Origin of the sequence: Pseudomonas sp. CFBP 13727 (assembly GCF_014841915.1) — a bacterium.
In the GTDB taxonomy this organism is placed as follows: Bacteria; Pseudomonadota; Gammaproteobacteria; order Pseudomonadales; family Pseudomonadaceae; genus Aquipseudomonas; species Aquipseudomonas baltica.
The window spans coordinates 919,387-1,033,906 of sequence record NZ_JACYUT010000001.1; the positions used below are offsets into that span (position 1 = coordinate 919,387).

Annotated in this window: 101 protein-coding genes and 3 pseudogenes (2 of these 104 running past the window's edge); 37 read left to right on the top strand and 67 right to left on the bottom strand. The window is 63.9% G+C overall.

The window, feature by feature from the left end:
• The 6 genes from IFT76_RS04040 to IFT76_RS04065 all read right to left on the bottom strand — a co-directional run.
• On the bottom strand, positions 1-605 hold the 5' portion of the coding sequence (locus IFT76_RS04040) for an alpha/beta hydrolase (protein ID WP_244647860.1). It extends 493 nt beyond the left edge of the window; only the first 605 of its 1,098 coding nucleotides appear in the window; it begins with the start codon at positions 603-605; its stop codon lies off the left edge, out of view.
• Between the two features lie 264 nt (positions 606-869).
• The gene (locus IFT76_RS04045; protein ID WP_122713085.1) at positions 870-2,114 is read right to left on the bottom strand and encodes a saccharopine dehydrogenase family protein; all 1,245 of its coding nucleotides are present in this window, start codon (positions 2,112-2,114) and stop codon (positions 870-872) included.
• A gap of 27 nt (positions 2,115-2,141) precedes the next feature.
• Positions 2,142-3,239: a carboxynorspermidine decarboxylase gene (locus tag IFT76_RS04050; protein ID WP_122479703.1), complete on the bottom strand. Its 1,098-nt coding sequence runs from the start codon at positions 3,237-3,239 to the stop codon at positions 2,142-2,144.
• 118 nt (positions 3,240-3,357) lie between these two features.
• On the bottom strand, positions 3,358-4,230 hold the full coding sequence (locus IFT76_RS04055) for a rhomboid family intramembrane serine protease (protein ID WP_122479034.1): 873 nt from the start codon (positions 4,228-4,230) through the stop codon (positions 3,358-3,360).
• Positions 4,230-5,198, bottom strand: coding sequence for a metallophosphoesterase (locus IFT76_RS04060; protein ID WP_122479036.1), 969 nt, complete (start codon positions 5,196-5,198; stop codon positions 4,230-4,232). The genes IFT76_RS04055 and IFT76_RS04060 overlap by 1 nt, the downstream gene beginning before the upstream one ends.
• Positions 5,198-6,091: an NAD(+) kinase gene (locus IFT76_RS04065; RefSeq protein WP_122479037.1), complete on the bottom strand. Its 894-nt coding sequence runs from the start codon at positions 6,089-6,091 to the stop codon at positions 5,198-5,200. Before IFT76_RS04065 ends, IFT76_RS04060 begins: the two co-directional genes overlap by 1 nt.
• Before the next feature lie 167 nt (positions 6,092-6,258).
• Here IFT76_RS04065 and IFT76_RS04070 point away from each other — a divergent pair, with 167 nt between their 5' ends.
• Both IFT76_RS04070 and IFT76_RS04075 read left to right on the top strand, forming a co-directional pair.
• Complete coding sequence (locus tag IFT76_RS04070; RefSeq protein ID WP_122479038.1) at positions 6,259-7,206, top strand: DUF1853 family protein; 948 nt, start codon at positions 6,259-6,261, stop codon at positions 7,204-7,206.
• A gap of 71 nt (positions 7,207-7,277) precedes the next feature.
• Positions 7,278-7,826, top strand: coding sequence for a cytochrome b (locus IFT76_RS04075; RefSeq protein ID WP_122479040.1), 549 nt, complete (start codon positions 7,278-7,280; stop codon positions 7,824-7,826).
• A gap of 4 nt (positions 7,827-7,830) precedes the next feature.
• Here IFT76_RS04075 and IFT76_RS04080 read toward each other — a convergent pair whose 3' ends face one another.
• Together IFT76_RS04080 and IFT76_RS04085 are read right to left on the bottom strand one after the other, a co-directional pair.
• On the bottom strand, positions 7,831-8,721 hold the full coding sequence (locus tag IFT76_RS04080; protein ID WP_192057479.1) for a 1-aminocyclopropane-1-carboxylate deaminase/D-cysteine desulfhydrase: 891 nt from the start codon (positions 8,719-8,721) through the stop codon (positions 7,831-7,833).
• Positions 8,722-8,783: 62 nt separating this feature from the next.
• A complete protein-coding gene (locus IFT76_RS04085) occupies positions 8,784-10,820 on the bottom strand; it encodes an NADPH-dependent 2,4-dienoyl-CoA reductase (protein WP_192057480.1) in 2,037 nt (678 codons plus the stop codon).
• A 187-nt stretch (positions 10,821-11,007) separates the two neighbouring features.
• Between IFT76_RS04085 and IFT76_RS04090 the strand changes: the two genes are divergently transcribed.
• Positions 11,008-12,123, top strand: a complete 1,116-nt coding sequence (locus tag IFT76_RS04090) for a nitrilase-related carbon-nitrogen hydrolase (RefSeq protein ID WP_192057779.1) — start codon at positions 11,008-11,010, stop codon at positions 12,121-12,123.
• Positions 12,124-12,127: 4 nt separating this feature from the next.
• The gene (locus IFT76_RS04095; RefSeq protein ID WP_192057481.1) at positions 12,128-13,150 is read left to right on the top strand and encodes an AraC family transcriptional regulator ligand-binding domain-containing protein; all 1,023 of its coding nucleotides are present in this window, start codon (positions 12,128-12,130) and stop codon (positions 13,148-13,150) included.
• 13 nt (positions 13,151-13,163) lie between these two features.
• Here the strand turns inward: IFT76_RS04095 and IFT76_RS04100 are convergent, their stop codons facing one another.
• From IFT76_RS04100 to mtnA, 13 genes are all read right to left on the bottom strand, one after another.
• Positions 13,164-14,021 carry a DUF2242 domain-containing protein gene (locus tag IFT76_RS04100; RefSeq protein ID WP_192057482.1) on the bottom strand — a complete coding sequence of 286 codons (858 nt, stop codon included), beginning with the start codon at positions 14,019-14,021 and terminating at the stop codon, positions 13,164-13,166.
• 132 nt (positions 14,022-14,153) lie between these two features.
• Positions 14,154-14,489: a lipopolysaccharide assembly protein LapA domain-containing protein gene (locus IFT76_RS04105; RefSeq protein ID WP_122479050.1), complete on the bottom strand. Its 336-nt coding sequence runs from the start codon at positions 14,487-14,489 to the stop codon at positions 14,154-14,156.
• 21 nt (positions 14,490-14,510) lie between these two features.
• Positions 14,511-14,804, bottom strand: coding sequence for an integration host factor subunit beta (ihfB, locus tag IFT76_RS04110; protein ID WP_043187734.1), 294 nt, complete (start codon positions 14,802-14,804; stop codon positions 14,511-14,513).
• A 111-nt stretch (positions 14,805-14,915) separates the two neighbouring features.
• Positions 14,916-15,215 carry a hypothetical protein gene (locus IFT76_RS04115; protein WP_122479051.1) on the bottom strand — a complete coding sequence of 100 codons (300 nt, stop codon included), beginning with the start codon at positions 15,213-15,215 and terminating at the stop codon, positions 14,916-14,918.
• 215 nt (positions 15,216-15,430) lie between these two features.
• Complete coding sequence (locus IFT76_RS04120) at positions 15,431-15,730, bottom strand: hypothetical protein (protein ID WP_122479053.1); 300 nt, start codon at positions 15,728-15,730, stop codon at positions 15,431-15,433.
• Positions 15,731-15,882: 152 nt separating this feature from the next.
• Positions 15,883-17,571 carry a 30S ribosomal protein S1 gene (gene rpsA / locus IFT76_RS04125; RefSeq protein ID WP_122479054.1) on the bottom strand — a complete coding sequence of 563 codons (1,689 nt, stop codon included), beginning with the start codon at positions 17,569-17,571 and terminating at the stop codon, positions 15,883-15,885.
• 121 nt (positions 17,572-17,692) lie between these two features.
• Positions 17,693-18,379, bottom strand: coding sequence for a (d)CMP kinase (gene cmk / locus IFT76_RS04130; protein WP_192057483.1), 687 nt, complete (start codon positions 18,377-18,379; stop codon positions 17,693-17,695).
• Positions 18,376-20,637, bottom strand: coding sequence for a bifunctional prephenate dehydrogenase/3-phosphoshikimate 1-carboxyvinyltransferase (locus tag IFT76_RS04135; protein ID WP_446731091.1), 2,262 nt, complete (start codon positions 20,635-20,637; stop codon positions 18,376-18,378). Before IFT76_RS04135 ends, cmk begins: the two co-directional genes overlap by 4 nt.
• Entirely contained in the window at positions 20,630-21,739 is a 1,110-nt protein-coding gene (hisC, locus tag IFT76_RS04140; protein WP_192057484.1) for a histidinol-phosphate transaminase, read from the bottom strand. Before hisC ends, IFT76_RS04135 begins: the two co-directional genes overlap by 8 nt.
• A gap of 17 nt (positions 21,740-21,756) precedes the next feature.
• Entirely contained in the window at positions 21,757-22,851 is a 1,095-nt protein-coding gene (gene pheA / locus IFT76_RS04145; protein WP_122479059.1) for a prephenate dehydratase, read from the bottom strand.
• Complete coding sequence (serC, locus tag IFT76_RS04150) at positions 22,851-23,936, bottom strand: 3-phosphoserine/phosphohydroxythreonine transaminase (protein WP_192057485.1); 1,086 nt, start codon at positions 23,934-23,936, stop codon at positions 22,851-22,853. The genes pheA and serC overlap by 1 nt, the downstream gene beginning before the upstream one ends.
• A gap of 174 nt (positions 23,937-24,110) precedes the next feature.
• Positions 24,111-26,915, bottom strand: a complete 2,805-nt coding sequence (gyrA, locus tag IFT76_RS04155; RefSeq protein ID WP_185793811.1) for a DNA gyrase subunit A — start codon at positions 26,913-26,915, stop codon at positions 24,111-24,113.
• A gap of 313 nt (positions 26,916-27,228) precedes the next feature.
• Entirely contained in the window at positions 27,229-28,305 is a 1,077-nt protein-coding gene (mtnA, locus tag IFT76_RS04160) for an S-methyl-5-thioribose-1-phosphate isomerase (protein ID WP_192057486.1), read from the bottom strand.
• Positions 28,306-28,410: 105 nt separating this feature from the next.
• Here mtnA and IFT76_RS04165 point away from each other — a divergent pair, with 105 nt between their 5' ends.
• Genes IFT76_RS04165 through IFT76_RS04180 form a run of 4 tightly spaced genes read left to right on the top strand, consistent with a single transcriptional unit; the run spans position 28,411 to position 31,935 of the window.
• Positions 28,411-29,739 (top strand): TRZ/ATZ family hydrolase, encoded by a 1,329-nt coding sequence (locus IFT76_RS04165; protein ID WP_192057487.1) that lies wholly within the window; start codon positions 28,411-28,413, stop codon positions 29,737-29,739.
• Positions 29,740-29,796: 57 nt separating this feature from the next.
• On the top strand, positions 29,797-30,495 hold the full coding sequence (gene ubiG / locus IFT76_RS04170) for a bifunctional 2-polyprenyl-6-hydroxyphenol methylase/3-demethylubiquinol 3-O-methyltransferase UbiG (RefSeq protein WP_122479065.1): 699 nt from the start codon (positions 29,797-29,799) through the stop codon (positions 30,493-30,495).
• A 2-nt stretch (positions 30,496-30,497) separates the two neighbouring features.
• Positions 30,498-31,169, top strand: a complete 672-nt coding sequence (gene mupP / locus IFT76_RS04175; protein WP_122479067.1) for an N-acetylmuramic acid 6-phosphate phosphatase MupP — start codon at positions 30,498-30,500, stop codon at positions 31,167-31,169.
• A gap of 25 nt (positions 31,170-31,194) precedes the next feature.
• Positions 31,195-31,935 (top strand): YciK family oxidoreductase, encoded by a 741-nt coding sequence (locus tag IFT76_RS04180; protein WP_192057488.1) that lies wholly within the window; start codon positions 31,195-31,197, stop codon positions 31,933-31,935.
• Positions 31,936-32,051: 116 nt separating this feature from the next.
• Here the strand turns inward: IFT76_RS04180 and IFT76_RS04185 are convergent, their stop codons facing one another.
• The 7 genes from IFT76_RS04185 to IFT76_RS04215 all read right to left on the bottom strand — a co-directional run bounded on the left by IFT76_RS04185 (position 32,052) and on the right by IFT76_RS04215 (position 39,909).
• A complete protein-coding gene (locus tag IFT76_RS04185; RefSeq protein ID WP_122479071.1) occupies positions 32,052-32,834 on the bottom strand; it encodes a TenA family transcriptional regulator in 783 nt (260 codons plus the stop codon).
• Between the two features lie 46 nt (positions 32,835-32,880).
• Positions 32,881-35,343, bottom strand: coding sequence for an EAL domain-containing protein (locus IFT76_RS04190; RefSeq protein ID WP_122479073.1), 2,463 nt, complete (start codon positions 35,341-35,343; stop codon positions 32,881-32,883).
• Positions 35,344-35,494: 151 nt separating this feature from the next.
• Positions 35,495-37,327, bottom strand: a complete 1,833-nt coding sequence (locus tag IFT76_RS04195) for an ABC transporter ATP-binding protein (protein WP_192057489.1) — start codon at positions 37,325-37,327, stop codon at positions 35,495-35,497.
• Entirely contained in the window at positions 37,320-37,955 is a 636-nt protein-coding gene (locus IFT76_RS04200) for a DsbA family protein (RefSeq protein ID WP_192057490.1), read from the bottom strand. Before IFT76_RS04200 ends, IFT76_RS04195 begins: the two co-directional genes overlap by 8 nt.
• A 4-nt stretch (positions 37,956-37,959) precedes the next feature.
• Positions 37,960-38,898: an oxygen-dependent tRNA uridine(34) hydroxylase TrhO gene (gene trhO, locus IFT76_RS04205; RefSeq protein ID WP_192057491.1), complete on the bottom strand. Its 939-nt coding sequence runs from the start codon at positions 38,896-38,898 to the stop codon at positions 37,960-37,962.
• A 160-nt stretch (positions 38,899-39,058) separates the two neighbouring features.
• Positions 39,059-39,355, bottom strand: a complete 297-nt coding sequence (locus tag IFT76_RS04210; RefSeq protein ID WP_192057492.1) for a BolA family protein — start codon at positions 39,353-39,355, stop codon at positions 39,059-39,061.
• A gap of 14 nt (positions 39,356-39,369) precedes the next feature.
• Complete coding sequence (locus IFT76_RS04215) at positions 39,370-39,909, bottom strand: DUF2059 domain-containing protein (protein WP_122479082.1); 540 nt, start codon at positions 39,907-39,909, stop codon at positions 39,370-39,372.
• A 222-nt stretch (positions 39,910-40,131) separates the two neighbouring features.
• Here IFT76_RS04215 and IFT76_RS04220 point away from each other — a divergent pair, with 222 nt between their 5' ends.
• Positions 40,132-41,508, top strand: a complete 1,377-nt coding sequence (locus IFT76_RS04220) for a class II fumarate hydratase (protein ID WP_192057493.1) — start codon at positions 40,132-40,134, stop codon at positions 41,506-41,508.
• Positions 41,509-41,604: 96 nt separating this feature from the next.
• Positions 41,605-41,799, top strand: coding sequence for a DUF6316 family protein (locus tag IFT76_RS04225; protein WP_122479086.1), 195 nt, complete (start codon positions 41,605-41,607; stop codon positions 41,797-41,799).
• A 5-nt stretch (positions 41,800-41,804) separates the two neighbouring features.
• Here the strand turns inward: IFT76_RS04225 and IFT76_RS04230 are convergent, their stop codons facing one another.
• The gene (locus IFT76_RS04230) at positions 41,805-42,647 is read right to left on the bottom strand and encodes a substrate-binding periplasmic protein (RefSeq protein ID WP_192057494.1); all 843 of its coding nucleotides are present in this window, start codon (positions 42,645-42,647) and stop codon (positions 41,805-41,807) included.
• A 215-nt stretch (positions 42,648-42,862) separates the two neighbouring features.
• Here IFT76_RS04230 and IFT76_RS04235 point away from each other — a divergent pair, with 215 nt between their 5' ends.
• Positions 42,863-43,405, top strand: a complete 543-nt coding sequence (locus tag IFT76_RS04235) for an exonuclease domain-containing protein (protein ID WP_192057495.1) — start codon at positions 42,863-42,865, stop codon at positions 43,403-43,405.
• 71 nt (positions 43,406-43,476) lie between these two features.
• The gene (ppnP, locus tag IFT76_RS04240; protein WP_185793816.1) at positions 43,477-43,758 is read left to right on the top strand and encodes a pyrimidine/purine nucleoside phosphorylase; all 282 of its coding nucleotides are present in this window, start codon (positions 43,477-43,479) and stop codon (positions 43,756-43,758) included.
• 34 nt (positions 43,759-43,792) lie between these two features.
• Here ppnP and IFT76_RS04245 read toward each other — a convergent pair whose 3' ends face one another.
• Entirely contained in the window at positions 43,793-45,550 is a 1,758-nt protein-coding gene (locus IFT76_RS04245) for an ABC transporter transmembrane domain-containing protein (protein WP_274603792.1), read from the bottom strand.
• A gap of 141 nt (positions 45,551-45,691) precedes the next feature.
• On the opposite strand from IFT76_RS04245, the gene IFT76_RS04250 reads away from it, so the two are divergent.
• Complete coding sequence (locus IFT76_RS04250; RefSeq protein WP_192054001.1) at positions 45,692-45,871, top strand: PA1571 family protein; 180 nt, start codon at positions 45,692-45,694, stop codon at positions 45,869-45,871.
• Between the two features lie 70 nt (positions 45,872-45,941).
• Here IFT76_RS04250 and pdxB read toward each other — a convergent pair whose 3' ends face one another.
• Positions 45,942-47,126 (bottom strand): 4-phosphoerythronate dehydrogenase PdxB, encoded by a 1,185-nt coding sequence (gene pdxB, locus IFT76_RS04255; protein ID WP_192057496.1) that lies wholly within the window; start codon positions 47,124-47,126, stop codon positions 45,942-45,944.
• 129 nt (positions 47,127-47,255) lie between these two features.
• Positions 47,256-47,735, bottom strand: coding sequence for a DUF1289 domain-containing protein (locus tag IFT76_RS04260; RefSeq protein ID WP_122479098.1), 480 nt, complete (start codon positions 47,733-47,735; stop codon positions 47,256-47,258).
• A 381-nt stretch (positions 47,736-48,116) separates the two neighbouring features.
• Between IFT76_RS04260 and acnB the strand changes: the two genes are divergently transcribed.
• Positions 48,117-50,726 (top strand): bifunctional aconitate hydratase 2/2-methylisocitrate dehydratase, encoded by a 2,610-nt coding sequence (gene acnB / locus IFT76_RS04265; protein ID WP_192054471.1) that lies wholly within the window; start codon positions 48,117-48,119, stop codon positions 50,724-50,726.
• Positions 50,727-50,888: 162 nt separating this feature from the next.
• On the opposite strand, the gene IFT76_RS04270 is transcribed toward acnB, so the two are convergent.
• Positions 50,889-55,748: an NAD-glutamate dehydrogenase gene (locus IFT76_RS04270; protein ID WP_122479101.1), complete on the bottom strand. Its 4,860-nt coding sequence runs from the start codon at positions 55,746-55,748 to the stop codon at positions 50,889-50,891.
• A 268-nt stretch (positions 55,749-56,016) separates the two neighbouring features.
• Here IFT76_RS04270 and IFT76_RS04275 point away from each other — a divergent pair, with 268 nt between their 5' ends.
• The 7 genes from IFT76_RS04275 to IFT76_RS04305 all read left to right on the top strand — a co-directional run bounded on the left by IFT76_RS04275 (position 56,017) and on the right by IFT76_RS04305 (position 63,460).
• A complete protein-coding gene (locus IFT76_RS04275; protein WP_192057497.1) occupies positions 56,017-56,367 on the top strand; it encodes a hypothetical protein in 351 nt (116 codons plus the stop codon).
• 251 nt (positions 56,368-56,618) lie between these two features.
• Positions 56,619-57,578: an AAA family ATPase gene (locus IFT76_RS04280; protein WP_122479105.1), complete on the top strand. Its 960-nt coding sequence runs from the start codon at positions 56,619-56,621 to the stop codon at positions 57,576-57,578.
• A 4-nt stretch (positions 57,579-57,582) separates the two neighbouring features.
• The gene (locus tag IFT76_RS04285; RefSeq protein ID WP_122479107.1) at positions 57,583-58,527 is read left to right on the top strand and encodes a DUF58 domain-containing protein; all 945 of its coding nucleotides are present in this window, start codon (positions 57,583-57,585) and stop codon (positions 58,525-58,527) included.
• A complete protein-coding gene (locus IFT76_RS04290) occupies positions 58,524-59,021 on the top strand; it encodes a DUF4381 domain-containing protein (protein ID WP_122479108.1) in 498 nt (165 codons plus the stop codon). Before IFT76_RS04285 ends, IFT76_RS04290 begins: the two co-directional genes overlap by 4 nt.
• Positions 59,014-60,090 carry a vWA domain-containing protein gene (locus IFT76_RS04295; RefSeq protein ID WP_122713125.1) on the top strand — a complete coding sequence of 359 codons (1,077 nt, stop codon included), beginning with the start codon at positions 59,014-59,016 and terminating at the stop codon, positions 60,088-60,090. The genes IFT76_RS04290 and IFT76_RS04295 overlap by 8 nt, the downstream gene beginning before the upstream one ends.
• Positions 60,087-61,829 carry a VWA domain-containing protein gene (locus IFT76_RS04300; protein ID WP_185793821.1) on the top strand — a complete coding sequence of 581 codons (1,743 nt, stop codon included), beginning with the start codon at positions 60,087-60,089 and terminating at the stop codon, positions 61,827-61,829. Before IFT76_RS04295 ends, IFT76_RS04300 begins: the two co-directional genes overlap by 4 nt.
• Complete coding sequence (locus tag IFT76_RS04305; RefSeq protein WP_192057498.1) at positions 61,826-63,460, top strand: BatD family protein; 1,635 nt, start codon at positions 61,826-61,828, stop codon at positions 63,458-63,460. The genes IFT76_RS04300 and IFT76_RS04305 overlap by 4 nt, the downstream gene beginning before the upstream one ends.
• Before the next feature lie 252 nt (positions 63,461-63,712).
• Here IFT76_RS04305 and IFT76_RS04310 read toward each other — a convergent pair whose 3' ends face one another.
• From IFT76_RS04310 to IFT76_RS04340, 7 genes are all read right to left on the bottom strand, one after another.
• Complete coding sequence (locus IFT76_RS04310; RefSeq protein ID WP_192057499.1) at positions 63,713-64,756, bottom strand: AI-2E family transporter; 1,044 nt, start codon at positions 64,754-64,756, stop codon at positions 63,713-63,715.
• 24 nt (positions 64,757-64,780) lie between these two features.
• Positions 64,781-65,593 carry a DUF4892 domain-containing protein gene (locus IFT76_RS04315; RefSeq protein WP_192057500.1) on the bottom strand — a complete coding sequence of 271 codons (813 nt, stop codon included), beginning with the start codon at positions 65,591-65,593 and terminating at the stop codon, positions 64,781-64,783.
• Positions 65,594-65,705: 112 nt separating this feature from the next.
• Entirely contained in the window at positions 65,706-66,560 is an 855-nt protein-coding gene (locus IFT76_RS04320; protein WP_192057501.1) for an alpha/beta hydrolase, read from the bottom strand.
• A gap of 3 nt (positions 66,561-66,563) precedes the next feature.
• On the bottom strand, positions 66,564-67,007 hold the full coding sequence (locus IFT76_RS04325; protein WP_122479121.1) for a hotdog fold thioesterase: 444 nt from the start codon (positions 67,005-67,007) through the stop codon (positions 66,564-66,566).
• An 18-nt stretch (positions 67,008-67,025) separates the two neighbouring features.
• Entirely contained in the window at positions 67,026-67,481 is a 456-nt protein-coding gene (gene sixA, locus IFT76_RS04330; protein ID WP_192057502.1) for a phosphohistidine phosphatase SixA, read from the bottom strand.
• On the bottom strand, positions 67,478-67,819 hold the full coding sequence (locus IFT76_RS04335; RefSeq protein ID WP_122479125.1) for a DUF4389 domain-containing protein: 342 nt from the start codon (positions 67,817-67,819) through the stop codon (positions 67,478-67,480). Before IFT76_RS04335 ends, sixA begins: the two co-directional genes overlap by 4 nt.
• 10 nt (positions 67,820-67,829) lie before the next feature.
• Positions 67,830-68,855, bottom strand: a complete 1,026-nt coding sequence (locus tag IFT76_RS04340) for an NAD(P)H-dependent glycerol-3-phosphate dehydrogenase (protein WP_122479127.1) — start codon at positions 68,853-68,855, stop codon at positions 67,830-67,832.
• Between the two features lie 192 nt (positions 68,856-69,047).
• Between IFT76_RS04340 and IFT76_RS04345 the strand changes: the two genes are divergently transcribed.
• The 4 genes from IFT76_RS04345 (at position 69,048) to IFT76_RS04360 (ending at position 73,519) form a co-directional block, all read left to right on the top strand.
• Positions 69,048-70,952 carry an ATP-binding protein gene (locus tag IFT76_RS04345; protein ID WP_192057503.1) on the top strand — a complete coding sequence of 635 codons (1,905 nt, stop codon included), beginning with the start codon at positions 69,048-69,050 and terminating at the stop codon, positions 70,950-70,952.
• Positions 70,953-71,223: 271 nt separating this feature from the next.
• A complete protein-coding gene (gene fabA, locus IFT76_RS04350; protein WP_122479130.1) occupies positions 71,224-71,739 on the top strand; it encodes a 3-hydroxyacyl-[acyl-carrier-protein] dehydratase FabA in 516 nt (171 codons plus the stop codon).
• An 11-nt stretch (positions 71,740-71,750) separates the two neighbouring features.
• A complete protein-coding gene (fabB, locus tag IFT76_RS04355) occupies positions 71,751-72,971 on the top strand; it encodes a beta-ketoacyl-ACP synthase I (protein ID WP_122479131.1) in 1,221 nt (406 codons plus the stop codon).
• 140 nt (positions 72,972-73,111) lie between these two features.
• Entirely contained in the window at positions 73,112-73,519 is a 408-nt protein-coding gene (locus tag IFT76_RS04360; RefSeq protein ID WP_122479132.1) for an OsmC family protein, read from the top strand.
• A gap of 67 nt (positions 73,520-73,586) precedes the next feature.
• Here IFT76_RS04360 and IFT76_RS04365 read toward each other — a convergent pair whose 3' ends face one another.
• The 3 genes from IFT76_RS04365 to IFT76_RS04375 form a co-directional block, all read right to left on the bottom strand.
• Positions 73,587-74,315 carry a dienelactone hydrolase family protein gene (locus tag IFT76_RS04365; protein WP_122479133.1) on the bottom strand — a complete coding sequence of 243 codons (729 nt, stop codon included), beginning with the start codon at positions 74,313-74,315 and terminating at the stop codon, positions 73,587-73,589.
• A 70-nt stretch (positions 74,316-74,385) separates the two neighbouring features.
• Positions 74,386-76,290 carry a molecular chaperone HtpG gene (gene htpG / locus IFT76_RS04370; RefSeq protein ID WP_192053985.1) on the bottom strand — a complete coding sequence of 635 codons (1,905 nt, stop codon included), beginning with the start codon at positions 76,288-76,290 and terminating at the stop codon, positions 74,386-74,388.
• Between the two features lie 16 nt (positions 76,291-76,306).
• Positions 76,307-76,477 carry a hypothetical protein gene (locus IFT76_RS04375; protein WP_192057504.1) on the bottom strand — a complete coding sequence of 57 codons (171 nt, stop codon included), beginning with the start codon at positions 76,475-76,477 and terminating at the stop codon, positions 76,307-76,309.
• A 106-nt stretch (positions 76,478-76,583) separates the two neighbouring features.
• Between IFT76_RS04375 and IFT76_RS04380 the strand changes: the two genes are divergently transcribed.
• Positions 76,584-76,880, top strand: coding sequence for a hypothetical protein (locus tag IFT76_RS04380; protein WP_122479134.1), 297 nt, complete (start codon positions 76,584-76,586; stop codon positions 76,878-76,880).
• A gap of 138 nt (positions 76,881-77,018) precedes the next feature.
• On the opposite strand, the pseudogene IFT76_RS04385 reads toward IFT76_RS04380, so the two are convergent.
• Positions 77,019-78,720: pseudogene (locus IFT76_RS04385) on the bottom strand (DEAD/DEAH box helicase).
• Positions 78,721-79,073: 353 nt separating this feature from the next.
• Between IFT76_RS04385 and IFT76_RS04390 the strand changes: the two are divergent.
• A complete protein-coding gene (locus tag IFT76_RS04390; RefSeq protein ID WP_192053981.1) occupies positions 79,074-79,865 on the top strand; it encodes a crotonase/enoyl-CoA hydratase family protein in 792 nt (263 codons plus the stop codon).
• A 26-nt stretch (positions 79,866-79,891) separates the two neighbouring features.
• Here the strand turns inward: IFT76_RS04390 and IFT76_RS04395 are convergent, their stop codons facing one another.
• Together IFT76_RS04395 and IFT76_RS04400 are read right to left on the bottom strand one after the other, a co-directional pair.
• A complete protein-coding gene (locus IFT76_RS04395) occupies positions 79,892-80,593 on the bottom strand; it encodes a spermidine synthase (protein ID WP_192057782.1) in 702 nt (233 codons plus the stop codon).
• A gap of 157 nt (positions 80,594-80,750) precedes the next feature.
• Entirely contained in the window at positions 80,751-81,500 is a 750-nt protein-coding gene (locus tag IFT76_RS04400) for a sulfite exporter TauE/SafE family protein (RefSeq protein ID WP_192057505.1), read from the bottom strand.
• Between the two features lie 216 nt (positions 81,501-81,716).
• On the opposite strand from IFT76_RS04400, the gene IFT76_RS04405 reads away from it, so the two are divergent.
• Positions 81,717-82,187 carry a MarR family winged helix-turn-helix transcriptional regulator gene (locus IFT76_RS04405; RefSeq protein WP_192057506.1) on the top strand — a complete coding sequence of 157 codons (471 nt, stop codon included), beginning with the start codon at positions 81,717-81,719 and terminating at the stop codon, positions 82,185-82,187.
• A gap of 72 nt (positions 82,188-82,259) precedes the next feature.
• Positions 82,260-82,982 carry a FadR/GntR family transcriptional regulator gene (locus IFT76_RS04410; RefSeq protein WP_122479140.1) on the top strand — a complete coding sequence of 241 codons (723 nt, stop codon included), beginning with the start codon at positions 82,260-82,262 and terminating at the stop codon, positions 82,980-82,982.
• A gap of 44 nt (positions 82,983-83,026) precedes the next feature.
• On the opposite strand, the pseudogene IFT76_RS04415 reads toward IFT76_RS04410, so the two are convergent.
• Positions 83,027-84,331 (bottom strand): annotated as a pseudogene (locus tag IFT76_RS04415) (MFS transporter); the annotation flags it as partial.
• A 226-nt stretch (positions 84,332-84,557) separates the two neighbouring features.
• On the opposite strand from IFT76_RS04415, the gene IFT76_RS04420 reads away from it, so the two are divergent.
• Positions 84,558-88,028: a hybrid sensor histidine kinase/response regulator gene (locus IFT76_RS04420; protein WP_192053975.1), complete on the top strand. Its 3,471-nt coding sequence runs from the start codon at positions 84,558-84,560 to the stop codon at positions 88,026-88,028.
• Here the strand turns inward: IFT76_RS04420 and rmuC are convergent.
• The 11 genes from rmuC to IFT76_RS04475 all read right to left on the bottom strand — a co-directional run bounded on the left by rmuC (position 87,999) and on the right by IFT76_RS04475 (position 99,513).
• Entirely contained in the window at positions 87,999-89,405 is a 1,407-nt protein-coding gene (gene rmuC, locus IFT76_RS04425) for a DNA recombination protein RmuC (protein WP_185794194.1), read from the bottom strand. The two genes, IFT76_RS04420 and rmuC, sit on opposite strands and share 30 nt — an antisense overlap.
• A gap of 182 nt (positions 89,406-89,587) precedes the next feature.
• Positions 89,588-89,881, bottom strand: coding sequence for a sel1 repeat family protein (locus tag IFT76_RS04430; protein ID WP_122479144.1), 294 nt, complete (start codon positions 89,879-89,881; stop codon positions 89,588-89,590).
• 891 nt (positions 89,882-90,772) lie between these two features.
• The gene (locus IFT76_RS04435; RefSeq protein WP_192057507.1) at positions 90,773-91,519 is read right to left on the bottom strand and encodes a fumarylacetoacetate hydrolase family protein; all 747 of its coding nucleotides are present in this window, start codon (positions 91,517-91,519) and stop codon (positions 90,773-90,775) included.
• The gene (hydA, locus tag IFT76_RS04440; RefSeq protein ID WP_192057508.1) at positions 91,516-92,952 is read right to left on the bottom strand and encodes a dihydropyrimidinase; all 1,437 of its coding nucleotides are present in this window, start codon (positions 92,950-92,952) and stop codon (positions 91,516-91,518) included. The genes IFT76_RS04435 and hydA overlap by 4 nt, the downstream gene beginning before the upstream one ends.
• A 1-nt stretch (position 92,953) precedes the next feature.
• Entirely contained in the window at positions 92,954-93,682 is a 729-nt protein-coding gene (locus tag IFT76_RS04445) for a maleate cis-trans isomerase family protein (RefSeq protein ID WP_192057509.1), read from the bottom strand.
• Positions 93,679-95,061: an amidohydrolase family protein gene (locus tag IFT76_RS04450; protein WP_192057510.1), complete on the bottom strand. Its 1,383-nt coding sequence runs from the start codon at positions 95,059-95,061 to the stop codon at positions 93,679-93,681. The genes IFT76_RS04445 and IFT76_RS04450 overlap by 4 nt, the downstream gene beginning before the upstream one ends.
• Positions 95,058-95,855 carry an SDR family NAD(P)-dependent oxidoreductase gene (locus tag IFT76_RS04455; RefSeq protein WP_197976842.1) on the bottom strand — a complete coding sequence of 266 codons (798 nt, stop codon included), beginning with the start codon at positions 95,853-95,855 and terminating at the stop codon, positions 95,058-95,060. Before IFT76_RS04455 ends, IFT76_RS04450 begins: the two co-directional genes overlap by 4 nt.
• Positions 95,852-96,850: an NAD-dependent epimerase/dehydratase family protein gene (locus IFT76_RS04460; RefSeq protein WP_185793841.1), complete on the bottom strand. Its 999-nt coding sequence runs from the start codon at positions 96,848-96,850 to the stop codon at positions 95,852-95,854. The genes IFT76_RS04455 and IFT76_RS04460 overlap by 4 nt, the downstream gene beginning before the upstream one ends.
• A gap of 1 nt (position 96,851) precedes the next feature.
• The gene (locus IFT76_RS04465) at positions 96,852-97,622 is read right to left on the bottom strand and encodes an ABC transporter ATP-binding protein (protein ID WP_192057511.1); all 771 of its coding nucleotides are present in this window, start codon (positions 97,620-97,622) and stop codon (positions 96,852-96,854) included.
• A gap of 3 nt (positions 97,623-97,625) precedes the next feature.
• Complete coding sequence (locus IFT76_RS04470; RefSeq protein WP_122479152.1) at positions 97,626-98,486, bottom strand: ABC transporter permease; 861 nt, start codon at positions 98,484-98,486, stop codon at positions 97,626-97,628.
• Position 98,487: 1 nt separating this feature from the next.
• Complete coding sequence (locus IFT76_RS04475; RefSeq protein ID WP_192057512.1) at positions 98,488-99,513, bottom strand: ABC transporter substrate-binding protein; 1,026 nt, start codon at positions 99,511-99,513, stop codon at positions 98,488-98,490.
• A gap of 320 nt (positions 99,514-99,833) precedes the next feature.
• Here IFT76_RS04475 and IFT76_RS04480 point away from each other — a divergent pair, with 320 nt between their 5' ends.
• Both IFT76_RS04480 and IFT76_RS04485 read left to right on the top strand, forming a co-directional pair.
• Positions 99,834-100,565: a GntR family transcriptional regulator gene (locus IFT76_RS04480; RefSeq protein WP_192103825.1), complete on the top strand. Its 732-nt coding sequence runs from the start codon at positions 99,834-99,836 to the stop codon at positions 100,563-100,565.
• A gap of 25 nt (positions 100,566-100,590) precedes the next feature.
• Positions 100,591-101,325 carry an aspartate/glutamate racemase family protein gene (locus tag IFT76_RS04485; RefSeq protein ID WP_192057513.1) on the top strand — a complete coding sequence of 245 codons (735 nt, stop codon included), beginning with the start codon at positions 100,591-100,593 and terminating at the stop codon, positions 101,323-101,325.
• A 79-nt stretch (positions 101,326-101,404) separates the two neighbouring features.
• Here IFT76_RS04485 and IFT76_RS04490 read toward each other — a convergent pair whose 3' ends face one another.
• Complete coding sequence (locus IFT76_RS04490) at positions 101,405-102,841, bottom strand: amidase (protein ID WP_197976843.1); 1,437 nt, start codon at positions 102,839-102,841, stop codon at positions 101,405-101,407.
• A gap of 322 nt (positions 102,842-103,163) precedes the next feature.
• On the opposite strand from IFT76_RS04490, the gene IFT76_RS04495 reads away from it, so the two are divergent.
• Genes IFT76_RS04495 through IFT76_RS04515 form a run of 5 tightly spaced genes read left to right on the top strand, consistent with a single transcriptional unit; the run spans position 103,164 to position 107,760 of the window.
• On the top strand, positions 103,164-104,258 hold the full coding sequence (locus IFT76_RS04495) for an ABC transporter ATP-binding protein (RefSeq protein WP_185793846.1): 1,095 nt from the start codon (positions 103,164-103,166) through the stop codon (positions 104,256-104,258).
• 30 nt (positions 104,259-104,288) lie between these two features.
• A complete protein-coding gene (locus tag IFT76_RS04500) occupies positions 104,289-105,335 on the top strand; it encodes an ABC transporter substrate-binding protein (protein ID WP_185793847.1) in 1,047 nt (348 codons plus the stop codon).
• A gap of 44 nt (positions 105,336-105,379) precedes the next feature.
• Positions 105,380-106,237 (top strand): ABC transporter permease subunit, encoded by an 858-nt coding sequence (locus IFT76_RS04505; RefSeq protein WP_192057514.1) that lies wholly within the window; start codon positions 105,380-105,382, stop codon positions 106,235-106,237.
• Entirely contained in the window at positions 106,234-107,052 is an 819-nt protein-coding gene (locus tag IFT76_RS04510) for an ABC transporter permease (protein WP_122479159.1), read from the top strand. The genes IFT76_RS04505 and IFT76_RS04510 overlap by 4 nt, the downstream gene beginning before the upstream one ends.
• A 30-nt stretch (positions 107,053-107,082) precedes the next feature.
• Positions 107,083-107,760 (top strand): GntR family transcriptional regulator, encoded by a 678-nt coding sequence (locus tag IFT76_RS04515; RefSeq protein WP_192057515.1) that lies wholly within the window; start codon positions 107,083-107,085, stop codon positions 107,758-107,760.
• Positions 107,761-107,772: 12 nt separating this feature from the next.
• Here IFT76_RS04515 and IFT76_RS04520 read toward each other — a convergent pair whose 3' ends face one another.
• The 8 genes and pseudogenes from IFT76_RS04520 to IFT76_RS04555 all read right to left on the bottom strand — a co-directional run.
• A complete protein-coding gene (locus IFT76_RS04520; RefSeq protein ID WP_192057516.1) occupies positions 107,773-108,684 on the bottom strand; it encodes a polysaccharide deacetylase family protein in 912 nt (303 codons plus the stop codon).
• A gap of 45 nt (positions 108,685-108,729) precedes the next feature.
• The gene (locus IFT76_RS04525; protein WP_122479161.1) at positions 108,730-109,602 is read right to left on the bottom strand and encodes a MurR/RpiR family transcriptional regulator; all 873 of its coding nucleotides are present in this window, start codon (positions 109,600-109,602) and stop codon (positions 108,730-108,732) included.
• Positions 109,603-109,623: 21 nt separating this feature from the next.
• Positions 109,624-110,871, bottom strand: a complete 1,248-nt coding sequence (locus IFT76_RS04530) for a cysteine desulfurase-like protein (protein WP_192057517.1) — start codon at positions 110,869-110,871, stop codon at positions 109,624-109,626.
• A gap of 37 nt (positions 110,872-110,908) precedes the next feature.
• Complete coding sequence (locus IFT76_RS04535) at positions 110,909-111,643, bottom strand: amino acid ABC transporter ATP-binding protein (RefSeq protein WP_122479163.1); 735 nt, start codon at positions 111,641-111,643, stop codon at positions 110,909-110,911.
• On the bottom strand, positions 111,640-112,317 hold the full coding sequence (locus IFT76_RS04540; RefSeq protein ID WP_122479164.1) for an amino acid ABC transporter permease: 678 nt from the start codon (positions 112,315-112,317) through the stop codon (positions 111,640-111,642). Before IFT76_RS04540 ends, IFT76_RS04535 begins: the two co-directional genes overlap by 4 nt.
• Before the next feature lie 51 nt (positions 112,318-112,368).
• Positions 112,369-113,145 carry a transporter substrate-binding domain-containing protein gene (locus IFT76_RS04545; protein ID WP_185793854.1) on the bottom strand — a complete coding sequence of 259 codons (777 nt, stop codon included), beginning with the start codon at positions 113,143-113,145 and terminating at the stop codon, positions 112,369-112,371.
• A 464-nt stretch (positions 113,146-113,609) separates the two neighbouring features.
• Positions 113,610-114,353 (bottom strand): annotated as a pseudogene (scpB, locus tag IFT76_RS04550) (SMC-Scp complex subunit ScpB); the annotation flags it as partial.
• Positions 114,350-114,520 carry the final stretch of a segregation and condensation protein A gene (locus tag IFT76_RS04555; protein ID WP_192057785.1) on the bottom strand. The gene runs 531 nt beyond the window's last position, so 171 of the gene's 702 nt are visible here — the last part of the coding sequence; its start codon lies beyond the right edge, outside the window; the stop codon is at positions 114,350-114,352. The gene IFT76_RS04555 and the pseudogene scpB, both read right to left, overlap by 4 nt.

Consider the following 114,520-nt stretch of genomic DNA (forward strand, 5'->3'; position numbering starts at 1 on the left):
TCACCGTTGACGGAGGCGGCGTTCTTGCTCAACCAGCGATAGGCAGCCAGTGCATCTTCATGAGCTGCAGGAAACTTGTTTTCGGGCGCGCGGCGGTAGTCCACGGAGACGACCACAGCATTGGCTTGCTTGGAGATACCGCGAGCGCCGCCGTCATACACCTTGCGATCGGCAAACACCCAGCCACCGCCGTGGAAATACAGGACCACCGGGAACGGGCCGGTGCCTTCAGGCGTGTAGACGGTTGCTGGCAAAGAGCCTGCGGCGCCAGGTACGGTGATGTCACGGGTGGTGACGCCGGGGACCAGTGCAGTCGGGGTGCTGTCGCGTTTCTCATCGGCTAGAACGCCTTTCACGGCGTCGGCGATGGTAGGTTGCTGCCGTGCCTCGACTGCCGTGATCTTCTCCACGGCCTTGGCATCGAAGCTGGCGAATTTGTTCAGGACGGTCTGCATGTCCGAATCGGTACGGAACATGCTCTTGGTGCCGCTCACGGCGAGTTCGGAAACCGAGCGTTTTTCCGGATCGCGAGCGCAACCGCTCAACGCCATTGCCACGCCGGCGGCGCACAGCGCCACCATCCATTTACGGTCAGTCTTGATCATTGTCATTGCCTCGCACGAGAGTGGGAACGTTACGAAATATCAGGCCGCTGACAGCAACGTGATGTTCCAAAATTCCCGACTCGCGCCAGACGAACGGTTAATCCACTAAATACCGCGACCCCAGTTGCTACTCTCGGGAATCACTCTGCACACCGTCCCGTAGGAGCGGCCCGTGGCCGCGAACCAGGCACCGCGGTCCACCAGACAATCCGCGAGGCCCTTTTCGCGGCCACAGACCGCTCCTACAACAGCATTTACAACAGATTACACACTGGCATCCCAAGCGCGGTCGCCGGAGGCGTCCTTGATACGCGTCGGCAGGCCCATGGCGTCGAGCGCCCTGAGGAACGGCTCGGCCGGCAGCTCTTCGACGTTGGCCATGCGCTGCACGTCCCATTCGCCGCGGGCAACCAGCAGGGCCGCAGCCACGGGCGGCACACCCGCGGTGTAGGAAATACCCTGGCTGTCGGTTTCGGCGTAGGCGTCTTCGTGATCCGCAACGTTGTAGATGAACATTTCGTGCGGCTGGCCGTTGCGAGTGCCCTTGACCAGATCGCCGATGCAGGTCTTGCCCGTATAGCCCGGCGCCAGCGACGACGGATCCGGCAAGACTGCCTTGACCACCTTGAGCGGCACTACCTGCAGGCCTTCGGCAGTCGTCACCGGCTGCTCGGACAGCAAACCGAGATTCTTCAGCACCGTGAACACGTTGATGTAGTGCTCGCCGAAACTCATCCAGAAGCGCACGTTGGGCACATCGAGATTCTTCGACAACGAATGCACTTCGTCATGTCCGGTCAGGTACAGGTTCTGCGAACCCACCACCGGCAGGTCATCGGTGCGCTTGACTTCGAACATGGTGTTGCTGGTCCACTGGCTGTTCTGCCAGCTCCAGACCTGCCCGGTGAACTCGCGGAAATTGATCTCCGGATCGAAATTGGTGGCGAAATACTTGCCGTGGGAACCGGCGTTGACGTCGAGGATATCGATCGAGTCGATACGATCGAAATGCTGTTGCTGCGCCAGCGCGGCATAGGCATTGACCACGCCCGGATCGAAACCCACACCCAGAATGGCCGTCACGTTTTTCTGCTGGCACTCTTCCAGGTGTTTCCACTCGTAGTTGCCATACCAGGGCGGCGTTTCACAGACCTTGCCCGGTTCTTCGTGGATGGCGGTGTCCAGGTAGGCCACGCCGGTGTCGATGCAGGCACGCAGTACCGACATGTTCAGAAAGGCGGAACCGACGTTGATGACGATCTGCGATTCGGTTTCCACGATCAGCGCCTTGGTCGCCTCGACATCCAGCGCATCGAGCGCGAAAGCCTTGATGTCGGCGGGCTGCTTGAGGCTGCCCTTGGCCTTAACGCTGTCGATGATGGCCTGGCATTTGGAGATGTTGCGCGACGCGATGGCAATACGACCAAGTTCATCGTTGTGCTGCGCGCACTTGTGGGCCACCACCTTGGCAACACCTCCTGCACCAATGATAAGAACGTTCTTCTTCAATTTATTCACTTCTCCTCGGCTGTCCGCTCACGAAAGGCTGGACAGGTAGTCTTCGAAACCAAACTCACGAACCACCTCGACTGTACCGTCGAGTTGTTTCACTACGATGGACGGCATCTTCAAGCCGTTGAACCAGTTCTTCTTGACCATGGTGTAGCCCGCCGCGTCGACGAACGACAGGCGATCACCGATGGCCAGAGGGCGCTCGAACGGGTATTCGCCGAAAATATCCCCGGCCAGGCAGGATTTTCCGCACACCATGTAGGTGTGTTCGCCGCTGCTGGGCGCAAGCTTCGCATTGAGCCGATAGATCAGCAGGTCGAGCATGTGCGCTTCGATCGAGCTGTCGACCACGGCCAGGTGCTTGCCGTTGTAGAGGGTGTCGAGCACGGTGACCTCCAGCGAGGCGCTGTTGGTGATCGCCGCCTCGCCAGGCTCCAGGTACACCTGCACGCCGTACTTCTGCGAAAAGGCCTTGAGCCGGGCGCAGAACTCGTCCAGAGCATAGCCTTCGCCGGTGAAATGAATGCCGCCACCGAGGCTGACCCATTCGACCTTGTGCAGCAGGTGACCGAAGCGTTCTTCGATGGTCCCCAGCATCTGGTCGAACAAGGCGAAATCACCGTTCTCGCAGTTGTTGTGGAACATGAAGCCGGAGATCTGCTCGATCACCGTCTCGACCTTGGCTGGGTCCCATTCGCCCAGGCGGCTGAACGGACGCGCCGGATCGGCCAGCAGATAGTCGGAACTGCTCACCTGCGGGTTGACCCGCAGACCGCGGGTCTTGCCTTGGGACGCCTGGGCGAAACGCTGCAGTTGGCCGATCGAGTTGAAGATGATCTTGTCGCAGTTGGCGAGCATCTCCTCGATCTCGTCGTCGGCCCAGGCCACGCTGTAGGCGTGGGTTTCGCCGGCGAACTTCTGCCGACCCAGCTTGAGCTCGTACAGGGACGACGACGTGGTGCCGTCCATGTACTGCTCCATCAGGTCGAACACCGACCAGGTGGCGAAGCACTTGAGCGCCAGCAACGCCTTGGCCCCGGAGTGTTCACGCACGTAGGCGATCTTCTCCAGGTTGCCCAAGAGCTTCTGTTTGTCGATGAGGTAGTACGGCGTATTGATCATTTCGAGGCCCCAGGCATGGCCAGCCAAAAAAAGGACCCGCATTGTGCCCGCAGTTACCCCGGACCGAAAGAGCAGCCGACCAATTTCCAACCACCCCCACCGCCGAGGCGGCTTGCGTTCAGCGAATCTTGCGGCGGGCCAGAAAGCCGCCGACCAGGCCGGTCGCGCAGCCGATCAGCAGGCCACCGACGTGCGCGCCATTGGCGATTTCGCCGAAGCCCAGCACGCTGACCAACCCGCTCATGCACAGTGCCAGCCACACCAGCATCATCACCAGCACGCCGCGCGGCAGGCGGTAGATCGGATTGGGCGCCAGCCACTGGTACAGCCAGCAGTGCCCCAGCAAGCCATACAGCACGCCCGACAAACCGCCGAACAGACTGGGCCCGCTGACCAGGTACTGGACCACGTTGGAGACCAGGCTGAACGACAGGGTCAGACCGATCAGATTGATGCGCCCCTGCAGCGCCTCGATGCGTCGCCCAAGTTCCCAGTACCACAAGGCGTTCATCGCCAGATGCAACAAGCCGAAATGAATCAGCATGGGGCTGAACAGCCGCCACCATTGGCCGCTGGCCAAGGTATCGGCCAAGGGCGTGAAATAGATGTATTCACCGTTGACCTGAAAATCGAGAAAGGTCAGCCAGCGCAGGTTACCCAGGTTCTCGCCCAGAAGCGTCAACCCCGCCACCACCAGACAGGCCAGCAGCACCAGGGCGGTGGCGGGGCTGGACTTGAGCTGCTGGGCAAACCCCGGACCGCGCACCGGCGCATGCCGCGCCATCAATTCAGGATCGACCTCGGCATTGCCCTCGGGGTAGCGCTGGTACAGCTCGCGAACATCCTGGGCCAGACGCTCGTCGGGTACCCACAACACTTGACTGCCCTGCTCCTCGCTGACGCGATGGGGCACCTTCAGACGCCTCAACAGGCCCACGAAGCCACTCAGATCGGTGTTCAGCGGCAGACGCATTACAGCAATTGCACTCATCAAAACGCCTCCGGGCGCTCGACCTCGACCCACGCGAACTTGCGCGGATCGATGCGGGTTTCCTGATCCAGGCGGTACGCCACCAGTTTGCCGTACAACACTGCGCTGTAGTCCAGGCAGGCCAGGTTCGGGCGTATCGCCGCCGGTCGCCCGCTGCGCCAGTAGTGACCGACGAACAGCAATGGCTCGTCGACCCCATAACGCAGCAGAGCGCTTTTCTGTTCCGGACTCAACGGCGCGCAGGCTACATCGTCAGGCAGTGCATCGGGCTGGAATACCACGTCGCCGTAGGTTTGCGGGTCGTCTTCCCAGAACTTGGTGCGAAAGAACGCACGGCTCAGGCCATCGGCGCCCGTCAGCGTCAGGCCGTCGGGCAGGCGCATGTCGGTGCCGCGCAACAGACGATCGAAGACTTGGCAGGCAAAGCTGCCCTTGACCGCCGATGCCTGGAGAAAATGGGCATCGATGCAGCCATCCGGGTGCTGGCGGCGCAAAGGTTCGATCAGGCCGGCATCCCAGCACGCGTGCACCAGGCGAAAGCGCTCGGCATCGAGGAACAGCGGCAACTCGTAGAACCAGCCGAGGAAATCGTGCCAGTCGCCGGGGTGGTGGGCGAACTGGTCCAGCGTCGCCTGGAGCAGACGCTCGTGCCGCGGCACGTGCTCGCGCACGTACTGCTTGCCGCTGCCGGGCAATGCCGGGGTGCTCCAGCCCAACGCATTGAACTCGTGATTGCCCATGATGCAGCGCGCCTGATCGGCCTCGACCATGTCGTGGACAATGTGCAGCGACTCGCGGATACGCGGCCCGCGGTCGATGATGTCGCCCAGGAACAGCGCCTGGCGCGAGGCATGCCGCCACACGCCACCGTGTTTCTGATAGCCCAGCCGGTCGAGCAGATGTTCGAGGGTATGCGCGCATCCGTGCACATCGCCGATCAGGTCATAACTTCGCGCCGGGTCAAGCATCAATCGCCTCCGGTATTGCCGAGCCGGCTGCCCCAGCCGAGTTTGGTCCGGCACACTTCGTAGTAGTTGTGGTCCAGAGGGTGGATCAGGCGCAGTTTCTGCGATTTCTTGCGCACCGTGACAGTGTCGCCCGGAGCGCAAGTGAAATGGTTCTGGCCATCGCACGAAACCTGCGGGTAGATCTGCATGTTCTTTGAGACAACGATTTTCATCTCGCTGTTGCCGTCGACGACGATCGGCCGACCCGAGAGGGTGTGCGGGTACATGGGCACGATCACGATGGCATCGAGCTTGGGATGCATGATCGGCCCGCCCGCCGACAGCGCGTAGGCGGTGGAGCCGGTCGGCGTGGCCAGGATCAGGCCGTCGGCTTTCTGGCTGCAGACGAACTGGCCGTCGATGTAGATCTCGAACTCGATCATGCGGGTCGATTTGCCGGGGTGCAGTACCACATCGTTGAGCGCGTCGCCCTGGCCAATGGCCTCGCCATGGCGGCGAACCTCGGCCTCGAGCAGAAAACGGTTTTCGACCAGGTAGTGACCATCGAGCACCTCGGCCACCTTGACCTCGAGCTCGTCGGGGCGGATGTCGGTAAGAAACCCCAGGCTGCCGCGGTTGATCCCCAGCACCGGCGTGTTGTGTCGCGCCAGTGCCCGCGCTGCGCCCAGCAGGCTGCCGTCGCCGCCGACCACGATGACCAGGTCGCAGACCTCGCCCAGCATCTTGCGCGATGACGTCTGCAGGTTGTGCCCCGGCAGCACTTCGGCGATCGTGTCCTCGAGAATGACATGCATGTGCCTGTCCAGCAGGAAGCGCTTGAGGCGGCGAATGGTATCGAGCACCTGCGAGCTGCCGAGGCGGCCAATGATACCGATGTTGCGAAATTGCTCCATGAGGCTCCTGCTCGGGTCTGGTCTGGCTATCGGGATGCGCCAGGCACATTCCACAACGCTGTCGCGCAACCGCCGGTTGCGGACACAAATACGGATCTGGATTATGGAGTAAAGCCGTTGCCGCACAAAACCCTTTCCACCACCGCGCCATTGACCGGGACCGTCCCATGAATCCATTCGCTGCCCTTGCCGACTTTCCGCGCCGCCTGCGCCAGCCCCAGGTGCGCGACCTGGCGTGGGTCATCCTCGCCCCACCCCTGCTGCACACGGCGCCCTGGCAGCAACGTCATCCACTGGCAGGCAGCACCTGGGCCGAACAGCCCGAGCACCTGCAGGCGTGGCTGAACGGTCTGGACGACGCCAGCCAACCGCTGCTCGACTGGCTGGCGCAGGCCCCTACCCGGCGCCTGGGCCTCTACTACGAGCGCCTCTGGCAGTTCGCCCTGCAGCAGGCTCCCGGTATCGAGCCGCTGGCGGCCAACCTGCCGATCCGCCGTGAAAAGCACACCCTGGGCGAGCTCGACATGGTGATCCGCGACCGCGACGGGGTGCATCATCTGGAACTGGCGATCAAGCTTTACCTGGGCCCGGTCGCCGCCGACGGTCGTGATGTCTTCCAGTGGCTGGGGCCCAACAGCCAGGATCGGTTGGGTCGCAAGCTGACCCACCTGACCGAGCACCAGCTGCCCATCTCCACCTCCAGCGAGGGTCGCGAGGCCATGCTGGCCCTGGGCATCGAGCAGTTCGACGCGCACCTGTGGCTCGGCGGCTATCTGTTCTATCCCTGGCCCGGCCAGGCACAGGCACCCGAGCACGCCCACCCTGATCATCTGCGCGGCAGCTGGGTGCATCAGCGCGACTGGCCCATTTTCGTCGAGCAACGCCCGGACGGTCGCTGGCAGCCGTTGCCGCGCGATGCCTGGCTGGCGCCGGCACGGCTCGCCGCCGCCGACGCCTGGGCACCCGACCAGCTCAAGGCCTGGATGCAGCAACTGGACCCGCTCGCCGCGGCGCAGATGCTCGTGCGCCTGACCCGCGACGACCACGGCGACTGGCAGGAAGCCGAACGGGTTTTCCTGGTCGCCGATGCCTGGCCGGCCCTGTCGGGCGTGTGAATCGCAGGGGCGGCTAAAGATGTCCACGGCCGGCCCGATACCCTGTGCATGACCGCCCGAGTAGTCACCCGATGAACTGGAGAAACACCCACGCCCGCTATGGCAGCCTGTCCATCGCCCTGCACTGGTCGATGCTGGTCCTGTTGGCCGCCACCTATGCCTGCATCGAGCTGCGTGGCCAGTTCGTCAGAGGCAGTGGCGCACGCGCGCTGATCGTGCAGTTCCACTTCATGCTGGGCCTGAGCGTGGGGCTGCTGGTCTGGCTGCGTCTGCTGGTGCGCAGCCTGGGTGTCACGCCGCGCATCGTGCCGCCGCTGCCGGTGTGGCAGACGCGTCTGGCGAGCCTGATGCACGCCGCACTCTACGCACTGATGATCGGCCTGCCGCTGCTGGGCTGGCTGATCCTCAGCGCACAGAACAGGTCCGTATCGTTCTGGGGCATCGAACTGCCCCACCTGATCGCCGAAGACCGCGACCTCGGCGGACGCTTGCAGGAATGGCACATGAGCATTGCCGGCTGGGGCTATTGGTTGATCGGCCTGCACGGCGTGCTGGGCCTGGCCCACCATTACCTGCGCCATGACAACACCCTGCGACGCATGCTGCCGCACCGCGACTGACCGTTCAGGCGGCGGCGCGCCATCCCTGCAAGCCACCGGTGTGCACGAACACCAGACGACAACCCGGCCGCAGCGAGCCTGCCGCACAGGCATCGCGCAAAGCCCACAGCGCCTTGGCCGTGTACACCGGTTCCAATGGAATGCCCGACTCGGCTTCACAGGCGTGCATGAACGCGAGCAGTTCGCTGTCCACTCTGGCAAAGCCGCCACGACTGGCGTCGATCAAGCTATGACCCTGATCGCCACACAGTGCAATGACCTGCTCGTTCACGCCATGCTTCGGCCCTACCGCCACCGCCCCGTACACCCAGCGGCGGCCGGCTTCGGCGAGGACCAGGCCAGCCAATGTCGTACCGGTACCCACGGCCAGGCACCATCCATCGAAATCGTCCCACCCCATGTCTGCGAGCTGCGCCTGCACCTGCAAGGGCAGGACGGCGCAGCCCTTGGCGCCCAGCAGCCCACCGCCGCCCTCGGGTACCGGCCGCAGATCGGGGTAGCGTGCCTGCCAGGGGGCCCAGAAGTCGTCCCGGTGGCGCTGACGATAGCCCTCGTAACCCAGCCAGTGCAGCTCCATGCCCCATTGCTGCAAGTCGCTCACGGTCGGCGTGGCCTGAGCATGGCCGCGCAGCAGCCCGACCGTGCGCAGGCCCAGGCGCTTGCCGGCGGCAGCCAGGGCATGCAGGTGATTGGAATGGGCCCCGCCCAGGCTGATGATGCCGCTGCAGCCACTGGCCTGGGCGGCGAGCAGGTGATGCTGCAACTTGAATGCCTTGTTGCCGCTGATGAGCGGGTCGACGAGGTCCAGGCGCAGCACGGCAGCCTCTATGCCGGCCGCGCCGAGCCAGGAAAGTCGCAAGGGTTGCAGCGGTGCACGCGGTAGATCGAGAAGCATGGATGCCTGGCCAGCAGAAGGAGACGAAGAGGGCCGCGTCGGGTCCGGCGCGGCAGCCGATTCTACAGCACCGCCGCCAGGCGCGAGCCTTGATCGATGGCCCGTTTGGCGTCCAGTTCGGCGGCCACGTCGGCGCCGCCGACAAGGTGCACGCGCTGCCCGGCTTCGCGCAGCCCCTGTTCCAGCTCGCGCAACGGATCCTGCCCTGCGCAGATCACTACGTTGTCCACTGGCAGCACCCGTGGCTCGCCCCCGGCGACCCGAACGTGCAGGCCGTCGTCGTCGATCTTCAGGTACTCGACGCTGTTGACCATGCGCACGCCCTTGTTCTTCAGACCGGCGCGATGGATCCAGCCAGTGGTCTTGCCCAGGCCGTCGCCCACCTTGCCGGCCTTGCGCTGCAGCAGATACACCTCGCGCGCCGGTGCATGGGTCTGCGCCGCAACCCCGGCCACGCCGCCGCGGGCCTGCAGCGTCAGGTCGATACCCCATTCCTGCCAGAAGGCCTCGCGATCGAGGCTGGTGAACGGCCCCTGATGCACCAGGAACTCGCTGACGTCGAAGCCGATGCCGCCGGCGCCGATCACCGCCACACGCGGGCCCACGGGCCGCCTTTCGAGCAGCACGTCGAGGTAGCCGAGCACCATGGGGTGGTCGATGCCCGGGATGTCGGGCAGCCGCGGGGCAATCCCGGTGGCCAGCACGATCTCGTCGAAGCCCCCCTTGACCAGCGCAGCGACATCGACCCGCGCACCCAAGCGCACGTCGACGCCGAGGCGGGTCAGCCGACGATCGAAATAACGCAGGGTTTCGTTGAATTCTTCCTTGCCGGGAATGCGCTTGGCCACGTTGAACTGACCGCCGATTTCATCGCGGGAATCGAACAGGGTCACCGCATGGCCGCGCTCGGCCGCCACGGTCGCTGCGGCCAGCCCTGCCGGCCCGGCGCCGACCACGGCGATCCGACGCACCTGAGTCACGGGCAGGTAATTGAGTTCGGTCTCATGGCAGGCGCGTGGGTTGACCAGGCAACTGGTCAACTTGCCAGCGAAGGTGTGGTCCAGGCAGGCCTGATTGCAGGCAATGCAGGTGTTGATCTCGTCGCCGCGATTGGCCGCGGCCTTGTTGATGAATTCGGGGTCGGCCAGGAACGGCCGGGCCATCGAAACCATGTCCGCGTCGCCCTCGGCGAGGATGCGTTCCGCCACCTCCGGGGTGTTGATGCGATTGGTGGTGATCAGCGGCAGGCGCACCGCCGTGCGCAGCTTGGCGGTGACCTTGCTGAACGCCGCACGTGGCACCTTGGTGGCGATGGTCGGAATGCGTGCTTCGTGCCAGCCGATGCCCGTGTTGATCAGGGTGGCCCCGGCAGCTTCGACGGCCTGCGCCAGTTCGACCACTTCCTCCCAGATGCTGCCGCCTTCGATCAGGTCGAGCATCGACAGGCGAAAGATGATGATGAACTCGCGCCCGACCGCCTGCCGCACCTGCCCGACGATCTCCACCGCCAGGCGCATGCGATTGGCATAGCTACCGCCCCAGCGATCGCTGCGCTGGTTGCTGTGAGCCGCCAGGAACTGGTTGATGAAGTAGCCTTCCGACCCCATGATTTCAACGCCGTCGTAGCCGGCCGACTGGGCCAGCCGGGCACAGCCGACGAAATCGGCGATCTGTTTCCGAATGCCCTGCTCGTCCAGTTCCAGCGGCTTGAACGGATTGATCGGCGCCTGGATGGCGCTGGGTGCCACCAGCTTGGGACTGTAGGCATAGCGCCCGGCATGCAGTATCTGCAGGCAGATCTTGCCGCCCGCCGCGTGCACGGCCTGGGTGACGATTTCATGCCGCTGCGCTTCCTCGGGCGTGCTCAGCTTCGCCGCCCCGGCATACACCCCGCCCTCTTCGTTCGGGGCGATGCCGCCGGTGACGATGAGGCCGACCCCACCCCGCGCACGCTCGGCGAAATACGCCGCCATGCGCTCGAAGCCACCGGGCTTTTCCTCGAGACCCGTGTGCATGGAGCCCATCAAGCTTCGGTTGCGCAGGGTGGTGAAGCCCAAGTCCAGCGGTGCCAGCAGATGAGGATAGGAAGCAGCGGCCATGGGAACTCCACAGGCGGATCACGGAAAAGTGCCGAGCCTCTTGCGGCGGGCTCGGTCACAGGTAGGGTCAAACAGTAGACACCCGAGCCGCACGCCTCAATGACCTGAAATGACAAGTCATTGATCATGCTGCACGCGACGTCTACCCTAGTGCGGATTCACGAACAGGAGCTGGTTGTTGTCCCTCATGCGCAAAATCCTGATGTCCGTGGTTGCCCTGCTTTGCCTGGCGGCGTTGAGTACCTACGCGCTGTGGACGACCCAGCGCCCCGCCGGGCACTACCTGTCCGACCTGCGCATCGAGCTCGATGGTGTCGACGGCGCGCCATCCGAGCGCGGCAATCTGCTGGGGATCCAGCCCGAGCTGTTCCCGGCGGATTACCAGAGCGTCGAGCGCCTGCGCCTGAAACTGGCCGGATACCTGCAGCATGCCCAGGATGCAGGCCTTGTCGGCAGCAAGACCATCGTGGTCTTGCCCGAGCACATCGGTACCTGGTTATGGGCGGTGGGCGAGAAGAACGAGTTCTACCAGGTGGTGCAGCGTCGCGATGCCGAACAGTGGCTGGCCGCCAGCAATCCATTGCGCCTGCTTGGCGGCTGGGCCATGGCCGAGGGCGAAGACCGCTTCGCCGACGCCTACCTGCGCATGAAGGCCGCGAGCATGGCCGAGCAGTACCAGCAGCTGTTTGGCGGCCTGGCCAGGCAATTCAGGGTGACCCTGGTGGCAGGCTCGATCATCCTGCCCAACCCTTCTGTCGTGGAGGGTCGCCTGCGAACCGGGAACGGCGCCTTGTACAACGCCAGTGTCGTGTTCGCACCCGATGGCTCCGTGCTGGGCCAGCCACAGCTCCAGCATTTCACCAGCCATCCCACTCGCCGCTACGTGCAACCCTTGGGTGACGCACCGTTCAACGTGTTCGACACCCCGGCGGGCAAACTGGCCGTCCTGATCGGCACCGACAGCTGGCATCCGGCGAGTCACGCCCAGTTGCGCCAGCAAGACGTGCAGCTGCTCGCGGTGCCCGCCTCGGTACTCGGGCGTGGGCGCTGGTCCGAGCCCTGGCGCGGCTTTCGCATCGACCCAACGCCGAGCGATGCCGCCCTGCTGCCCGGCGAGGTCAGCGAGGCCCAGGCCTGGCAACGGCTGGTCGCAGAAAGCGCGCCACTGGCAAGCATGACCGTGTTCATGGGCGGGCACTTCTGGAATCAGTTCTACGAAGGGCACAGCTTCGCCCGTCAACGCGAGCGTTTCGGCCAGGTCGGCGACGGGCGTGGCGCGCGCCTGATCAATCTGTGGCTGTAGGCGCGTGAGCGGCCAGCGGATCAAACTCGGCGACCTGTCGGTCGGCTTCACCCAGAGCCTGGCACAGGCAGTGCGCAGCCATGGCCACGACCCGCTGCCCCTGTTGGCCCAGTATGGGTTGGAGCCAAGCCGGCTCAACGTCGCCGGAGCGCGACTGACCATCGCCCGCTACATGCGCCTGGGCCATGCGGCGATCGCCCTTACCGGCGACCCCGCGCTGGGCCTGCGCATCGGCCAGGCAAGCCGCCTGAGCCAGGCAGGCCTGGCCGGCGTCACGGCCGCGCAGGCACCGACAGTGCGCGAGGCAGCCCGTACGCTGATTCGTTTCGAACCCCTGTACGCCGCCAACTATCGCGGGCAATCGAGTTTTCACGAAGACCGCGAAGGCGCCTGGCTGCGGTTCTATTCGATCAGTCCCTACAATGCCTACAACCGTTTTGTGGTGGACTCGCTGCTGACCGGCTGGCTGCAGCAGCTGACTGTACTTGCCGGGCAGAACGTGATTGCACAGCGGATGGAAATCGAGTTCGACCCGCCCGGCTATGCAGCACACTACCCCGCCCATACCGCCTTCAACTGCGAGCACAACCAGCTGCGCCTGACCCATGCCAGCCTGAACCTGCGCAACCCCGAGCACTGCCCGAGCACCTGGCAGCATTTGTTGCAGCTGTGTGAGCAGGAACTGGAGCGTTTGACGCGCGTGCGCACCGTTGGCGAGCGGGTCGCCCAACTGCTGGGTTCACAGCTCAACGGCGGACGCGAGCCGACGCTGGACGAAATCGCTGCCTGCCTGAAGATGCCGGCCTGGACCTTGCGGCGCAAGCTGACCCACGAGGGCACGCAGTTCCGCTCGATTCTCAACGACACCCGCCGTGACCTGGCGCAGACCTACATCCGCGACACCGAACTTGCATTCGGCGAAATAGCCTACCTGCTGGGATTCACATCGGCCGAGGCTTTTCAGCGCGCCTTCAAACGCTGGTGCGCAATGACGCCCGGCGAGTACCGCCGCGCCAGCCGTCAGTGACCCCACCGCTCGCTCAGGGCTGCGAAACGGGCGCCTCTACAGAGGGCGCCTGCGGTACGGCCTCAGGGGTCGCCTCGGTGGCCTCGGGAAGCGGGATGACTTCGATGGGGGCCGGTTGTGCCGGGGGCGCGACAGGCTGCGAAGCCTCCTGTTCGGGCACCACCTCTGCCTGCTGCGCCTGAGCGGGCGGAGTCGGCGGAACCAGCGGCGCGGCTACAGGCACGACTGGCTTCGCAGTCGCAGGCGCTACAGATGCAGCGGGGGCCGCAGGTGCAGTGTCCGGCATGCCCAGCTCATCCTTGACAGGCGGGGTCGATACGACCTTCTTCGCCTGCACGGGCATGAAGCTCTCCACCAGAGAGAAATAACGGTCGTAGAACTTGTCCGACGCCACCGTTTCACTGGCCACCTTGACCATGGAATCGTCGGTGGAACCGATCGGCATCGAGACCGAACCCAGCACCCCCACGCCTACGCTGGCCGAGTTGTTGACCTTCTTCAGCGCATAGCGATCCTGCAGCGCATTGGCGAACAGCGTGGAGCTGTGCTCGCTGTTGGCATCGGCGACGCAGACCACGTTGAAACTGATCTCCAGGTGACTCTCGCCGGTCTGCTGGAAGCTCTTGTGTCCACTCACCTGACGCGGATCGTTGCTGGTGATGATGTAGCCCTGGCTCAGCAATGCCCGACGCGCGGCTTCACAGGAGGCGATATCGCTGACCGGGTAGTTTCGAGAAAACGTACCTGAGTCAGCAAAATTTTCATGTTCGTAGATGGCGGTCTTGGGGGAGGAACACCCTGCCATGCCGAGCCATGCAAGAACCAGCACGGCGCCTGGAAGGTGTCGCCCGTAACGGAATGGAAATGACATTATGGGTCCTGGAAAACGGTCTGCGGCTATTGTGCAACAGAACGCGCTGGCACGGCGCAGGAAATGCCGTTCGCTCAGGACACGCGGTAATACGCGATGTTTCCGCAGTGGATACGGAACCCTCAGGGCGTATTACTTGACCACCGCCTGCTGGGGTGCGGCGACAGTGGCTTTCGAATCGGTGGATGCAGCGGCCAGGGTTGCACGTTGCTCCGCCCGGGCCTTGGCGCGCAGCTGCTTGCGCCAACGGTGCTTGCTGCTCAGGGCGATATACCAGCCGAACAATGGGCCGATCAGCATGCCTGCCAGCACGCCTGCCAACACGAACACAGACACTGGCAACGACGGGGTGGACCAACCAAGAGCGCTCAACGCAACGGCCTGTTGGTTCTCCAGTACGAACACCAGCACGACAGCAGCGACTGCCAGGAAAATCAGCACCAGCAGCAACTTCTTGAGATTACGCAAAGCCTTCTCCTTCAACGTCGATCAAGCGAGCTCTTCGTCTTCGTTCACCCGATCGCGCAATTCCTTGCCGGGCTTGAAATGCGGAACGAACTTGCCATCCAGGCTCACCGACTGCCCGGTCTTGGGATTGCGTCCGACCCGAGGGGCGCGATAGTGCAGGGAAAAGCTGCCGAAACCACGTATCTCGATCCTGTCACCTGTGGCCAGGCACTGCGACATTTGCTCGAGCATGGTCTTGATGGCCAATTCCACATCCTTGGATGAAAGTAGACCTTGATGGGTGACAATACGTTCGATCAATTCCGACTTCGTCATATTTTTCCCTTCTTTATCAAGCAGCTAGATCAGTGCTTAGAAGGTTTTAGCATGGCTTGACAGATTTGAACAGCCCGACTCTTGACTTCTTGAAAATGAGTTGTGCGTGCCCTATTTGAACGCAGTGCTCTTGCGGCATTTGACGATCATGCTGCGCGTGGAATAACCCGCGGGGTTGAGGCCGAAAACATAGTCGTCCGGTTCTTCCTTGACGTCGCTGGACTTGGCGAGGGTACGGTAACCGGCAGGGCCGCAGGCCGATTCGGCCTCTTTCTCGCACTGGGCCCAGGACGAGGTCAGTCCGGAACAGGTGATGTGCAATCCACGACTGCCGCGCTTGCCGTGGGACGTGGAGGTGGCGGCGCAGGCGGTCACCAGCAGCAATGCTGCGATGAGCAGGGTAAATTTCATGACTCGGGCCTTGTCTACTTCTGGGAGGGACACGGGTTCAAGGAGCAGGAATTCAATCGAAAACGATGACTGGCAATACACCACCTACCCTATCCAAGTAGATGGCCGATTGCTAATTTACTTCAGGCGGGTGTCAGAGACGTGACGGAAAAGTTTGTAACCATTCGTATGTCATTTACCAGCCGCAGGTCAGCTGGAGCAACTTCAAGGGCTACTCAACCTTGACCGTTGCAGCGCACGAACATGGTTCGGCTGGCCATGCCCGGATTCCAGCCAAGGAAGCCGTCTTCGGGCTCTTCCTTGATATCGGAAGTCTTCGCCAGGACTTTGTAGCCCATCGCGCGGCAGGCATGCTGCGCTTTGTCATAGCACTTGCCCCAGGACGAGCCCAGGCCACTGCAATTAATCTGCAATGCCTGCATGCCCCGATAATCTCGTTTGACCACCGACGTGGTGGAGCATGCGGATGTCAGACCCACTACGACGAACAGCACTGCGGTTACTACGGTTTTCATCCCTGGAGATCCTTGGGTATTCACTTATCCCTTTGAGCATCCGAGGTCGGGGTTAGTTCGGCGCCCGCCGCGCTCAACTCTCGACACGGCAAGAATCGCAGGCACAAAAAAGGGCGACCGAAGTCGCCCTTTTTCTACAGGTCAAACAGAACTTAGTTCTGCTTTTCCATCTGAGCACGCAGCAGGTCGCCCAGAGTGGTCGGACCAGCAGCGATATCCGAAGTGGCTGGCTTCTCGCGCAGGCTCTGGATAGCTTCTTTCTCGTCTTCAACGTCTTTCGATTTGATCGACAGTTGGATGACGCGGGACTTGCGGTCGACGCTGATGATCTTGGCTTCGACTTCTTCGCCTTCCTTCAGAACGTTGCGCGCGTCTTCAACGCGGTCACGGCTGATTTCGGAAGCTTTCAAAGTGGCTTCGATGTCGTCGGCCAGGGTGATGACAGCGCCCTTGGCGTCAACTTCCTTGACGATACCGCGAACGATGGCGCCCTTGTCATTGGCAGACACGTAGTCGGAGAACGGATCTTCTTCCAGCTGCTTGATGCCCAGGGAGATGCGCTCGCGCTCTGGATCTACCGACAGGATGACGGTGTCGAGCTCGTCGCCCTTCTTGAAACGACGTACGGCTTCTTCGCCCACTTCGTTCCAGGAGATGTCGGACAGGTGAACCAGACCGTCGATGCCGCCGTCCAGACCAATGAAGATACCGAAATCGGTGATCGACTTGATGGTGCCGGAGATCTTGTCACCCTTGTTGAACTGGCCAGAGAAGTCTTCCCACGGGTTCGACTTGCACTGCTTGATGCCCAGGGAGATACGACGACGCTCTTCGTCGATGTCCAGAACCATGACTTCCACTTCGTCGCCGACTTGTACGACTTTCGAAGGGTGGATGTTCTTGTTGGTCCAGTCCATTTCGGAAACGTGTACCAGGCCTTCCACGCCTTCTTCCAGCTCTGCGAAGCAGCCGTAGTCGGTCAGGTTGGTGACGCGCGCCATGACGCGGGTGCTCTCTGGGTAACGTGCCTTGATGGCAACCCATGGATCTTCGCCCAGCTGCTTCAAGCCCAGGGAAACACGGTTGCGCTCGCGGTCGTACTTCAGGACCTTGACATCGATCTCGTCGCCAACGTTGACGATTTCCGATGGATGCTTGATGCGCTTCCAGGCCATGTCGGTGATGTGCAGCAGGCCATCGACGCCACCCAGATCGACAAATGCGCCGTAATCCGTGAGGTTCTTGACGATACCCTTGACTTGCTGACCTTCCTGCAGGGATTCCAGCAGAGCTTCGCGCTCGGCGGAGTTCTCGGCTTCCAGGACACTGCGACGGGAAACGACAACGTTGTTGCGCTTCTGGTCCAGCTTGATGACCTTGAATTCGAGCTCTTTACCTTCCAGGTGGGTGGTGTCGCGCACAGGGCGGACATCGACCAGGGAACCAGGCAGGAACGCACGGATGCCGTTAACGTCGACAGTGAAGCCGCCCTTAACCTTACCGTTGATAACGCCCTTGACCACTTCCTCGGCGGCGAAAGCTGCTTCCAGAACGATCCAGCACTCGGCACGCTTGGCTTTTTCGCGGGACAGCTTGGTTTCGCCAAAGCCGTCTTCTACCGCGTCCAGCGCAACGTGAACTTCGTCACCGACCTTGATGGTCAGTTCGCCAGCGTCGTTGTAGAACTGCTCGAGCGGGATGACACCCTCGGACTTCAGGCCGGCGTGGACAGTAACCCAGTCACCGTCGATATCGACAACGATACCGGTGATGATTGCGCCTGGCTGAAGATTGAGAGTTTTTAGGCTTTCTTCAAAGAGTTCTGCAAAGCTTTCGCTCATTTTAATTCCTGTAGATTTGGGCGAAACATACGCCCATCAGCCACGCTCCAGACAACGTGGGTTTCGTTCAAGTAAAAGAAAGCCACCGGGATGTTGACTGGGTTCCCGTATGGCTTCTTCGTCACCCGGCGATGTCGCGTAGTGCGATCTCGCTCATGATGCGTTCCAACACCTGCTCGATGGACAACTCCGTGGAATCCAGCTGTATGGCATCGGCCGCCGGCTTGAGCGGGGCCACTGCGCGCTGGATGTCACGCTCATCGCGTGCACGTATCTCATCTAGCAGACTCGACAGACTAACATCGTTGCCCGCTGCCTTCAACTGCAAGTAACGCCTGCGGGCACGTTCCTCCGCGCTGGCGGTGAGGAACACCTTCAACGCCGCTTCAGGGAACACCACCGTGCCCATGTCGCGACCGTCGGCCACCAGGCCCGGCGACTCCTGGAATGCCCGCTGGCGCTGCAACAGCGCGTCGCGCACTGCCGGCAGGGCCGCGACCTGGGAGGCGCCGGCACCCACCTGCTCGTTGCGGATGTCGCGGGTGACGTCGTCGCCTTCCAGCACGATGCGCTGGGGCTGGCCGTCGGCGGCGGCGATGAACTGCACATCGAGATGGGCTGCCATCACCATCAGCGACGCTTCGTTGCTCAGATCGACGCCATGGTTGCGTGCCGCGTAGGCCAGCAAGCGATACAACGCGCCTGAATCGAGCAGCTTCCAGCCCAGGCGCTTGGCGAGGATACCGGCGATGGTGCCCTTGCCCGAACCGCTTGGCCCGTCGATGGTGATGACCGGCGCCTGGTTCACGACGCGCCCTCTTCGGCCACGTTGATACCCACCTGGGCGCAGAGACCGAGGAAGTTGGGGAACGAAGTGGCGACGTTGGCGCAGTCGTGGATGCGGATCGGCGCACTGGCGCGCAGCGAGGCAATACTGAAGGCCATGGCGATGCGGTGATCGCCGTGGCCGTGGACCTCGCCGCCGCCCATGGCCGGCAGTCCATGACCGGCGCCATCGATGATGATGCCGTCTGCGGTCGGCTCGCATTTCACACCGAGCGCCAGCAGGCCGTCGGCCATGACCTGGATACGGTCGGATTCCTTGACGCGCAGCTCTTCGGCGCCGCGCAGCACGGTGCGCCCTTCGGCGCAGGCCGCAGCCACGAACAGCACCGGGAACTCGTCGATTGCCAGGGGGACCAGCGCCTCGGGGATCTCGATACCCTTGAGTCGAGCCGCCCGCACGTGCAGGTCGGCAACCGGCTCGCCACCCACTTCACGCTGGTTTTCCAGGGTGATGTCGGCACCCATCAGGCGCAGGATATCGATCACACCGGTGCGCGTCGGGTTGATACCCACGTGCTCCAGGGTCAGGTCCGAGCCTTCGGCGATCGAGGCGGCCACCAGGAAGAATGCGGAGGACGAGATATCGCCGGGCACTTCGATGTGGGTCGCCTTCAACGTGTGGCCGGACTCGACCGACGCCTGCGGGCCATTGACCTCGACCGGATAACCGAAGCCGCGCAACATCCGCTCGGTGTGGTCGCGGGTCGGTGCCGGCTCGGTGGTGGTGGTCCTGCCTTCGGCCCACAATCCGGCCAGCAGCAGGCAGGACTTGACCTGTGCAGAGGCCATCGGCAAGGCGTAGTCGAGCGCCTTGAGCCGCTGCCCGCCGCGGATCACCATCGGCGGACGACCCTCGGCCGCCGTCTCGATGACCGCGCCCATTTCCCGCAGTGGATTGGCCACGCGGTTCATCGGGCGCTTGGACAGCGAGGCATCGCCGGTCAACGTGGTATCGAAGCTCTGCGCCGCAAGAATGCCGGCGAGCAGGCGCATCGAGGTCCCGGAGTTGCCCAGGTAGATCGGCCCGGGCGGCGCCTGCAGGCCGTGCAGACCGACACCATGGATGGTCACCCGGCCCTGGTTGGGACCTTCGATGACCACGCCCATGTCGCGGAAGGCCTGCAGGGTCGCCAGGGCGTCCTCGCCTTCGAGGAAGCCTTCGACTTCGGTAGTGCCCTCGGCCAGGGAGCCAAGCATGATCGAGCGGTGCGAAATGGATTTGTCACCCGGTACGCGAATGCGGCCCTTGAGGCTGCCACCGGGTTTGCCCAGGAAGATCAGGTCGTCGTTGGAGTTCATAGCGTCCACATAGGCCCGACGGGCCAGGATTTTACTGAAATGCTCGCGGGCCACCTTGGCGCGTGTGAACACGCCCAGCAGGTGATGCCCATCCCCTGCATCGACCGCGTCGCGCAGGGCGTCGAGATCGCTGCGAAATGTATCGAGTGTGCGCAGTACAGCCTCGCGGTTGGCGAGGAAGATGTCGTGCCACATGACCGGGTCACTGCCGGCGATCCTCGTGAAATCACGGAAACCGCCCGCAGCGTAGCGGAAGATTTCCAGGTTTTCACTGCGCTTGGCCAGCGAATCGACCAGGCCGAACGCCAGCAGGTGCGGCAGGTGACTGGTGGCGGCAAGCACCTCGTCGTGACGCTCGACCTGCATGTGCTCGACGTCCGCACCCAGGGCGCGCCACAGGCCATCGACGCATTGCAACGCATCGGGCGCGGTTTCGGCCAACGGCGTGAGGATCACCTTGTGCCGCTTGAACAGCTCGGCATTGGCCGCCTCTACCCCGCTCTGCTCTGAACCGGCGATCGGATGGCCCGGAACGAAGCGTGACAGGTCCCCGCCAAAAGCGTCGCGAAAGGCCCGTACCACATTGCCCTTGGCGCTGCCGACATCGGTGATCACGGCTCGGCCCAGGTCAAGCCAGGCCAGGGCCGCCAGCAGTTTTTCCATGCCCAGGATCGGCACCGCCAACTGGATCACGTCGGCGCCGACACAGGCACGGGCCAGCTCGCTTTCGCAGCGGTCGACCACGCCCAACTCGACGGCCCGCAGGCAGGCGCGCGAATCGAGATCGACCCCCACCACTTCGTCGGCCAAGCCACTTTGCTTGATGCCCTTGGCGAACGAGCCGCCGATCAGTCCCAGCCCCACAACCACCAGGCGGCCTATTCTGGCAGCGCCCGGTTGCAATTGCGTGAACTCAGACACGGGCCAGCACCAGGCGCAACGCCTCCAGGAAACGGCTGTTTTCCGTGGCCAGGCCGATGGTCACGCGCAAGTGGTTGGGCATGCCGTAGCCGGCCACCGGGCGCACGATCACCCCTTCGCGCAGCAGCCCCTGATATACCGGCCCGGCAACGCGACCCACGTCCACGGCAATGAAATTGCCCTTGGAAGGAATCCAGTCCAGGCCCAGCTCGGCGAACCCCGCCTCCAGCTGCTGCATGCCGGCACTGTTGAGTTCGCGGCTGCGCTGCAGGTAGTCGGTGTCCGTCAGCGCGGCGCAGGCGGCAGCCAATGCCAGGCTGTTCACGTTGAACGGCTGGCGGACACGATTGAGCACATCGGCAATGACCGGCGAAGACAAGCCATAGCCTACCCGCAGCCCAGCCAGGCCATAAGCCTTGGAAAAGGTGCGCGAGACCAGCAGGTTCGGGTAGCGCGCCAGGTAGTCGAGGCCGTCCGGCAGCTCGCCACCGACGGCGTACTCGATATAGGCCTCGTCGAGCACCACGACCACGCTGGGCGGGACCGCGGCGAGGAAGTTTTCCAGCGCCTGCGGGCCGAACCAGGTACCGGTCGGGTTGTTCGGGTTGGCCAGGAACACCACGCGGGTCTTGTCGTCGATCGCTGCCAGCATCGCCGGCAGGTCATGGCCGAACTGCCTGGCCGGGATGACCCGCGCACCGGCATTCACGGCCTGCACGACCAATGGATAGACGGCAAAGGCGTGCTCGCTGAACACCGCGTTCAAGCCAGGCGCCAGATAGGCTCGGGCGACCAGTTCGAGAATGTCGTTGGAGCCGTTGCCCAGGGTCACCTGGTCCAGCTGTACGCGGCACTGCTGCGCCAGCAGGGTCTTGAGGTCGAAGCCGTTGCCGTCGGGATAGCGTGTGAGCTCGGCCAGTTCGCGTTCGATCGCGGCACGGGTCTTGGGGCTTGCACCCAACGGGTTCTCGTTGCTGGCCAACTTGATGATGTTGGCCGGATCCAGGTTCAGCTCTCTGGCCAGCTCATCCACCGGCTTGCCGGGAACGTAGGGGGACAGTTGTTGAACGCCGGTCTGGGCCAGGGCAAGGAAATCGGTCATGCGTACTAACCCTTCTGTTAAAGAACCGCTTTGGGGTATGAGCCCAGCACCTTGAGTGCCACGGCTTCCTGACTGATCTGCTCCAGCACGCCCTTGATCAACGGGTCGCGATGATGGCCGATGAAGTCGATGAAGAACACGTAGGTCCATTTGCCGCTGCGCGATGGCCGTGTCTCGATCCGGGTAAGGTCGATGCCGTTGTCGTGAAACGGCACCAGCAGCTCGTGCAACGCACCCGGCCGGTTGCTCATGGACACGATGATCGAGGTCTTGTCGTCGCCGGTAGGCGGCACTTCCTGGCTGCCGATGATGAGGAACCGTGTGGCGTTGTCCGGACGGTCTTCGATCTTCTCGGCCAGGCGCTCCAGGCCATACAGGCCGGCAGCCATGTCGCCGGCGATGGCCGCCGAGTTCCATTCGCCCTTGACCCGCTTGGCCGCCTCGGCATTGCTGGCGACCGCGATGCGCTCGACGTTCGGGTAGTGCGCGTCCAGCCACTTGCGACATTGCGCCAGCGACTGTGCGTGGGAATAGATGCGACTGATGCTGTCGGTCTTGGTGTTGTCGCCGATCAGCAGGTGGTGGTGGATGCGCAGTTCGACTTCGCCGCAGATCACCATGTCGTGTTCGAGGAAGCTGTCGAGGGTGTGGTTCACCGCGCCTTCGGTGGAGTTTTCCACCGGCACCACGCCGAAGTTCACCGCACCTGCAACCACCTCGCGGAACACTTCGTCGATCGCCGCCATGGGCTTGCTGATCACCGCGTGGCCGAAGTGTTTCATGGCAGCTGCCTGGGTGAAGGTACCTTCGGGGCCCAGGTAGGCGACCTTGAGCGGGTTCTCCAACGCCAGGCAGGATGACATGACCTCGCGGAACAGGCGCGCCATCTCCTCGTTGCTCAGCGGCCCCTTGTTGCGTTCCATGACCCGCTTGAGCACTTGCGCCTCGCGTTCGGGCCGATAGAACACCGGCACTTCGCCTTCGGCCAGCGCGGCCATCTTCACCCGCGCGACTTCTTCGGCGCAGCGGGCGCGATCACTGATCAGCTCGAGAATCTTTTCGTCGAGGCTGTCGATGCGTACCCGCAAGGCTTTGAGTTCATGTTCGGACATCAGCCGTTTTCCTTTTCGAACTCCGCCATGTAGCCGACCAGCGCTTCGATGGCGTCAAGGCCCAGGGCGTTGTAGATGGAGGCGCGCATGCCACCGACCGAACGGTGACCCTTGAGGTTGAGCAGACCGCGCGCATCGGCGCCGGCCAGGAATGCCTTGTCCAGACGCTCGTCGGCCAGGCGGAACGGCACGTTCATCCAGGACCGGGCGTTGACCGAGATCGGGTTGCTGTAGAAATCGCTGGCATCGATGAAGCCGTACAGGCGGTCTTTCTTGGCACGGTTGCGGGCTTCCATGGCCGCAACGCCGCCCTGCTCCTTGAGCCACTCGAACACCAGGCCCGAGAGGTACCAGGAGTAGGTCGCAGGCGTGTTGTACATCGAGCCGTTGTCGGCAGCGATCCGGTAATCGAGCATGGTCGGACAGGCGCTGCGCGCCTTGCCCAGCAGATCTTCGCGCACGATCACCACGACCAGGCCGCTGGGGCCGATGTTCTTCTGCGCGCCCGCATAGATCAAGCCGAACTGGGACACCTCGACAGGGCGCGAGAGAATGTCCGAGGACATGTCGACGACCAGTGGCGTATCACCGGTCTGCGGCACCCAGTCGAACTGCAGGCCACCGATGGTTTCATTGGAAGCGTAATGGACATAGGCCGCGCCGGGCGTCAGTTTCCACTCGTTCTGGCCGGGGATGGCCAGGTAGTCGTAGGGCTTGGCGCTGGCAGCGACATTGATGTTGCCGTAGCGACGTGCTTCCTCGATGGCCTTCTTCGACCAGATACCGGTTTCGACGTAGTCCGCCGTGCCGCTTTCGGGAAGCAGGTTCAGGGGGATTTCGGCGAACTGCTGGCTGGCGCCACCCTGCAGGAACAGGACCTTGTAGTTGGACGGGACGCCAAGCAGGTCGCGCAGGTCTTGTTCGGCCTTTTCGGCGATGGCGGTGTAGTCCTCGCTGCGATGGCTCATCTCCATCACCGAAAGGCCCTTGCCACGCCAGTTCAGCATTTCCGCCTGGGCGCGCTGCAGCACAGCTTCGGGAAGCGCAGCGGGGCCTGCGCAGAAGTTAAAGGCTCGATTGCTCACATCCACTCTCGCTCTGCTTGAATTCGGGCCTGGCCCGGGTGTGTCCGCCGGAAGATCGGCGGTGCTGCCTTCGCGGCGGTTGACCGCTCCCACGAGGCTCCCGATGCAACGGAGAACTTGTGGGAGCGGGCTCTGCCCGCGAAGGGCGCACCGCCCAATCCCCTGCCCTACAGCTTACTCCTCGGGCGCTTCGTCGGCGGCATCGGGCTCGACATCACCCTGGGCCACTTCGGAATCGACCGCATCGCCGCCTTCGGCGCTTTCAACGCCTTCGACACCCTCTTCCAGCTCGTCATCCTCGACTTCCGATGGCTCCTGGACTCGCTCCAGGCCCACCAGCTTCTCGTCGGTGACCAGCTTGATCAGGGTCACGCCCTGGGTGTTGCGGCCCAGGCTCGAGACTTCGCCAACACGGGTACGCACCAGCGTGCCCTGGTCGGAGATGAGCATGATCTCTTCACCTTCCTGGGACTGGATCGCGCCAACCAGCTTGCCGTTGCGCTCCTTGGTGACCATGGCGATCACGCCCTGGCCGCCACGGCCGCGACGGGGGAACTTGCTCAACGGCGTGCGCTTGCCGAAGCCGCGTTCGGAGGCGGTGAGAATCTGCGCGCCGGATTCGGGGATCAGCATCGAAATCAGCTGCTGGCCCTTGCCCAGGCGCATGCCGCGGATACCACGGGCACCACGGCCCATCTGCCGCACCACGCCTTCGGCGAAGCGGATCACCTTGCCGGCGTCGGAGAACAGCATGACTTCCTTGGCGCCGTCGGTGATGGCTGCGGCGATCAGAGTGTCGCCTTCCTTGAGTTTCAAGGCGATCAAGCCGCTGGAGCGCGGACGGGCGAACTGCGCCAACGGCGTCTTCTTGACCGTACCGAAGGCGGTCGCCATGAAGATATAGGCACCGGTAGGCTCGGCCACCAGCTCGGGGGTGTCGCCCTCGTCGCCTTCAACGGCTTCGACGACTTCTTCGGCCTCGACGATTTCGCCTTCGATGACGGTATCGTCGGCGTCGTCGAGGTCTTCGTCGGCGCCAGCGGTGGCCTGCAGGGCCTCGAGGTCGATCTGCAGCATGGTGGTGATGTACTCGCCATCATCCAGCGGCAGCAGGTTGACCAGCGGACGGCCGCGCGCAGCACGGGACGCCTCGGGAATTTCATAGGTCTTGAGCCAGTACACCTTGCCCTTGCTGGAAAACAGCAGCAGCGTGGCATGGCTGTTGGCGACCAGCAGGTGCGAGATGTAGTCCTCGTCCTTGACGCCGGTGGCCGACTTGCCCTTGCCGCCCCGGCGCTGGGCCTGGTAGGACGACAGCGGCTGGGTCTTGGCGTAACCACTGTGGGAAATGGTCACCACGCGCTCTTCTTCCGGGATCATGTCGCCCAGCGTCAGATCGAGGCGCGAATCGAGGATCTCGGTCCGGCGCACATCGCCATATTCGGAGCGAATCAGTTCCAGTTCCTCGCGGATCACTTCCATCAGGCGCTCGGCGCTGTTGAGGATGCGGATCAGCTCGGCGATCTGGTTGAGAATCTCCTGGTACTCGGCCAGCAGCTTCTCGTGCTCCAGACCGGTCAGGCGATGCAGGCGCAGCTCGAGGATGGCCTGGGCCTGTTCCGGCGACAGGAAATACTTGCCGTCGCGCAGACCGTACTGTGGATCGAGGTTTTCCGGACGCGAGGACTCGGCACCGGCACGCTCGACCATGGCCACCACGGCGCTGGACTCCCACGGCGTGCTGATCAGCGCTTCCTTGGCCTCGGACGGTGTTGGCGAGGCCTTGATCAGGGCGATGACCGGATCGATGTTGGACAGCGCAACCGCCTGGCCTTCGAGAATGTGGCCGCGCTCGCGCGCCTTGCGCAGTTCGAACACGGTGCGCCGGGTGACGACTTCACGGCGGTGGCGAACGAAGGCTTCGAGCAGGTCCTTGAGGTTTAGGATGCGCGGACGGTTGTCGATCAGGGCAACGATGTTGATCCCGAACACGGCCTGCAGCTGGGTCTGGGCGTAGAGGTTGTTGAGGATCACCTCCGGCACTTCACCGCGGCGCAGCTCGATGACGATGCGCATGCCGTCCTTGTCGGACTCGTCGCGCAACTCGGAGATGCCTTCGAGTTTCTTCTCTTTCACCAGCTCGGCGATCTTTTCGATCAGGCGGGCCTTGTTCAACTGGTACGGCAGCTCGGTGACGACGATCTGCTGGCGACCGCCGACCTTGTCGATGTCCTCGACATGGGAGCGCGCGCGCATGTAGATCCGGCCACGACCGGTGCGGTACGCCTCGATGATGCCCTGGCGACCGTTGATGATGGCGGCAGTCGGAAAGTCCGGCCCGGGAATGAACTGCATCAGCTCATCGATGGTGACGTCCGGGTTGTCGATGACCGCCAGGCAGCCGTCGAGCACCTCGCCCAGGTTGTGCGGCGGGATGTTGGTCGCCATGCCCACGGCGATACCGCTGGAACCGTTGACCAGCAGGTTGGGGATGCGCGTCGGCATGACCGCAGGGATCAACTCGGTGCCGTCGTAGTTGGGCACCCAGTCGACGGTTTCCTTGTGCAGGTCGGCCAGCAGCTCGTGGGCCAGCTTGGTCATGCGCACTTCGGTGTAACGCATGGCGGCGGCGTTGTCGCCGTCCACGGAACCGAAGTTGCCCTGGCCATCGACCAGCAGGTAACGCAGCGAGAACGGCTGGGCCATGCGCACGATGGTGTCGTAGACCGCGGTATCACCGTGCGGGTGATACTTACCGATCACGTCACCGACCACACGGGCCGATTTCTTGTAGGGTTTGTTCCAATCGTTGCCCAGCTCACTCATCGCAAACAGAACGCGGCGATGCACGGGCTTCAAGCCATCACGTGCATCAGGCAGTGCACGACCGACGATCACGCTCATGGCGTAGTCGAGGTAGGACTGTCTCAGCTCGTCTTCGATATTGACCGGGAGGATTTCTTTGGCCAGTTCGCCCATGAGAAGCCTGATTCCTTTTTCTGGTGAAACTCCGTTGCCTCCCTGTGAGAAGAACGAAGCTTGCCACCGCTGGCCGATGCCAACGGCGACTTACGACAAATCAACGAGTTACGCCTTGGACCTGCGGCGTTGGGGGGACACCGCGATGCACCCCCGAAAACCGCCGGATGGTAGCACAATCGCCGTCAGACACCTATCCCCTTAAACCCTGACAGGACCCTTGATCGGGTGAGATCAAGCCTCTCACACGGCGCTGCGGCGCTGCTAGGCCAGCACCGCATCGAAAAAAGGCCGATTTGTCGGTGCGGCGAACTCAATGCAGGCGCCGGCGACACATCAGCTGCGCCAGCTTGGCCGTATCAGGCCGCTCGACGATGCCCTTTTCAGTGACGATCACGTCGATCAGGTCGGCCGGCGTCACGTCGTGGACCGGATTGAACGCTTCGACATCCGCGCCGATGCGTGTCCCGGACACTTCCAGAAGTTCTCGGCCATCGCGTTCGAGCAGGGGGATGTCATCGCCGCTCTCCAGCGCCATGTCGATCGCCGCACTGGTGGCTACCACCATGAAACGCACACCGTGGTGCATCGCGCAGACTGCCAACTGGTAGGTGCCGATCCGGGCCGCGATATCGCCGTTGGCGGCGATCCGCTCGGCACCGACGATTACCCAGGTGATGCCCTTGCTTTTCATCAGGTGCGCAGCTGCCGAGTCGGCGGTCACGGTCACCGGGACGTCCTCGCTGGACAGCTCCCAGGCGGTCAGCCGCGAGCCTTGCAGGCCCGGCCGGGTTTCGCCGACATAGACGCGTTCGAGCATGCCGTCGTGGAACGCGGCGCGCACCACCCCCAGCGCCGTGCCGAACCCGCCGCTGGCCAGGGCACCGGGATTGGCGTGGGTCAGCACGGTCTGCAGATTGCCCTGGTGCCGACGGATCAATTCCACGCCCAACTGAGCCATGGTCAGGTTGGCTTCGCGGTCGCTTTCGTGAATGGCCAGGGCTTCGGCCTCGAGCGCGGGCAGCGGGTCCTCGCCGGCACGCACCCGGCCAAGGCGCTCGCGCATGCGCTCCAGCGCCCAGAACAGGTCGGCGGTGGCCGGGCGGATCGCCGCCAGCAGGCGCAGGTCCTCGTCCAGCGCGGTGCGCCAGTCAGGCCCGGCCGCACGGTGCAGGCGTGCCGCCAGCACTACCGCATAGGCAACGCTGATGGCAACGGCCGAGGCACCGGCCACGACCCCGATGCGGACCGCGTCGGCCACGCCGGGTGCATCGATACAGGGGCGCCAGACCTGCTGCGCAGGCAGCGCGCGCTGGTCGAGCAGGTGCAACGCGTCACCTCGCCAATCAACGGCTTTGACCCGTTCCGCCGCCAACAATCGATCACGCATGCCCCACTCCGTACTCAGACACCAAAAGCGCTCGATTATAGCGAGCCCCCGTCCAAGACGCTCGGGTATACTTCGCCATCACCTGCCGAAGCCCCGGAACTTGCCATGCCCGATGTCGATACCGCCCTGGACCTGCTGCTACTGCCCACCTGGCTGGTACCGGTCGAGCCCGCCGGTGTCGTGCTCGAGGAGCATGCCCTGGGCATCCGCGACGGCCAGATTGCCTTCATCGGGCCACGCAGCACAGCCGCCCGGCTGCAGGCACGCGAAACCCGCGAACTGCCGGGGCAGCTGCTCGCTCCGGGGCTGGTCAATGCTCATGGGCACGCGGCCATGACGCTGTTCCGCGGCCTGGCCGACGACCTGCCGCTGATGACCTGGCTCGAACGACACATCTGGCCCGCCGAGGCACGCTGGGTCAGCGAGGCGTTCGTCCGCGACGGCACCGACCTGGCCATTGCCGAGCAACTGCAAGGCGGCATCACCTGCTTTTCCGACATGTATTTCTTTCCCGAAGTGGCCGCCGAGCGCGTGCACGCCAGTGGCATGCGCGCACAGATCACCGTGCCGGTGCTGAACTTCCCCATTCCCGGCGCGCGTGATGCCGACGAGGCGCTGCACAAGGGTGTCGAGCTGTTCAACGACCTCAAGCACCATCCACGCGTCAGCATTGCCTTCGGCCCCCATGCGCCCTACACGGTAAGCGACGAGAACCTGGAGAAGATCCGGGTGCTGGCGGACGAGCTGGACGCCGCCATCCACATGCACGTTCACGAAACCGCAGGCGAAGTGCACGATGCCCTGCAACAGAGCGGCGAGCGTCCGCTGGCCAGGCTGGCTCGCCTCGGCCTGCTGGGGCCGCGCTTCCAGGCGGTGCACATGACTCAGGTAGACGACGCCGACCTCGCGCTGCTGGTGGAAAGCAACAGCAACGTCGTGCACTGCCCGCTGTCCAACCTCAAGCTGGCCAGTGGCTTCTGTCCGGTGGAAAAGCTCTGGCAGGCCGGCGTCAATGTGGCCGTGGGCACCGATGGGGCGGCGAGCAACAATAGCCTCGACCTGCTCGGCGACACGCGCATCGCAGCGCTGCTGGCCAAGGCCGTGACCGGTTCGGCGACCGCATTGGATGCCCATCGCGCACTGCGCATGGCCACCCTCAATGGCGCCCGAGCCCTGGGCATGGAGACGCACATCGGCTCGCTGGAGGTTGGCAAGGCTGCGGACCTGGCGTCGTTCGACCTGTCCAGACTGGCTCAGCAGCCGGTCTACGACCCGGTGTCGCAACTGATCTACGCCAGTAGCCGCGATTGTGTCCGGCATGTCTGGGTCGCCGGCAGGCAACTGCTCGACGAAGGTCGCCTGACCCGCCTGGACGAGCACCTGCTGCGTGACAAGGCATGCGCCTGGGGCGAGCGTATCGCCGCCGAGCGATGACGACTGCGCCGCCCGGCCCTACAGAATTCAAGAATCACATCGTTTAGAGGACACCCAATGAGCAACGTCGACCACGCTGAAATCGCCAAGTTCGAAGCCCTGGCGCACCGTTGGTGGGATCGCAACAGCGAGTTCAAGCCGCTGCACGACATCAATCCGTTGCGCGTCAACTGGATCGACGAGCGCGTCAACCTGGCGGGCAAGCAGGTCCTGGATGTAGGTTGCGGTGGCGGTATCCTGAGCGAGGCCATGGCCCTGCGCGGCGCCAAGGTCACCGGGATCGACATGGGCGAGGCGCCGCTGGCGGTTGCCCGCCTGCACCAGCTGGAATCCGGGGTGGAAGTGGAATACCGCCAGATCACCGCCGAAGCCCTGTCGGCCGAATGCCCGCAGCGCTTCGATGTGGTCACCTGTCTGGAAATGCTCGAACACGTGCCAGACCCTTCGTCGGTGATCCGCGCCTGCTTCCGCATGGTCAAGCCTGGCGGCCAGGTGTTCTTCTCGACCATCAACCGCAACCCCAAGGCGTACCTGTTCGCGATCATCGGCGCCGAGTACATCATGAAGCTGCTGCCGCGCGGCACCCACGACTTCAAGAAATTCATCCGCCCTTCCGAGCTCGGCGCGTGGAGCCGCGAGGCCGGACTGACCGTCAAGGACATCACCGGCCTGACCTACAACCCGCTCACCAAGCACTACAAGCTGGCTTCGGACGTCGACGTCAACTACATGATCCAGACCCTTCGCGAGGAATGAGCATGCGCCTTCGAGCGGTACTTTTCGATATGGACGGCACGCTGCTCGATACCGCGCCGGACTTCGTCGCCATCTGCCAGGCCATGCGCGCCGAACGCGGCCTGGCGCCAATCGACCAGCAGCGTGTGCGCGACGTGATCTCCGGTGGCGCCAAGGCCATGATCCAGGCGTCGTTCGACCTGGCACCCGAGTCAGCTGAGTTCGAAGCCTTGCGCCTGGAGTTCCTCGAGCGCTACCAACACGGCTGCGCGGTCCACAGCCATCTCTACGAAGGCATGGCGCAACTGCTCGCGGATATCGAGCAGGCCAAGCTGATCTGGGGCGTGGTGACCAACAAGCCGTTGCGCTTCGCCGAGCCCATCATGCAGCAACTGGGGTTGGCACAGCGTTCGGCGGTGCTGATCTGCCCCGACCATGTAACGCGCAGCAAGCCGGACCCTGAACCCGTGCTGCTGGCCTGCAGCAGACTCGACCTGGACCCGGCCAGCGTGCTGTTCGTCGGTGATGATCTGCGCGACATCGAGTCGGGCCGCGATGCCGGGACCAGGACCGCCGCAGTGCGCTACGGCTACATCCATCCCGACGACAACCCGGATCACTGGGGCGCCGACGTGGTGGTCGATCACCCGTCGGATCTGCGCCGCGTGCTCGACCAGGCCCTTTGCGGCTGCTGAACCGTACTACTTTCCAGGAGTTTCCATGTTCGATTACTCAGCCCGCCCCGACCTGCTGGCCGGGCGCATCATCCTGGTGACCGGTGCCGGCCGTGGCATTGGCGCTGCCGCCGCGAAAACCTTCGCCGCCCATGGCGCCACCGTGCTGCTGCTGGGCAAGACCGAATCCAACCTGACCACCGTGTACGACGAAATCGAAGCCGCCGGGCATGCCCAGCCGGTGGTCATCACCTTCGACCTGCAGAGCGCGCGAAGCGAACAGTACGCGCAATTGGCACAGATGATCGAGACCACCTTCGGCCGCCTCGACGGCCTGCTGCACAACGCCTCGATCATTGGCCCGCGCACCCCACTGGACGCGTTGCCCGACGACGAGTTCATCCAGGTGATGCAGGTCAACGTGAACGCCACGTTCATGCTCACTCGCGCACTGCTGCCTCTGCTCAAGCAGGCGGCAGATGGCTCGGTGGCGTTCACCTCCAGCAGTGTCGGTCGCAAGGGACGCGCCCACTGGGGCGCCTACGGTGTGTCGAAGTTCGCCACCGAAGGCCTGATGCAGACCCTCGCCGACGAGCTGGAGGGTGTCAGCGCGGTACGTTCCAACAGCATCAACCCCGGTGCCACGCGCACGGCCATGCGCGCGCAGGCCTATCCGGCGGAGGAGCCTGGCCGCAACCCGTTGCCCGAACAGATCATGCCGGTGTATCTGTACCTGATGGGACCCGACAGTATCGGGGTCAATGGCCGGGCGTTGGACGCCCAGTGAAATGTGTCCTCAGGGCGGGCACCCGCCGCTGTAACGACCGGCCAGCCAGCCTGTCGCGCAACCGTGGTGCCGCCTGAGGCGATCCTGCTAGTCCTGCGTCATGCCCCTACCCTGTTTCAAGCCACGACCCTTTTGTCCAGGGTGGTGGTGCGCTGCAGCTCCAGCGCCATGCAGCGTTCCAGGAACAGGAACATGAAGTCGTAGCTCTTGCAGATGGCGTTGCGCAGCTCGGCCTGCTGCAGTTCGGTGGCATGGTTGCCAACCAGGGTGCAGATGATCTCCAGGGCTTCCCACGGATGCTCGTCGTCGTACTGGGCATGCAGGCTCAGCCAGCGCATGGCGCGCTTGCGGTTCTGCTCGGGAAACGCCTGGGCATAGGTGTCGTCGGCGCAGACCACCGCCGACCACTCGCCGGTTGCACCCTCGATGGCATAGTTGGTGGCTGCCATGGCAACCGCCAGCGAGTCGGTGGCACAGCTCTGCCAGCACCAATGGCTGAGCGCGTGCAGCTCGGCCGGCACGTCCTGGGCGATGAGATCCTGGAGACTGACGCCATGCGCCTGGCTCCAATGCACCCAATAATCGGCGTGATTGAGTTCGACTCGAATGTTGCGCATCAACCAGCGCCGCGCCATGTCCTCGCCCGGATGCCGGGCAAAACGCGTCTTGGTCAGGTTCTGCGCCATGTACAGTGAAAACTGCTCCACCACGGGCCAGCCGCCGATCAGGTAATGACGCATGGTGCGCGAGCTCAGCTGGTTGTCGCGCATGCGCGCGTAAACCTCATGCTCGACGACCCGACGCTTGTTCGGCGCACAGTCTTCGATCAGTTTCTGTGCCCACTCGGGATAACTTTTTGCGTCCATCAGCGGACCCAGGCGAATAAAAGGATCGTTCACTGGCAAACCTCCATTTAATTAAGTGAAGAACAGCGGCAAATTGCCCTTATCGGAAAGTGTCGGGAACGCCAAAGCGCAACGGCCGCAGTCTGCCCAGGTGACGGCGCAGACTGTCACAGGTGAAAACCTGCGGTCGCTCGATCAAATATCCTTGTGCGTAGTCCACACCAATTTCCAGCAAGGCCTGTTCTATCAGAGGCGTCTCGACAAACTCGGCAATGGTGCGCTTGCCCATGACGTGGCCAATATGGTTGATCACTTCCACCATCGCCCGATTGATCGGGTCGTCCAACATATCTTTAACGAAGCTGCCGTCGATTTTCAAATAATCGACAGGTAAATGTTTCAAATAGGCAAACGAAGACATACCGGCGCAGAAGTCGTCGAGTGCAAAGTGACAACCCAAGCCCTTCAATTCATTGATAAAACGGATTGCGCTGCCAAGATTTGCGATGGCGCTGGTCTCGGTAATCTCGAAACATATCAGCTCGGCCGGAATGGCGTGCAGGCGAAATTGTTCACGCAGGAACTCGAGGAACTCGTCATCACCGATGCTGATGCCGGAAAGGTTGATCGCACACACTGCCAACGGCCCCTGGTCGGGCTGGTCGAGAGTCTGGCGCACGACCTTGAATACGTTCTGCACCACCCAACGGTCCAGGGCGGTCATCAGGCCGTACCGTTCGGCAGCCGGGATGAACACTTCGGGCATGATGATGCGGCCGGTTTCATCGCTCAGGCGCAGGAGGATCTCGATGTGCCCACCCGGCGGTCCGTCCTGTATGCCCAGGGCGGCGATCTCCTGTGCATACAGGCAGAACCGGTTTTCCTCCAGGGCCATGTGCAGGCGCTGGACCCATGCCATCTCGTCGACCCGCACGGTCAGTTCGCTGTCGGCGGCGTGGTAGACCTGAACGCGGTTGCGACCGCGCTCCTTGGCCAGGTAGCAGGCCATGTCGGCGGCGCGCATCGAGGCTTCGAGGGTGATCGGCGCCTGGGTCAGGTGCACCATGCCAACGCTGACGGTGGTGACGAACGGGCGCCCCTTCCACACGAAGTGCAGGTTCTGCACGGTGTGGCGCAGTGTTTCGGCCAGTTTCTCCGATTCGGCGGCCGAGCAGTTCTCGATGAGGATGCCGAACTCGTCACCGCCCAGGCGCGCCAGGGTGTCACCCTCGCGCAGCCCGGACTGCAGCAGTGCGCAGATGTGGCGAAGCAGTTCGTCGCCCGCCGCGTGACCGCAGGTGTCGTTGACCAGTTTGAACTGGTCCAGGTCGAGGAACATCAGCGAGTGGCAGCCAGGATAACGCTGCAGCGCGGCCAGCGCCTGCTCGAGACGGAACTCGAACTCGCGGCGGTTGGCCAGCCCGGTCAATGCATCGTGCGTGGCCTGCCACGACAGGTTGGCGATGTATTGCCGCTCCTGGGTCATGTCGTGCAGCACCAGCACGGTACCGCTGATGTGCTGGTCGGTCTGGATCGGCGCGCCGACGAGCGTCACCGAGACCGTACTGCCGTCCAGGCGCTGGATCAGCTTGGCGTGTTCGCTGCCGCCGCGCAGGTCGCCACTGACGATGTGGTCGATGAGGGTGAAGCTGTCCTTCTCGGCGTTTTCGTCGAGCAGGTTGAACAACGCCGCCAGCGGCAGCCCCACGGCCTGATCGGCGCTCCAGTGGGTCAGTCGCTCGGCGGCCGGGTTCATGTAGAGGATCGCGCCCTCGACATCGGTAGTGATCACCCCATCGCCGATGGACGCCAGGGTTACCTGGGCGCGGTCCTTTTCCAGTTGCAGGGCATAGGCGAAGGCATGGCGCTGGTTGAGCAGCTTGCGCGTGCGCCACAGCGCCAGCACGATCAACAGCAGCGCCACCAGCAGGTTGCTGACCACCAGCAGGTACTGCACCGCGCGCGAGCCCTCGCCCAATGCCGCGCTGAAGGCCATGGCGGCGGGCGTCACCGCGTCATTGATGAGCATGATCTGGTGCTTCCAGCGCGCCATGTCCGCTTCGCTGGCGGTGCCGGCCTGTTGCGCCGCGTGCATCTGCTGCGCCAGGGCGTCGAGTTCGACCAGGTAGGTATCGCCGATCTTCCAGTGCGCGATGGCCCTGGACATGTAGCTCACATCGCTGAAGTGACGGTACAGCCAGATGATGTTCTGCATGTCGTCAGGGTGGTTGTTGCCCTTCAGAATGCCGGTCCGTGCAGCCGCCAGATCAGGCTCGGGCTGGTCGAGGGCGAGGCGCAGCTGATGACCGCCCTGGGGAATGGCGATGGCGCGCAGGTACTTCTGGAAGACTTCCTCGTCACGGCTGTCGGCATACAGGTTCAGGTAGTAGATCGCGTCTTTCTGACCCTTGGACCAGAAGCTTTCGCCCGCGACATAGCTGCGCACCGCGGACAGTGCGTAGAGGCTGATGCAACCCAGCATTGCCATCAACCCCACGACGGCGATGAATGGCCAGACAATCCCCAGCAATCTCGGTGTATCGAGAGTCTGTGTGTGCTTCATGAGGTTCCTTGCTTCAGCGATCCAGGCAACGTCCAAGTCAGAACTTCAATCACCACTGGCACACTCTAGGCTAGTTTCGGAAAGGACCGGCACAGTTTTCGTCGGTGCCGAATCTTTTTTTTCATGGCTGGGCGCGCCGCCAGCCGCGGACTCAGACCTGTTGCAGATAACCGTACAGACGCGCATACAGCCCGCCCTCAGCGATAAGCTGCTGGTGATCGCCATCTTCGGCGATCCGGCCGCCGTCGAACACCAGCACGCGGTCGGCCTGCTTCACCGCAGAGAGCCGGTGGGCAATGATCAAGGTAGTGCGCCCTCGCAGGAAACGCGCGAGGGCCTGGTGCAGGTTGTACTCGGTGGCGGCATCGAGCGCAGAGGTGGCTTCGTCGAGAATGACCACCTTGGGCTCGGCCAGCACCATTCGAGCAATCGCCAGACGCTGCCGCTGACCCCCGGAAAGGCGTACGCCGGACCGGCCGACAATGCTGTCCAGGCCGTGGGGCATGTCCCGCACGGTGCTGTCCAACTGGGCGATCTGCAGTGCATTCCAGCAGGCATGGTCGCTGGCAGTGCGCCCCATGGTCAGGTTGGCACGAATCGTATCGTTGAACAGCGATGGATGTTGCAATACCACCGCGACATTATCGCGCAGGGTCTCCAGGCCCATCGCCTGCTGCAGCGTGCCACCAAAGCGCACCTCCCCGGCCTGTGGCGTATAGAGCCCGAGCAGCAATTGCACCAGCGTGCTCTTGCCACCCCCGCTGGCGCCGACGATGGCGACCTTTTCACCGGGCGCGATGCTCAGGTCCAGGCGGTCCAGCACCTTGTCCTCGGCATAGGCGAAGGTCAGGCCACGGATCTCGATACCCACCGTCTCGCGATCGCGGAACGGATCGCTGCCGCCCGGATACCTGGGTTCATCGGCGCGAGCGAGCAATTCATTAATCCGCTTCAGCGCACCACCTGCAGCATAGTAGGCGTATTGCAGATTCAACAGCTGTTCGACCGGGGTGATCATGAACCAGAGATAGCTGAACACTGCCAGCATCTGGCCAATGCTGAGGTCGGAGAACAGCACCGTGAGCATGGCTGCAGCGCGGAAGATATCGATGCCGAACTGGAACAGCAGCGCGCTGGCGCGGCCCGACGCGTCGCTCTTCCACATCGAGGCGACCGCAAAGTCGCGCACTTCGCGAGCGCGCAGGCCGAGGCGGCCCAGAAAATAACCCTGACGGTTGCTGGCGCGGACTTCCTGGATGGCGTCCAGGGTTTCGCCGAGCGCCTGGGTGAAGCGCGCGGTGCTGTTGTTCTCGAGCTTCTTCAAGTGTTTGACGCGCTTGCCCAGCACCACCGTGGCGTACACCACGAGGGGGTTGAACAGCAGGATGAGCAGCGCCAGCTTCCAGTGCATCCACATCAGGATGCCCGCGGTGCCGGCCAGGGTCAGCATCGCCACCAGGAAGCGGCTCAGGGTTTCGCCGACGAATTTGTCGAGGGTTTCCAGGTCGGTGACCAGATGGGTAGTGACCGTCCCACTGCCCAGGCTTTCGTATTCGCTGAGGGAGATGCGCTTGAGCCGTTCGATGAGACGCAGGCGCAGGCGATAGACCACGTCCTTGGCCAGGCCGGCGAACAGCCGCGCCTGCACGACGTTGAAAAGCAATGACCCACAACGCAGGGTGAAACTGATCACCAGCATCAGCCCTATGAAGCCGACGGGGATCTGCCAGGCGGCGGGCAACACCTGACTCATCCAGCGCGTGGCACTGCCGGCATGCCCGAGCAAGACCTCATCGACCAGCAGCGGCAACAGCAGGGGTATCGGCACGCTGCACAAGGTAGCGAGTACGGCGACGCCATTGGCGGTCCATAGCGTACGCTTGTGCTGCAATGCCAATCGGCGTATTTCGCCCCAACTCAGGCGGTCTGCCACGGGCGTGGTTTGCGACCCTGCCACCCCGACGGGGCCCGGTCGCTCATGCATCGGCAGCACGTTCCAGCCAGCGCGCCAACAGCGGCGCAAGATCGGCCAACGGTCGGTAACCATTGGTCAGCAAAGCCAGCTGGCCATCGCGCTCGGCGAGCAAGGTCGGAAAGCCGGCGATGCCCAGCCCCTGCGCCCAGGCGAAATCGGCCAGGGTGGTTTGTACCCTGCGATCGCTGTCGAACGCCTCGACGAACTCGATGCGCGGCACACCGGCCTGTTCGGCCAGGGCAGCCAACTGCACCGGCTGGGTCACATCCAGGCGCAGGGTGTAGAACGCCTGCTGGATCAGCTTGACCAACGGCCAGGCCAGATCGGGGGCCAGTTCGCGCACCGCCACGATCGCTCGGCAAGCCGGCTCGGTGTCGTAGACGAAGCCTGCCGGCAGTGCGCCCTCGAACTCGAAGGCCTGGCCGCTGGCCTCGTGCACCGCATGCCAGTGCTCGATGATGTAGTTGCGGGTGGTCGGCTCCAGCGCCGCGCCGCCGCTGCGCAGCCCGCCCACTACGATATGGGTCTTGACCCCTGCCGCCTCGGCCTGATCGATCAGGGCCTGGGCCACGGGCGCGAAACCCCAGCACCAGGAGCACATCGGGTCCATCACGTAGATCAGGCGGTTGCGCGACATGGGCTCAATCCTGGGCAGCTTTGCGATAGTTGTGGCCGATAGGGTGCGGCAGATTGCGCGCGCGAGCCAGTTCGATCTGCTTCTGACGATCAATGGCGCTCTTGCGGGTCTTTTCGCTCAGGCTGTTCCAGCAGTGCGGGCAACTGATGCCTGGCACGTAGTGCTCGCTGGCACGATCTTCGACACTGATCGGTGTGCGGCAGGCATGGCACTGATCGTAATCGCCCTCGCTGAGGTCGTGGCGCACCGTGACGCGGTTGTCGAAGACGAAGCAATCACCTTCCCACTTGCTCTCTTGCTGGGGCACTTGCTCCAGGTACTTGAGAATGCCGCCCTTGAGGTGATAGACCTCTTCGAAGCCTTCGCCAAGCATGTAGCTAGACGCCTTTTCGCAGCGGATACCGCCGGTGCAGAACATGGCGACCTTCTTGTGCACCGCCGGGTCGAAATGAGCCTTGATGTAATCGGGAAATTCGCGGAAAGACGCGGTCTTGGGATCCACGGCGCCGTGGAAGGTGCCGATGGCAACTTCGTAGTCGTTGCGAGTATCGATCAGCAGGACTTCAGGATCGTCGAGCAACGCATTCCAGTCCTGCGGCTCGACATAGGTGCCAACTGTGCGGTTGGGGTCGACACCGGCGACGCCGAGGGTGACGATTTCCTTCTTCAGCTTGACCTTGGTGCGATAGAACGGCTGCTCGTCGCAGTACGATTCCTTGTGGTCGATGTCGTCCATGCGCGGATCGAGCTTGAGCCAGGCCAACAGGCCGTCGATGCCTTCGCGGGTACCGGATACGGTGCCGTTGATGCCTTCTGCGGCTATCAGCAGCGTGCCTTTTATATCGTTGTCGAGCATGGCCTGCAGCAGCGGCTCACGCATTTCGACGTAATCTTCCAGGGTGACGAACTTGTACAGTGCCGCCACGACGATTGCTTGGGTCATGGGTAAAACGCTCCAGGTGGTCGACCGCGCAAGGGCCGGACCGGATTTTCTTGGGGGACAGTTCACCGGACGAGCCAGGCGACAGGTCTGTGAACAGAAATGAAAAAACCCGCCAACGGCATGCCGCTGGCGGGTCGCAGATTCTAGCAAATTCCGTTGCCTAGTGCCCACCGCCGGCGCAGGTGGGCGACGCCGGTGCGGCCCCTGCCTGCTCCCATTCCTGGGGCGTATAAGTGTGCAGCGCCAGCGCGTGGAACTCGCCCATCAGTTCGCCGAGCGTGCCGTACACCAACTGGTGACGCTTGACACTGTTGAGCCCGGCAAAGCGGTCACTGACCAGCACCGCCTTGTAATGGGTCTCGGTGCCTCGGCTGTGCATGTGGCTTTCGTCCAGCACCTGCAGATGTGCGGGTTGCAGCATCTGCAGGGTGGATACGATGCGGTCCTTCATAGACATCAGCAACGACTCCGTTACGGCTTCGCTGGCTTGGCCGGACCGGCAGCAGCTTTGGCAGCGCCCTGTGGGTCCAGTTCCTTGGTCATGTCAGCCAACAGGTTGTTGACCACAGGCACTGCGCTTTCCAGCTTCTGCTGGGTGAGCTGGGCGGACTGCTGGGTCACGGCGGGCATTTTTTCCAGGACTTTCTTGCCCAACGGCGACTGGTAGAACTTGACCAGGTCCTTGAGCTCCTGCTCGGAGAAGTTGGTGGTGTACAGCTTGACCATGTCTGGCTTGAGCTTGGGCCAGCCGATGGCCTGGTCCAACGCGGCATTGGCCTTGGCCTGGTAGGTTTCCAGGGTTGCCTGCTTGCTGGCCGGGGCTTTGGTCTGCTCGAAGCGCTGAGCGAACATTTGCTGCACTTGCATGTACACCGGCGTACCCAGTTTGTCCGCATGAGCCATCATCAGGAAGGCTTCGGCGCTGGCATTGTGGCTGGCGGTGTCGGCGAGTACCTGGCCACTGGCACAGACGAGAACTGCCGCGGTGCAGATGGCGCGAAAACGAGTCATCGAGTTTCCTTATCTAGCAGGCGAGGTAAAACCCCAGAAACGATCATTTTGCGCTCAAGCTCGTGCGTCTCTCAACCCCAGACTGCGAACCGCAGGTGCAGTTTCATGGAACCTGACGCCAGGTACGTACCCTAACAGCAAGGCTGCCGATGAACTGCAGCGAGACCCGCCCGTGCATCATCGGGGTGTGACGCGAGATCGACAACAAGGAGCATGAACCGCATGAGTCGTATCGAAACAGACAGCCTGGGACAGGTCGAAGTTCCTGAAGAGGCCTACTGGGGCGCCCAGACCCAACGTTCGCTGGTGAACTTCGCCATTGGCGAGGAGCGCATGCCGCTGCCGGTTTCGCACGCCCTGGCGCTGGTCAAGAAGGCCGCGGCGCGGGTCAACGATCGCAACGGTGACCTGCCGGCCGACATCGCCCGACTGATCGAGCAAGCCGCCAACGAAGTGCTTGCAGGCGAGCATGACGACCAGTTCCCCCTGGTGGTCTGGCAGACTGGCAGCGGCACCCAGAGCAACATGAACGTCAACGAGGTGATCGCCGGGCGCGCCAACGAACTGGCCGGCAAGGGCCGCGGCGGCAAGTCGCCAGTGCATCCCAACGATCACGTCAATCGTTCACAGAGCTCCAACGACTGCTTCCCCACCGCCATGCACATCGCCGCCGTGCAAGCCGTGCAGGCTGACTTGTTGCCGGCAATTGCGGTGCTCGGCGAAGGCCTGGCCGAGCTGGCCGGACGCCACACGCAGCTGGTCAAGACCGGCCGCACGCACATGATGGACGCCACGCCGATTACCTTCGGCCAGGAAGTCTCGGCCTACGTGGCGCAGCTCGAATACGCCCAGAAGGCCATCCGCAACACCTTGCCCGCCGTGTGTGAGCTGGCCCAGGGCGGCACTGCGGTGGGTACCGGGCTCAATGCACCCAAGGGGTTCGGTGAAGCCATCGCCGCCGAGCTGGCGGCGCTGTCCGGGCTGCCGTTCGTCACCGCGCCGAACAAGTTCGCGGCATTGGCCGGCCACGAGCCGTTGACCAGCCTCTCGGGCGCGCTCAAGACCCTCGCCGTGGCCTTGATGAAACTGGCCAACGATTTCCGCCTGTTGGGTTCGGGGCCTCGGGCAGGGCTGGCCGAGATCAAACTGCCGGCCAATGAGCCGGGTAGCTCGATCATGCCCGGCAAGGTCAATCCGACCCAGTGCGAGGCGCTGTCCATGCTCGCTTGCCAGGTCATGGGCAACGACGTGGTCATCGGCATCGCCGCAAGCCAGGGTCACCTGCAACTCAACGTGTACAAGCCGGTGATCATTCACAACCTGCTGCAGTCCATCAAGCTGCTGGCCGATGGCTGTCGCAATTTCCAGGAACACTGCGTCGCCGGTCTGGTGCCGGATGCGCAGCAGATGGGCGAGCACCTCGAGCGTGGCTTGATGCTGGTGACCGCGCTCAACCCGCACATCGGCTATGACAAGGCCGCCGAGATCGCCAAGAAGGCCTACGCTGAAGGCTTGACACTGCGCGAATCGGCACTGGCCCTGGGCTACTTGAGCGAAGCCGAGTTCGACCAGTGGGTGCGGCCCGAAGAAATGCTTTAAGCTCTTGCCGCCGGCATCATCGTTTGCCAACGATGATGCCGGCGGCGAACTCGCCCGATCCACATCCAAGATCCATTTCTACACAGGACGCACATCATGTTTGGCAAGCGTGCGCAGGACCTTGTTGAAACCACGCACTTTCGTGCCGAACGATTCAGCACGGTCAACGGTTTCTATTTTTTCAGCACTCGGGAAAAGACTCTGGAAGGCCCCTTCGCGACCCGCGAGGAAGCTGAACGCGAAAGCCGGGCGTATGTCTCTCGCGTCTCGGGGCGTCAATCCTATCGCTAGGCCTTTCAGGGCTTGGCTGCAGGGTTGCGCACCACCACACGGCGAGCAGGTTGCGCCAGCACGGCCACTTTGGCTGGCGCAAAGATAGGCAGCAATCTGCCGCTGGCGTGCATATGCTGAATCAGGGTGGTGAACTCCTCGGCACTGATCGGCGCACCGGGGCGAATAAGCGCGTAGTGTCGGTAGATCTGGTCCAGCCGTTGCGAAACCAGCAGCTGCGAGCCGATATCTGGGTTGCGTGCGACGAAATCGCTCAGAAATGACCGGGTGACCATCGCAATGTCGGCCCGCTTGCGCACCACCATCATCAGATTGCTTTCGTGGGAATACGTCAGCACGGCGTTGAACCTGCGCAGCAGATACTGCGGGTTGGCGTCGAAATCCGCGAACGCGTAGTGATAACCGTAGAACAGCGCCATGCGCTTGCCATTCAGATCGGCGAAGAAGTCCTGGTCATTGCCCTGCTTCAGCGCCACGAACACCTCGGCATCCTCCAGCCCGAGATCGACCGCACTGTGCTTGATGCGCTGCCACCCCCACAGCGGGTTCTCGAAGATCGCCATGTCGACCCGGCCGCGTTCGAAATCCTGATAGCGTCGCGCGATCGAAGTCGGCACCAGAACGAAGTGCCAGGTGGTCTGCACCTGGTTGAGCTGTTCGATGAGCGAGGGCAACAGGCCTTCGTTGCGACCCTGTTCGGGGTGCACGACGTACGGCGGAAAATGCGCCGCGCCGATGCGTACTTCCTGGGCCGCTTGCGTGTCCGATGCCCACAGTGCCGCTACCCATGGAACCAGTGCAGCCAGCAACAGACGTGGCAGGGCCGCCTTAACATAACCGTGCTTCAAGACAGAAAACCCCCACCAGCCGTTTCGCGAAGCACGTACGCTAGGGGTTTTACGTCGGGCTGACAACTGCTAAACCCTGTGCCGGTGCCCGGCACTCCCCCGTCCGCCTGCGGCAGGCAGCATCGAACTGCGCTATTGCGCGGTTGCAGGGATATCGGAACTCTTTGCCTGCGGTTGTGCTCTAGGCTCTAAGCGCATGTGCCTGGGAGCCTGGTATGCCGCATTGGCTGGTCGTCGACCTGGAAGCCACCACCGATGAAGGTGGTTGGCCGGTCACTGAAATGGAAATCATCGAGATCGGTGCAAGCCTGGTCAACCGCGACGGACGCGAGGTGGATCACTTCCAGCGATTCGTCAAACCGTTGCGACGCCCCAGCCTGACCCCGTTCTGCCGGACGCTGACCCACATCGAGCAAGCGGACGTGGACGCCGCGGCGGTGTTGACCCAGGTGTGGAAAAGCTTCGAGCAGTGGCTGTCACCCCACCGCGGGCAACTGCAGGGCTGGGTCAGCTGGGGCGATTACGACCGGCTGCAGTTGCTGCAGGACTGGCAGCGGCTCAACCTGGAAAGCGCACTGGCGCGAGTGCCCCACATCAACCTCAAGCAGCGCTTTGCCAAGGCTCGCCAGCTGCCGCGGCCGCTCGGCCTGACAAGTGCCCTGCAACTGGCCGGACTGCAGTTCTGCGGCCAGCAGCACCGCGCCCTCGAAGACGCACGCAACACGGCGCGGCTGCTGCCCATGGTGCTCGCGCCGTAAAGCGGATGACGACCTGCCAGGGCTTGGGCATACTGGCCAGCCCTTTCCAATCCTCCGCAAGGAACCGCCTCATGTTCAAGGTCAACGAGTACTTCGACGGCACCGTGAAGTCCATTGCTTTCTCCGAAACGGACGGCCCTGCCACCATCGGCGTCATGGCACCGGGCGAGTATGAATTCGGTACAGCCCAGAGCGAAATCATGCACGTGGTTTCCGGCGCCCTCACGGTCAAGCTGCCCGATGCCAGCGAATGGACAACCTTCACTGCCGGCAGCCAGTTCAACGTGCCTGCCAACAGCAAATTCCAACTGACCGTGGAAGTGGAAACCGCCTACCTCTGCCAATACCGTTGATGATCGCGGCCCCCAGCCTTGGGGGCCGCTTGCGCTAGCGACCGAACTGCAAGTGGGCCAGGCGCGCGTAGAGCGCATTGCTGGCCACCAGCTCGGCGTGGGTTCCCAGCGCCACCAGACACCCCTCATCCATCACTGCAATACGGTCGGCGTTCTGTACCGTGGCCAGGCGGTGGGCGATGACCAGTGTGGTGCGACCCTGCATCAGCGTCGGCATGGCCTGCTGGATGAGGTGTTCGCTTTGCGCGTCCAGAGCGCTGGTGGCCTCGTCCAGGAGCAGGATCGGGGCATCGACCAGCAAGGCGCGGGCAATCGCCAGGCGTTGACGCTGGCCTCCCGAAAGCCCCAGGCCAGCATCGCCGAGCGGCGTCTGGTAGCCCTGCGGCAGTTGCATGATGAAGTCGTGGGCATGGGCGATGCGCGCGGCGTCCTCGACCTGCTCGGTCGTGGCGTCGGCCCGCCCATAGCGGATATTATCCTCGACGCTGCCGAAGAACAGCGCCGGGGTCTGCGACACCGTGGCGAACTGCCGACGCACGTCCTGCGGATCCAACTGGCGCAGGTCGATCCCATCGATGAGAATGCGGCCCTGCTGCGGGTCGTAGAAACGCAGCAGCAGATCGAACAGCGTCGACTTGCCTGCGCCCGAGGGCCCGACCAGGGCCAGGGTCTCGCCCGGCCTGACCTGCAGGCTCAGGCCGCGAATGGCGGGTGCCGCCTCGCGCGCAGGGTAGGCAAATATCACCTCGTCGAGCGCCAGCGCCCCCGTGACCCGCGGCGGCAGTTGCTGCAGACCGACGCTGGGCGGCTGGATATCGCTGCGCGCCTGCAGCAGCTCGGCAATGCGCTGCGCGGCACCGGCGGCGCGCTGCAGCTCACCGACCACTTCGCTCAAGGTGCCGAAGGCACTGCCCACGATCAGGCTGTAGAACACGAACGAGGCCAGTTCGCCTGCGGAAATGCGCCCGCCGATCACGTCCATGCCACCGACCCAGAGCATCACCGCGACGGCACCCAGCACCAGCACGATCACCAGTGCAATCAGCCATGCACGCTGGACGATGCGTTGCCGGGCCGTGTCGAACGCCTGCTCCACGGTGACGGCGAAGCGTTTCTGGTCTTCGGCCTGGTGATTGTAGGCCTGCACCGTCTTGATCTGGGTCAGGGTTTCGGCCACATAGCTGCCGACATTGGCAATACGGTCCTGGCTCTGCCGCGACAGACGCCGTACCTGTCGCCCGAACATCAGGATCGGCGCCAGTACCAGCGGCAGGGCGACCACCACGATACTGGTGAGCTTGGGGTTGGTGACGAACAACAGCACCACCCCGCCGATCACCATCAGCAGGTTGCGCAGGAACATCGACAGCGACGAGCCAATGACCGACTGCAGCAACGCCGTGTCGGTGGTCAGCCGTGACTGGATTTCCGAACTGCGGTTGTTTTCGTAGAACGCCGGGTGCAAGTGAACCAAATGGTCGAACACCTGCTTGCGGATGTCGGCGACGCAGCGCTCGCCGATCCAGGACACCAGATAGAAGCGCGCGAACGTTCCCGTGGCCAGGGCCAGTACCAGCACCATGAACACGGCGATGGAACGATTGAGCAGGTGTGCCGACTGGGTCATGAAGCCCTGGTCGACCAGCATGCGAATGCCTTGGCCCATGGACAGGGTGATGCCGGCGGTAACCAGCAGTGCCAGCAGCGCGCCGATGGCCTGCAAGCGATAGGGGCGCATGAAGCGCCAGGCCAGGCGCAAACCGCGACGCTGACCCGAAGACAATAGTTGCAAGGGAGGTGATCCGTTTTCAGATGATCTGCAAGCCTACACCCAGACGCCCGATCGACTACAGTGGAACTCCAGCAAACGGACAAAGTCAGCTAGGAAGCAGCCCGAAACAGACGGCGCACACATCTGAAGAGGAGACAGGCCATGAGCTCGCATGACGACACGCCTAAACGCATCGACGTGCTACGTGTGAAACCCCAGGAGCCCGTTGGGGGCGCGATCATCGATGAACAGGGGCGTGAAGTACCCATCACTGAAAACATGGTGCAGGACGCCTGCCGCGAACTGGAAGAACACGTGGTCAAGCCGGTCGGCAAAGACTGATCGACCCAACCGCCCTGCTGCCCACGAGACCCGGCCCTGATGCCGGGTTTCGACGTTCTGGCACCCAGTCTCAGGTGTCGGTCCGGACCAGCACCGCCCCCAGAGCTACGACGATGCGTTCGAGCTCCGGTGCAGGACCGTCGATGCGCACGCGCAGCCCTTCGATTTCGCGACGCGGCGGGTAGTGCTTGCGCAATTGGTCGAAGGCCAGCCGCTGCCGGGCATCGTCGGCTTCATGAGGAAGGTCATGCGGGCTGTCGACGGCCAGGCTGCGACGCAAATCGGCATCGTCGCGTCGCGGGTCGTAGACGCCCCGACAGAGCATGGCCAGCGCCCAGGCCGGGTCGCTGTCGTCACTCAGGCTGACCTCGCCGAGCCAGGGCCTGGGCAGCAGGTCGTACAGGTGGACATCGACGCTGCGACCGAGAAAGTCGCACAACGCCTGATGAATCTGCGCCGTGCCACGACGGCGACCGTCGAGGCTGTAGCCGGCGATGTGCGGAGTGCCGATCACGCAGCAGTCGGCCAGCGCACGGTCGACTGCGGGTTCGTGCTCCCAGACGTCGAGCACCGCCTGCAGGTCTTCGCGTTCGAGCAGCACTTCAAGTAATGCAGCGTTGTCGATCACCGGGCCGCGCGCGGCATTGATCAGCCAGGTACCCGGCTTGAGCGCGCGCAGGCGCGAGCCGTCGAACAGGTGCCAGGTGGGGTGGTCGCCGTCGCGGGTCAGGGGCGTGTGCAGGCTGATCACGTCGCAGTGCTCGACGATGTGTTCCAGGCTGACGAAGTCGCCGCCCTCCCTTGCCGCACGCAATGGGTCGCACACCCGCACATCCCAGCCCAGGCCGCGCAGTACCTGTACCAGCCGCCCGCCCACCTGGCCGCCGCCGACGATGCCGTAGCAGCGTTGGGGCAACGCCAGCCCTTCGATTTCGCTCAGGGTGAGCAGGCTGCCGAGCACGTAGTCGACCACGCCTCGGGCATTGCAGCCCGGGGCGCTGGCCCAGTGGATACCGGCTGCGGCGAAGTAATCGAGGTCGAGGTGGTCGGTGCCGATGGTGCAGGTGCCAACGAAGCGTACATTGCTGCCTTCGAGCAGGGTGCGATCGACCTGGGTTACCGAGCGCACCAGCAGGACATCGGCATCGGCGACAGCCGTCCGGTCGATCGCTCGGCCCGGGTAGCGGCGGATTTCACCGAAGCCTTCGAAGAATGCGTCGAGCAGCGGGATGTTTTCGTCGGCGACTATGAGCATGGGGGTGTCCGGGGTTGTGAGGGTGTCAGGGCGGGCCTCTTCGCGGGCAGAGACCCGCTCCCACAGAGACTGTTGTGGCCCTTGTGGGAGCGGGTCTCTGCCCGCGAAGGCCTCAGCGCAGGGTCGACTTCAGATAATGCGCTGTTCGGTCAGCTCGCGCACGAACGCCGGCGCGATATAACGTTGGTAATGCGCCTCGGACAGGATGAAGAACTCCCGATCGATGGCATCGCGCAGCTGCGGCAGATCCCAGTCGCGGAACTCGGGCAGCAGCACCAGACCGTAAGCCTCCAGGTTGTTGATCACGCGGGCGCCGCGGGCGATCAACTGGTAGGCCCAGCAGTATTCCGACTGCCGCTCGACGAAACGGATCTTGCGTTGTTCCAGTTGTTGGCGCAGTTTCGATGGGTCGAACACTTCCACCTTGGCCACCATCACCTGCACCAGCAACTGCTCCAGACGGATCCACACTGCGCGTTTCTGCGCTTCGTCATAGCCGTTCCAGTGGATGACTTCATGGTGATAGCGCTTGCAGCCCCGGCATACCAGGTCACCGTAGACGGTGGAGCACAGGCCCACGCAGGGCGTCTTGATGGAATGGTTGGACATGGTGGATCGGCACGCTGGACGGTGGAACACCGGGCGCATGTTAGTCCTTTGTCTAACGGGGGTCACCCCAGAAATCGTGGGGCTTAACTTAACTTCCTGCGCGAAATAAAGTAGAATCATGCAGCCTTTTTAGGCGCCAATGTCCATTGGAAGCTGTTTTCAAAGCGTCACGAGCACAGTTGATCCAGTAGAAGGGTGTTGGCACCGCTCGTCCGGTGCCAGCCCTCATCAGATTTCCCTTCTACCGGCGTAAAACTTTGAAAACAGCTTCTGCATGGAACACCTGCCCTCCTGACTGAACGGCCGAAAAGACCGTGCGCATGGATGCAGGCGTTCTCTGGATGAGCGTCCCTTCCGGGACCACTGATGAGGGTAATAACTGTGCTTGAAGCCTATCGCAAACACATCGAAGAGCGTGCCGCCCAGGGTATCGTGCCCCAGCCGCTTAACGCCGAACAAACCGCAGGCCTGGTCGAGCTGCTGAAAAACCCTCCCGCCGGCGAAGAGTCTTTCCTGGTCGACCTGATCACCAACCGCGTGCCACCGGGCGTCGACGAAGCCGCCTACGTCAAGGCCGGTTTTCTTTCTGCCCTGGCCAAGGGCGAAGTCACTTCGCCGCTGATCGACAGCAAGCGTGCCGTTGAACTGCTCGGCACCATGCAGGGTGGCTACAACATCGCCACCATGGTCGAACTGCTCGACGACGCCACCCTGGCGCCGGTGGCTGCCGAACAGCTCAAGTTCACCCTGCTGATGTTCGATGCCTTCCACGACGTTGCGGAAAAAGCCAAGAACGGCAATGCCCACGCTCAAGGCGTACTGCAATCCTGGGCGGACGGCGAATGGTTCAAGAAGCGTCCGACCCTGGCCGACAAGATCAGCCTGCGCGTCTTCAAGGTCACCGGCGAAACCAACACCGACGACCTTTCGCCTGCGCCCGACGCCTGGTCGCGCCCGGACATCCCGTTGCACGCCCTGGCCATGCTGAAGATGGCCCGCGAAGGCATCGTGCCCGACGTGCAGGGCTCGATCGGCCCGATGAAGCAGATTGCCCAGATGTACGCCGACGGTTACCCGGTTGCCTACGTGGGTGACGTGGTCGGTACCGGTTCGTCGCGCAAGTCGGCGACCAACTCGGTGCTGTGGTTCTTCGGTACCGACATCCCGTACGTGCCGAACAAGCGCGCTGGTGGTTTCTGCTTCGGCACCAAGATCGCCCCGATCTTCTACAACACCATGGAAGACGCCGGCGCCCTGCCGATCGAGTTCGACGTGTCGAACATCAACATGGGTGACGTGATCGACCTGTACCCGCACCAGGGCAAGGTCTGCAAGCACGACAGCGACGAAGTGATCACCACGTTCGAGCTCAAGACCCCGGTACTGCTCGACGAGGTCCGCGCAGGCGGCCGTATCCCGCTGATCGTCGGCCGCGGCCTGACCGACAAGGCGCGTACCGAACTCGGCCTGGGCCCAACCGATCTGTTCAAGCTGCCCGAAGCCCCGGTCGACACCGGCAAGGGCTTTACCCTGGCGCAGAAGATGGTCGGCAAGGCCTGCGGCCTGCCCGAGAACCAGGGCGTGCGTCCCGGCACCTACTGCGAACCGAAGATGACTACCGTCGGTTCCCAGGACACCACTGGCCCGATGACCCGCGACGAGCTGAAAGACCTGGCATGCCTGGGCTTCTCCGCCGACCTGGTCATGCAGTCCTTCTGCCACACCGCGGCCTATCCGAAGCCGATCGACGTGACCACCCATCACACCCTGCCGGATTTCATCCGCACCCGTGGTGGCGTATCCCTGCGTCCAGGCGACGGCATCATCCACAGCTGGTTGAACCGCATGCTGCTGCCGGACACCGTCGGCACCGGTGGTGACTCGCACACCCGCTTCCCGATCGGCATCTCGTTCCCGGCCGGTTCCGGCCTGGTGGCCTTCGCGGCCGCTACCGGCGTCATGCCGCTGGACATGCCCGAGTCGGTGCTGGTGCGCTTCAAGGGCACCATGCAGCCAGGCATCACCCTGCGCGATCTGGTCCACGCGATTCCGTACTACGCCATTCAGAAAGGCCTGCTGACCGTCGAGAAGAAAGGCAAGATCAACGCCTTCTCGGGCCGCATCCTGGAAATCGAAGGCTTGAACGAGCTGACCGTGGAACAGGCGTTCGAACTGTCCGACGCTTCGGCCGAGCGTTCTGCCGCCGGTTGCACCATCAAGCTGCCGGAAAAGGCCATTGCCGAATACCTGAAGTCCAACATCACCCTGCTGCGCTGGATGATCAGCGAAGGCTACGGCGATGCGCGGACCATGGAACGTCGTGCCCAGGCCATGGAAGCGTGGCTGGCCAACCCGGAACTGCTGAGTGCCGATGCCGACGCCGAATACGCCGAGATCATCGAGATCGACCTGAGCGACTTGAAAGAGCCGGTCCTGTGTGCACCGAACGATCCGGACGATGCACGTCTGCTGTCCACCGTTCAGGGCGAGAAGATCGACGAAGTGTTCATCGGTTCGTGCATGACCAACATCGGCCACTTCCGCGCTGCCGGCAAGTTGCTCGACAAGGTCAAGGGCCAACTGCCGACGCGCCTGTGGCTGTCGCCGCCGACCAAGATGGATGCCCATCAGCTGACCGAAGAAGGCTACTACGGCATCTACGGCAAGGCTGGCGCACGCATGGAGATGCCGGGCTGCTCGCTGTGCATGGGTAACCAGGCACGCGTGGAACCCAACTCCACCGTGGTGTCCACCTCGACCCGTAACTTCCCGAACCGCCTGGGCGATGGTGCCAACGTGTACCTGGCCTCCGCCGAGCTGGCCGCTGTCGCGTCCATTCTGGGCAAGCTGCCGACGGTCGAAGAGTACATGGGCTACGCGGCCAGCATCGACAGCATGGCTGCCGATGTGTACCGCTACCTGAGCTTCGACCAGATCGCCGAGTTCCGCGATGCTGCGGCCAACGCGAACATTCCGGTGGTTCAGGCTTGATGCCACGCTGAAATGAGCTGAACGAAAAAACCCGTCGAATGACGGGTTTTTTTGTGGGCGGTGATCGGGTCGGTGATGGGCGCTGAGCGCTTCGCGGCCGATGACCGCGCCTACGGATAACCCGTAGGAGCGGTCATCGGCCGCGAAAAAGCCAACCTCGCCTCAGCTGACTTGCACGCCCCCACTCAATGCCAGGTCCATCAGTTCGCGATTCGCCACTGCGTACATGGCGTAGTCGGTACCCGTGGCGGCCTTGATCTCGTCGAGCATGGCACGCCAGCGCTTGACCATCACCTCGTGCTGTTCCAGCCACAGGTCCAGACGCTCTTCGACGTCACCCGGCGCATCCTGCATTTTCAGCACGGAAATGGTGATTGCACGCTGCTGCAGGTCGATGTCGTCGCGGAAGGCCTCGCGTGCCAGCGCCTGCCAGTTGTTCTCCACCGGCAGGCTGCTGATCTGCTGCAGGTACCAGGTCAGGTCCAGCTTGCTGCCCACGGCGAAGAACGCCTTGGCCACTTCGGCGGCATTCTGGCCGGTGACGTCCGACGCTTCGATGATCGGCAACAGCGTGTACAGGTGGCTGGTGCCGGCAACCATGCGCGCCAGCAGCTCCGGTACGCCAGACTCGACATAACCCTGGTAGCGGGTCTGCCAGCGCTCGCGGGTCGGACCCTCGAGCAGTTCGTCGAGCTTGAGCCCCAACGCTGCGATGTGCGGACCGAAATGCGCCACATCGCGACCGGCGTCCAGCTCGTTGCGGCGGCTGCGCAGGAACCAGCGGGTGGCCCGTCGACCCAGGCGCATCAGCTCGTCCATCAGAGCCAGCTGGACATCGGCGGATACCTGGTAGTCCAGCGCCTCGATCTGGCGGAACCAGTGCGGCAGGTGGAAGATGTCGCGCACGATGGCGTAGGCCCCGACCACGCTGGCCGGGGTCATGCCAGTGGACTCCTTCAAGCGCTGCACGAAGGTGATGCCCATGTTGTTGACCAGGTCGTTGGCGATCTGGGTGCTGACGATCTCGCGCTTGAGGCGATGGCTGCGCATGGCCTCGGCGTACTTGCTGACCAGCGACGGCGGGAAGGCCGTCTCCATGTCACGAGTCAGATAGACGTCGTCGGGTACTGCCGAAGCCAGCAGCGCTTCGTTGAGGTCGATCTTGCTGTAGGAGATAAGCACCGACAGCTCGGCTCGGGTCAGGCCCTGCTTGTTCGCGACGCGTTCGTTGAGCTGCTCCTCGGTCGGCAGGAATTCGATGGCACGGTCCAGCTTGCCACGCGCCTCCAGGTCGGCCATCAGGCGGCGGTACTCGGCCAGTCGCTCGTAGGCCTTGCGCGCCGCCAGGGACAGCGCCTGGGTCTGCTTGTAGTTGTTGCCCAGCACCAGATGGCCGACTTCCTCGGTCATGCTGCCCAGCAGCAGGTTGCGCTGCTTCTCGGTCATGTCCCCGGCCTGCACGGCTTCGTTGAGCAGGATCTTGATGTTGACTTCGTGGTCGGAGCAATCCACCCCGGCCGCGTTGTCGATGAAGTCGGTGTTGGTCGCGCCGCCGTTGAGGCCGAACTCGACACGGCCCAGCTGGGTCATGCCCAGATTGCCGCCCTCGCCCACCACTTTGCAGCGCAGTTCGTTGCCATTCACGCGCAGGGCGTCGTTGGCCTTGTCGCCGACATCGGCGTGGCTCTCGTCACTGGACTTGACGTAGGTACCGATACCGCCGTTCCACAGCAGGTCGACCGGTGCCTTGAGCAGCGCGTTGAGCAGCTCGGTCGGGGTCAGCTTGTCGGCCTTGATGTCAAAGCGCTCTTTCATCTGCGCGCTGATGGCAATGCTCTTGGCACTGCGCGAGAAGATGCCACCACCGGCGGACATGATCGAGGTGTCGTAGTCGCTCCACGCCGAGCGCGGCAGGTCATACAGGCGCTGACGCTCGGCGAAGCTGCTGGCCGGCTCGGGGTTGGGATCGATGAAGATGTGCAGGTGGTTGAATGCCGCCACCAGTTGCAGCTTGTCGGACATCAACAAGCCATTGCCGAACACGTCCCCGGCCATGTCGCCGATGCCGATGACGGTGATGCTGTCTTTCTGCACGTTGATGCCGCGTTCGCGGAAGTGGCGCTGCACGCCGACCCAGGCACCCTTGGCGGTGATGCCCATCTTCTTGTGGTCGTAGCCCGCCGAGCCGCCGGAGGCGAACGCATCGCCAAGCCAGAAGCCGTAGTCGATGGCAATGCCGTTGGCGATGTCGGAAAAGGTCGCGGTGCCCTTGTCCGCAGCCACCACCAGGTACGGGTCGTCATCGTCGTGACGCACGACATTGGCCGGCGGCACCACGCTGCCATCCTTGAGGTTGTCGGTGATGTCGAGCAGACCGGAGATGAAGATGCGGTAGCAGGCCACCGCCTCGTTCTGCACCTCGTCGCGGCTGCCGCCCAGTGGCAGTCGGCGCGGGACGAACCCGCCCTTGGCGCCCACCGGCACGATCACCGAGTTCTTCACGTGCTGCGCCTTGACCAGGCCCAACACCTCGGTGCGGAAGTCTTCCTCGCGATCCGACCAGCGCAGGCCGCCGCGGGCGACGTTGCCGAAGCGCAGGTGAACGCCTTCGACTCGCGGCGAGTAGACGAAAATCTCGAACTTGGGCACCGGCTTGGGCAGTTCGGGAATCAGCTTGGGGTTGAACTTGAAGCTGAAGTACGACTTGACCTGGCCGTTGGCATCGGGCTGGTAGAAGTTGGTACGCAGGGTGGCCTTGATCAGGTCCAGATAGCGACGCAGGATGCGGTCTTCGTTGAGCACCTGAACGTCGTCCAGGGCACTCAGGATGGCCTGTTCCAGGCGTTGCTGCTTGTCGTCCAGGTCATCGCCGGCCAGCTTGCGCGCCAGGTAGAAGCGGGTCTTGAACAGCCGCGTCAGTTCCCGGGCGATATCGGTGTGGTTGTTCAGGGTGCTGGCGATGTAGCCGAGGTCGAAGCCCAGGCGGATCTGCTTGAGATAGCGCGCATAGGCGCGCAGCAAGGCGACGTCGCGCCATGGCAGGCCTGCGGTGAGCACCAGGCGGTTGAACGCGTCGTTCTCGGCGTCGCCGCGCACGATGTGCACGAAGGCATCCTGCAGCGTGTCGTTGAGCTGCTGGATGTCCAGATTCAGGCCTTCGCTGTAGGTAAAGGCGAAGTCGTGGATCCAGTACTCGCGACCACTGCGATGACGCAGGCGGTAGGGGAATTCGCCCAGTACGCGCAGGCCCAGGTTCTCGAGGATCGGCAACACGTCGGACAGCGCCAGTGGCGTGTCGGCGTGGTACAGCTTGCAATGCAGCTGGCGTTCGCCGCCCTGCGCCAGTGGCTGGTAGAAACTCATGACCAGCGGGCGCGATTCGGACAGCGCCAGCAGGTGCTGCATGTCGACCACTGCCGAATGCGCGGCGAAGCGCTCGCGGAAACCGGCCGGGAAGCCTTTCGGGAAATCGGCCAGCACATTGGTGCCGGCGGCCTCGCCGAAGCTTTCGATGGTCAGGCTGGCGTAGTCGTCCTGCCACGAACGGCAGGCCTGGATCACTTCGTTTTCCAGTTGCTGCGGGTCGATGTCCAGACGGCTCTTGGGGTCCACGCGCAGGATCAACTGCACGCGGGCCAGCACGGATTCGGAGAAGAACGTCCAGAACTCGCAGTCGCTGGCCTTGAGGCGCTCCATTAGCACCTGCTGGATCTTCTGCCGTACTTCGGTGGAGTACACGTCGCGCGGCACGTAGGCCAGGCAGTAGCAGAAGCGCCCGTAGGGGTCCTTGCGCAGGAACACGCGGATCTTGTTGCGTTCCTGGATCTGCACGATCGACATGACGGTGCTGAACAGCTCGTCGATCGGGGTCTGGAACAGGTCGTCGCGCGGCAGCACCTCGACCACCTGGGCCAGTTCCTTGCCCAGGTGCGCCTTGGCATGGAAACCGGAGCGGCGTTCGATCTCGGCGACCTTGCGCCGGATGTAGGGGATTTCGCGCACGCTCTCGCCATACACCGACGAGGTGTACAGGCCCATGAAGCGGCATTCCTTGAGTACCTTGCCATCGCTGTCGATCTGGCGAATCGACACATAGTCGGGATACGCCGGGCGATGCACACGGCTGGGGTGCGCAGCCTTGGCGAAGGACAGCAGCATCGGCTCGTGCAGGTACTGCACGGCGTAGTCTTCGATATGCAGGTCTTCGCTGCTCAGGCCGGCACGCAGCAGCCGGGTCAGGCCCAGGAACGACTGCGGGTCGTAGCGCAGCTGGCCACCCTGAGCATCGGCGTCGACCACGAACTCTTCGTAGCCCAGGAAGGTGAAGTGGTTGTCGGTCAACCATTCGAGGAACGCCGTGATCTCGGCTTTTTCCTGCTCGTCGCTGGCGAACGCGGTCTGTTCCACCAACGTGATCATTTCGCGGACCTTGGCCTTCATCGGCTCGAAGTCCTGCACCGCCATCCGCACTTCGCCCAGCACCTGCTCCAACTCCCGGGCCAGCACGCTGAGCTCGGCGGCGTTGGCGCAACGGTCGATTTCCAGGTACATCAGCGATTCATGCAGGACGTCTTCGCCCTGGGCACCCTTGGCCAGCACTTCGAGCAGCTCGCCCTGGCTGCCGCGACGCACGCTGAGCACGGTGGTCTGCAGGGTGTGGATGCTGTAGCCGCGCCGGTTGAGCTCGGTGCGCACCGAGTCCACCAGGAACGGCAGGTCGTGATGCAGCACTTCGACGGCGGTGTGGGTGGACTGCCAGCCGTGACGTTCGTAATCGGGGTTGTAGACGCGCACCTCTGGCTTGGCATGATCGAAGCGCTGCAACAGGCGCCAGGCCGACAGGGTGCAACCGGCCAGGTCGCTGAGGCGCCGCTGGGTGAGCTCGTCCAACGAGATGATGCCGAAGAACTGATCGGCGAACAGCGCCACTTGTGGCAGTGCCTGTTCGCTGATGTGCTGAGCCAGGGCCGATTGCAGTTGATGCTGGAAGTCGGCTTTGCTGGCTGCGGTGAAGAACGCCATCTGTGGTACTCCGCTTGGGCTTTGTTATTGGGTGAAGCGTCGCAAGTCACCCCGGTTCGGATCAACCATAGCCAATCCGGCGCTGCGGGGCGACATTTCAAGAGGTCCAACGACCTAGCTTACCCAGAGCCCGGCATGCACTCTTGCGGTGCGGCGACATATTCGGTCATGCAGGAGTTGTCGTACGAGACCGCTGGTACGGGCGTTCCAGCCGATCGGACAGTAGTCGGGTATAATCATGGCATATTCATATGACAGGTTCCCCCGTATGCGCATCACCGCCACTCTGCTGCTGGCCAACCCCCGTGACGAGGAAGAAGACGACATGGCGCTGCTGTGCTGCCACGGCAGCGCAGACGAAATGTTTCTGATGACGCGCTTTCCGGACGAAGAAGAGCTGGAGATCACCCTCGGCGACAACCCTTACCTGCTGCGCGACCTCAAGGTCACGTTGAGCGCCGACCGCTTGCTGGTGGCCGTGGCAGCCGGGGATGCCGCGGTGTTCGGTGGGGATGACCTATTGGAGATCGTGCATGCCAGCGACGCGGCAGAGCTGGCGCAGATCGAAGAGACGTTGAGGATTCTGCTGGAGGGCGTGGGTACGCTGGAAATCGGCTGACCTCGCTCTCCGCAGCTCTGTATATCTGTATACGTGTAGGAGCGGCCAGTGGCCGCGAAATGGCCGGCCGACCCAACCGATCTCTCTGGCCGTGCAAGCTTCTTCGCGGCCACTGGCCGCTCCTACGGGATCCAGAGGTGCCCGATCGAACACACCGATTTCTCTGCCACCCGCCAATGCATTAAAGTAGTGACCCCCGGCCAAGACGCCCTCACCTGCGTACTCGGTCCCTTTTTCAGGAACCGTCGACGATGGAACATCGTGAAGCGCTGATGGCGCTGCGAACCTTTCTTTCAACGCAGATCCTTGGCCAGGAGAAACTGGTCGAGCGTCTGCTGATCGTGCTGCTGGCGGACGGTCACATGCTGGTCGAGGGCGCGCCGGGGCTGGCCAAGACCAAAGCCATCAAGGAACTGGCCGAAGGCGTCGAGGCTCAGTTCCACCGTATCCAGTTCACCCCGGACCTGCTGCCGGCCGACATCACCGGCACCGAGATCTATCGACCCGAGACCGGCAGCTTCGTGTTCCAGCAGGGGCCGATCTTCCACAACCTGGTGCTGGCCGACGAGATCAACCGTGCGCCGGCCAAGGTGCAGTCGGCCCTGCTCGAGGCCATGGCCGAACGTCAGGTCAGTGTCGGTCGCAGTACCTACGACCTGTCGCCGTTGTTTCTGGTGATGGCAACGCAGAACCCGATCGAGCAGGAAGGCACCTACCCGCTGCCCGAGGCACAGCTCGATCGGTTCCTGATGCACGTCAAGATCGGCTTCCCGGATGCAGCCGTGGAACGGCGCATCCTGCAGCAGGCTCGCGGTGAGGCGCTCAATGGCGAAACCAAGCCCGAGCGGCGTGTCAGCCAGCAGGCCATCTTTGCCGCACGCAAGGAGATCCTCGGGCTGTACATGGCCGATGCGGTGGAGGAATACCTGGTGCAACTGGTCATGGCGACGCGCACCCCGAGCAAGTTCGACGCCGAGCTCGGCGAATGGCTGGCCTATGGCGCCAGCCCGCGGGGCTCCATTTCCCTGGATCGCTGCGCACGCGCCCATGCCTGGCTGGCGGGGCGCGATTTCGTCAGCCCGGAAGACATCCAGGCGGTGCTGTTCGATGTGCTGCGTCATCGCATCATCCTGTCGTTCGAGGCGGAAGCCGCCGGGGTCGATCAGGACCGCGTGATCCAGCGCATCCTCGACGTCGTGGCCGTCGCCTAGCCCCATGACCCAGGAGCCGCGGCCAGAGCCTGGCATTCGCATCAGCCTGGCCGAGCTGATCGAAATGCGCCATCGGGTGCGCGAAGTGCAGCTGTTCTCCACCCCGGCACAGCGCAGCCCGTTGATCGGCCTGCACCACTCCAAACTGCGCGGCCGCGGCGTGGACTTCGACCAGGTGCGCGTGTATCAGGCAGGTGACGATGTGCGCAGCATCGACTGGCGGGTCACGGCGCGCACCCAGGAACCGCACACCAAGCTGTTCCACGAAGAGCGCGAGCGGCCCATCTTCATTCTCGTCGAGCAGAGCCGGCGGTTGTTCTTCGGTTCGGGCCAGATGTTCAAGTCGGTGCTCGCTGCCCAGGCTGCGGCGTTGATCGGCTGGGCCGCGCTGGGGCACAACGATCGAGTCGGCGGGCTGGTATTCGGCGACGGCGAGCACTACGAGATCAAGCCCCGACGCAGCAAGCAAAGCCTGCTGCAGTTGCTCAACCGCCTGGTGCGGGTGAACCAGTCGCTGCACACCGAAGCGCTGCCGGAAAAGGACGCGCTGGGCATGGCCCTGCGTCGGGCGCGCGAAGTGTTGCGCCCCGGCAGCCTGGCCATCGTCATCTGTGATGAGCGCGCGCTGACCGATGGCGCCGAGCAGCAGCTCAGCCTGCTGTCGCGCCACTGCGACCTGCTGTTGCTGCCGGTTTCCGACCCGCTCGATCATGCGCTGCCGGCCGCCGGGCTGTTGCGTTTCGCCCAGCGCGGCAGGCAGATGGAAATCGATACACTGAACCCGGAGATGCGCCTGGCCTACCGCGCGTTGAGCGAGGCGCGCATCGCCCGATGGGAACGTCTGGGGCAAAAACTGCGTGTACTGTTGATGCCCCTGAGCACGCAGAGCGAGATGATCGAGCAGCTGCGCGAGTACCTCAACCCGCAGCGGCCGGGCAAACTCAAATGAGTACCCTGGAGCAGTTGCAGCCGTTGATCGCGCCGCCGCCTATCGGCCTGTGGCCACCGGCGCCTGGCTGGTGGCTGCTGGTCGTGCTGCTGCCGACCTTGGGCTGGGCTGCCTGGCACTGGCGTCACCGCTGGCGGCGCAAGGCCGTGATGCCGGCCACCGTCGAGCAACCCCTGGATCCGGTGCGCCAAGGCGCGCTGGAAGAGCTGGCGCGCTTGCCCAGACCCTACGATGGCGCCCCTGCCGGAGCCTGGCTGCAGCAGATCAACGGCCTGCTCAAGCGCCTGTGCCGCAACCACTACCCGAACGCCAACAGCCATGTGCTCAATGGCCGCCAGTGGCTGGCCTTCCTCGACAACCGCTGCCCGGCTGCCGGTCTGACGCGCTGGATGGTACTGGTCGAGGGGGTCTACAAGCCTGAGTGCAAGCTGGACGACAAGGCCATCGCCGGCCTGCAGCAGTCGGTCGAAACCTGGATACGCAAGCATGTTTGAGTTCGCCTGGCTGTGGGTCTTCGCCCTGCTGCCGCTGCCGTGGCTGCTGCGCGTGCTGCTGCCGGCCGCCGATAGCGGCGAGGCGGCGCTCAAGGTCAGCTTCCTCGATGAACTCGAGGGGCTGGCCGGGCGCCGGGCACGCATCAGCCTGCCGACCTGGCAGCAACAGGCGCCGTACGTGCTGCTGTGGCTGCTGCTGCTGATCGCGGCGGCGCGTCCGCAGTGGCTGGGCGACCCCCTGCCCATCGCTGCCAGCGGGCGCGACCTGCTGGTGGCCGTGGATGTGTCCGGATCCATGGACTACCCCGACATGCGTTGGCAGAACGAAGACATCAGTCGGCTGGAGCTGGTGCAGCGCCTGCTCGGTGACTTTCTCGAACATCGCCAGGGCGACCGGGTCGGGCTGATCCTGTTCGGCAGCAAGGCCTACGTGCAGGCACCGCTGACCTTCGATCGACGCACCGTGCGTACCTGGCTCGACGAAGCACGCATCGGCATTGCCGGGAAGAATACCGCCATCGGCGATGCCATCGGCCTGGCGCTCAAACGTCTGCGCCTGCGCCCGGCGCAAAGCCGGGTGCTCATTCTGGTCACCGATGGCGCCAACAACGGTGGTCAGATCCATCCCATCACTGCCGCGCGCCTGGCGGCCCAGGAGCATGTGCGCATCCATACCATCGGCATCGGTGCCGACCCCAGTGCCGATGGCGCGCTAAGCATGCTCGGCCTCAATCCCAGCCTGGACCTGGACGAGCCCTCGTTGCGCGAGATCGCGCAGATCACCGGCGGCCAGTACTTCCGTGCTCGCGACGGCGACCAGCTGCAAGCCATCGGCGCCAGCCTCGACACCCTCGAACCGGTCGACCAGAAGCCCACCCAGGCGCGACCGGCGCAAGCGCTGTATAGCTGGCCGCTGAGCGCGGCATTGCTGCTCAGTGTGTTGCTGGTCGTGCGCCAGAACTGGCCGAACAACCCGCTGCAGCTGTTCCTGCGCAAGCGTCGCTTTCTGCCGACAGCTCCGCAGTGGCGCGAGCGCCTGCAGCGGCTGCAATTGCGGAGGCGCAAATGATCGACGCATGGCCGCATTGGTTCCGCCCCTGGTGGCTGCTGGCCTGGCCAGCTTTGGTCTGGCTGCTGTGGCAATTGTGGCACCGGCAGAAACGCGCGGGGCGCTGGCAATTGCTGCTGCCCCGCCACTTTCACGGAGTCCTGCTGGACGGTGGCAGCGGTCGGCAGAGCAAGGCGCCCTGGATAGTACTGGGCCTGGCCTGGCTGTTGACCGCGGTGGCCCTGCTCGGACCCAGCTGGCAGCGTATCGAACAGCCGGGCAGGACCGTCGTCGACCCGTTGGTGGTGGTGCTCGCCCTGAGCCCGGAGATGCTGGCCACCGATGTCGCACCCAATCGCCTGGAGCAGGCGCGGCGCAAGCTGCTGGACCTGCTCGACGCACGCCGCGATGCGCAGACGGCCATTATCGTCTACGCCGGCAGCGCGCACGTGCTGGTGCCGCTGTCCGACGACCTGGGAACCAGTCGCAACCTGCTGGAGGCGATCAAGCCCTCGATCATGCCAGTCGAAGGCCAGCGCGCCGACCTCGGCGTGCAGCGCGCACTGGAACTGCTCGACCAGGCCGAACAGGGTCAGGGCCGCATCCTGCTGCTGGCATCGCAGCTGTCCGAAGCGGAACGTCGCGGGATTTCCCAGCGGCTGGACAATCACTCGCCACAGTTGTTGATCCTGGGTATCGGCACCCGTGACGGGGCGCCAGTGAAGCAGGAAGACGGTGAGTTTCTCAAGGACGAGCAAGGCGCGATTCGCTTGCCGCGCCTGGACAGTGTCGGCCTGCGCAGCTTCGCTGCCGATGTCGGCGGCCTGTACCGACAAGCGCGTCTGGATGATCTGGACCTGCGCAACCTTGGCTTGCTCGATCGCCCCACGCTGTTGCGCGGCAACGGCACGACGCAGCAGTTGGACAGCTGGGCCGATCAAGGTCATTGGCTGTTGCTGCCTCTGCTGTTGCTGGCGGCGCTGGCTGGCCGCCGCGGCTGGCTGTTCTGTTTGCCGTTATGCCTGCTGATCGTGCCGCAGCCAGGTTATGCCTTCGATGTTCAGGACCTTTGGCTGCGCCGCGATCAGCAAGGCCAGGCCCTGCTCGAACAGCAGCGTCCGGCCCAGGCCGCGCGGCGCTTCGCCGATGCGCAGTGGCAAGGCATGGCGCTGTACGAAGCGGGCGACTACGAAGCGGCCGCCGAGCGGTTCGCCCAGGGCGACAGCGCCCGCGACCACTACAACCGCGGCAACGCCCTGGCGCGCAGCGGCGAACTGGAAGCTGCCCTCGATGCCTATGAGCAGGCGCTGGAGCGCCAGCCGGACCTGCAGCCGGCACTGGACAACCGCACGCTGGTGGAACAGCTTCTGCGCCAGGCCCCGGCCGAAGCTCCCGCCGCTTCCGCAGAACGGCCCGCCCAGCCCCGCGCACCAGGTGCCACGGCGCCGGACGCCGAGGATCCGAACGCGTCCGCGGCGGCCGACGCTTCCCCAGGCAACAACGACGCGCAGAGCAGCCGGGAAAACCCCTCGGGTCAGGCGGGGGGAGAACAGAATCAGGCACAATCCTCGGCACCGGCGCAGCCACCGAGCGACGAATCCACGACCCGGCCACCGTCACGACCAACCCAGGCCACCCTGGATGCCGAACAGCGTCAAGCCCTGGAGCAGTGGCTGCGACAGATCCCGGACGACCCGGCCGAGCTGTTGCGGCGCAAATTCTGGTACGAACAGCAACAACATCAGGACAAGATTCGATGAGTCGCTTCAGCGCCCTCTGCATCAGTGCAACCCTGGCCGTGCTTGGCCAATGCGCGCATGCCGCCACGTTGGTGGCCAGCGTCGATCGCTCGCGTCTCAATTCGGGGGAAACGGTCGAGCTGACCCTGGAAACCAACGACGTCACGCAGTTCGGCAAGCCCGACCTGACGCCACTCGAAGGCTCGTTCGATGTGCGCGACACGCGCCAGGTCAATCGCCTGACCAGCCTGGACGGCGACCGCCAGGCCACCACCCGCTGGATTATCACCCTGCTCCCGCGACAGACCGGCAGCGTTACCATCGCTGCGCTGCAACTGGGCGAACTGCGCAGCCAGCCGATCGTCCTGCAGGTGCTGCACAGCGACCCGCCGTTGCGCGCGAACATGGCCCCGGTGTTCATCGACGCCAGCTTGGATGAAGACAGTGTCTATGTGCAGGCCCAGGCAGTATTGACCTTGCGCATCTATCACTCGGTGCCCCTGTACGACGACAGCAGCCTCACGCCTCTGCAACTGGCCGAGGCGCGCATCGAGCCGCTGGGCGGATCACGCACCTTCGAGAAGATCATCGACGGCGTCCGCCACGGGGTCATCGAGATGCGTTATGCAATCTATCCGCAACGCAGTGGCGAATTGATTATTCCCGCCCTGGCATTCACCGCCACCACCGTCGAGCCACCCGCAGCTGGCGACAGCGCCAACAGCACGCCGCGGCCCGGCAAGCTGATGAAGGTGACGTCCGCGCAGATGGCCCTGACGGTCAAGGGCGTCCCAGCGGCCTACCCCGCCGACACGCCGTGGTTGCCGGCACGCAGCCTGAGCCTGAGTGAAAGCTGGAACCCCGACCCGCCGAGCAGCCAGGTTGGTGATTCTCTGACTCGCACACTGGAGGTAAAGGCCGAGGGGCTGTCCAGTGCGCAACTGCCGGCGTTGCCCGGTACCGAAGTGGAAGGCTTGCGACGCTACCCGGATCAGCCCCAGTTGAACAACCAGATCGGTGAACGAGGTTTGATCGGCAGCCGCCAGGAACGCGAGGCGCTGGTGCCGGCGCGCAGTGGCACCCTGCAGTTGCCGAGCGTCGAGATGGTCTGGTGGAACACCCATGAGGACCATCTGGAGCGTACCGGTCTGCCGGCGCGCAGTCTGGAGGTTGCCGGCAACGCCGGGCTGATGGTCGATGCGCCGGTCGGTAACCGTGATGCCGAGCCGGACGTGGCCTGGCCGTGGAAGCTGGTCAGCGTCATGCTGGCGTTCACCACGATGATCGGCTTCGCCCTGTGGTGGCGGGCCCGTGGGCAGCCGGCGGTCCTGCGCGCGGCCCAAAGCGGACCAAGCCCGCGCACTTTGCTCGATGACCTCAAGCGCGCCTGCCAGGCCAACGACCCCCAGGCCACCCGCCAGGCTTTGGATGCCTGGGCCCGGCAGCAGCCGGAGACGCTGGCCGACATGACGGCGCGCTTCGTGCCTTTGTCCGACGCTCTGGATGGGCTCAATGGCGCGCTCTACAGCGAAAGCGGCCAATACTGGCAAGGCGAAGAGCTGTGGCGCGCCATCGGCAGCCTCCTGCGCACCGACCCGCCCCTCGAGCCCTCCGCGGAAAACGCCGGGTTACCGCCGCTGTACCCCAAGTAATCCCCGCCATGCGCTCGTCACCTTGTGGGAAGCCTATGAACTGCAGGCACCTTGTGGGAGCGGGCTCTGCCCGCGAATGCAGCGGCATGGTCTGCCTGACACACCGCGCCGCTCTTTTCGCGGCCACGAGCCGCTCCTACAAGGGTTGCGAAATCCGCGTAGGAGCGGTCATCGGCCGCGAAAGGGCCAACCCTGCTTATCTGACACACCGCGCCGCTCTTTTCGCGGCCACGGGCCGCTCCTGCAAAGCGTCTAGAGTGGCTTGTGTTCGGTATGGGTCCAGTCGTGCAGCAGGCTGTAGGCCACTGCCAGCAGGGTCGGACCTATGAACAGGCCGATGAAGCCGAAAGCCAGCAGCCCGCCGAACACTCCCAGCAGCACGATCACCAACGGCAAGTTGCCGCCGCGGCTGATCAGGTAGGGCTTGAGCACGTTGTCCACGCCACTGATGACGAAGGTGCCCCAGATACCGAGGAATATCGCGTAGCCATAGTCGCCCTGCCACACCAGCCAGGCGGTGGCCGGAATCCACGCCAGCGGCGGCCCCATGGGAATCAGGCTGAGCAGGAAGGTGACGATGCCGAGGACCAATGCCCCAGGCACGCCGGCGATCAGGAAGCCGATCAATGCCAGGATCGCCTGGGCGGCGGCGGTACCGATGACCCCGTTGACCACCCGCTGCACCGTACCCGCCACCAGATCGATGTAGTACCCGGCACGCTCTCCGATCAGACGTTCCAGCAGCCGGAGCACGAAGGCTGCCATGCGCGGCCCGTCGCGATAGAAGAAGAACACGAAGACCAGGCTCAGCGTGAGTTCGAGGATCCCGCCGCCGATCTGCGCGCTGCGCGCCAGCAGGAAATTGCCGACTTGCCCCAGGTACGGCCTTACGCTGGCCAGGAACGCCGCGCCCTGCTCGTCGAGGGTGTCCCAGATACCGACCAGGCTCGTACCGACCAGAGGAATGCCGGCCAGCCAGCCAGGCGCATCGGGCAGCCCGTCGACCTGCACGTCGCGAATGAACGCCGTCGCATCGCGCACGTGATCGGCCAGGTTGAAGCCCAACCAGACCAGCGGCAAGACCACCAGCAGCATCCAGCAGCCGGTGAGAATACCGGCTGCCAGCGACTCGCGGCCATTGAGCCAGCGGGTCAGCAGCCGCATCAGCGGCCAACTGGCGTAGGCCAGGATCGCACCCCACAGCAGGGCTGAACAAAACGGCGCCAGTACCCATAGGCAGGCGCCAAGCAGTGCCAGCAAGACAATCTGTACCAGCAGGCGATCGTTACTCGGCATCAATGCTCCAAAGGCGACGCAGGCTCAACGAATGATTTCCAGATGCAGCCCCTTGACGCTTTCGGTACCGGTTTCCAAGCGAGCCGCGCGCACACCCTTGGCGACCAGCGCATCGCGCCATGCAGCGGCCGCAGCGTTCGATACACCGGATACGCTCACCCGAATCGAGCTGTCGAGTTGCAGGCTGCGGGCCAGCAAGGCCACCCAGGTGTCATCGGGCGTTTCGCCCATGGCCGGGTAATCGAGATCGCCGGTGCTGCGCAATTCGTGCAGCACCGTGGCCGGGGTGGGCAACAACTCGCCCAGTGGCGCATCGGCAACGAAGTTTTCGACGTGCAGATAGGCGCGACGGTTGCCACGGGTAATGGCATAGATGGCTGTGAGGGTGTTGTCGTCCGGAGCGGCCTGGCGCAGCAGCACGAACGCCTGCTGATCGTCGGCCCCCGACAGCCGCGCGCCGTCGAAGACATCGTTGACCCACAGGCTGCTTTCACCGCAGTCGCGCGCCTGACACCAGTACAGCGTGTGCGCGCCCCCCTGCTGCAGCGCCTCGCGGGCATCGTTGAAGGCTTGTCGCGCGGTCTGGGTTTCGGGAAGTTCATACGTGCTGGCGCTGACCTGGCCTCTGGCGTTGACCTGGCCGTCCATGCGCAGCTTGCCGCTGATCTTGCGCAGCGACCCCAGCGGATAGATGCGCTCCTTGTCGACCGCAGGACGTTGGTCGACGACCTTGGCGTCCGGCGGCGCGGGCAGCTCGGCGGCCATGGCCGAGGTGCTCAGGACGGCGCTGCCCAGCAGAGCGGCGAGTACCGGTAGCAGCCGCTTCGAGGCATTCATGAGGGCAGCACGGCGTGGTGGCCCGCAGGGCTGTAAACGAGCGTAGCAGCGAGTTCCATCAAGGTCTTCTCCTGTTTCAACCTGACAAGCCTCGGCAGTTGCCTGCTGCAAGTCAAGGTATCGCAAAAAAGCGATTGAAACAGTCTGCGACAAGCCTGGCCCCGGTGTCGTCATTCAGGTGCAGGTGATGGCCTCCGGGCAGCGCCTGCAGGGGGAGCCCCAATCGGGCCAGCAGCGCAGTATTTTTCACCAGCAGGCCCTGCTCGGCGAGGATCAACAGGCTCGGGCAACGAATCGCCTGCACGTACGCCAGTGCCTGTTCTTCGCTCAAGCGCACCGGCGATGGCAGCGTCAGACGGCTGTCGCTACGCCAGTTGAATCCACCTGCCACCCTTTCAAGCCCTCGCGACGCCAATAATTCGGCAGCCTCGTGGCTGACGGCGATACGACCCTGCATGCGCGCAAGCACGGCCCGATTGATGTCGGCATACACTGATTTGCGCTTATGACCCAACGCCTGCTGCGCATGCAGGGCTTCGCCCAGGCGCTGTGGCCCCTCCTCGGCAGCGCCCAGCGGCGGTACCACGCCGTCAATCAGCGCCAGGCGCTCTATTCGCTCGGGCAAGGCACTCGCCAGCAAGGTGGCGACGATCCCGCCCAGCGAGTGCCCCAGCAGGGAAAAGCGCTGCCATCCCAGCTGGTCGGCCGCCTGCAGCACATCGTGGGCGTAATCCCACAGGGCATAACCGGCGCCGACCGGACGATGCCCGGAGTGTCCATGCCCGGCCAGGTCGAGGGCGACGATGCGCAGCCCGGCCAGCCTCGGCGCCAGGCGGGCAAAGCTGTTGGCGTTGTCCAGCCAGCCGTGCAGCGCCAGCACCGGCCTGCCGTCTTCGGGTCCGTAGACCTGGGCGGCCAGCTCGATATGAGGCAGCGACAGGCGGATTTCGCGGACCGGCGCAGTCATGACTCAGCGGGCCGGCGGGTTCTGCCCCAGCGGCACCACGGCCACTGTCAGGCGCGAAATGCAGCTGGCTTTGCCGTCGTCGCCCTGCAGGCGAATGTCCCAGACGTGAGTGCTGCGGCCAATGTGCACCGCACGGGCCACGCCCGTCACTCGGCCGCTGCGCAACCCGCGCAGATGGTTGGCGTTCACCTCAAGGCCCACACAGTAGAAACGCTCGGTGTCGATGCACAGAAAACTGGCCATGGAGCCCAGGCTTTCTGCCAGCACCACCGAGGCGCCACCGTGCAGCAGACCGAACGGCTGGTGGGTCCGGGCATCAACGGCCATGCTGGCAGTCAGGGAGTGCGCATCGAAGCTTTCGAAGCGGATATCCAGCAACTCGCCGATGGTATTTTTCTGCGCCGCATTCAAGCGTTCGAGATCCGGTTCGGTGCGCCACAGGCTCATGGGAGGATTCCTGACAGGTTAGGGATGGTGAACGGCGTACAGGGACATCAGCCCGGCCAGGGGCCAGTCGCCGTGCAGCTCGGCCAGGCTGGCGGTCTGCATGGGTTCCGGCTCGCGCAAGTTGCCGTGGACGAGCAGGCTCAGCAGATTGCCCACCAGCGGCTGGTGGCTGACCAGCAGCACGTTCTCCAGACCCAGCGCCTGCAAGTGCCCGGCCACCTCCAGCGGATCGCTTTCAGGCGTCAGCCACGGCACGGTCTGCACCGCCGGGGCGCCGTGCAGCACGCCGTGGACCAGAGCGGCGGTCTGCTGCGCGCGTACATACGGGCTGGCGAGAATGGCATCCAGAGGTTGATCGTGCAGGCGCGCCGCGCTGGCCAGCACCTGTCGTTCGCCCACCGAGGTCAAGGCCCGCTCGGCATCGCTGCGGGCATGGCTGACGGCTTCGCCGTGGCGCAGTACCCAGAGCTTCATGGCTTGGGCTCGTCGGCCACGGGACGAGCCGCGCCTGCGTCATAGGCTGCTTCGCCGTCGGCAGGACGCGCCTGTGGCCAATCGGAAAACGGCCAGGGTTTCTGCTCGGTGTGAAAGCTGCCGAAGCGACCGATCTGGGCCAGGTAGCGGCTCAGGCTGTCGCCGAAGGCCATCATGGCAGCGTTCGGCGCGCCCTGGACCAGGCGATGGATGAGTTGCACCAGCACCAGCGCGCCGAGCAGGAACTGGGCAACCTGCCAGACCAGCACGAACACCAGCATCCAGAGCACGCGCAAAAGGATGGCCTCGCGGCCCGGGTCGTTGAAAGGACGGTTCATGACGTGTTCCTCAGTTGAAGCCACTGGTGGAAATGAAATCGACATCGGTCTTGGGTTCGGCCCGCATCAGCAGCTCGATCACCTGGTTCAGCGTACGCCCTTCGAACAGGATTGCGTGCAAGCCCGCCACCAGCGGCATGTACACCTGAAGCTCCTGAGCCTTGGCCTTGAGCACCTTGAGCGTGTTGACCCCTTCGGCCACCTCGCCCAGGCGCGACACGGCGTCCTCCAGGCTCAGGCCTTCGCCCAGGGCAAACCCTACCTGATAGTTGCGGCTCTTGGGCGACGAGCAGGTCACGATCAGGTCGCCCACACCGGCCAGACCGAGAAAGGTCATGGGGTTGGCGCCCTGGCTGACGGCAAAACGCGTCATCTCGGCCAGGGCACGGGTAATCAGCATGCTTTTGGTGTTCTCGCCCATGCCCAATGCCACGGCCATGCCGGCGATGATCGCATAGACGTTCTTCAGCGCGCCGCCCAACTCGACGCCGAAGCGGTCGCTGCTGGCATAGACGCGGAACGTACGCCCATGCAGCACGGCCTGAACGCGCTCGCAGAGGGCTTCGTCGGCGCTCGCCACCACCGTGGCGGTCAGGGCATGTTCGGCGATCTCGCGAGCCAGGTTGGGGCCGGACAACACGCCGATACGCGCGTCTGGCGCAACCTCTTCGAGAATCTCGCTCATCAGCTTGAAGGTCTGCGCCTCGATGCCCTTGGTCAGGCTGACCAGCATCTTGCCGCTCAGCTGATCGGCATGCTGGGCCAGCACGCTGCGCAAGGCGCTCGAGGGCAGCGCGACGAAGATCAGCGCACTGCCGGCGATGGTCGCGGGCAGGTCGGTGACCGGGATCACCCCCGGCAGGATCTTGATGCCTTTGAGGTAGCGCGGATTTTCCCGGTTCAGGCGAATCGACTCGGCCTGCTCCGGGTCGCGCATCCACTGACGGACCGAATGGCCGTTCTCGGCCAGCAGGTTGGCCACGGCGGTGCCGAAACTACCTCCTCCCAGCACGGCTATCGGCTGCTCTTGAGTCATATCCCATCCATTTGGTCGAGTTGAGGGCGATGAGGGGCATTATACGGAGCCACCTCGACACGACCAGTCCCGGCCTGCGCCCCGGTAACAATACGACTGGAATTGTCGCTCTGACCGGTTAACATGCCTGACTGTTCAACTCGATTCAGGCCCTGTCGTGTCCGCCACTTTCCCATTGCCCTGCGCCCCGACATGAAGTTGCGCCTGAACCGCGACATTCATACACGCACCCAGATCATCAGCGTCGGGCCGGCCCTGCTGTTGACCCTGCTACTGATCGGTTTCTTCACCTTCGTGCGTTTGCAGGACCTGCGCCAGGAACTCAATCACACCGGCCAGTTGATCGCCAACCAACTCGCCCCCGCCGCGGAATACGGCGTGGTCACCGACAATGCCGCGGTACTCGAAGGGCTGCTCGGCGCAACCCTGGCTACCCCTCACGTACGTTTCCTGGAGATTCAGGACCAGACCGACCGGCGCCTGGCCTATGTCGAACAGCGAGTCAGAAACGAGCACCGGTCGGCCCATGTCGAAGTGTTCCAGGCACCGATCCAGATCCGTGGGGCCTTCCTGGAAGACCATCAGGCTCAGGTGCAGCAGCACATGGGCAGTGCCAGCAGCGGCGATTACCTGGGCCGGGTGATCGTCGGCATGTCCGACGACGCCTTCAGCGAGCGCCAGCAGGAAATCGTCCTCAAGGCCGGCGTGCTGGCTTTGTTTGCACTGTTGTTCACCTATCTGCTGGCCCGGCGGCTGGCGCGCAGCCTGGCCCAGCCCATCAGTGAAATGAGCCGCGTAGTCAAGGCCATAGGCCAGGGCGAGTTCGACCGGCCGCTGCCCATCGTCGACGACAGCGAGCTGGGGCATCTGGCCGGGCATATCAACAACCTTGCCAGCGCCCTGGCCAAGGCCAGCCACGAACAGCATCAGGCCATGCAGCAACTGATCCAGACCCGCGAGGAGGCCGAGCGCGCCAACAGCGCCAAGTCGGATTTCCTGGCGATGATGAGCCACGAGCTGCGCACCCCCATGAATGGCGTGCTGGGCATGCTGCAGCTGCTCGAAACCACCGTGCTGAGCCATGAACAGCGCGATTACGCTCAGGTGGCCACCGAGTCCACCGAACACCTGCTCAAGGTCATCAACGACATTCTGGATTTTTCCCGCATCGAGCGGGCGGCGATGGAGCTGGAGCACATCGGTTTCGGCCTGCACGAGCTGATCACCAGTTGCGTGCAGGCCTTCCAGCACACCGCCAGGCAACGCAAGCTGGCGCTGGAATTGACGCTGGCCGAGGGCATCGAGGGGTTGCAGGTCGAGGGCGATCCGACGCGCATCCGGCAGATCCTGGTCAATCTGATCGGCAATGCGCTGAAATTCACCGATGAGGGCGGTGTGGACATCGGTGTGCGCTGGCAGGTCCTGGATCATCAATTGATCTGGCTGACCTGCACCGTGCGCGATACTGGCATCGGCATCGGCGAAGATCGACTGGAAAGCATGTTCGACGCGTTCGCCCAGGCCGACAGTTCGATTTCGCGCCGTTACGGCGGCACCGGCCTGGGGCTGCCGATCGCGCGTACGCTGGCCGAACGCATGGGGGGCACGCTGCGTGCGCAAAGCAAGGAAAGGCACGGCTCGCTGTTCACCCTGGAAATGCCGCTGGCGCTGAGCCAGCAGAGCCTGGCCCGCCCGGCAGCGGTGCCCAACCTGTCCGGCAACGACGACGGCGTCGGCCACAGTGTCTTGCTGGTGGAAGACAACGCGGTCAACCAGACCGTGATCGAAGCCATGCTGCGCAGCCTGGGCTACGCCGTCGATGTCGTCAGCGACGGCGCAGCAGCGGTCAGCCAGGTGCGTGCGCACCTCTATTCGGCGGTGCTGATGGACTGTCGCCTGCCGGTCCTCGACGGCTACGAGGCGTCGCGGCAGATTCGCCAGATTGCTGGCCGCGCAGAGCTGCCGATCATCGCCCTGACCGCCAACGCGCTGCTGGGCGACCGCGCCACCTGCCTGGATGCCGGAATGAACGATTACCTGGCGAAACCGTTCAAACGGGCAGATCTGCAACAGGTTCTGCTGCGCTGGACGAGCTGAACCAGCGCCGTGGAAGGGATGCCGGATGTCCTCGTGACAGCGCCCGTTGCTGGCAAGAAATGCTAAAGTGCGGCAGTCTTGTACATCCATTCGGACAAAGCCTGCTGTCTGGCATTATAATTTCAGTGAACAAGTGTACTTCCGTATCGCTTGCGCTGTGACTTTCACTACAACGCAATAGTCTATGTGTAGGCTGCCGACCCAGGCGTTGATTCTTCTGGTCGGTCGGGAAGATCTGCCCCCTGCCACCAGGGACTATTGAGGAGCTCGCATGACCAAACAAAACGCCTTTACTCGGGAAGATCTGCTGCGCTGCAGTCGTGGCGAGCTGTTCGGCCCAGGTAACGCGCAACTGCCCGCCCCGAATATGCTGATGGTGGACCGCATCACCCATATCAGCGCCGAAGGTGGCAAGTACGGCAAGGGTGAATTGGTCGCCGAGCTGGATATCAATCCGGACCTGTGGTTCTTCGCTTGCCACTTCGAGGGCGATCCGGTGATGCCGGGCTGCCTCGGCCTGGATGCCATGTGGCAGCTGGTGGGTTTCTTCCTCGGCTGGCAGGACCTGCCGGGCCGTGGCCGTGCGCTGGGTTCGGGTGAAGTGAAGTTCTTCGGCCAGGTGCTGCCGACGGCCAAGAAGGTCACGTACAACATTCATATCAAGCGCGTGCTCAAGGGCAAGCTGAACATGGCCATCGCCGATGGCTCGGTCAGCGTCGACGGCCGCGAGATCTACACCGCCGACGGCCTTCGGGTCGGCGTCTTTACATCCACCGAAAATTTCTAAGGGTTATCCGCATGCGCCGCGTTGTTATCACTGGTCTGGGCATCGTTTCGTGCCTGGGCAATGACAAAGACACCGTCTCCGCAAACCTGCGTGCAAGCCGCCCTGGCATCCGCTTCAACCCGGAATATGCCGAAATGGGTCTGCGTAGCCAGGTTTCCGGTTCCATCGACCTCAACCTGGAAGAGCTGATCGACCGCAAGGTGTACCGCTTCGTCGGCCATGCCGCCGCCTACGCGTACCTTGCAATGCAGGATGCCATCAAGGATTCCGGCCTCACCGACGAGCAGGTTTCCAACCCGCGTACCGGCCTGATCGCCGGTTCGGGCGGCGCCTCTACCTTGAACCAGATGGAAGCGCTGGACATCCTGCGCGAGAAAGGCGTCAAGCGCGTCGGTCCGTACCGGGTCACCCGAACCATGAGCAGCACCGTCTCGGCCTGCCTGGCCACCCCTTTCAAGATCAAGGGCCTGAACTACTCCATCGCCTCGGCGTGTGCCACCAGCGCGCACTGCATCGGTACGGCCATGGAGCAGATCCAGATGGGCAAGCAGGACGTGGTGTTCGCCGGCGGCGGCGAAGAGGAACACTGGAGCCAGTCGTTCCTGTTCGACGCCATGGGTGCCCTTTCCAGCAAGCGCAACGACACGCCTGAAAAAGCGTCGCGTGCCTACGACAGCGACCGCGATGGCTTCGTCATCGCCGGCGGCGGCGGCATGGTAGTGGTCGAGGAGCTGGAACACGCTCTGGCCCGTGGTGCCCACATCTATGCCGAGATCGTTGGCTACGGTGCCACCTCGGATGGCTACGACATGGTCGCGCCAAGCGGCGAAGGCGCCATCCGTTGCATGCAGCAGGCGCTGTCCACCGTCGATACCCCGATCGACTACCTGAACACTCACGGCACCTCCACACCGGTGGGCGACGTGGCCGAGATGAAGGGTGTGCGGGAAGTCTTCGCCGGCAAGTATCCGGCCATCAGCTCGACCAAGAGCCTGTCCGGGCACTCGCTGGGCGCCGCTGGCGTGCACGAAGCCATCTACTGCATGCTGATGATGGAAGGCAACTTCATTGCCGGGTCAGCCAATATCGACGAACTGGACCCTGCCGTGGCCGATCTGCCAGTGCAGACCGTCACCCAGGAAAACGTCGAAATCAATACCGTGATGAGCAACAGCTTCGGCTTCGGCGGTACCAATGCCACGCTGGTACTCAAGCGTTGGCAGGGTCAGTAAGGCTAGCAGCCCTACTGAAGGACGGCGCCTGCGGGCGCCGTTTTTTTTGCCTGAAATCGGTCGATTGACTGCGGTTGAACCCCCCGGATGGCGCAACCCTCTATACAGTGTGACTCGAGCACACCAACGAAGGGATTTCCATGGCTATCACCGTGACTACCGAACCTGGCGACGGATTTCGCCACAGCATCGACATCGATGGCCGCCACTCTTTTCACACCGACTTGCCGGAAGCCCTGGGTGGGGCAGGTTCGGCGCCCTCTCCCCATGACTATTTCGACGCCGCACTGGGTGCCTGCAAGGCCCTGACCCTGAAGCTCTATGCCCAGCGCAAGAACATCCCGCTCACGGGTGTGAATGTGGAGGTCAAACGTGATGCGAGCGAGGAGCCCACCGGCAAATACCGCCTGCAGGTCAAGCTCACCTTGCTCGGCAACCTGACGGAAGCGCAGCGTCATGACCTGGACCGAGTGGCCGACCACTGCCCGGTGCACAAGCTGATGACCAGTGCAGTGATCGATATCGAGACGTACCTGGCCGAGGCTTAGCAGCCAGACACCTGGGTGGCGGTTCGCCCCCCTTCGCGGCCACGTACCGCCCCCATGGGCCTGCGAATCAGGCCTGAAACACTTCCTCGAGCAGGTTGTGCATGGCCTGAAAGGCGCGAGCCGAGACCTTGGCATCGTACATCTGCACACCCGGGTTGTTGGCCTCGGTGTCGGTGAACGAATGGTAGGCTCCGCCGTAGCTGGTCAACTGCCAATCCACACCCGCCGAGTTCATCTCGGAGCGGAAGGCCGGCAGCTGTTCGGCAGGCACCAGGGGATCGGCGTCGCCGTGCAGCACCAGGACCGAACCCTTGATGTCATGGGCATCGGCCGGGTTGGGCGTGTCGAGCGTGCCATGGAACGAGACGGTTGCCTTGAGCGCCGCGCCGGTACGTGCCAGCTCCAGCGCACAGCACCCGCCGAAGCAGAAACCGAAGGCCGCCGATTGCGCCGGATCGACAGCGGCATGCGTCTGCTCGTGCAGTTGCTGCAGCGCAACCTGCATGCGCTTGCGCAGCAAGGCACGGTCGTTCTTCAGCGGCATCATGGCAGCCGCCGCTTCATCGTTGTTGCCCGGGTGCACGCCCTGACCATACAAGTCGACCAGCAACACCACATAGCCCTTGGCGGCCACCGACTGGGCAATGCGTTCGGCACCTTCGCTGACGCCCATCCAGTTCGGCGCCATCACCAGGCCCGGACGTGGCGACACGATATCGGTGTCGTAAACCAGGCGGCTTTCGTACGCCTGCCCGTCGATTTGGTAGACAACGGATTGAACGGTCAATGTGCTCACGCTTGCATCTCCAAAAGGTCATGACTGAAAACGAAAAAGCCCGCCGAAGCGGGCTTTTTACCTGGACTGTTTAAACGGACAACTCGACCAGCAGCTTGTTCAGGCGTCGAACGTAACCGGCAGGATCTTTGAGGCTGTCACCGGCCGCCAGGGCCGCCTGATCGAACAGGATATGGGAGAAGTCGGCGAAACGATCTTCGCTCTGCTCCACATCCAGCTTGGCGATCAGCGGGTGGTTGGGGTTGAATTCGAAGATCGGCTTGGAGTCCGGCACCTTCTGCCCACTGGCTTCGAGGATCTGGCGCATCTGCATGCCCAGGTCCTGCTCGCCGATGGCCAGGATCGCCGGCGAATCGGTGAGGCGATGGGAAACCCGCACTTCACTGACCGAATCGCCCAGCGCCGCTTTGAGGCGCTCGACCAGGCCTTCCTTGTCCTTGGCGATTTCTTCCTGGGCTTTCTTGTCTTCCTCGGAATCCAGCTTGCCCAGGTCGAGGTCGCCACGGGCAACGTCGACGAAGCCCTTGCCGTCGAATTCGGTCAGGTAGCTCATCAGCCACTCGTCGATACGATCGGTCAACAGCAGCACTTCGATGCCTTTCTTGCGGAAGACTTCCAGGTGCGGGCTGTTCTTGACTTGTGCGTAGGACTCGCCGGACAGGTAGTAGACCTTGTCCTGACCTTCCTTGACCCGTGCCAGGTAGTCAGCCAGGCCAACGCTCTGCTCGCCGCTGTCGTCGCTGGTGGAAGCGAAGCGCAGCAGGCCGGCGATCTTTTCCTTGTTGGCGAAATCTTCCGCAGGACCTTCCTTGAGGACCTGGCCGAAGTTCTTCCAGAAGCCCTTGTACTGCTCGGGTTCGTTCTTGGCCAACTTCTCGAGCATGTCGAGCACACGCTTGGTCAGCGCCGTCTTCATCGAGTCGATGATCGGGTCTTTCTGCAGGATCTCGCGCGAAACGTTCAAGGACAGGTCGTTGGAGTCGACCACACCCTTGATGAAGCGCAGATACAGCGGCAGGAAGGATTCGGCCTGGTCCATGACGAACACGCGCTGCACGTACAGCTTGAGGCCACGCGGTGCTTCGCGCTGGTACAGATCGAACGGCGCGCGCGCAGGTACGTACAGCAGCGAGGTGTATTCCAGCTTGCCTTCGACCTTGTTGTGGCTCCAGCTCAGCGGGTTTTCGTAGTCGTGACCGACGTGCTTGTAGAACTCCTGGTATTCCTCGTCCTTGATGTCGGTACGCGGACGGGTCCACAGGGCGCTGGCGCGGTTGACGGTTTCCCACTCCTGCGCCGGTGCCTCGTCGCCTTCGGCGGGCGAGCTTTCCTGGGGCAGCTCGATCGGCAGGGCGATGTGGTCGGAGTACTTCTTGATGATGTTGCGCAGACGGTAGCCATCGGCGAATTCATCTTCGGCGCTTTTCAGGTGCAGAACGATGCGCGTGCCGCGTTCGGCCTTCTCGACGTTGGCAACCTCGAAGTCGCCCTCGCCCTTGGAGGACCAATGCACGCCTTCGCTGGCAGGGCTGCCGGCGCGGCGGCTGTACACGTCAACCTGGTCGGCGACGATGAAGGCCGAATAGAAGCCCACGCCGAACTGACCGATCAGGTGCGAGTCCTTCTTCTGGTCGCCGGTGAGGTTCTTCATGAAGTCCGCAGTGCCGGACTTGGCGATGGTGCCCAGGTGGGTCACTACATCGTCACGGTTCATGCCGATACCGTTGTCTTCCAGGGTGACGGTCTTGGCGTCCTTGTCGAAGCTGATGCGAATTTTCAGCTCGCCGCCACCTTCGAGCAGCTCAGGCTTGGCCAGCGCTTCGAAACGCAGCTTGTCGACAGCGTCGGAGGCGTTCGAGATCAATTCGCGAAGGAAGATTTCCTTGTTGGAATACAGCGAATGGATCATGAGGTGCAGCAGTTGCTTCACCTCGGTCTGGAAGCCCAGGGTTTCCTTTTGAGTTTCCACACTCATGGTCATCAAACTCCAATCAGATGGCAGGTGCCGCCGATGAGCGGCGGGATGACAAGGAGATGGGGCCGCCGATCGGGATTTCAAGGGTGGCTTCGACAGGCGAGCCCGCCAGGGCTCGTGCATCGACCTTTTCACCCAAGGCCGCCGTGAAAACCGGGTGGATGCTTGAACGGTACAGCAAGGTCATGGAAAAACCTCATTGCGATCCGATACTTATATATAACCGCAGTGACGGAACTTATATCCGGCGCACACCCTCTTAGCCTCGTAGATACCCAATAAGGAGAAACATCATGCGCAAGACACTCGCTTACTCCCTGATGCTGGCTGCCACCCTTGGTCTGGCTGCCTGCGACAAGAAATCCGAAGACAAGGCCCAGGACGCTGCCGAGCACCGTCAGGAAGCGCAAGAGAAAATGGATTCGGCTCAAGACAAGATGAATGACGCCGCCAAGGAAAACGCCAAGGCCAACGAAGCGGCCATGGAATCGAACAAGGCTGCAGCTCAGGAAGCTACCAAGTCCGATTCGAGCATGCCGGTCGCACCAGGTACCACTCCGGCTACCCAAGTGCCGCCAGCCAAGAACTGATTGATCGGCGGTGTCCGCTTCGCGGGCAGAGCCCGCTCCCACAGGAGCGAGCTCGAGCTGGCGATGAACGAGCCGCGATCGAGACAAAAAAATCCCCGAACCAGTCGGGGATTTTTTATGCCTGAAGACTATGGGCAATCAGTCTTCGCGATAGCGACGCAGTTTCAGCTGCTTGCCAGCGACACGGGTGTCCTTGAGCTTGCTCAACAGATTCTCCAGGCCATCTTCCGGCAGCTCGACCAGGCTGAAGCTGTCACGCACCTGGATGCGACCGATGGCTTCACGGGCCAGCCCGCCTTCGTTGAGGATGGCGCCCAGCAGGTTCTTCGCGGCGATGCCGTCGCGAGCACCCAGGGCCGTACGGCAGCGTGCGCGGCCTTCGCCCAGGGGCATTGGCGCGCGGCGCTCACGGTCACTGCGCTCAGGGCGATCACCACTGCTGGTGCGTTCGCGCGGAGCGCTGGTCGGAACCAGAGGCTGCTCCTTCTCGACCGCATCCAGAGTCAACGCCTGGCCATTGGTGGCCTTGCGCAGCAGGGCTGCGGCCAGGGCGCGCGGGGTGCAACCGATGTCAGCGGTCAGGCGATCGAGCAACTCGCCATGGGTGCTTTCGGCGTCTGCGACCAGCGGAGCGAGGCTGTTGGTCAGCTTCTTGATGCGCGCATCCAGCACGGCCTGGCCGTTGGGCAGGCGAACCTCGGCAACCTTCTGCCCGGTCACGCGCTCGATCACCTGCAGCATGCGGCGTTCACGCGGGGTGACCAGCAGCAGCGCACGGCCTTCGCGACCGGCACGGCCGGTACGACCGATACGGTGCACGTAGGACTCGGGGTCGTACGGCATGTCGACGTTGAACACGTGAGTGATGCGCGGTACGTCCAGGCCACGGGCAGCGACGTCGGTGGCGACGACGATATCCAGGCGGCCATCCTTGAGCGACTCGATGACACGCTCACGCTGGTTCTGGGCAATGTCACCGTTGAGTGCCGCGGCCTTGTAGCCTTTGGCTTCCAGGGCGCTGGCCAGGTCGAGCGTGGCTTGCTTGGTGCGCACGAAGGCGATCAGGGCGTCGAATTCTTCGACTTCCAGCAGGCGCAGGACAGCCGAGGTCTTCTGGTCGGCGTGAACCAGCAGGTGAGCCTGCTCGATCGCGGTGACGGTCTGAGTCTTGGTCTGAATCTTGACGTGCTTGGGGTCACGCAGGTGACGCTCGGCGATCGCGCGGATCGACTGCGGCAAGGTGGCCGAGAACAGTACGGTCTGGCGAGTCTCGGGCATGGCCTTGAAGATGACTTCCAGGTCATCCATGAAGCCCAGCTTGAGCATTTCGTCGGCTTCGTCGAGCACCAGGTGGTTCACGGTGGCGAGGACCTTCTCGTCACGGCGCAGGTGGTCGCACAGACGGCCGGGGGTAGCGACGACGATTTGCGCGCCGTTGCGGATTGCTTTCAACTGCGGGCCCATCGGGGCACCGCCGTACACGGCCACTACGGTAACGCCAGGCATCTGCTTGGCGTAGGTTTCGAATGCAGTGGCTACTTGTAGCGCCAACTCACGGGTTGGCGCCAGGATCAGGGCTTGCGGCTCGCGCTTGCTCGGGTCGATACGATGCAGGATCGGCAGAGCGAAGGCCGCGGTCTTGCCGGTGCCTGTCTGCGCCTGGCCGATCATGTCATGACCGGCGAGAATGATCGGGATCGATTGTTGCTGGATAGCCGAAGGCTCTTCGTAGCCGGTAGCGACTACAGCAGCAACAATGTTCGGATGAAGTTCGAGAGCGGCGAAGCCGCCGATTTCCTGGGTCATGGGTCTGCCTCTAAGTGCATCCGCAAAGACCCATGCTCCAAAGCTGCGCATGCCTTGTAAGACTCGAGAGTCACCCTGGCAGCTTTGTCGGCGGGGATTTGCGAAAACGATTGAATGAAAGAATCGTTAGGGAGAGTCCGCGGAACGGACATGCAGCCGAAGCTGTCTTCGGGGGATTGCGCTACCTAAACGTGGCCTGGTTAAAGACCGGCGCGCACTATACCTGAAAATGGCCGCGACGTGAGACTTTTTTGAACCATCGTGCCGCGTGCACGCCTGAGCCACACGGGCTTTGCGCGAATCGGCGGCGCAGTCTATTTTAGCAGAGGCGCCTGCGCAGGTGCGGCAGCTGAAACCTTTCACTCAAACCATTCCGAGGATGCCGTCATGCCTACCCCCTGCCCCGGCAAGGTCAGCTGCGAGCTGCGCGAGCACGTCATGCTCATCGGCCTGGACCGTACTGCCAAGCGCAACGCCTTCGACCTGCCCATGCTCGACGCCCTGAGCCTGGCCTACGGCGCGTTCGAGCGCGAGCCGGCGGCACGCGTGGCCCTGGTGTTCAGCCATGGCGAGCACTTCACTGCGGGGCTGGACCTGGCCGAGGTGAGCACGCGCCTGAGCCAGGGCTGGCAGGTACCCCCTGGGGGCTGCGATCCCTGGCGAGTCTCGGGTGGGCCGGTGGTGAGCAAGCCGGTGATCGTCGCAGCCCAGGGTTATTGCCTGACCGTGGGAATCGAGCTGATGCTCGCGGCCGATATCAACCTGTGCGCGAGCAATACCCGTTTTGCCCAGATGGAAGTGCAGCGCGGCTTGTTCCCGTTCGGCGGCGCCACGCTGCGCCTGCAGCAGATAGCCGGCTGGGGCAACGCCATGCGCTGGTTGCTGACCGGCGATGAGTTCGATGCCCATGAAGCCTTGCGCCTGGGTCTGGTGCAGGAAGTGATGGCCAGCGAAGACCTGCTGCCCAACGCCCTGCAGCTTGCTCAGCGGATTGCCCGACAGGCACCGCTGGGCGTGCAGGCGACCCTGGCGTCGGCACGCCTGGCCGTGAGCGAAGGTGAAGGCGCCGCCAGCCTCCAGTTGGCGGCAACCAGCGGGCGCCTGTTCGCCAGCGAGGACGCGCGTGAAGGTCTGGCGGCCATGCAGCAGCAGCGCCCTGCCCTGTTCCAGGGCCAGTAGCGTCGCCAGTGGTGCGCCGCACTGCCTCAGCTGGCCGGGCGCACCAGGTCGATCAGGCCCTGCAGCGAGTAACCCAGCCGGGGCGCGAGGGCCTCGGCACGCTGGCACAGGCCGGCCATGTCCAATACCTGCTCGACATCGGCCGGCACCATGACGATCACGTTGCCCTCCTTGACTGGCAATTCCCAGTAGTGACGCTGGTAGAGACCGCGCAGCAAGGCGGCCCCGAGCGGCTTGCCGTCGTCACCGGCCCACTGGTTGATGATCAGCCAGCCATCGGGGTTCAGGCGTTGCTGGCACTGTTCCAGGAACCGCCAGGCCAGGTGGGCGGGGGCCGGGCCGTGGTCGGTGTACAGGTCGACGAAGATCAGGTCGGCGGTTTCGGCAGTGGGCAGCAGTTCAAGCGCGTCGCCGACGCGGATGTACAGCCTCGGATCGTCTTCCAGGCCCATGTATTCGATGGCCAGGCGAGGCACGTCCGGGCGCAGTTCGATGCACTCGACGTCTTCCAGGGGCAGGAACTTCAAGCAGGCCTGGGTCAGGGTACCGGCACCCAGACCCAGGAACAGCGCACTTTCAGGTTGCGCATGGCAAAGCGCGCCCACCAGCATGGCGCGGGTGTAGTCGTATTCCAGCCAGCTGGGGTCGGCCGTGAACGTGCAGCTCTGTTCTATGGCATCGCCGAATTCGAGGAAGCGGTAGTCGGCGACTTCCAGCACGCGGATCATGCCCCAGGCGTCGTGCACCTCGGCCAATATGCGCTCGGTGCGTTCGCGGGGTTGCAGGGTGTCTTGGTCTTCCACCTGGAGGCTCGTCACGACGTATGAAAGCGCCGATTGTGGCACTAATCCACCCGAGCCGGCACCTGGTGTGGTGGGCCAGGCCTCAGACCTTGAACAGCAGCAGGATGGCGCACAGCAGCAGAAACACGCAGAAGCTGCCGCGCAGGACCGTTTCCGACAGGCTATAGGCGATCTTCACCCCCCAGCTGATGCTCAACAGGCCGCCAATGGCCATCGGCACGCCCATGGCCCAATCGACATGATCGTGCACGGCATAGGTCAGGAGTGTCACACTGGTGCTGGGCGCGGCCAGGGCCAGCGACAGGCCCTGAGCCATGATCTGGGTGGTCCCGAAGACGCTGGTCAGCACGGGCGTGGCCAGCACGGCGCCGCCGACCCCGAAAAAACCGCCGATCACCCCGGAAAAACCACCCAGTACGCCCAGCCACGGCCAGGAATGACGGATCTCGCCCGTACCGTTCACGGGGCGCAGGAACATCTGCGCAATGTTGTAGACTACCAGCACCAACAGGAAGGCCACGAAGCCCACCCGCATCGACGCCGGGTCCAGCCCTGCCGCGAGCACCGAGGCAAGCCAGGCGAACACCAGTCCGCCGCTGGCCAATGGCAAGGCATTGCGCCAGGGTATGGGACGACGCTGGTGATAGCGCCATAATGCTAGAAGCACATTGGGCACGACCATCACCAGCGACGTGCCCTGGGCCAGTTGCTGGTCCACGCCGAACAGCACGCCGAGTGCCGGGATCGCGATCAAGCCCCCGCCGATGCCGAACACCCCACCCAGCGTGCCCATCACCGCACCCAAGGCAATGTAGAGCAATGTTTCGAACATACTGTCTCTCTCTATCCGCCGCGCCTCATCCAGCCGTGCATCCTACCAGTGTGACCGCCGCCGAAGGATGTAGAAGTGCTGCACAACCTCGAACGAACTATGCACGGTGTTTGTAGCTCGAAATCAACACCAGCTTCACGAAGGAACGAGCGAAGCGCCGAAACCTGCGAACGGCGGATCGCCTAATGCACTTGCACCATTGGAAAAAGGATCAGCATGAACACCGAATCCACTCACGACGAGGCAGTCAGCGTCGACGACAGCCTGCTGCTGGATAATCAGCTGTGCTTCTCGCTGTACTCGACATCGCTGCTGATGACCAAGGTGTACAAGCCCTTGTTGCAGGCACTGGGCCTGACCTACCCGCAATACCTGACCATGATGGTGTTGTGGGAAAAGAACGGCATGACCGTGGGCGAAATCAGTACTCGCCTGCTGACCGACCCCGGCTCGCTGACGCCGCTGCTCAAGCGCCTGGAAGCCGAAGGCTTGCTCAGCCGTACCCGCAGCAAGGACGACGAGCGCGTGGTCATCGTCGAGCTCACGCCGCAGGGTCGTGCGCTGCGCGAGAAGGCCGAGTCGGTGCCGCTCAACATCGTCAAGGCCAGCTGCCACAGCAGTGCCGAACTGCGCGCGCTGCAGACCAGCCTGCTGTCGCTGCGCAAGAACCTGCAGCAAGGGCTCTGACACCCCGTCCGAAGACTTGGCGCGCAGGTGCTATCATCGCGCATTACCTGCCCCAAGGACCGAATGCACCCCATGGATTATCGCAAGCCTTCAGATCGCAAAAGCATGCACTCGCGGATCGTCCAGGAGTTGGGGATGCAGATCGTCTCCGGCCGCTTCAAGCCTGACGATCGGCTGCCCGCCGAAGCCCTGCTGTGTGAAGAATACGCGGTCAGTCGTCCGGTGCTGCGCGAGGCGACCCGTGTGTTGGTGGCCAAGGGCCTGGTGTACTCCAGGCCGCGGGTGGGTTCGGTGGTGAAGCCGCGCCGTGAGTGGCACATGCTCGACCCCGATGTCTTGCACTGGGTGATGCAGAGCACGCCGCAGAACGAGTTCTTCGCTCTGTTGACCAGCGTGCGCAGCATCATCGAGCCGGCAGCGGCGGCGCTGGCCGCCCAGCACGCCACCGAGGCCGAAGTGGCTTCGATCGGCGAGGCCTACCAGCGCATGGAGGCGGCCGGGTCGGTCGATGACGTGCTGCAGCCGGACCTGGATTTCCACAGCCGCATCGCCGATGCCACGCATAATGACCTGCTCGCGCACCTGTGCAACATGCTGTCGCTGGCCTTGCGTGAGGCCCTGCGGCATTCCAACCAGCGGCCCAACCTGCATGAGTTGGCCCTGCCGCGGCACAAGGCAATTCTGACGGCCATCGAGAACGGTGATGCCCTGGGTGCCCGGCATGCCACGCTGGTCCAGCTCGACGACGCACGCAACGCGCTCAGCGTGGTGCTGGGACGGCCCGAATCGCTGTAGGCCTGCTCGGTACAGCGGCGGCGCCGCTGCGATCAACCACCACGCAGCCAGAGCAGGAAGCGCGAAGCGAACTCGGGCACCGCGCTGAAGATGTACGCATTGACGGCCAGATTGGCCAGCGACACCACCAGGAACAGCTGGGGAATGCTCAGCTTCGCCACGCTGAGCAAGAGGATGGACACGATGGCCGACACCACCATGAACAGCGAATTGAGGATGTTGTTGGCAGCGATGACCCGCGCGCGCTGCTCGGTGGCGGTACGTGACTGGATCAGCGCGTACAGCGGCACGATGTAGAACCCGCCGAAGACGCCCAGGCCGAGGATATCCAGCAATACCCACCAGGTCTGATCATGACCCAGCACCGTTAGCCAGCCTTGTGGCTGCGCGGCCTGCACGACGCCGTTGGAATGCCACCACAGCAGCAGCCCGAACAGCGTCAGGCCTAGCGCCCCCAAGGGCACCAGGCCCATCTCGACCTTGTGCCGGGACAGCCGCTCGCACAGCATCGAACCCAGCGCGATGCCCACCGAGAACACGGTGAGGATCAAGGTGACCACGGTTTCGTCGCCGTCCAGCCACTGCTGGGCATAGGCGGGAATCTGGGTCAGGTAGACCGCGCCGACGAACCAGAACCAAGAGTTGCCGACCAGCGAGCGCGACACCGCGCGGGTCTGGCCCAGGCCCAGGCGCAGGGTGAACCAGGTCTGCCGGGCGATGTTCCAGTCCAGCACCAGCCCCGGATTGGCGGCGCTGACCGGCGGGATGCTGCGGCTGGCGACATAGCCCAGTACGGCGACCGACAGCACGGCGGTGGCGACGACACCGGCGTAGTGGGCGGACGACATCATCACGCCCGCCCCGATGGTGCCGGCCAGGATCGCCAGAAACGTGCCCATCTCCACCAGGCCATTACCCCCCACCAGCTCTTCAGGCCGCAACGCCTGAGGCATGATCGAGTACTTGACCGGGCCGAACAGCGCCGAATGGGTGCCCATGGCGAACAGTGCGACGAGCATCAGCCACAGGTGATCGAAAGCCAACCCGACCGCACCCACCGCCATGATGACGATCTCGGCCAGCTTGATGGCGCGGATCAGGCGGTCCTTGGCGAACTTTTCGCCGAACTGCCCGGCCAGCGCCGAGAACAGAAAGAACGGCAGGATGAACAGCAGCGCGCAGAGGTTGACCCAGACGCTGCGATCGCCCTCGATGGCAAGCTTGTAGAGGATCGTCAGGATCAGCGATTGCTTGAAGATGTTGTCGTTGAAAGCACCCAGGGCCTGGGTCACGAAAAACGGCAGGAAACGGCGCTTGCCGAGCAAGGCGAACTGCGACTGCTGACTCATCGATCCTGTACCTGAATGATGCCGCGTGGACTGGGCTCTGGCGAGGGGACGAGGCCGCGGGCAGCGGCGGCATCGTCGGCGCACAGCATAACGCTATACCGCCTATCGCCCAACTCGATGACAGTGGCTGCGACCATGGTCGGCGCTGACGCCATCGCATGCGCCGTGCGAGACTGGCGGGTGCCCGCTTCGCCGGGCTTCCGCCTGCCCCGTTCCGGAGTCACCGATGTCGTTGTCCAGCGGATTGATCGCCACCGTCGCCCTGGCCTACATGGCCGTGATGTTCGCCATCGCTTTCTACGGCGACCGCCGCAGCACGCCCCTGCCGCCCCGTGTACGGGCCTGGGTCTACAGCCTGTCGCTGGCGGTGTACTGCACCAGCTGGACGTTTTTCGGCGCGGTGGGCCAGGCGGCCGAGCAGTTGTGGGCGTTCCTGCCGATCTACCTGGGGCCGGTGCTGCTGATGCTGCTGGCACCCTGGGTGCAGCAGAAAATGGTGATGATCAGCAAGCAGGAGAACATCACCTCCATTGCCGACTTCATCGCGGCGCGCTATGGCAAGTCGCAGAGCCTCGCCGTGGTGGTGGCGCTGATCTGCCTGGTCGGCGTGCTGCCCTACATCGCCCTGCAACTCAAGGGCATCGTGCTGGGCGTGAACCTGCTGATCGGCGCCGGTGCCGACGCCACCGGGACCCGCGTCCAGGACACCGCCATGGTGGTGACGCTGGTGCTGGCGCTGTTCACCATTCTGTTCGGCACGCGCACCCTCGACGTCACCGAGCACCACCGCGGTATGGTCCTGGCCATTGCCTTCGAAGCACTGGTCAAGTTGTTCGCGTTTCTGGCCGTGGGCATCTTCGTCACCTATGGACTGTACGACGGCTTCGAGGACCTGCTCGACCAGGCCATGCTGGCGCCGCGCCTGGAAGCGTACTGGCAAGAGACGATCAATTGGCCCTCGATGGTGGTGCAGACCGGCGTGGCGATGATGGCCATTCTCTGCCTGCCGCGGCAGTTCCACGTCACCGTGGTGGAGAACACCGACCCGCAGGACCTGCGCCTGGCGCGCTGGGTGTTTCCCGCCTACCTGATCCTGGCCGGACTGTTCGTGGTGCCGATTGCCCTGGCCGGGCAGATGCTGCTGCCCAGCTCGGTGATTCCCGACTCGTTCGTCATCAGCCTGCCACTGGCCGAAGCCCACCCGGCCCTGGCCTTGCTGGCCTTCATCGGCGGTGCTTCGGCGGCGACCGGCATGGTCATCGTCGCCAGCGTAGCGCTGTCGACCATGGTTTCCAATGACATGCTGCTGCCCTGGCTGCTGCGTCGGCAAAGCGCGGAACGGCCCTTCGAAGTGTTTCGCCAGTGGATGCTCAGCGTCCGCCGAGTGAGCATCGTGGTGATCCTGCTGCTGGCCTACGTCAGCTACCGTCTGCTCGGTTCCACCGCCAGCCTCGCCACCATCGGCCAGATTGCCTTTGCCGCCGTAACCCAGCTGACCCCGGCAATGCTCGGTGCGCTGTACTGGAAACAGGCCAACCGTCGCGGGGTTTTCGCCGGGTTGGCGGTGGGCATCTTTCTCTGGTTCTACACCTTGGTGCTGCCGGTGGCGGCGCACAGTTTGAACCTGCCGCTGGACGTGTTCCCCGGCCTGGCCTGGATTCACGGCAACCCGTTCGGCCTGCCCATCAGCCCCATGACCCAAGGGGTGGTGCTGTCGCTGGCCGGCAATTTCATTCTGTTCGCCTGGGTTTCGGTGCTGTCGCGTACCCGCGTCAGCGAACACTGGCAAGCCGGGCGATTCATCGGCCAGGAGATAAATGCCGGGCCCCATGGCCGCTCGCTGCTGGCGGTGCAGATCAATGACCTGCTCAACCTGGCGGCACGCTTCGTCGGCGAGGAGCGCGCACGGCAAAGCTTTCTGCGCTACGCCTATCGGCAAGGCAAGGGTTTCAACCCCAACCAGAATGCCGATGGCCAGTGGATAGCCCATACCGAACGGCTGCTGGCAGGCGTGCTGGGCAGCTCGTCGACGCGCGCGGTAGTGAAGGCGGCCATCGAAGGCCGCGACATGCAGCTCGAAGACGTGGTGCGTATCGCCGACGAAGCCAGCGAAGTGCTGCAGTTCAACCGTGCCCTGCTGCAGGGTGCGATCGAGAACATCACCCAGGGCATCAGCGTGATCGACCAGTCGCTGCGCCTGGTGGCCTGGAATCACCGCTACCTGGAGCTGTTCAATTACCCGGAAGGCTTGATCAGCGTGGGCCGGCCGATTGCCGACATCATCCGCTACAACGCCGAGCGCGGCCTGTGCGGGCCCGGCGAGGCGCAGGTACACGTTGCCCGGCGCCTGCACTGGATGCGTCAGGGTCGCGCGCACACCTCCGAGCGCCTGTTTCCCAACGGGCGGGTCATCGAGCTGATCGGCAACCCGATGCCGGGCGGTGGCTTCGTCATGAGTTTCACCGACATCACCGCCTACCGCGAAGCAGCGCAGGCGCTCAAGGACGCCAACGAAGGCCTGGAACAGCGGGTAACCGAGCGCACCCATGAGCTGTCCCAGCTGAACCAGGCGCTGACCGAAGCCAAGGGCCATGCCGAGTCGGCGAACCAGTCCAAGACGCGCTTCCTGGCAGCGGTCAGCCACGACCTGATGCAGCCGCTCAACGCGGCGCGGCTGTTCTCCGCAGCGCTGTCTCATCAGCCGGGCCTGTCGGCCGAAGCCAGCCAGCTGGTGCAGCACATGGACAACTCCTTGCGTTCGGCCGAAGACCTGATCAGCGACCTGCTGGATATTTCCCGCCTGGAGAACGGCAAGATCAGCCCGGACCGCAAGGGCTTCGCGCTCAACGAACTGTTCGACGCCTTGGGCCCTGAGTTCAAGGCCCAGGCTCGGGAACAGGGCCTGGACTTTCGCCTGCGGGGCAGCGCGCTGCGGGTGGACAGCGATATCAAGCTGTTGCGCCGTGTACTGCAGAACTTCCTCACCAACGCCTTCCGCTATGGACGCGGTCCGATCCTGCTGGGTGTGCGGCGCAAGCCAGGTGCGCTGAGCCTGGAGGTGTGGGACCGAGGCCCGGGCATTGCCCGCGACAAGCTGGAAATGATTTTCGAAGAATTCAAGCGCCTGGACAGTCACCAGACCCGTGCCGAGAAAGGCCTGGGGCTGGGCCTGGCAATTGCCGACGGCCTGTGCCGGGTGCTCGGCCATCCGCTGCAGGTGCGCTCATGGCCTGGCCATGGCAGCGTGTTCAGTGTGACCGTGCCCCTGGCCGGCGCAGACACGGCAACCGCCCTGCCCGCCCCGACGCCCATGAGCCAACCGCTGGGTGGTGCACGGGTGCTCTGCGTCGACAACGAAGACAGCATCCTGCTGGGCATGCACAGCTTGCTCAGCCGCTGGGGGTGCGAGGTATGGACCGCACGCAATCGCCAGGAGTGCGCAGCACTGCTGGCCGCCGGCAAGCGGCCGCAATTGGCGCTGGTGGATTTCCACCTGGACGAGGGAGAAACCGGTACGCAACTGATGGCCTGGCTGCGCACTGCGCTGGCCGAGCCGGTGCCGGGCGTGGTGATCAGCGCCGACGCGCGCCCCGAAACCGTCGCCCTGGTGCACGCCGCCGGCCTGGACTACCTGGCCAAACCGGTGAAGCCTGCGGCCTTGCGGGCGCTACTCAACCGGCACCTGGGCCGGCACTGACACGCCGTCGGCGTCGGCCTCGGCGCCGCTGTCCTGATGGGCCTCGGTCATGGCGCGCTCGAGCAGGTCCGGCGGCAGGCTCTTGCTGGCGCGGGCGCCCAGCAGTTTGAGTTGCTCGCTGCGGCTGACCAGGTTGCCACGTCCTTCGGTGAGCTTGTTGCGCGCCGCGCCGTAGGCCTTGTCCAACTGCTGCAGGCGGTTACCGACTTCGTCGAGGTCCTGGATGAACAGCACAAACTTGTCATACAGCCATCCGGCGCGCTCGGCGATCTCGCGGGCGTTCTGGCTTTGCCGCTCCTGCTTCCACAGGCTGTCGATGACGCGCAGAGTAGCCAGCAGGGTGGTCGGGCTGACGATGACGATCTGCCGGTCGAAGGCCTCCTGGAACAGGTTGGGCTCGGCCTGCAACGCGGCCGAGAATGCCGCCTCGATGGGCACGAAGAGCAGGACGAAATCCAGGCTGTGCAAACCGTCCAGGCGACTGTAGTCCTTGCCGGAAAGGCCTTTGACGTGATTGCGCAGCGACAGCACGTGCTGCTTCAAGGCCGCCTGGGCAATGGCACCGTCTTCGGCGGCGATGTATTGCTGATAGGCAGTGAGGCTGACCTTGGAATCGACCACCACCTGCTTGTCGCCGGGCAGCATGATCAGCACGTCGGGCTGAAAGCGCTCGCCATCCGGGCCCTTGAGGCTGACCTGGGTCTGGTACTCGCGGCCCTTCTCCAGCCCGGCATGCTCGAGCACCCGCTCCAGAATCAGCTCGCCCCAGTTGCCCTGGGTTTTCTGACCCTTGAGGGCCTGGGTCAGGTTGGTGGCTTCGGTACTCAGGCGCTGGTTGAGCTGTTGCAGGCGCTCCAGTTCCTTGCCCAGGGAAAAGCGCTCGCGGGCCTCGTTCTGGTAGCTCTCTTCAACGCGCTTTTCGAACGACTGGATACGCTCCTTGAGGGGATCGAGCAACTGGCCCAGGCGTTGCTGGCTGTTTTCGGCGAAACGTTGCTCGCGCTCGTCGAAGATTTTGCCTGCGAGTTCGGCGAACTGCGCGCGCAGTTCGTCCCGTGAACCCTGCAGGTCGTTCAGGCGTTGCTGGTGGCTGTCCTGCTGTTCGCGCAATTCGGCTGATAGCCCGGCGCACTGGGCATCGAGGCGACGCAACTCGGTTTCCCGGGTGCTGCGCTCCAGGCTCCAGGCGTGGGCGGCATCGCGGGCATTGTCGCGTTCGTTCTGCAGCAGTTCGACCTCGCGGCGCAGGCCGGCCAGTTCGGCTTGCTTGGCCGAGTTGGCCTGGCTCAGATCGCTGACCTCATCGCGGCAGGCGTCGAGCTGCGCGCTCAGGCCGTCCTGAGCCAATTGGGCGTTACTCAGGCGCTCGTCGAGCAAGGCGACCTGGGCCAGGGCGGCGGTGCTCCTGCGCTGCAGCTGCCAGGCCAGCGCCAGGCACGGCAAGGCGGCAGCCAGCAGGCCAATCAACAGGCTGGTCACGTCCAGGGCCATGGTGTGCTCTCATGCGAATTCGATGAGCGGCAGTCTGAGGCCATTGGCCGCCTGGGGCAAACCGAGTGTCAGTCGCGACGCAGATCGCTCAGTGCGTTCTGTGCGCCCGCATCGCCGGCGCGGGCGGCCTGCCGCAGGAGTTGCTGACCGATGCGCTGGTCACGGGCGTTGCCACAATCGCGACACATCAACTGGCCGAGGCGGCTCTGCGCGACCACCACGCCTTCGCGCGCGGGCTGCTTGAGCATGCGCCCGGCCAGGTGCTTGACGTTGACCTTGTGGCCCAGGCGGGGGCTGTCGAGCAGCCAGAGGGCGACCTTGAGGGTGAAGCGCTTGGGTGCAGCGGGTGCGGAACTTTTCATGGAAAAACTTTGGGCAGATCGGAAAAGCGCGCCACTCTACTCTTTTTTCCCGGCGAATGCGCGGGGGCAACGACCGGCGCCACCCCCCCTCCCCGCAGGAGCGGTCCGTGGCCGCGAAGGGGCCAGCGCAGGCGGCAAGCATAGCGCGGCGCAACTTTCGCGGCCAATGACCGCTCCTACGGGAGATGGCGCTCGATCCCCGTGGCAGCACATGACCACTGTAGGAGCAGTCCATGGCCGCGAAGGGGCCAGCGCAGGCGGCAAGCATAGCGCGGCGCACCTTTCGCGGCCGATGACCGCTCCTACGGGAGATGACGCTCGATCCCCGTGGCAGCGCATGACCACTGTAGAAGCGGTCCGTGGCCGCGAAAGGGCCAGCGCAGGCGGCAAACATACCGCGGCGCACCTTTCGCGGCCGATGACCGCTCCTACGGGAGATGGCGCTCGATCCCCGTGGCAGCGCATGACCACTGTAGGAGCAGTCCATGGCCGCGGAGGGGCCAGCGCAGGCGGCAAGCATAGCGCGGCGCACCTTTCGCGGCCGATGACCGCTCCTACGGGAGATGACGCTCGATCCCCGTGGCAGCGCATGACCACTGTAGAAGCGGTCCGTGGCCGCGAAAGGGCCAGCGCAGGCGGCAAACATACCGCGGCGCACCTTTCGCGGCCGATGACCGCTCCTACGGGAGATGGCGCTCGATCCCCGTGGCAGCGCATGACCACTGTAGGAGCAGTCCATGGCCGCGAAGGGGCCAGCGCAGGCGGCAAGCGCACCGCGGCGCACCTTTCGCGGCCGATGACCGCTCCTACGGGAGATGGCGCTCGATCCCCGTGGCAGCGCATGACCACTGTAGGAGCGGTCCGTGGCCGCGAACGGCGCAACGCGGTGGTTCAGGTGGCGAGGGTTACGCTGCCGATGCCGGGGAAGTCGACTTCGATGCTGGCGCCTGGGGGCGCCCAGTGGATGCCGGTCCAGCTTCCGGTGGCGATCAGATCGCCCGCGCGCAGCGGGTTGCCCAGTGCGACAGCGTGTCGCGCCAGCCACGGCAGGGAGTTCAACGGTTCGCGGAACGGGTGGCTACCCAGCCCACGTACCACTTGTTCGCCGTCGACGTGCAGCGTGGCGGCCTGGGCCGACCAGTCGGGGACGGCCGCCAGCGTTACAGGCAGGCCAACGATCAACTCACGGTTGAGCTGCTGGTCGGCCAGTCGCAGCAGGGCATCGGCCTGGATGCCGTCGACCCAGCGCGTATCGCACAACTCGATGCCCGGCATCCAGGCGTCGATGGCCGCGTAGGCGGCGGCCAGGTCGGTGTGTTCGTCCAGATCCCGGGACAAGCGCACGAACAGCTCGCCTTCGATACCCAACGCGTGGCAGTGCCCGGGCGGCACCTGCCACCCGGATGCGCGTACGGTACCGGCCGGCACGCCTGCGGCACTGATGAGGCTGCCCGGCGCACCTCCCAGTTTCCAGGCCCGCGCGGGCGCGTCGGCAAACCAGCCCATCGCCTCGGCCACCCGCCGCTGCACGTCATACGCCTGCGCCTCGCTGTCCAGACGCAAGCCTTCGACCGGCTGCCGCCTACCCTCGCGCCAGGCGCGAATGAGCCGCTGCGCCACCTGCTCGACCGCGCTCACAGCGGCAACTCGGTGTTGCGCCGACGCACCTGCGCCGGTGCCGGACGCTCGCAGGGCAAAAACTGGCCCCGCCCCGCTTCGCCCCGAGGCTCACCGTCCCATACCACTTCGCCGCGCGACAGGGTGATGGCCGGCCAGGCGCTCAGCTGCATGCCGGCGTAAGGGGTGTAGTCGACGTTGTGGTGCAACATCTCGTTGCTGATCGACACCGGCTGCCCTTCGTCCCAGATCACCAGATCGGCATCCGCGCCGATGGCGATACTGCCCTTGCGCGGGTACAGCCCGTACATCTTTGCCGCGTTGGTCGACGTCAGCGCGACGAAACTTTGCGCCGTGATGCGCCCGGTGCGCACGCCTTCGGACCACAACAGCGCCATGCGTGTTTCGACACCGGGAATGCCGTTGGCGATCTGGTCGAACGACACGTCTTCGCCGTGGGCCTTCTTGCCATCGGGGCCGTCGTAACGAAACGGCGCGTGGTCGGACGAGAAGATCTCGAACGAACCGTTTTCCAGCCCGTCCCAGATCACCTGCTGGTTTGCAGCGTCCCGAGGCGGTGGGCTGCAGATGCATTTGGCGCCTTCGAAGCTGTCGTCGCAGCCCAGCGAGTCGGCGGTCAGAAACAGGTATTGCGGGCAGGTTTCGGCATACACCTTCAAGCCGTGGTTCTGCGCCCAGCGAATCTGCTCCACGGCCTCGCGACCCGACACGTGGACGATGAGGATGGGCACATCCACCAGTTCGGCCAAGGCAATGGCCCTGTGCGTGGCCTCGCGTTCCACCAGCATGGGTCGCGAGCTGGCGTGGTAGCGCGGCGCGCTGAGCCCGGCCGCTAGCAGCCGCTCGGTGAGCCAGGCGATGCAGTCGCTGTTCTCGGCATGCAACATGACCATGGCGCCTTCGCGACGGGCCACGGACAGGGTTTCGAGAATCTCTCGGTCACCCAGTTTCAGCGCGTCGTAGGTCATGTAGATCTTGAACGAGGTATAGCCCTCGGCGATCAGTGCCGGCAATTCCTCACGCAGGACCTGCGGCGTGGGGTCGGTGACGATCAGGTGGAAGGCGTAGTCGATCACCGGCTTGGTGCCTGCCCGGCGATGGTAGTCATCCACCGCTGCACGCAGGGTTTCACCCTTCTGCTGACAGGCGAAAGGAATCACCGTGGTGGTCCCGCCGCAGGCCGCCGACACCGTACCGCTGAAAAAGTCGTCGGCCATCACCGAGCCGTCGCCGGTGGGCTGGTCCAGGTGCACATGGCTGTCGATGCCGCCCGGGGTCACGTGCCGGCCGGCCGCGTCGATTTCCGCAAGGCCCGGAGGCAGCTCCAGGGCCAGGGCAACGATGCGCCCGTCGCGAATGCCGATGTCACTGGTGAAGGTGTCTGCGGCAGTGACCACGCGAGCGTTGCGAATAACCGTATCGAAAGGTTGCATATCAAGCCTCTTCAAGCAGTAGCCGGCCCCAGCCGGTCAAGCGACGTGTGTCCACGCCGGTCATGTTCAACATGTCCCAGAGCACCGTCGTCACCGTGTCGAACACCGGTACCCCGTGCTGGCGCTCCCAGGATTCGGCACGGTGGGCGGCGTGCAGGTTGGTGCAGAAGGTGGAGATGGCCTCGGCACCGGCCGCGACCACCTCGGCCACCTGACGATCCAGGGTGGCCTCGTCCACCTCGGCAAAGGAAAAATTGTCCTGCAGCGACAGGTGGCTTTCGGCGCTGGCATCGATACCCAGAGCGGCATAATTGGCAACGATCCTTGCCTGTACATCCGCCAGATACGGCGAGACCAGGCCCAGGCGGCGAATGCCGAAGCGGTGCAGCGCCTTGTTCAGTGCCAGCACCGAGGTCGTCGCCGGTATCGCCGTGGCCTCGGTAATGGCCTGGCATAGCGCAACGTCGGTATCGAAACCCAGCCATCCGGCAGAGGTACCGCTCCAGCCGATGACATCGACATGGGCATCGGCCAGCAAGCGCGCCGCGTCCAGAATCCGCTCGCGCTGGAACTGGCCCAGCGCGTCGGCACTGAGGGCGATCTGGGTGACACTGAAGCGTGAGAAATGCACGCTGACTTCCGGCAGGCTGGCTATCAACGCCTGGGTCAGCGGCTCCAGTGCAGTGTTCGAGGAAGGCGTAAGCACGCCCAGGCGAATACGGCGGGTCATACTGTACCTCCAGTGATCGCGTGCGAGGAAGGATAGGCGCGCAAAGGCTTTTCGCAACGTTGCCACAGGTCGCGGCAAACGGTGTCGGCTGCGGCACGTACACAGGCTTCGTCGACCTGGGTCGAGCGGCCTTGATCGATCACCACTCGACCGTCGACGATCACGGTTTCGACGTCGGCCCCGGTGGCGTTGTGCACCAAACTGCCCAACGCATCGATGCAGGGAGTGAGGTGGAGCTGTCGATAGTCGAGGATGGCCAGGTCAGCCAACTGGCCGACCGCCAATCGACCCAGATGCTCGCCCCAACCCAGCGCCGCGGCGCCGTTGACGGTGGCCATGCGCAGCACGTCGCGTGGTTGCCAGTCGTCGGCCACCCGCCCGGCACTCAACCGCCCTACCGCCAGCGCCCAGCGCATGACCTCGATCATGTCGCCGTGCATGGTGTCGGTCGCCAGGCACAGGCGCGCGCCGGCCTGCAGCAGGCGGCGCGTCGGCGCCACCCGTCCGGACATGGCGTTGCCGACCGGGATGTGCACGACATGGGCACCGGAGGCGCCGATGCGTACGATGTCCTCGTCATCCACGTGAATGCAGTGACCGGCCAGCAGGCGCGAATCGAGCATGCCCAGCTCATCGAGCAGTTGCACCGGCGAGCGGCCGTGGGTAGCACGCACCCAATCCAGTTCGTCCTGGCTCTGCGCCAGGTGCGTGCTGATCTGCAGACCATGGCGGCGGGCCAAGGCATCGATCTGGCGCAGGAAGTCCAGCGAGCAGGTGTCGGGTGCGTGAGCGGTCAGGTGGGTCTGGATGCGTCCGTCGGCCTGCCCTGCCCAGCGTTCGACGAAGGCCTCGGCGTGGTCCAGCTGGGCCAGGCCACGCTTCAGGTCGAAGCGCCGCGTGCCTTGCAGCACCGAGGCGAAATCGACATCGGCCAGACGTTGGCTGGCGAACAGGCGCACACCTGTTTCGGCCATGCCTGCCACGGTGTGCTCGGCATGCACGAAGCTGTCCACAAGCGTGGTGCAACCCGCCCGCAGCGCTTCGAGTGCACCAAGGCGGGACAACGTCAGTGCTTCTTCCGGGCTGAGCCATGAAGCCTGTGGCAGGCCGGGGGTGTAGGACGGCGCGAAGCCGCAGTCCGGCGCCACCCCCCGGACGAAATTCAGGCCGGCATGGTAATGGGTATTGACGAAGCCGGGCACCACCACCCGGCCCGGCAGGTGCAGATGCCGCACGGCTTCGGGTGCAGGCTGGTCGGCAGGCCCGACGTGGGCGATGCGTTGGCCACGGATGCCCAGGCTTGCGGACTGCGCAAGGCCGTCGACCGGGTCCAGCAGCACGGCGCCGGTAATCAGTAGATCCAGTGGGTTGTCGATCATGCGGCCATCCACCCGCCGTCCACCATCAACGTGGTGCCGGTGATGAAGCTGGCCTCGGCGCTGGCCAGAAACAGCACGGCCTTGGCGACATCGTCGGGATGGCCCAACCGCGGCCAGGGGGTACGCCGCGTGGCCCGCTCCATCACCGCCGGGTCGACCGCCCGGCCACCGGCGCCGGTCTGGATCTTGCCGGGCGCCACCGCGTTGCAGACGATGCGCTGCTCGGCATAGTCGCTGGCGACCTGCCGGGTGAGGTAATCCACAGCCGCCTTGCTCACGCCATAGGCCAAGTCCTGGGGTGCGGCAATCATGCCGTGTTGCGAAGACAGGTTGACGATGCGCCCGCGGGTTTCGCCGACCAGCGCCTGGCCGACCATTTGCCGCACGGCAGCCCGGCAACAGCGGTAGACCCCCCCCAGATTGACGTCCAGGACACGCTGCCAGTCGGCCTCGTCGAGCTCGAGCAAGGGCCGCGCGTGGCGGATGCAGGCGTTGTTGACCAGCACATCGAGGCGCCCGAAGCGCGCTACCGTGGTCTCGACCAACGCTTCGACCTGCGCGCTGTCGGCGACGTCAGTCTGCACGAACAGGGCCTGGTGGCCAGCGGCGCGAATCAGGTCGGCGGTTGGCTCGCCGCCCTCGATGACAGCCGTGGTGACATCGGCGATGACCACGCAGGCACCGTGGCTTGCCAGGTGCCAGGCAATGGCGCGGCCGATGCCGGAGGCCGCACCGGTGACGATGCACACCTGGCCCGCCATGCTCGATGAGTTCGCTAAAAGGGTGGGGGTCATGGGTTCACCGTTGTCTGGGGGCCTGCCACGTGGGCAAGCCAGTGATGAAAGTCGTGATCGGCAGCGTCGATGTCGAATCGCGGAACGAAACCGCAGTCTTCGCGCAGACGGTCGAGCGCCATGCTCGCCCGGTCGTAGTCGGCGTACAGCTCGATGTTCGGTGTTTCACCCGGCGCCGCCAGACGCCAGCGGAAGTCCGGGAAGCGTGTGGCCAGGCGCGTGCACCATTGACTGAGCGGCCATTGGAAACCCGCCGCCAGGTTATAGAGGGGATATCGCCACTGCGGCTGGTCCAGCAGGCAGCCGATAGCCCGCGCGGCGTCGCGGACATACAGCCAGTCGCGCAGGCTGTCGCGCGCAAGGATCGCCGTGCCGCCACGGCGGGCCACTTGCAACAACTGCAGCGGTGCGCTGAGGGTGTCGCGCACGCCGGTGTCGGCTTCCCAGGGCCCGAAGCAAGTGCCCAGGCGGCCGATAACCAAGGGCAACCCATGCAGTTGGGCAAGGCGCCGCGCCGCGTCCTCGGCGCTGCGCTTGGATTGGCCGTACAGGCCCTCGGGGGCCAAGGCGGAACGTGCTTCGTCGAGCAACGGCGCGTGACGCCCGGTGGTGCCGTAGACCGAGCCCGAGCTGATGTGCACCAGCCGCGACACGCCGCACTCGGCGCTCGCGCCGATGGCCGCAAGCACCCCGCCCACGTTCACTTCGAAGATCGCCTGGGGCGCCAATCGCTCGCGCTCGGCATCGGCGGTGATGGCGGCCAGGGTCACCACTCGCTGGGGGCGATGACGACCCATGACCATGCGCAGGTCCGTCGCGTCACGCACATCACCTCGATGCTCGGTGAACCGCCCCGGCAGTCTGGCGAACGCAGCCTGCGCCTGCGCAGGTATCGGCCCCAGGTCGAAGCCGATCACGTCCTCACCCGCCGCCAGCAAGTGCTCGCTCAACGCCAGGCCGACGAAGCCACTGCTGCCGGTGATCAGCGTCTTCATCTCAGGCGCTTTCCCGCACAGGTTCCGGCCGCAGCAGCGACAGGATGTGCCGCTTGTAGTTATTGAAGGCCTTGCTGGTCGGGTCGCGCGGACGTTCGAGCTCGATCGGCAGCAGCTCGCGAATGCGTCCCGGACGTGCCGACATCACGGCGACATGGGTACCCAGGGCCAGCGACTCATCGATACCATGGGTGACGAACACGATGGTGCTCTGACTTTCGCGCCAGATCCGGATCAGCTCGGCGTGCATGTCCATCTTGGTCTGCTCGTCCAACGCACCGAAGGGCTCGTCCATGAGGATCACCTCAGGGTTCATCAGCAAGGCTCGGGCAATGCCCACACGCTGATTCATGCCGCCGGACAGCTCGCTGGGGAAGTGATTCTCGAAGCCGGCCAGGCCCACCATTTCAATGAATTTCTGCGCCTTCTCCCGGCGTATCTCCTTGCCCACACCGCGCATCTTCAAGTGGAACGCAACGTTCTCCCAGACCGGCAACCAAGGCATCAGGTTGGCCTGCTGGAACACCACGCCACGATCGGCCCCGGGTGCGGTGATCGACTGCCCGCCGACGCTGACCGTGCCCTGGGTGGGGTGGTCGAAGCCGGCGATCATGTTCAGCAGGGTCGACTTGCCGCAGCCACTGGGGCCCAGCAGGCAGAGAAATTCGTTGCGTGCCACGGTCAGGCTGACATCGTCCAGGGCCACGATGCCGGTGGGTCGCTTGGGGTCTTCGAACACGCGCGAGACGCGGTCGATGGTAATCAGTGCCATGCCTCAGCCCTCCTTCTGCAAAGTGGAACCACGTTGCCAGCGCAGCAGGTACGCACCCACGCGCTTGATCGCATAGTCGCTGAGAAAGCCCAGCAGGCCGATGCTGACCATGGAGGCGATGACGATGTCGTAGCGCAGGAAGTAATAGGAATCCCACAGCACGTAGCCGACGCCGCTTTTAACCGCGACCATTTCCGCGGTGACGGTGAGCATCCACGCCGAGCCGATGGCGATGCGCAGGCCGGAGAAGATGCTCGGCAGCGCCGCCGGGAAGACGATGTAAAGCAATAGTCTGCTTGGCGTACCACCGGTCATGGCGCCTGCTCGCAACAGGTTGCGGTCGCAGTTCTTGACGCCGTGAATGGTGCTCAACAGCACCGGGAAGAATGCGCCCATGAACACCAGGAAGATCGCCGGCTTGTCGGCAATGCCGAACCAGATGATCGCCAGGGGAATCCAGGACACCGGCGGGATCGGGCGCAGAATCTGCAGCACCGGCTCGAACAGGTTTTCTGCGGTGCGCGACCAACCGATGGCCATGCCCGCGCCGATGCCCAGCAAGGCGGCCAGGGCAAAGCCTGCGAACACCCGGAACGAACTGGCCGCCACATCGAGAATCCAGTGACCGCTGTAGCTTTGCGTATTGCCATCGGTGGCAAAGACCCAGTCTGCCCAGGCGATGATGACTTGGGACGGCGCCGGCAGGAGCGCGCGCGGCAAAATCCCGGAGCGGGAAAAGATCTCCCAGCCGACCAGCAGCAATACCGGCACGATGCCGCGTTCGATGCGCTTGTACAGGCGCCGGGCCAGGGACGGGCCATGCCCTCGCCCGACCCCGTGCGCCTTGATGGCGGTACTTTTCATCTCAATACCCCAGCTCGGTTTTCGGCTTGCCGGTCACCGCTTCCAGAAAGCTGTAGTCCAGGTTCTTCTCTACCTGCTCGCTGACATCGGTGCTGATGTACTTGAGGTCGCGCATCATTTGCGCAATGGCTACGGCCGAGGCGCGGTGCATGGCGTAGTCGGGGTAGAGGTTGTCGACTGCGCCGGTGGCGATGGCCTTGTCCAGCCCGGTGACTTTCTGGATGGTGTCGATGAACAGCGGCTTGTCGTTGGCCATCAGGTCATTGACCTTGACGATGGAACGCACTGTTTCCTCGACGCCCTTGCGGTTGTCCTCGATCACATCGGAGCGGGTAACGATCAGGTTGGTCAACTTGCCAGCCGCCTGGTCGTAGGGAAAGTCGAAGAACTTGGCCGCCTTGACCTCGCGGATCTGGGTGGCGAACGGGTCCACCGACGTGATCAGCTCCACTTCGCCGCGGCGCAGTGCCTGCACGTGGTCAGACGGGTTGGGGATGTTGATGAATTGCACATCCTTGTTGATATCGATGCCGTGCTTGAGGAACGCCCCACGCATATGAATATCCTGCGCATTGCCGCGCGAGGCGGCGACCCGGAACGGCTTGTCCTCGGCCTTGTACTTGTCGATGAGCGCCTTCAAGCCGACCCAGTCGCCTGCCTGCAGCGGCAGGTCGTTGCCCACCAGAATCTGCGAGCCGCCGTTGATCTGCCCGGACACGGCCACCACGTCGAACCCCTTGTCCAGCGCCGTGGCGTAATGCAGGTAGGTGACCTGCGCCACGTCGATGCTCTTGGACAGCAGCGCTGTGAGCACATCGTTGCCGGTGTTGAAGGCAATGGCGTCGAGTTTCACCCCGGCGGCGTTTTGCGGCGTCAGGGACAACGGCGTGCAGTGGGCGCACTTGGCATAACCGAGTTTGACCGGCTTGGCTTCGTCGGCGTGGGACATGGCCATCATGCCGAGGCTCAACACCAAGGCCGAAAAGGCACGCTTGAGCAAGGTAGTGGACGAACAAATAGCTGGCATCGGGCTTCTCCAATTGTCACTAAAGGCTGAGGCTTTGTGGCAAAGAGTTTGCAACGGCTATGCCATGTTCGTGGCACCATTTGAAAACCGCATTGCTTTCCATGGGCGCCTTTGGTGTCCAGGCCCTGTACGGCGGGGCTTGTGTGATCGCGCGGTGCCGCTTTCACGTTCGGCGGCGGCTCCCGTGGTAACGAGATGAGCAGGCTCAATAAAGCAGTCCGTGGCGGCGAATGAGTTGCGACGGTGCATGTTTGGACAATCGCTCACCATTTTGTGACAATCCACCATTGACCGTAATCAGGCTGACGAGGATCGCGCACGTGCTCAACTCGGAAACACTTTCTCCTGCACCTCGCAAGGCCCGCAGTACCGGGCAGATCCTGGGCACCGGCAGTACCCGCGATGGCATCTACGAGCGCATCCTCAACGCCGTGATGGAACATCGCCTGATCCCCGGCACCAAGCTGGTGGAGGAGAAGCTGGCCGGCGTGTTCCAGGTCAATCGCACACGTATCCGCGAGGTGCTCGCGCGGTTGGCCCACGAAGGGATCGTCACCACTATCCCCAATCGCGGTGCCTTCATCGCCAGCCCCTCGGTGGAAGAAGCCCGGCATATTTTCCAGGCCAGACGCATTCTCGAGCCCGCGCTGATCCGCAGCCTGGTGGCCAAGGCCGACAGCCAGCAGTTTCGTCGCCTGCACGCCCATGTGGCCGAAGAACGCGCCGCGCGCGAGACAGGCGACAAACGCGCGGTAATTCGCCTGTCGGGCGAGTTTCATCTGTTGATCGCACAGATGGTCGACAGCCCGCCGCTGATCAAACTGATGCGCGAACTGTCTTCGCTGACCTGCTTGATCATTCTGCTGTACGACTCGCCCAACGTGCCTGCCTGCCCCAACCATGAGCACACCGAAATCGTCGAGGCCATGGAACAGGGTGAGGTCGAGGCAGCCATCGGCTTGATGCTGGGCCACCTCGACCATATCGAGGCCACGCTCGACCTGTCGCTGGAAGATGAGGCCGAGGTCGACCTGCACGCTATTTTCGGCTAACGCCACCCGACCGCCCGGAGTCGCCATGAGACTGCTGATCATCAACCCCAATATCTCCCAGAGCGTCACCGACCTGATCGAGACGGAAGCGCGCCGCACCGCAGCGACGGACACGCAGATCCAGATGGCCACGGCACCCAGTGGCGTGGCCTACATCGAAACCCGCTTCGAAGCCCTGCTCGGCGCGCACGCAGCGACGATCATTGCCGGGGAGCGTCTGGGCAGCTACGACGCAGTACTGGTGGCGGCATTCGGTGATCCCGGGCTGCTTGCGCTCAAGGAGGTACTGGACGTGCCGGTGGTGGGCATGACCGAAGCGGCGCTGATGACGGCCGCCCAGTTGGGCCAGAGGATCTCGATCATCGCCATCTCCCGGCGCATCACCAGTTGGTACCGCGAGTGCGTGGCACAGAACGGCATGCTCGACCGTCTGGCCAGCATTCGCCATCTGGACCGCCCGCTGCGCGATGCCGGCAGCGTGCAGGAGGATCATGCCGAGCGCCTGCTGGAGCTGAGCCACCTGGCGGTGAACGAAGATGGCGCCGACGTGCTGATCCTCGCCGGTGCGCCGTTGGCCGGGCTGGCACGTGGGTTGGCCGGGCGGTTGCCGGTTCCGGTGGTGGACGGCGTGTCGTGCGGCGTGGCCCAGGCGCAGCTGTTGCACCGCCTGCAGGCGGGTCGGGCCACCCAAGGCAGCTTCGCCCGCCCACCCGCCAAGCCCAACCAAGGCTTGCCACCGGGCTTGCAGGCCCTCCTGTAGCAGCGGCGCAAGCCGCGTCCGGGTTCACCGCGGTGTGCCTGCCAAACCGCATGTGCCGCCGACGCGGCTTGCGCCGCTGCTACAGGGGTTGGGGGATACCTTGGTTGCGCAGCATGGGCGCCTCGAACGACAGGCCTAGCACGCGCTCCATTTCCGCGGCGGCCTGAAGCACGCGCCCGTCCATGTAGCGCGGGGCGATCACCTGCAGGCCTACCGGAAGTCCCTGCTTGCCGAACCCGCAGGGCAACGACAGTGCGGGTACCCCGCAGTAGTTGAACACCGGGGTATAACCGGCATGTCCGCGCGGCCCGGCGGGCTGACCGCCAATGGTCGCGGGGCCCAGTTGCCCCACGGCCCAGGCTTCCACCGGCGCGGTCGGGCACAACAGCAGATCGTAGTCATCGAAAAACGCGGCCAGGGTGATCGACAACCCATTGCGCAACGCTAGCAGACGCGCGGTTTGCACCCCGGACAACGCTCTGCCCAGCTCTATCTGCGCCAGAATATCCGGATCCAGCTGCTGCAACTGCTCATCCGCCAGCGCACCGAATTGCGCAGCCAGCGCCGTGTGCTGCAAGCCCAGCAGCGCATAGCCTTCCAGGCCGCCTGGCCAGCGCGGGCTGGCCAGCTCGATGGACCAGCCATCGCGCTCCAGCGTCGCCAGCGCGGCAACCATCGCACTGGCAACATCGCTGTCCAGTGGCAGGCCCAGCCCCAGATCCGGCGACCAGGCAATGCGCAGCGAGCGCGGCGCTCGCGGCGTCGGGGCTAGCGACTGAGCGCTAAAATGTGGCTGCGACAACGGGTCGGAGGGGCACCAGGCGAACAAACTGCGGGCCATGAGTGCAACGTCCTCGACATCGCGTCCCAGTTGGCCGATCACTGAGAGCAGATGGTTCGGGTCGGCGAACCCCCAGGGATTGGGCACGGCACCCAGGCTCGGCTTGAAGCCGACCAGCCCGGTGTGCGCGGCCGGTCGCCGGGTGGAGCCGCCGGCGTCGGTGGCCAGGGCCAATGGTCCCAACCCAGCCGCCACTGCAGCCACCGCGCCGCCCGACGACCCGCCGGGGGTCAGCTCGAGGTTCCACGGGTTGCGGGTGGTGCCGTGCAGCGGATTGGTGGTGATGCCCTTGCAGGCAAACTCGGAACAGTTGGTCATCCCGAGCGCCACGCCGCCCAGTTCGCCAAGGCGTTGCACGCACCACGAATCGCGCGGCGCCACGAAGTCGGCAAACACCCTGGAACCGAAACTCGCCGGTCGGCCGCCCAACCAGAGGTTGTCCTTGACGCTGAACGGTACGCCGGCCAAAGGCAGGTATTGCATGGCGGCGACCCGCTGGTCGCTGGTACGCGCTCGAGCCAGCACGTCGGCCCGCTGGTAATCGATGAACGCATTGAGCGACGGATTCAACCGCTCGAGACGATCGCACACCGCTGTCGCCACCTCGACCGCGCTCAGCTGACGGGTGTTGACCAGGTGAGCGATCTGCTGCGCCTTGAGACGATGAATATCCATGGGTCACTCCACTGCGAAAGGCTGATACCGCTGTTTCAGCAAGATCCGCGCCGCCGGAGGCAGGTGCCGTGACCGCGGGTGCGAGCAAGCAGATCAAGGCAGCTGGCGAGCGACATAATGGTGAACATGATTAGATTGAGCACTGATTCAGTGCAATATTTAGTTAACTGTTTTGTGCACAATCCTGATACCAAGGTAATCCGCATCCGGCTATCGGTTCATTTAAAACAACGAGTTAAACCGTGGGATGACCGACTCCGTCCTGCTTGGCACATGCATTGCTTCGAGCCAGATAACCTAGTTCAGCACTGCGAGCCACCGCATGACGACTGCCACCGCCGGTTTCGACCTCACCCTGGACGACATCTTCCATCAGTACGCCGGTGCAGCTCCGGCGGTCGACCACATCACCCTGGAAGTAGCCGCCGGCGAACTGGTGGCGCTGCTGGGCCCCTCCGGCTGTGGCAAAACCACCCTGCTGCGCATCATCGGCGGGTTCCAGCCGCAGACCTCGGGCAAGGTGGTGATCGGCGGCAAGCTCATCGACCACCTGCCCCCGCATCACCGCGACATCGGCATCGTGTTCCAGAACTACGCCTTGTTTCCCCACCTGAGCGTGGCCGAAAACATCGCCTACGGTCTGGACGCCCGCGGCGTGCCACGCTCGCGGCGCAAGCAGCGCATCGATGAAATGCTCGAGATGATCCAGCTGGGTCATCTGGCCGACCGCTATCCGCGCCAGCTTTCCGGTGGCCAGCAGCAGCGCGTGGCGCTGGCCCGGGCATTGGCCGTGGAACCGCGCATCCTGTTGCTCGACGAACCGTTTTCGGCCCTGGACAAAAGCCTGCGCATGGACATGCAGATCGAGATCAAGCGGCTCCAGCGCCAGTCGGGCGTGACCTGCGTGATGGTCACCCACGACCAGGAGGAAGCGCTGTCGATGGCCGACCGCGTGGCGGTGCTCAACGCCGGCCGGCTGGAGCAGTTCGCCGCGCCATCGAAGATCTACGATTCGCCCAGCAGCCTGTTCGTCAATACCTTCGTCGGCAGCGCCAACGTGCTGCCCGGGACCCTGGAAAGCTACGCCGGGGAGTCGGCTCGGATACGCCTGGCCGACGGCAGCCTGCTGGCCTGCCGTACGCCGCGCGACGCCCGGCCCGGCAGCGCCGTGGTGGCGTGCATTCGTCCGGAGAATCTGGAGCTGACGGAGGCAGGCGACGGATTTCCCGCACAGGTCGAACTCGGCCTGCCGCTGGGCCCTTCGATCGTCCACGAAATGCTCACGCCCGGCGGACAGCGGATCAAGATCGCTTCGCCACGCGGCCTAGGTGCCGAGCCATTGAAGCCCGGCACTCAGGTAAGCCTGAGGCCTATCAGCGCCCACGCGATCACTACGTTTACCGCGCCCAGCCTGTAGCCCTGAACTGACCCGCACGAGGAATCGACGATGGATATATCCCGCAGACGCATCATGCAATCCGCCCTGGCCCTGGGTGCACTGCAGCTTTTCCCGCAGTTGACCATGGCCCAGGCGCGCAATCTGGTGTTCGCGACGTTTACCGGCAGCTGGGAAGAAGCACACAAGGCTGTGCTGGTGCCTGCCGCGCTGGAACACATGAAAGACGGAAACATCATTCTCGACCCGATGATCTCTGTCGACCAGATCTCCAAGGTCATGGCCTCCCGTGAACATCCGCCCATCGACGTCATGCTGCACGATCCGGGCCCTGCCCTGACCGCCATCGAACAGGGCTTGATCGAGCCCTACCCGGTGGCGGACAGCGCCTACTACCAGCAGCTGATGCCCGAAGCCCAAGACCCGATGGGGCCGAGCATCTTCTATCAGATCGTTGGCCTGACCTATAACCCCGACACTATCCAGACCCCTCCCGACTCCTGGATGGACCTGTGGAAGCCCGAGTACAAGGGCCGGGTAGGCATCACCAACATGAACTCCTCCCTGGGCACCGGCTTCATGGTCGAACTGGCCAAACTGCATGGCGGCTCGGACAGCAACATCGAACCGGCCTTTGAACTGCTGGCCAAACTCAAGCCCAACCTGGCCGCCGTCGCCGCCAACCCCGGTCAGCTGGCGTCGCTGTTCCAGCAAGGCCAGATCGACATCAGCCCAGGCAACTTCAACGCCATCCAGATCCTCAAGGCCCGTGGCGTACCGGTCGAATGGGTGGCGCCCAAGGAAGGCGCGATCGCGTTCAAGACCAGTATCCATATCGTCAAGAACTCACCGAATCGCGATCTGGCTTTCGCCTTGATCGAGGCGTCGATGTCGCCCCAGGTGCAATCGCAGCTGATGGAAGCGCCGTACCTGGTAGTGCCTACCAACATGCAGGTGAAGATGTCTGGCGAGATAGCCGAATCACTGGCCAAGGATCAGGCAGAAATGAAGTCGCGGTTTCGCTTTCAGGACTGGAAGGTGATCAATCCGAACCGGGCGGCCTGGATCGAGCGCTTCAACAAGGACATCCAGGTCTGAGCCATGCCTGAAGCCATCCCTTCCCGCTGTGAGGAGTGCGGCACGTGAGCGCCCGAAACCATGACGTCACCGTGTACAGCCTGCGCTACGGCCTGCCGTTGGCAGCATTCTTCGTGCTGTTCTTCATCACGCCGCTGTTGTTGCTGGTGCTGGTCAGCCTGCACGACGACACCGCCGTCAGCGTCTGGGGCGTGGCGCAATACGCGAAGATCTTCGGCGAAGGCCTGGCCCTGCGCGTGCTTGGCGATACCTTGTGGCTCGGCGTGCAGGTTACCGTGCTGTGCCTGGCCCTGGGCTACGCTCTGGCCTGGGCCTACGTGCGCAGCTCGCCGACCACCCAGAAGGTGCTGATGATGATCATCGTCATGCCCCTGCTGACCAGCGTGGTGGTGCGCACCTTCGCCTGGGTAGTGATCCTCGGGCGCCAGGGCATCGTCAACGAACTGCTGCTGGGCTGGGCATGGATCGACAAGCCACTGCGCCTGCTCTACTCCCGCGAAGGGTTGATCTGGGCCCTGGCCAATGTGCAGTTGCCGCTGATGACCCTGCCCCTGATCACTACCTTGCAACGCCTGGAAAGCAATCTGGAGGATGCCTCCGCCGCCTTGGGCGCCAATGCCTGGCGCACCTTCCGGCGGATCACCGTGCCGCTGTCGCTGCCGGGCATCATCGCCGGCAGCCTGCTGACCTTCTCGGCAACCATCACCGCCTTCATCACGCAGTCTCTGGTAGGTGGCGGGCAGATGCTGTTCATGCCGATGTACATCTACCAGCAGGCGTCGGCCCTGCAGAACTGGCCATACGCTGCAGCCATCTCACTGGTGTTCCTGGTGGCCGTGATCGGCTGCGTGACGCTGTTGAGCTATTTGGGCCGCCTCAGCAAGGGGTACGCGACCACATGAGCATGGGACGTCGAAACGACCTGTCGGACATCGCCCTCAAGGGCACCCTCTATCTGGTGGCCTGGGCCGCCCTTATCCTGTTGCTGGCACCGACGCTGATCGTGCTGATCGTCTCGTTCACCGACAGCTACTCGCTGCGCTTTCCGCCTCAGGGCTTCTCGACACGCTGGTATGTCGCCCTGCTCAAGGCGTTCACCCTGCATTTCGCGGCGTGGAACAGCTTTCTGGTGGCGTCGATGACCACGCTTTTGTGTGTGGTCATGGGCACTGCCGCCTCGCTGGCCATCGCCCGTTCCACGAGCAAGACAGCGCGCTGCCTCGATGCGCTGTTCATGTCACCGTTGATTCTGCCGGGGCTGGCGTTCGGCCTGTCGGCATTGATCTTTTTCAGCGAGCTGGGCGTGCCGGTATCGATGACGACGCTAGTGATCGGTCACACCGTGGTCTGCGTACCCTACGTCATCCGTACCACCTCTTCGGCGCTGATGCAGTTGCCGCCGGCGCTGCTGGAAAGCGCTGCCAGCCTGGGTGCTTCGAGAGCGCACGCGTTGCGGCGCATCACCCTGCCGCTGATTGCGCCAGGCATCGCGGCCGGGGCATTCATTGCGTTCATGTCTTCGTTCGATAACACTGCCGTCTCGCTGTTCCTGCGCGACGCACGCACCGACATGCTGCCGATCCGCATGTGGCAGGACCTGGAGAGCAAACTGGACGTCACCATTGCCGCTCTGTCCAGCGTGCTGGTGATCGTCACCCTGGTGATGATGGTAGTGATGGAAAAATTGACCGGCATCAGTCGGCGCATCCGCGGCTGACCGCGGGCAAGGGTACGTCAGGAAACGGATATGGATCTGAACACACCACAGGATGCCGATGGCATCGCCGAACACATCACCATCGCCATCATGGAGCACCGCCTGCCGCCGGGTATCAAGCTGGCCGAGGAGAAACTTGCGATCGCGTTTGGCGTGGGCCGCAACAAGATTCGCCAGGCGCTCATGGCGCTGGCCAAGGAAGGCTTGGTCAAGCTGCACCCCAACCGCGGCGCGTTCGTCACCAGCCCCACGGTGCAGGAAACCCGCGACCTATTCGCCACACGCCGGTTGCTTGAACCAGAGATCATTCGCAATGTCATCCACCGCTCGACCAAGGCCCAGCGCAAGCCCTTGCATGCCCACCTGAAAAAGGAGGCCCTGGCGCGCAAGAACCAGGACCGGCGCGCGCTGATCAAGCTGTCCGGCGATTTCCACAGCCTGCTGGCCGAGATCGCCGGCAACAGCTTCATTACCCGCATCATGCGCCAGTTGTGCCCGGTCACCTCACTGATGCATGCACTCTACGATGGTCCGCAGATGCATGCCTGCCCCGAGGACGAACACAGCGCGATCGTCGCCGCCATCGAAGCCCAGGACGAAAAACGTGCCATCGCCCTGATGCTCCATCATCTGGCCCATGTCGAAGGGGTGCTGGACCTGAGTCAGGAACAGCACAGCGCAATCAGGTGGGAAAGTGTCTTCGGCTGAATGCTGCCGCCCTTACAGCGCCGCCGCGGCGTCACGCTCCAGCCACGCGTGGGCGATCTGCTCGCGAGTGGCGAACCACACGCCTTCGTGGCCCTGTGCGTACTCGATGAACTTCTGCAAGGCGCGTATCCGGCCCGGGCGTCCGACCATGCGCGGGTGCAGGCCGACGGACATCATGCGCAGGCCGTCTGCAGATTCTTCGTGCAGCACCTCGAAGCTTTCCTTCATGTACTCGAGAAAGTCGGAAGCCTGGGACAGGCCCGGCGAATTCCAGTAGCGGAAATCATTGACGTCACTGGTGTACGGCACCACCAGGCGGCGTTTGCCTTCGACGTCGACGAAGTACGGCACGTCATCGTTGTAGGCATCGGAGTCATAGAGGAAACCGCCCTCCTCGGCCACCAGGCGACGGGTGCGCACGCTGGCGCCATAGCGGCAGTACCAGCCTACCGGGCGCTTGCCGCAGGTGCGCTGGAAGGACTCGATGGCCAGGCGAATGTGCTCGCGCTCCTGCTCCTCGGTGAGGCGGAACACTTCCTCCCAGCGGTAGCCGTGGCTGCATACTTCATGGCCCAGCTCGACCGCCGCCCGCGCCACATCGGGGTTCTGCTCGAAGGCCACCGCGCAGGCGTGGAACGTGGCCGGCACGTTGGCCTTCTGCAGAATCTGCAGGATGCGCCAGATACCGACCCGCGAGCCGTATTCGTACATCGATTCCATGGCCAGGTTGCGTACGCCATCGGGAAACTGATAGCTGCCCCACTCGGTCATGCTTTCCTGATCGGGATCGCCCATGGCCAGGGACCGTTCGGAGCCTTCCTCGTAGTTGATGACCAGGCTGATCGCCAGCCGGGTGCCATTGGGCCAGGTACCCTGGGGACGTTGCTGGCCATAGCCGACCAGATCTCTTAGGGGTGATGTCACGGTACGGCTCTCCAGCAGGTTGGGCAAAATGCCGGGCCTGGGGCCTCAGCAGTCGATATCTTTCAAAGCGTCGTGGTCGATGCCGCCAAAGGTTTCACCTGCGGCGAAGGCCAGGCCCATGGCCAGTGTCTGGGCCACGCAGAACGCGGCGGTCAACGAGCGAAAGCCAAGCAGTTCGGCGTCGTCGACTTCGATCATCACCGAAGCGCATTGGCCGATGGGGCTGAGCAGGCTGTCGGTGATGGCAACGATCGGCGTACCGGCCGCCACCGCCTGGTTGCAGGCGTCGATGGTTTCCTGGGCATACGGGGGGAAGCTCACCGCCACCAGCACGTCATCACCGTGCAGCGCGCCGACCTGCTCGCGCAGGCTGCCGCCCAGGCCGCTGATGTGCACGGCGCGCCGGCCGACACGGCTCAGGGCATAGCTGAGGTAGGCAGCCATCGGAAACGAACGGCGCATGCCCACCACGAACGTGGTGCGCGCCTGTTGCAGCAAGCCGATGGCCTGTTCCAGCGCCTGCACCTGCTGCCCTTCGGCAAGGTGTTCGAGGGAGACGATGTTGGCCCGGCTGAAGGCGCCGAGCATGGCGCCCACATCGGTCGGGTCGTCGAGCAACTGTTCGCCGCGATAATGGCGAATACGTTCCTTGAAGCTGCCCTGCCCGGCTTTCTCCAGCGGCGCCTTGCACACCCGCTGCAGATCGCTGAAACCACCAAAGCCCAAGGCCTGGGCCAGACGAATGAACGCCGAAGCGGGGATCTGCGAACGCGCGGCCAGGGCCGCGACCGTGTTGAGCGCCACATCGTGGGGGTGCTCGATCACGTACTGGGCGGCATCGCGCATGCGCGCAGTGAGTTTGTCCTGCCCCACCGCAATGGCGCTGCGCAGTTCTTCAAGGGTGTGCGGTAATGGCATGGTTCAGTGGCTCGATGGCGGTCAGCTGGGACGCAGGTCTGCGATGGCTCGGGCCAGGCATTCCACCAGCCGCGTCATTTCATCGACGGTGTTGTAGTGCGCAATGGAAACGCGCACCACCCCTCCCTGAGGTGCCAGGCCCAGTTCTTCGATCAAGTGACGGGCATAGAAGTCACCAAAACGAATGCCGATGCGTGCCGCGTCCACCTCTCGCACAATGGCCTCGGACTGCACGCCCTCGACGACGAAGCTGATGGTCGGTACCCGGTCGCCCGCGGTCACCCGTGGTTTGCCGATGATGCGCACGCCGTCGGCCTCGCGCAGATAGCCCAGCAGAATCTCGGCCAAGAGGTTTTCCTGCACCTCGAACGCATCGAAGGCCGCCTGCATGATCTGCCGCTCGCTGCCTGCGGTGCCCAGGCGCCGGCCGATGTCCAGCAGGTAGTCACTGATGCCCATGCAACCGTAGGACAGTTCGTAGTTGACGTTGCCCGGCTGCAGCTTGTACGGCAGCACGTCCTGGCCGATGAAGAAATGGTTGAGGCTGGGCAGTTCCAGCAGCAGTTCGCGCTTGCCCCACAGCACTGCGAAATGCGGGCCGAACACCTTGTAGAAGCTGAACACGTAATAGTCGGCGCCACTGGCCTGCACATCGACCAGACGGTGCGGTGCGTACGCCACCGCGTCCACCACCAGCTTGGCACCGCAGGCGTGCACGCGCTCGGCAACCTGCGCGACCGGGTTGACGCTGCCCAGAATGTTCGACGCGTGGGTCATCGCCACGTAACGCGTGCGCGGCCCGAGAAGTTGCTCCAGGTCGCGCAGCTCCAGCTCCAGGCTCGACGGGTCCACCGACCATACGCGCAGGGTGGCCCCGCGCTCTTGGCACAGCCGCTGCCAGGGGCCGATGTTGGCTTCGTGGTCGCTGTGCGTGACGATGATCTCGTCGCCCGCGCCGATCGACGGCGCAATCGCCCGAGCCAGCAGCTGCAGCAATAAGGTGGTCGAACCGGCCATCACACACTCTTCAGAGTGGCGAGCGTTGATCAGCTGGGCCACCGAGGCGCGTGCTTCCAGCACCTTGGCACCGGCTTTCACCGACGGTTCGTACGAAGCGCCAAGCTGCACCGCGTGGTTGAGCAGGTACTCGGTGATGCGCTCGGCCACCGGCTTGAGCACCGCCGAGCCGCCGGCGTTGTCCAGGTAGCCGTAGCCGTCGGCGAGTGCGGGAAATTGGCGACGGACGTAGTCGATATCGAGGGCAGTCAAAGTGAGTCTCCCGTTTGCTTGTTAGGGGTAGAGCCTGTCAGTGGTGCAGGATGGCCTGCAGGAATGCCTGGGTACGGGGTTCCTGGGGCGCGGTGAAGAAGGCCTGCGGATGGTTCTGTTCGATGATGCGACCGGTTTCCATGAAGATCACCCGGTCGGCGACCTTGCGCGCGAAGCCCATCTCGTGGGTCACCACGATCATGGTCACCCCGGAACGGGCAAGGTTCTGCATCACGTCGAGCACTTCGCCGACCATTTCCGGGTCCAGCGCCGAGGTCGGCTCGTCGAACAGGATCACCCGTGGCTCCATGGCCATGGTCCGGGCGATCGCGACCCGTTGCTGCTGGCCCCCGGACAACTGGCTGGGGTACTTGTCGGCATGCGCGGACATGCCGACCTTTTCCAGCAACAGCCGCGCGCGCTCCTGGGCATCACGTCGGTTCATGCCGCGCACGCGCACCGGCGCCAGGGCCACGTTGGCGAGCACGGTGAGGTGGGGGTAGAGATTGAAGTTCTGAAACACCATGCCCACTTCGCAGCGGATGCCGGCAAGCTTGGGGCCGGTTTCCACGCGCTGCCCGGACACCCGGATGTCGCCACCCTGGTAGGGCTCGAGCAGGTTGATGCAGCGAATCAGGGTGGACTTGCCCGACCCCGAGGGCCCCAGGATCACCACCACTTCGCCCTGGGCGACAGTCAGGTTGATGTCGCTGAGGGCCTGGAATGGCCCGTAGAACTTGTCCAGTCGTTCGATTTCGATGACGTTGCTCATGCGCGCTTGCCTCCACTGCCGTTGCGACGCTCTACCCAGCTGACCAACTGCACCAGTGGCAGCAGCAACAGCAGGTACATGATCGCCGCCCCCACCAGCGGCGTTGGATTGGCCGACAGCGCCTGGGCCTGGGTGGCCTGCTTGAGCAGGTCGGGCATGGCGACCACTGACGCCAGTGCCGTGTCCTTCATGACGTTGATGCAGTTGCTGGTCATGGGCGGCAAGACGATGCGCATGGCCTGGGGCAGGATCACGTCGCGCATGGTGTTGAAGAAGCTCATGCCCTGGGAAGCCGCCGCTTCGAACTGACCCTTGGGGATAGCCTCGATGCCGGAACGAAAGATCTCCGCCGAATAGGCGCACGACACCAGGGACAGCGCGGCCGTGGCGGCAGCGAAGGACGACAGGCGAATGCCGACGAAGGGCAAGGCGTAGTAGATCAACACCAGCAGGACCAGCAGCGGGATGGACCGCAGCACATCGATGTACACCCGTGCCAGCCAGCGCACGGGGGTGTAGCCGTACAATCTGAGCATGGCCAGCAGCAGACCGCCGGCCAGGCCCAGTACGATACTCACCACGCCGAGCAATATGGTCACGCCAAGGCCGCGCAGCATCAAAGGCAGCGCGTCGACGAACACGTCCCAGTTGAAGAAAGTCTGTAGCAACTCCATGAACGGTTACCTTGGTCGTGGGCCGGTAGCGGGCGGGCCGAAGCGCGGTGCTTATTGCGGAACGTCGACGACTTTCACGGTGCTGGAGTCGTCTGCGGCGGCCGCACCGAACCACTTCTTGTGCAGGTCGGCGATCACCCCGTCTTTTTTCATCTCGCTGATGATCGTGTTCACTCGCGCGCCTTCCGCCCAGCCCTTGGCGTGCATCAGCGAGTATTTCTCGCCGGTGGGAATGCGCGCGACCACGGCATACTGTGGCTTGTCCTTGATGTAATAGAGCACGGCCGGAATGTCGCTGATGTAGCCATCCATGCGCCCGGACGCCAGGTCGAGCATGGCCGGCGACAGACCTTCGTAGCGCGAGATGTCCTTGAACTTGTACTCACCCTGATGCTTGGCGGCCCACATGTCCCCGGTCGAACCGGTGTCGACGCCGACCACTTTGCCGCTCATGTCATCCAGGCCCTTGATGCCGGACTTGGTCAGCACCGACAGCGACTGGTCGCTGTCGTAGTACGGCTGCGCGAACCCTACCGATTCCAGACGCTTGGGCGTGATGGTGATGGAAGAAATGGCGATGTCGGCGCGCTTGGACTGCACGGCGCTGAACAGGCCATTGAACGGGATGTTGACGAACTCCACGGTCTTGCCGGCGCGCTTGGCGACTTCCTTCACCACGTCGACTTCAAAGCCGACGATGTCGCCCTTGGCGTCCTGGAACTCCCAGGGCACATTGCCCACGTTGGCACCGACGGTCCAATCGGCAGCCAGTGCCGAGGCCGAAAACGCAGTGGCCACAGCCATGCTCAAAAGTAATTTCACGCTCATGTCCAGCTCCCCGATTCACGTCAGTGCCAATGGCGGCCTGGGTGCTTGCGCAGGCCTGTCGAGAACGAGACTAGGGCTAAGGATCAAATACTTCAAGAAATAAATTTAATGAATTAAATGCTCCACAGGAGGGCAGTACGTGCCCGCATTGGTGCATGTGGCAAACGCAGGAAGCGTACGGTATGGCGGCTGCCGGACGCAGCACACGGGCCAAGGGCGCACCTTGGCAGAGCATGTTCACCCCCCTCCTCGTAGGAGCGGCCAGTGGCCGCGAAAGCTTCAACGCGGTCCACCTGCCCCACCGCGCCGCCCTTTTCGCGGCCGATACCGCTCCCACAGAAAGCCCACGCCGCCCCGTAGGAGCGGTCAGTGGCCGCGAAAGCCTCGATGCGGTCCACCTGCCCCACCGCACCGCCCTTTTCGCGGCCGATGGCCGCTCCCACAGGTCTACCTTGCAATCAGCGGTCGTCGTCGGTCTGCGCAGGGTCTTGGACCAGGTCGTCGAAGTCGATCTTGAGGCCCTGTTCCATGGAATCAAGCTCCACCAGCAACGATCGAAAGCTGGTCTCGTCCTTGGCCGGGGCCTCGCCCTCGGCGCTGGCATCGGCCAGCGCCTGCAGATGAGCAGGCACTGGCGCATCGTCGTCGTGGTCTTCGAGGATGGTTTCGGGTTCCATCTCGCGCAGCACTGCCAATGGCGGCAGCTCATCGAGGCTCTTGAGGTTGAAATGGTCGAGAAAGGCCTTGGTGGTGGCGAACATCGCCGGCCGGCCCGGCACGTCGCGATAGCCCACCACGCGGATCCACTCGCGTTCCACCAGCGTCTTGACGATATTGCTGTTGACCGCCACGCCACGCACGTCCTCGATCTCGCCACGGGTGATGGGCTGGCGATAGGCGATCAACGCCATGGTTTCCAGCAACGCGCGGGAGTAGCGCTGCGGGCGTTCCTCCCACAATCGACCTACCCAGGGCGCGTATCTTTCGCGGATCTGCAAGCGGTAGCCCGAGGCGACCTCCACCAACTCGAACGCGCGCTTTTCGCAGGACTTGCCCAGCACCTCCAGGGCCTTCTTGAACACCGCCGGCTCCGGCCGCTCGGCTTCCTCGAACAGCTCATGGAGGCGTTCCAGAGACTGCGGCTTTCCGGAGGCCAGCAGAAAGGCTTCGAGCAGTGGCGCCAGATCGCGCGGGTCAGTCAGATTCATTGTTCGGCTCGGGCACGCACATGGATAGCGGCAAAGGCGTCATTCTGCACCAGTTCGATCAACTGCTCCTTGACCAGTTCGAGAATGGCCATGAAGGTTACCACCACGCCCAGCTTGCCCTCCTCGGCACCGAACAGCTCGACGAAAGGCACGAAGCCACCGCCGCG

What these genes read in the sequence shown, in the direction of transcription:
- fabA (WP_122479130.1), top strand. Translation starts at nt 71,224, where the DNA reads ATGACCAAACAAAACGCCTTTACTCGGGAAGATCTGCTGCGCTGCAGT.
- IFT76_RS04500 (WP_185793847.1), top strand. Translation starts at nt 104,289, where the DNA reads ATGGATATATCCCGCAGACGCATCATGCAATCCGCCCTGGCCCTGGGT.
- gyrA (WP_185793811.1), bottom strand. Translation starts at nt 26,915, where the DNA reads ATGGGCGAACTGGCCAAAGAAATCCTCCCGGTCAATATCGAAGACGAG.
- IFT76_RS04285 (WP_122479107.1), top strand. Translation starts at nt 57,583, where the DNA reads ATGACCCAGGAGCCGCGGCCAGAGCCTGGCATTCGCATCAGCCTGGCC.
- IFT76_RS04120 (WP_122479053.1), bottom strand. Translation starts at nt 15,730, where the DNA reads ATGAAAACCGTAGTAACCGCAGTGCTGTTCGTCGTAGTGGGTCTGACA.
- IFT76_RS04215 (WP_122479082.1), bottom strand. Translation starts at nt 39,909, where the DNA reads ATGACTCGTTTTCGCGCCATCTGCACCGCGGCAGTTCTCGTCTGTGCC.
- rpsA (WP_122479054.1), bottom strand. Translation starts at nt 17,571, where the DNA reads ATGAGCGAAAGCTTTGCAGAACTCTTTGAAGAAAGCCTAAAAACTCTC.
- IFT76_RS04525 (WP_122479161.1), bottom strand. Translation starts at nt 109,602, where the DNA reads ATGCCATTACCGCACACCCTTGAAGAACTGCGCAGCGCCATTGCGGTG.
- ubiG (WP_122479065.1), top strand. Translation starts at nt 29,797, where the DNA reads ATGAGCAACGTCGACCACGCTGAAATCGCCAAGTTCGAAGCCCTGGCG.
- IFT76_RS04360 (WP_122479132.1), top strand. Translation starts at nt 73,112, where the DNA reads ATGGCTATCACCGTGACTACCGAACCTGGCGACGGATTTCGCCACAGC.
- IFT76_RS04395 (WP_192057782.1), bottom strand. Translation starts at nt 80,593, where the DNA reads ATGATCCGCGTGCTGGAAGTCGCCGACTACCGCTTCCTCGAATTCGGC.
- IFT76_RS04290 (WP_122479108.1), top strand. Translation starts at nt 58,524, where the DNA reads ATGAGTACCCTGGAGCAGTTGCAGCCGTTGATCGCGCCGCCGCCTATC.
- IFT76_RS04450 (WP_192057510.1), bottom strand. Translation starts at nt 95,061, where the DNA reads ATGATCGACAACCCACTGGATCTACTGATTACCGGCGCCGTGCTGCTG.
- IFT76_RS04380 (WP_122479134.1), top strand. Translation starts at nt 76,584, where the DNA reads ATGCGCAAGACACTCGCTTACTCCCTGATGCTGGCTGCCACCCTTGGT.
- IFT76_RS04195 (WP_192057489.1), bottom strand. Translation starts at nt 37,327, where the DNA reads ATGCATGAGCGACCGGGCCCCGTCGGGGTGGCAGGGTCGCAAACCACG.
- ppnP (WP_185793816.1), top strand. Translation starts at nt 43,477, where the DNA reads ATGTTCAAGGTCAACGAGTACTTCGACGGCACCGTGAAGTCCATTGCT.
- IFT76_RS04275 (WP_192057497.1), top strand. Translation starts at nt 56,017, where the DNA reads ATGCGCATCACCGCCACTCTGCTGCTGGCCAACCCCCGTGACGAGGAA.
- IFT76_RS04225 (WP_122479086.1), top strand. Translation starts at nt 41,605, where the DNA reads ATGTTTGGCAAGCGTGCGCAGGACCTTGTTGAAACCACGCACTTTCGT.
- IFT76_RS04375 (WP_192057504.1), bottom strand. Translation starts at nt 76,477, where the DNA reads ATGACCTTGCTGTACCGTTCAAGCATCCACCCGGTTTTCACGGCGGCC.
- IFT76_RS04420 (WP_192053975.1), top strand. Translation starts at nt 84,558, where the DNA reads ATGTCGTTGTCCAGCGGATTGATCGCCACCGTCGCCCTGGCCTACATG.
- hydA (WP_192057508.1), bottom strand. Translation starts at nt 92,952, where the DNA reads ATGCAACCTTTCGATACGGTTATTCGCAACGCTCGCGTGGTCACTGCC.
- IFT76_RS04325 (WP_122479121.1), bottom strand. Translation starts at nt 67,007, where the DNA reads ATGAGCCTGTGGCGCACCGAACCGGATCTCGAACGCTTGAATGCGGCG.
- IFT76_RS04455 (WP_197976842.1), bottom strand. Translation starts at nt 95,855, where the DNA reads ATGACCCCCACCCTTTTAGCGAACTCATCGAGCATGGCGGGCCAGGTG.
- IFT76_RS04165 (WP_192057487.1), top strand. Translation starts at nt 28,411, where the DNA reads ATGCCCGATGTCGATACCGCCCTGGACCTGCTGCTACTGCCCACCTGG.
- sixA (WP_192057502.1), bottom strand. Translation starts at nt 67,481, where the DNA reads ATGAAGCTCTGGGTACTGCGCCACGGCGAAGCCGTCAGCCATGCCCGC.
- IFT76_RS04210 (WP_192057492.1), bottom strand. Translation starts at nt 39,355, where the DNA reads ATGTCTATGAAGGACCGCATCGTATCCACCCTGCAGATGCTGCAACCC.
- IFT76_RS04510 (WP_122479159.1), top strand. Translation starts at nt 106,234, where the DNA reads ATGAGCATGGGACGTCGAAACGACCTGTCGGACATCGCCCTCAAGGGC.
- IFT76_RS04100 (WP_192057482.1), bottom strand. Translation starts at nt 14,021, where the DNA reads ATGTCATTTCCATTCCGTTACGGGCGACACCTTCCAGGCGCCGTGCTG.
- IFT76_RS04535 (WP_122479163.1), bottom strand. Translation starts at nt 111,643, where the DNA reads ATGAGCAACGTCATCGAAATCGAACGACTGGACAAGTTCTACGGGCCA.
- IFT76_RS04055 (WP_122479034.1), bottom strand. Translation starts at nt 4,230, where the DNA reads ATGAGTGCAATTGCTGTAATGCGTCTGCCGCTGAACACCGATCTGAGT.
- IFT76_RS04310 (WP_192057499.1), bottom strand. Translation starts at nt 64,756, where the DNA reads ATGCCGAGTAACGATCGCCTGCTGGTACAGATTGTCTTGCTGGCACTG.
- IFT76_RS04270 (WP_122479101.1), bottom strand. Translation starts at nt 55,748, where the DNA reads ATGGCGTTCTTCACCGCAGCCAGCAAAGCCGACTTCCAGCATCAACTG.
- IFT76_RS04260 (WP_122479098.1), bottom strand. Translation starts at nt 47,735, where the DNA reads ATGTCCAACCATTCCATCAAGACGCCCTGCGTGGGCCTGTGCTCCACC.
- IFT76_RS04515 (WP_192057515.1), top strand. Translation starts at nt 107,083, where the DNA reads ATGGATCTGAACACACCACAGGATGCCGATGGCATCGCCGAACACATC.
- mtnA (WP_192057486.1), bottom strand. Translation starts at nt 28,305, where the DNA reads ATGCGTGATCGATTGTTGGCGGCGGAACGGGTCAAAGCCGTTGATTGG.
- IFT76_RS04340 (WP_122479127.1), bottom strand. Translation starts at nt 68,855, where the DNA reads ATGACTCAAGAGCAGCCGATAGCCGTGCTGGGAGGAGGTAGTTTCGGC.
- IFT76_RS04115 (WP_122479051.1), bottom strand. Translation starts at nt 15,215, where the DNA reads ATGAAATTTACCCTGCTCATCGCAGCATTGCTGCTGGTGACCGCCTGC.
- IFT76_RS04430 (WP_122479144.1), bottom strand. Translation starts at nt 89,881, where the DNA reads ATGAAAAGTTCCGCACCCGCTGCACCCAAGCGCTTCACCCTCAAGGTC.
- IFT76_RS04305 (WP_192057498.1), top strand. Translation starts at nt 61,826, where the DNA reads ATGAGTCGCTTCAGCGCCCTCTGCATCAGTGCAACCCTGGCCGTGCTT.
- IFT76_RS04070 (WP_122479038.1), top strand. Translation starts at nt 6,259, where the DNA reads ATGAATCCATTCGCTGCCCTTGCCGACTTTCCGCGCCGCCTGCGCCAG.
- IFT76_RS04085 (WP_192057480.1), bottom strand. Translation starts at nt 10,820, where the DNA reads ATGGCCGCTGCTTCCTATCCTCATCTGCTGGCACCGCTGGACTTGGGC.
- IFT76_RS04490 (WP_197976843.1), bottom strand. Translation starts at nt 102,841, where the DNA reads ATGGATATTCATCGTCTCAAGGCGCAGCAGATCGCTCACCTGGTCAAC.
- ihfB (WP_043187734.1), bottom strand. Translation starts at nt 14,804, where the DNA reads ATGACGAAGTCGGAATTGATCGAACGTATTGTCACCCATCAAGGTCTA.
- IFT76_RS04320 (WP_192057501.1), bottom strand. Translation starts at nt 66,560, where the DNA reads ATGACTGCGCCGGTCCGCGAAATCCGCCTGTCGCTGCCTCATATCGAG.
- IFT76_RS04485 (WP_192057513.1), top strand. Translation starts at nt 100,591, where the DNA reads ATGAGACTGCTGATCATCAACCCCAATATCTCCCAGAGCGTCACCGAC.
- mupP (WP_122479067.1), top strand. Translation starts at nt 30,498, where the DNA reads ATGCGCCTTCGAGCGGTACTTTTCGATATGGACGGCACGCTGCTCGAT.
- IFT76_RS04540 (WP_122479164.1), bottom strand. Translation starts at nt 112,317, where the DNA reads ATGGAGTTGCTACAGACTTTCTTCAACTGGGACGTGTTCGTCGACGCG.
- trhO (WP_192057491.1), bottom strand. Translation starts at nt 38,898, where the DNA reads ATGACCCAAGCAATCGTCGTGGCGGCACTGTACAAGTTCGTCACCCTG.
- IFT76_RS04335 (WP_122479125.1), bottom strand. Translation starts at nt 67,819, where the DNA reads ATGAACCGTCCTTTCAACGACCCGGGCCGCGAGGCCATCCTTTTGCGC.
- IFT76_RS04345 (WP_192057503.1), top strand. Translation starts at nt 69,048, where the DNA reads ATGAAGTTGCGCCTGAACCGCGACATTCATACACGCACCCAGATCATC.
- fabB (WP_122479131.1), top strand. Translation starts at nt 71,751, where the DNA reads ATGCGCCGCGTTGTTATCACTGGTCTGGGCATCGTTTCGTGCCTGGGC.
- IFT76_RS04295 (WP_122713125.1), top strand. Translation starts at nt 59,014, where the DNA reads ATGTTTGAGTTCGCCTGGCTGTGGGTCTTCGCCCTGCTGCCGCTGCCG.
- IFT76_RS04300 (WP_185793821.1), top strand. Translation starts at nt 60,087, where the DNA reads ATGATCGACGCATGGCCGCATTGGTTCCGCCCCTGGTGGCTGCTGGCC.
- IFT76_RS04050 (WP_122479703.1), bottom strand. Translation starts at nt 3,239, where the DNA reads ATGATCAATACGCCGTACTACCTCATCGACAAACAGAAGCTCTTGGGC.
- pdxB (WP_192057496.1), bottom strand. Translation starts at nt 47,126, where the DNA reads ATGCTCATAGTCGCCGACGAAAACATCCCGCTGCTCGACGCATTCTTC.
- pheA (WP_122479059.1), bottom strand. Translation starts at nt 22,851, where the DNA reads ATGTCCGAACATGAACTCAAAGCCTTGCGGGTACGCATCGACAGCCTC.
- hisC (WP_192057484.1), bottom strand. Translation starts at nt 21,739, where the DNA reads ATGACCGATTTCCTTGCCCTGGCCCAGACCGGCGTTCAACAACTGTCC.
- IFT76_RS04250 (WP_192054001.1), top strand. Translation starts at nt 45,692, where the DNA reads ATGAGCTCGCATGACGACACGCCTAAACGCATCGACGTGCTACGTGTG.
- IFT76_RS04445 (WP_192057509.1), bottom strand. Translation starts at nt 93,682, where the DNA reads ATGACCCGCCGTATTCGCCTGGGCGTGCTTACGCCTTCCTCGAACACT.
- IFT76_RS04065 (WP_122479037.1), bottom strand. Translation starts at nt 6,091, where the DNA reads ATGGAGCAATTTCGCAACATCGGTATCATTGGCCGCCTCGGCAGCTCG.
- IFT76_RS04315 (WP_192057500.1), bottom strand. Translation starts at nt 65,593, where the DNA reads ATGAATGCCTCGAAGCGGCTGCTACCGGTACTCGCCGCTCTGCTGGGC.
- IFT76_RS04280 (WP_122479105.1), top strand. Translation starts at nt 56,619, where the DNA reads ATGGAACATCGTGAAGCGCTGATGGCGCTGCGAACCTTTCTTTCAACG.
- IFT76_RS04060 (WP_122479036.1), bottom strand. Translation starts at nt 5,198, where the DNA reads ATGCTTGACCCGGCGCGAAGTTATGACCTGATCGGCGATGTGCACGGA.
- IFT76_RS04470 (WP_122479152.1), bottom strand. Translation starts at nt 98,486, where the DNA reads ATGAAAAGTACCGCCATCAAGGCGCACGGGGTCGGGCGAGGGCATGGC.
- IFT76_RS04545 (WP_185793854.1), bottom strand. Translation starts at nt 113,145, where the DNA reads ATGAGCGTGAAATTACTTTTGAGCATGGCTGTGGCCACTGCGTTTTCG.
- IFT76_RS04495 (WP_185793846.1), top strand. Translation starts at nt 103,164, where the DNA reads ATGACGACTGCCACCGCCGGTTTCGACCTCACCCTGGACGACATCTTC.
- IFT76_RS04190 (WP_122479073.1), bottom strand. Translation starts at nt 35,343, where the DNA reads ATGAAGCACACACAGACTCTCGATACACCGAGATTGCTGGGGATTGTC.
- IFT76_RS04400 (WP_192057505.1), bottom strand. Translation starts at nt 81,500, where the DNA reads ATGTTCGAAACATTGCTCTACATTGCCTTGGGTGCGGTGATGGGCACG.
- IFT76_RS04405 (WP_192057506.1), top strand. Translation starts at nt 81,717, where the DNA reads ATGAACACCGAATCCACTCACGACGAGGCAGTCAGCGTCGACGACAGC.
- IFT76_RS04460 (WP_185793841.1), bottom strand. Translation starts at nt 96,850, where the DNA reads ATGAAGACGCTGATCACCGGCAGCAGTGGCTTCGTCGGCCTGGCGTTG.
- IFT76_RS04235 (WP_192057495.1), top strand. Translation starts at nt 42,863, where the DNA reads ATGCCGCATTGGCTGGTCGTCGACCTGGAAGCCACCACCGATGAAGGT.
- IFT76_RS04220 (WP_192057493.1), top strand. Translation starts at nt 40,132, where the DNA reads ATGAGTCGTATCGAAACAGACAGCCTGGGACAGGTCGAAGTTCCTGAA.
- htpG (WP_192053985.1), bottom strand. Translation starts at nt 76,290, where the DNA reads ATGAGTGTGGAAACTCAAAAGGAAACCCTGGGCTTCCAGACCGAGGTG.
- IFT76_RS04410 (WP_122479140.1), top strand. Translation starts at nt 82,260, where the DNA reads ATGGATTATCGCAAGCCTTCAGATCGCAAAAGCATGCACTCGCGGATC.
- IFT76_RS04200 (WP_192057490.1), bottom strand. Translation starts at nt 37,955, where the DNA reads ATGTCGCGCAACCGCCTGATCTACGTGATGGACCCGATGTGCTCCTGG.
- IFT76_RS04080 (WP_192057479.1), bottom strand. Translation starts at nt 8,721, where the DNA reads ATGCTTCTCGATCTACCGCGTGCACCGCTGCAACCCTTGCGACTTTCC.
- IFT76_RS04465 (WP_192057511.1), bottom strand. Translation starts at nt 97,622, where the DNA reads ATGGCACTGATTACCATCGACCGCGTCTCGCGCGTGTTCGAAGACCCC.
- IFT76_RS04180 (WP_192057488.1), top strand. Translation starts at nt 31,195, where the DNA reads ATGTTCGATTACTCAGCCCGCCCCGACCTGCTGGCCGGGCGCATCATC.
- IFT76_RS04090 (WP_192057779.1), top strand. Translation starts at nt 11,008, where the DNA reads ATGCGCAAAATCCTGATGTCCGTGGTTGCCCTGCTTTGCCTGGCGGCG.
- IFT76_RS04075 (WP_122479040.1), top strand. Translation starts at nt 7,278, where the DNA reads ATGAACTGGAGAAACACCCACGCCCGCTATGGCAGCCTGTCCATCGCC.
- IFT76_RS04390 (WP_192053981.1), top strand. Translation starts at nt 79,074, where the DNA reads ATGCCTACCCCCTGCCCCGGCAAGGTCAGCTGCGAGCTGCGCGAGCAC.
- IFT76_RS04475 (WP_192057512.1), bottom strand. Translation starts at nt 99,513, where the DNA reads ATGCCAGCTATTTGTTCGTCCACTACCTTGCTCAAGCGTGCCTTTTCG.